Annotated in this window: 85 protein-coding genes (1 of these 85 running past the window's edge); 37 read left to right on the forward strand and 48 right to left on the reverse strand. The window is 62.7% G+C overall.

The features are described from left to right. The 3 genes from RB2654_RS13695 to RB2654_RS13705 form a co-directional block, all read right to left on the reverse strand. Positions 1-275: SCP2 sterol-binding domain-containing protein (locus RB2654_RS13695; protein ID WP_040885707.1), on the reverse strand; the 275-nt coding region annotated here is incomplete at its 3' end. Between the two features lie 96 nt (positions 276-371). After that, positions 372-1,598, reverse strand: a complete 1,227-nt coding sequence (locus tag RB2654_RS13700; RefSeq protein WP_008332519.1) for an argininosuccinate synthase — start codon at positions 1,596-1,598, stop codon at positions 372-374. An 86-nt stretch (positions 1,599-1,684) separates the two neighbouring features. After that, positions 1,685-1,996: an Hpt domain-containing protein gene (locus RB2654_RS13705; protein ID WP_040884873.1), complete on the reverse strand. Its 312-nt coding sequence runs from the start codon at positions 1,994-1,996 to the stop codon at positions 1,685-1,687. A 155-nt stretch (positions 1,997-2,151) separates the two neighbouring features. Here RB2654_RS13705 and RB2654_RS13710 point away from each other — a divergent pair, with 155 nt between their 5' ends. Next, positions 2,152-3,453, forward strand: coding sequence for a PP2C family protein-serine/threonine phosphatase (locus RB2654_RS13710; protein WP_008332523.1), 1,302 nt, complete (start codon positions 2,152-2,154; stop codon positions 3,451-3,453). On the opposite strand, the gene RB2654_RS13715 is transcribed toward RB2654_RS13710, so the two are convergent. Beyond that, entirely contained in the window at positions 3,408-3,857 is a 450-nt protein-coding gene (locus tag RB2654_RS13715; protein ID WP_040884875.1) for an NUDIX hydrolase, read from the reverse strand. The two genes, RB2654_RS13710 and RB2654_RS13715, sit on opposite strands and share 46 nt — an antisense overlap. Positions 3,858-3,931: 74 nt before the next feature. On the opposite strand from RB2654_RS13715, the gene hslO reads away from it, so the two are divergent. The 5 genes from hslO to RB2654_RS13740 all read left to right on the forward strand — a co-directional run bounded on the left by hslO (position 3,932) and on the right by RB2654_RS13740 (position 8,596). Then, complete coding sequence (gene hslO / locus RB2654_RS13720) at positions 3,932-4,906, forward strand: Hsp33 family molecular chaperone HslO (RefSeq protein WP_008332527.1); 975 nt, start codon at positions 3,932-3,934, stop codon at positions 4,904-4,906. Next, positions 4,893-5,492, forward strand: a complete 600-nt coding sequence (locus tag RB2654_RS13725) for a CoA pyrophosphatase (protein ID WP_008332528.1) — start codon at positions 4,893-4,895, stop codon at positions 5,490-5,492. Before hslO ends, RB2654_RS13725 begins: the two co-directional genes overlap by 14 nt. Continuing rightward, positions 5,489-6,652, forward strand: coding sequence for a CCA tRNA nucleotidyltransferase (locus RB2654_RS13730; RefSeq protein ID WP_008332529.1), 1,164 nt, complete (start codon positions 5,489-5,491; stop codon positions 6,650-6,652). The genes RB2654_RS13725 and RB2654_RS13730 overlap by 4 nt, the downstream gene beginning before the upstream one ends. Further along, the gene (locus RB2654_RS13735) at positions 6,649-7,860 is read left to right on the forward strand and encodes a class I SAM-dependent RNA methyltransferase (protein WP_008332530.1); all 1,212 of its coding nucleotides are present in this window, start codon (positions 6,649-6,651) and stop codon (positions 7,858-7,860) included. Before RB2654_RS13730 ends, RB2654_RS13735 begins: the two co-directional genes overlap by 4 nt. A 70-nt stretch (positions 7,861-7,930) precedes the next feature. Beyond that, positions 7,931-8,596 (forward strand): L,D-transpeptidase family protein, encoded by a 666-nt coding sequence (locus RB2654_RS13740; RefSeq protein ID WP_083783396.1) that lies wholly within the window; start codon positions 7,931-7,933, stop codon positions 8,594-8,596. A 71-nt stretch (positions 8,597-8,667) separates the two neighbouring features. On the opposite strand, the gene dalA is transcribed toward RB2654_RS13740, so the two are convergent. Next, a complete protein-coding gene (gene dalA / locus RB2654_RS13745; RefSeq protein ID WP_040884878.1) occupies positions 8,668-9,180 on the reverse strand; it encodes a divisome-associated lipoprotein DalA in 513 nt (170 codons plus the stop codon). A gap of 166 nt (positions 9,181-9,346) precedes the next feature. On the opposite strand from dalA, the gene RB2654_RS13750 reads away from it, so the two are divergent. Both RB2654_RS13750 and RB2654_RS13755 read left to right on the forward strand, forming a co-directional pair. After that, entirely contained in the window at positions 9,347-9,958 is a 612-nt protein-coding gene (locus RB2654_RS13750; RefSeq protein ID WP_008332533.1) for a L,D-transpeptidase, read from the forward strand. Positions 9,959-10,083: 125 nt separating this feature from the next. Further along, positions 10,084-10,290, forward strand: a complete 207-nt coding sequence (locus tag RB2654_RS13755; protein WP_050771961.1) for a hypothetical protein — start codon at positions 10,084-10,086, stop codon at positions 10,288-10,290. A 154-nt stretch (positions 10,291-10,444) separates the two neighbouring features. Here the strand turns inward: RB2654_RS13755 and trxA are convergent, their stop codons facing one another. The 8 genes from trxA to regB form a co-directional block, all read right to left on the reverse strand. After that, on the reverse strand, positions 10,445-10,765 hold the full coding sequence (gene trxA / locus RB2654_RS13760) for a thioredoxin (RefSeq protein WP_008332536.1): 321 nt from the start codon (positions 10,763-10,765) through the stop codon (positions 10,445-10,447). Positions 10,766-10,799: 34 nt separating this feature from the next. Continuing rightward, positions 10,800-14,159 carry a double-strand break repair helicase AddA gene (addA, locus tag RB2654_RS13765; protein WP_008332537.1) on the reverse strand — a complete coding sequence of 1,120 codons (3,360 nt, stop codon included), beginning with the start codon at positions 14,157-14,159 and terminating at the stop codon, positions 10,800-10,802. Further along, on the reverse strand, positions 14,156-17,104 hold the full coding sequence (addB, locus tag RB2654_RS13770; protein WP_040885712.1) for a double-strand break repair protein AddB: 2,949 nt from the start codon (positions 17,102-17,104) through the stop codon (positions 14,156-14,158). Before addB ends, addA begins: the two co-directional genes overlap by 4 nt. Next, on the reverse strand, positions 17,097-17,789 hold the full coding sequence (locus RB2654_RS13775) for a nucleotidyltransferase family protein (RefSeq protein WP_008332539.1): 693 nt from the start codon (positions 17,787-17,789) through the stop codon (positions 17,097-17,099). The genes addB and RB2654_RS13775 overlap by 8 nt, the downstream gene beginning before the upstream one ends. Next, positions 17,765-18,784 (reverse strand): aminoglycoside phosphotransferase family protein, encoded by a 1,020-nt coding sequence (locus RB2654_RS13780; protein WP_008332540.1) that lies wholly within the window; start codon positions 18,782-18,784, stop codon positions 17,765-17,767. The genes RB2654_RS13775 and RB2654_RS13780 overlap by 25 nt, the downstream gene beginning before the upstream one ends. After that, positions 18,777-19,265 carry a tRNA (adenosine(37)-N6)-threonylcarbamoyltransferase complex ATPase subunit type 1 TsaE gene (gene tsaE, locus RB2654_RS13785; protein WP_008332541.1) on the reverse strand — a complete coding sequence of 163 codons (489 nt, stop codon included), beginning with the start codon at positions 19,263-19,265 and terminating at the stop codon, positions 18,777-18,779. Before tsaE ends, RB2654_RS13780 begins: the two co-directional genes overlap by 8 nt. A 39-nt stretch (positions 19,266-19,304) precedes the next feature. Next, complete coding sequence (locus tag RB2654_RS13790; protein WP_008332542.1) at positions 19,305-20,909, reverse strand: PAS-domain containing protein; 1,605 nt, start codon at positions 20,907-20,909, stop codon at positions 19,305-19,307. A 72-nt stretch (positions 20,910-20,981) separates the two neighbouring features. After that, on the reverse strand, positions 20,982-22,361 hold the full coding sequence (gene regB / locus RB2654_RS13795) for a sensor histidine kinase RegB (protein ID WP_008332543.1): 1,380 nt from the start codon (positions 22,359-22,361) through the stop codon (positions 20,982-20,984). A gap of 96 nt (positions 22,362-22,457) precedes the next feature. Between regB and RB2654_RS13800 the strand changes: the two genes are divergently transcribed. The 3 genes from RB2654_RS13800 (at position 22,458) to RB2654_RS13810 (ending at position 24,068) form a co-directional block, all read left to right on the forward strand. Continuing rightward, complete coding sequence (locus RB2654_RS13800) at positions 22,458-23,078, forward strand: SCO family protein (protein WP_008332544.1); 621 nt, start codon at positions 22,458-22,460, stop codon at positions 23,076-23,078. Positions 23,079-23,178: 100 nt separating this feature from the next. Continuing rightward, the gene (locus RB2654_RS13805) at positions 23,179-23,733 is read left to right on the forward strand and encodes an ActR/PrrA/RegA family redox response regulator transcription factor (RefSeq protein ID WP_008332545.1); all 555 of its coding nucleotides are present in this window, start codon (positions 23,179-23,181) and stop codon (positions 23,731-23,733) included. After that, the gene (locus tag RB2654_RS13810; protein ID WP_040884881.1) at positions 23,730-24,068 is read left to right on the forward strand and encodes a hypothetical protein; all 339 of its coding nucleotides are present in this window, start codon (positions 23,730-23,732) and stop codon (positions 24,066-24,068) included. Before RB2654_RS13805 ends, RB2654_RS13810 begins: the two co-directional genes overlap by 4 nt. Here the strand turns inward: RB2654_RS13810 and RB2654_RS13815 are convergent. Then, the gene (locus tag RB2654_RS13815; protein WP_008332547.1) at positions 24,053-24,934 is read right to left on the reverse strand and encodes a LysR substrate-binding domain-containing protein; all 882 of its coding nucleotides are present in this window, start codon (positions 24,932-24,934) and stop codon (positions 24,053-24,055) included. The two genes, RB2654_RS13810 and RB2654_RS13815, sit on opposite strands and share 16 nt — an antisense overlap. 104 nt (positions 24,935-25,038) lie before the next feature. On the opposite strand from RB2654_RS13815, the gene RB2654_RS23410 reads away from it, so the two are divergent. The 6 genes from RB2654_RS23410 to RB2654_RS13840 all read left to right on the forward strand — a co-directional run bounded on the left by RB2654_RS23410 (position 25,039) and on the right by RB2654_RS13840 (position 31,955). Then, positions 25,039-25,203 carry a hypothetical protein gene (locus tag RB2654_RS23410; protein ID WP_008332548.1) on the forward strand — a complete coding sequence of 55 codons (165 nt, stop codon included), beginning with the start codon at positions 25,039-25,041 and terminating at the stop codon, positions 25,201-25,203. A gap of 134 nt (positions 25,204-25,337) precedes the next feature. Next, a complete protein-coding gene (locus tag RB2654_RS13820) occupies positions 25,338-26,336 on the forward strand; it encodes an ArsJ-associated glyceraldehyde-3-phosphate dehydrogenase (protein ID WP_008332549.1) in 999 nt (332 codons plus the stop codon). Between the two features lie 22 nt (positions 26,337-26,358). Beyond that, a complete protein-coding gene (locus tag RB2654_RS22460; protein ID WP_008332550.1) occupies positions 26,359-27,423 on the forward strand; it encodes a DUF1036 domain-containing protein in 1,065 nt (354 codons plus the stop codon). A gap of 33 nt (positions 27,424-27,456) precedes the next feature. After that, entirely contained in the window at positions 27,457-28,521 is a 1,065-nt protein-coding gene (locus tag RB2654_RS22465) for a DUF1036 domain-containing protein (protein ID WP_050771962.1), read from the forward strand. Between the two features lie 10 nt (positions 28,522-28,531). Then, positions 28,532-29,788, forward strand: a complete 1,257-nt coding sequence (arsJ, locus tag RB2654_RS13835; RefSeq protein ID WP_040885716.1) for an organoarsenical effux MFS transporter ArsJ — start codon at positions 28,532-28,534, stop codon at positions 29,786-29,788. A gap of 181 nt (positions 29,789-29,969) precedes the next feature. Further along, a complete protein-coding gene (locus RB2654_RS13840) occupies positions 29,970-31,955 on the forward strand; it encodes a hypothetical protein (protein WP_148912500.1) in 1,986 nt (661 codons plus the stop codon). Here RB2654_RS13840 and RB2654_RS13845 read toward each other — a convergent pair. The 6 genes from RB2654_RS13845 to RB2654_RS13870 form a co-directional block, all read right to left on the reverse strand. Beyond that, positions 31,952-32,494, reverse strand: a complete 543-nt coding sequence (locus tag RB2654_RS13845; protein WP_040884882.1) for an AAA family ATPase — start codon at positions 32,492-32,494, stop codon at positions 31,952-31,954. The two genes, RB2654_RS13840 and RB2654_RS13845, sit on opposite strands and share 4 nt — an antisense overlap. A gap of 88 nt (positions 32,495-32,582) precedes the next feature. Then, entirely contained in the window at positions 32,583-35,234 is a 2,652-nt protein-coding gene (locus tag RB2654_RS13850; protein ID WP_008332559.1) for a TRAP transporter large permease, read from the reverse strand. Between the two features lie 15 nt (positions 35,235-35,249). Continuing rightward, on the reverse strand, positions 35,250-36,248 hold the full coding sequence (locus RB2654_RS13855) for a TRAP transporter small permease subunit (protein ID WP_008332560.1): 999 nt from the start codon (positions 36,246-36,248) through the stop codon (positions 35,250-35,252). A gap of 106 nt (positions 36,249-36,354) precedes the next feature. Further along, positions 36,355-37,443 (reverse strand): TRAP transporter substrate-binding protein, encoded by a 1,089-nt coding sequence (locus RB2654_RS13860; RefSeq protein WP_008332562.1) that lies wholly within the window; start codon positions 37,441-37,443, stop codon positions 36,355-36,357. Between the two features lie 205 nt (positions 37,444-37,648). Then, positions 37,649-38,299 (reverse strand): ChrR family anti-sigma-E factor, encoded by a 651-nt coding sequence (locus tag RB2654_RS13865; protein ID WP_008332563.1) that lies wholly within the window; start codon positions 38,297-38,299, stop codon positions 37,649-37,651. A 3-nt stretch (positions 38,300-38,302) separates the two neighbouring features. Further along, positions 38,303-38,821: a sigma-70 family RNA polymerase sigma factor gene (locus RB2654_RS13870; protein WP_008332565.1), complete on the reverse strand. Its 519-nt coding sequence runs from the start codon at positions 38,819-38,821 to the stop codon at positions 38,303-38,305. A gap of 239 nt (positions 38,822-39,060) precedes the next feature. Between RB2654_RS13870 and RB2654_RS13875 the strand changes: the two genes are divergently transcribed. From RB2654_RS13875 to RB2654_RS13885, 3 genes are read left to right on the forward strand one after another with little or no spacing between them, the layout of a single operon-like run. Next, on the forward strand, positions 39,061-40,350 hold the full coding sequence (locus tag RB2654_RS13875) for an NAD(P)/FAD-dependent oxidoreductase (RefSeq protein ID WP_008332567.1): 1,290 nt from the start codon (positions 39,061-39,063) through the stop codon (positions 40,348-40,350). Beyond that, complete coding sequence (locus tag RB2654_RS13880; protein ID WP_040884887.1) at positions 40,347-41,102, forward strand: DUF1365 domain-containing protein; 756 nt, start codon at positions 40,347-40,349, stop codon at positions 41,100-41,102. The genes RB2654_RS13875 and RB2654_RS13880 overlap by 4 nt, the downstream gene beginning before the upstream one ends. Before the next feature lie 2 nt (positions 41,103-41,104). Continuing rightward, positions 41,105-41,845, forward strand: coding sequence for an SDR family NAD(P)-dependent oxidoreductase (locus tag RB2654_RS13885; RefSeq protein WP_008332573.1), 741 nt, complete (start codon positions 41,105-41,107; stop codon positions 41,843-41,845). A 6-nt stretch (positions 41,846-41,851) separates the two neighbouring features. Here the strand turns inward: RB2654_RS13885 and aroE are convergent, their stop codons facing one another. From aroE to RB2654_RS13900, 3 genes are all read right to left on the reverse strand, one after another. Then, a complete protein-coding gene (gene aroE / locus RB2654_RS13890; RefSeq protein ID WP_008332576.1) occupies positions 41,852-42,664 on the reverse strand; it encodes a shikimate dehydrogenase in 813 nt (270 codons plus the stop codon). Beyond that, positions 42,661-43,098 (reverse strand): type II 3-dehydroquinate dehydratase, encoded by a 438-nt coding sequence (gene aroQ / locus RB2654_RS13895; protein ID WP_008332577.1) that lies wholly within the window; start codon positions 43,096-43,098, stop codon positions 42,661-42,663. Before aroQ ends, aroE begins: the two co-directional genes overlap by 4 nt. 93 nt (positions 43,099-43,191) lie before the next feature. Next, positions 43,192-44,112: a DUF2793 domain-containing protein gene (locus RB2654_RS13900; RefSeq protein ID WP_008332579.1), complete on the reverse strand. Its 921-nt coding sequence runs from the start codon at positions 44,110-44,112 to the stop codon at positions 43,192-43,194. A 326-nt stretch (positions 44,113-44,438) separates the two neighbouring features. On the opposite strand from RB2654_RS13900, the gene RB2654_RS13905 reads away from it, so the two are divergent. Then, a complete protein-coding gene (locus RB2654_RS13905; protein ID WP_008332581.1) occupies positions 44,439-45,080 on the forward strand; it encodes a TetR/AcrR family transcriptional regulator in 642 nt (213 codons plus the stop codon). Here the strand turns inward: RB2654_RS13905 and xylB are convergent. The 10 genes from xylB to RB2654_RS13955 form a co-directional block, all read right to left on the reverse strand. After that, the gene (gene xylB, locus RB2654_RS13910) at positions 45,077-46,528 is read right to left on the reverse strand and encodes a xylulokinase (RefSeq protein ID WP_008332587.1); all 1,452 of its coding nucleotides are present in this window, start codon (positions 46,526-46,528) and stop codon (positions 45,077-45,079) included. The genes RB2654_RS13905 and xylB overlap by 4 nt on opposite strands. Positions 46,529-46,530: 2 nt before the next feature. Next, positions 46,531-48,093 carry an FGGY-family carbohydrate kinase gene (locus RB2654_RS13915; RefSeq protein ID WP_008332588.1) on the reverse strand — a complete coding sequence of 521 codons (1,563 nt, stop codon included), beginning with the start codon at positions 48,091-48,093 and terminating at the stop codon, positions 46,531-46,533. Between the two features lie 13 nt (positions 48,094-48,106). Then, a complete protein-coding gene (locus RB2654_RS13920; protein WP_040884891.1) occupies positions 48,107-48,784 on the reverse strand; it encodes an HAD family hydrolase in 678 nt (225 codons plus the stop codon). 3 nt (positions 48,785-48,787) lie between these two features. After that, the gene (locus tag RB2654_RS13925) at positions 48,788-50,224 is read right to left on the reverse strand and encodes a mannitol dehydrogenase family protein (protein ID WP_008332593.1); all 1,437 of its coding nucleotides are present in this window, start codon (positions 50,222-50,224) and stop codon (positions 48,788-48,790) included. A gap of 37 nt (positions 50,225-50,261) precedes the next feature. After that, a complete protein-coding gene (locus tag RB2654_RS13930; RefSeq protein ID WP_008332595.1) occupies positions 50,262-51,035 on the reverse strand; it encodes an L-iditol 2-dehydrogenase in 774 nt (257 codons plus the stop codon). After that, the gene (locus RB2654_RS13935; RefSeq protein WP_008332597.1) at positions 51,032-52,036 is read right to left on the reverse strand and encodes an ABC transporter ATP-binding protein; all 1,005 of its coding nucleotides are present in this window, start codon (positions 52,034-52,036) and stop codon (positions 51,032-51,034) included. The genes RB2654_RS13930 and RB2654_RS13935 overlap by 4 nt, the downstream gene beginning before the upstream one ends. Before the next feature lie 10 nt (positions 52,037-52,046). Next, positions 52,047-52,877: a carbohydrate ABC transporter permease gene (locus RB2654_RS13940; protein ID WP_008332599.1), complete on the reverse strand. Its 831-nt coding sequence runs from the start codon at positions 52,875-52,877 to the stop codon at positions 52,047-52,049. A gap of 10 nt (positions 52,878-52,887) precedes the next feature. Then, a complete protein-coding gene (locus RB2654_RS13945) occupies positions 52,888-53,760 on the reverse strand; it encodes a carbohydrate ABC transporter permease (protein ID WP_008332601.1) in 873 nt (290 codons plus the stop codon). Positions 53,761-53,874: 114 nt separating this feature from the next. Next, complete coding sequence (locus tag RB2654_RS13950) at positions 53,875-55,188, reverse strand: ABC transporter substrate-binding protein (RefSeq protein ID WP_008332607.1); 1,314 nt, start codon at positions 55,186-55,188, stop codon at positions 53,875-53,877. 139 nt (positions 55,189-55,327) lie between these two features. Further along, the gene (locus RB2654_RS13955) at positions 55,328-56,266 is read right to left on the reverse strand and encodes a sugar-binding transcriptional regulator (RefSeq protein WP_246146542.1); all 939 of its coding nucleotides are present in this window, start codon (positions 56,264-56,266) and stop codon (positions 55,328-55,330) included. Between the two features lie 129 nt (positions 56,267-56,395). Here RB2654_RS13955 and RB2654_RS13960 point away from each other — a divergent pair, with 129 nt between their 5' ends. Then, positions 56,396-56,890, forward strand: coding sequence for an invasion associated locus B family protein (locus tag RB2654_RS13960; protein ID WP_008332617.1), 495 nt, complete (start codon positions 56,396-56,398; stop codon positions 56,888-56,890). Here RB2654_RS13960 and RB2654_RS13965 read toward each other — a convergent pair. Further along, positions 56,866-58,548, reverse strand: coding sequence for a bifunctional helix-turn-helix transcriptional regulator/alpha/beta hydrolase (locus tag RB2654_RS13965; protein ID WP_161600693.1), 1,683 nt, complete (start codon positions 58,546-58,548; stop codon positions 56,866-56,868). The genes RB2654_RS13960 and RB2654_RS13965 overlap by 25 nt on opposite strands. A 252-nt stretch (positions 58,549-58,800) precedes the next feature. Here RB2654_RS13965 and RB2654_RS13970 point away from each other — a divergent pair, with 252 nt between their 5' ends. The 3 genes from RB2654_RS13970 to RB2654_RS13980 all read left to right on the forward strand — a co-directional run bounded on the left by RB2654_RS13970 (position 58,801) and on the right by RB2654_RS13980 (position 83,451). Then, the gene (locus RB2654_RS13970; RefSeq protein WP_040884896.1) at positions 58,801-81,057 is read left to right on the forward strand and encodes a leukotoxin LktA family filamentous adhesin; all 22,257 of its coding nucleotides are present in this window, start codon (positions 58,801-58,803) and stop codon (positions 81,055-81,057) included. Between the two features lie 127 nt (positions 81,058-81,184). After that, on the forward strand, positions 81,185-82,828 hold the full coding sequence (locus tag RB2654_RS13975) for a ShlB/FhaC/HecB family hemolysin secretion/activation protein (protein WP_040884898.1): 1,644 nt from the start codon (positions 81,185-81,187) through the stop codon (positions 82,826-82,828). Positions 82,829-82,875: 47 nt separating this feature from the next. Further along, positions 82,876-83,451, forward strand: a complete 576-nt coding sequence (locus tag RB2654_RS13980; protein ID WP_040884900.1) for an invasion associated locus B family protein — start codon at positions 82,876-82,878, stop codon at positions 83,449-83,451. 22 nt (positions 83,452-83,473) lie between these two features. Here the strand turns inward: RB2654_RS13980 and cobF are convergent, their stop codons facing one another. Together cobF and RB2654_RS13990 are read right to left on the reverse strand one after the other, a co-directional pair. Continuing rightward, positions 83,474-84,241, reverse strand: a complete 768-nt coding sequence (gene cobF, locus RB2654_RS13985; RefSeq protein WP_040884902.1) for a precorrin-6A synthase (deacetylating) — start codon at positions 84,239-84,241, stop codon at positions 83,474-83,476. A gap of 73 nt (positions 84,242-84,314) precedes the next feature. Then, positions 84,315-85,682, reverse strand: a complete 1,368-nt coding sequence (locus RB2654_RS13990) for a LysR family transcriptional regulator (protein WP_083783397.1) — start codon at positions 85,680-85,682, stop codon at positions 84,315-84,317. On the opposite strand from RB2654_RS13990, the gene RB2654_RS13995 reads away from it, so the two are divergent. Together RB2654_RS13995 and RB2654_RS14000 are read left to right on the forward strand one after the other, a co-directional pair. Beyond that, positions 85,627-87,003: an aminomethyltransferase family protein gene (locus RB2654_RS13995; protein ID WP_040884906.1), complete on the forward strand. Its 1,377-nt coding sequence runs from the start codon at positions 85,627-85,629 to the stop codon at positions 87,001-87,003. The genes RB2654_RS13990 and RB2654_RS13995 overlap by 56 nt on opposite strands. 11 nt (positions 87,004-87,014) lie before the next feature. Next, on the forward strand, positions 87,015-87,893 hold the full coding sequence (locus RB2654_RS14000) for a methylenetetrahydrofolate reductase (RefSeq protein ID WP_040884908.1): 879 nt from the start codon (positions 87,015-87,017) through the stop codon (positions 87,891-87,893). A gap of 175 nt (positions 87,894-88,068) precedes the next feature. On the opposite strand, the gene RB2654_RS14005 is transcribed toward RB2654_RS14000, so the two are convergent. Beyond that, positions 88,069-88,881 (reverse strand): ABC transporter permease, encoded by an 813-nt coding sequence (locus RB2654_RS14005; RefSeq protein ID WP_148912501.1) that lies wholly within the window; start codon positions 88,879-88,881, stop codon positions 88,069-88,071. A 142-nt stretch (positions 88,882-89,023) separates the two neighbouring features. Between RB2654_RS14005 and RB2654_RS14010 the strand changes: the two genes are divergently transcribed. The 3 genes from RB2654_RS14010 (at position 89,024) to RB2654_RS14020 (ending at position 94,357) form a co-directional block, all read left to right on the forward strand. Then, positions 89,024-90,157 carry a KpsE/RkpR family capsule polysaccharide export protein gene (locus tag RB2654_RS14010; RefSeq protein WP_148912502.1) on the forward strand — a complete coding sequence of 378 codons (1,134 nt, stop codon included), beginning with the start codon at positions 89,024-89,026 and terminating at the stop codon, positions 90,155-90,157. Further along, positions 90,157-90,816 (forward strand): ABC transporter ATP-binding protein, encoded by a 660-nt coding sequence (locus RB2654_RS14015; RefSeq protein WP_040884910.1) that lies wholly within the window; start codon positions 90,157-90,159, stop codon positions 90,814-90,816. The genes RB2654_RS14010 and RB2654_RS14015 overlap by 1 nt, the downstream gene beginning before the upstream one ends. 124 nt (positions 90,817-90,940) lie before the next feature. Further along, on the forward strand, positions 90,941-94,357 hold the full coding sequence (locus RB2654_RS14020) for a calcium-binding protein (protein ID WP_161600695.1): 3,417 nt from the start codon (positions 90,941-90,943) through the stop codon (positions 94,355-94,357). 4 nt (positions 94,358-94,361) lie between these two features. Here RB2654_RS14020 and RB2654_RS22470 read toward each other — a convergent pair whose 3' ends face one another. Beyond that, entirely contained in the window at positions 94,362-96,218 is a 1,857-nt protein-coding gene (locus RB2654_RS22470) for a M10 family metallopeptidase (RefSeq protein WP_050771965.1), read from the reverse strand. Positions 96,219-96,311: 93 nt separating this feature from the next. After that, entirely contained in the window at positions 96,312-97,457 is a 1,146-nt protein-coding gene (glf, locus tag RB2654_RS14030) for a UDP-galactopyranose mutase (RefSeq protein ID WP_040884915.1), read from the reverse strand. 125 nt (positions 97,458-97,582) lie between these two features. On the opposite strand from glf, the gene RB2654_RS14035 reads away from it, so the two are divergent. After that, positions 97,583-98,446 carry a 2-dehydro-3-deoxygalactonokinase gene (locus RB2654_RS14035; protein WP_040884917.1) on the forward strand — a complete coding sequence of 288 codons (864 nt, stop codon included), beginning with the start codon at positions 97,583-97,585 and terminating at the stop codon, positions 98,444-98,446. A gap of 3 nt (positions 98,447-98,449) precedes the next feature. On the opposite strand, the gene modC is transcribed toward RB2654_RS14035, so the two are convergent. From modC to RB2654_RS14055, 4 genes are all read right to left on the reverse strand, one after another. Next, positions 98,450-99,532, reverse strand: coding sequence for a molybdenum ABC transporter ATP-binding protein (gene modC, locus RB2654_RS14040; RefSeq protein ID WP_008332717.1), 1,083 nt, complete (start codon positions 99,530-99,532; stop codon positions 98,450-98,452). Continuing rightward, positions 99,529-100,221, reverse strand: a complete 693-nt coding sequence (modB, locus tag RB2654_RS14045) for a molybdate ABC transporter permease subunit (RefSeq protein ID WP_008332722.1) — start codon at positions 100,219-100,221, stop codon at positions 99,529-99,531. Before modB ends, modC begins: the two co-directional genes overlap by 4 nt. Before the next feature lies 1 nt (position 100,222). Next, positions 100,223-100,972, reverse strand: a complete 750-nt coding sequence (gene modA / locus RB2654_RS14050) for a molybdate ABC transporter substrate-binding protein (RefSeq protein ID WP_040884919.1) — start codon at positions 100,970-100,972, stop codon at positions 100,223-100,225. A 64-nt stretch (positions 100,973-101,036) separates the two neighbouring features. Next, positions 101,037-101,405, reverse strand: a complete 369-nt coding sequence (locus tag RB2654_RS14055; RefSeq protein ID WP_407943650.1) for a winged helix-turn-helix domain-containing protein — start codon at positions 101,403-101,405, stop codon at positions 101,037-101,039. A gap of 143 nt (positions 101,406-101,548) precedes the next feature. Between RB2654_RS14055 and RB2654_RS14060 the strand changes: the two genes are divergently transcribed. Together RB2654_RS14060 and RB2654_RS14065 are read left to right on the forward strand one after the other, a co-directional pair. Continuing rightward, positions 101,549-102,991, forward strand: coding sequence for a mannose-1-phosphate guanylyltransferase/mannose-6-phosphate isomerase (locus RB2654_RS14060; RefSeq protein ID WP_040884923.1), 1,443 nt, complete (start codon positions 101,549-101,551; stop codon positions 102,989-102,991). A gap of 54 nt (positions 102,992-103,045) precedes the next feature. Beyond that, positions 103,046-103,759 carry a phosphatase PAP2 family protein gene (locus RB2654_RS14065; protein WP_050771967.1) on the forward strand — a complete coding sequence of 238 codons (714 nt, stop codon included), beginning with the start codon at positions 103,046-103,048 and terminating at the stop codon, positions 103,757-103,759. A gap of 3 nt (positions 103,760-103,762) precedes the next feature. Here the strand turns inward: RB2654_RS14065 and RB2654_RS14070 are convergent, their stop codons facing one another. Together RB2654_RS14070 and RB2654_RS14075 are read right to left on the reverse strand one after the other, a co-directional pair. Then, positions 103,763-104,104 (reverse strand): hypothetical protein, encoded by a 342-nt coding sequence (locus RB2654_RS14070; protein ID WP_040884925.1) that lies wholly within the window; start codon positions 104,102-104,104, stop codon positions 103,763-103,765. Positions 104,105-104,184: 80 nt separating this feature from the next. Then, positions 104,185-105,069, reverse strand: coding sequence for a LysR family transcriptional regulator (locus tag RB2654_RS14075; protein ID WP_040884926.1), 885 nt, complete (start codon positions 105,067-105,069; stop codon positions 104,185-104,187). A gap of 101 nt (positions 105,070-105,170) precedes the next feature. On the opposite strand from RB2654_RS14075, the gene RB2654_RS14080 reads away from it, so the two are divergent. From RB2654_RS14080 to RB2654_RS14095, 4 genes are all read left to right on the forward strand, one after another. Then, on the forward strand, positions 105,171-106,160 hold the full coding sequence (locus tag RB2654_RS14080; protein ID WP_040884928.1) for an NAD(P)-dependent alcohol dehydrogenase: 990 nt from the start codon (positions 105,171-105,173) through the stop codon (positions 106,158-106,160). Positions 106,161-106,250: 90 nt separating this feature from the next. Further along, entirely contained in the window at positions 106,251-106,928 is a 678-nt protein-coding gene (locus RB2654_RS14085) for a DUF4386 domain-containing protein (RefSeq protein ID WP_040884930.1), read from the forward strand. 346 nt (positions 106,929-107,274) lie between these two features. Further along, the gene (locus RB2654_RS14090) at positions 107,275-107,619 is read left to right on the forward strand and encodes a hypothetical protein (protein ID WP_148912505.1); all 345 of its coding nucleotides are present in this window, start codon (positions 107,275-107,277) and stop codon (positions 107,617-107,619) included. A 350-nt stretch (positions 107,620-107,969) separates the two neighbouring features. Further along, positions 107,970-109,124 carry a tyrosine-type recombinase/integrase gene (locus tag RB2654_RS14095; protein ID WP_040884933.1) on the forward strand — a complete coding sequence of 385 codons (1,155 nt, stop codon included), beginning with the start codon at positions 107,970-107,972 and terminating at the stop codon, positions 109,122-109,124. A 313-nt stretch (positions 109,125-109,437) separates the two neighbouring features. Here RB2654_RS14095 and RB2654_RS23710 read toward each other — a convergent pair whose 3' ends face one another. The 3 genes in view from RB2654_RS23710 to RB2654_RS14110 are tightly spaced (at most 3 nt apart) and all read right to left on the reverse strand, a layout consistent with a single transcriptional unit that may run on beyond the window. After that, complete coding sequence (locus RB2654_RS23710) at positions 109,438-110,820, reverse strand: hypothetical protein (protein WP_008332781.1); 1,383 nt, start codon at positions 110,818-110,820, stop codon at positions 109,438-109,440. Beyond that, positions 110,817-113,612 carry a BPTD_3080 family restriction endonuclease gene (locus tag RB2654_RS14105; protein ID WP_008332782.1) on the reverse strand — a complete coding sequence of 932 codons (2,796 nt, stop codon included), beginning with the start codon at positions 113,610-113,612 and terminating at the stop codon, positions 110,817-110,819. Before RB2654_RS14105 ends, RB2654_RS23710 begins: the two co-directional genes overlap by 4 nt. A 3-nt stretch (positions 113,613-113,615) precedes the next feature. After that, positions 113,616-115,343, reverse strand: the 3' portion of a protein-coding gene (locus tag RB2654_RS14110; RefSeq protein WP_008332784.1) for a site-specific DNA-methyltransferase. Its footprint extends 1,452 nt past the window's final position; only the last 1,728 of its 3,180 coding nucleotides appear in the window; its start codon lies beyond the right edge, outside the window; its stop codon occupies positions 113,616-113,618.

The raw sequence follows: 115,343 nt of genomic DNA on the forward strand, positions 1-115,343 counted from the left end.
AGCTGGCTGAGTTTCATGGCGACGGACATATCGCCGGAGACCTTGATCTTGCCCATGGCGAAGGCGGCCATAGGGTTCAGTTTGCCCGTCAGAAGCTTCACGAGGTTCTTCTCGGAAATGCGGATCGTGCAGTCGGCAGGCTCGTCGGCAAGACGCGCTTCGGTGCCCGAGATCGTGATCGCACCATCCTCGCCACAGTCGAACTTGATGGAATTGTCCAGCGGGCGATCGGCCAGAGCTTCGTTCATTCTGTCGGCGATTTCAGCAAGGCTCATGGTGCTATCCTCGGGCATGTCCGTCCGCATATGGGCGCAAAAAAAGGGGGAGGCAACGCTGACGTTGCCTCCCCGCATTCCTGAACCGATAATGGGTTACTTCGCCAGGCGCCGCTTCCGGGCTGCCAGAAGTTTCAGACGCAGGGCGTTCAGGTTGATGAACCCGGCGGCGTCTTTCTGGTCGTAAGCGCCCGCGTCGTCCTCGAACGTCACATGCGCTTCGGAATACAGCGAGTTTTCCGACCAGCGGCCCACGCAGAACACCGAGCCCTTGTAGAGTTTCAGGCGAACGGTGCCCGACACAAGCTCCTGCGACTTGTCGATTGCCGCCTGAAGCATCTCGCGCTCCGGGGAGAACCAGAAACCGTTATAAATCAGCTCGGCGTAGCGCGGCATCAGGCTGTCCTTGAGGTGACCGGACCCGCTGTCGAGCGTGATCTGTTCGATCCCCCGGTGCGCTTCCAGCAGGATGGTGCCGCCCGGCGTTTCGTAGATGCCGCGCGATTTCATACCGACGAAACGGTTCTCGACGAAATCGAGCCGCCCGATGCCATGTGTCTTGCCCAATTCGTTGAGCTGGGTGAGCATTTCGGCCGGGCTGACCGCCTTGCCGTCGATGGCGACCGCGTCACCCTTGTCGAAGGTGATTTCCACGATCTGCGCCTCGTCCGGCGCGTCTTCGGGGTTGTTCGTGCGTTGGAATACGTAATCGGGCGCCATTTCCGCCGGGTCTTCCAGAACCTTGCCCTCGGACGAGGTGTGCAGAAGGTTCGCGTCGACCGAGAACGGGGCCTCGCCGCGTTTGTCCTTGGCCACCGGGATCTGGTTCTGTTCAGCGAATTCAAGCAGCCTCGTGCGCGAGGTCAGATCCCACAGCCGCCACGGCGCGATCACCTTGATGTTCGGGTTCAACGCATAACAGGCCAGTTCGAACCGCACCTGATCGTTGCCCTTGCCCGTTGCGCCGTGGGCCACCGCGTCGGCTCCGGTCTCTTCGGCGATTTCGACGAGCCGCTTGGAGATCAGTGGGCGCGCGATGGACGTGCCGAGCAGATATTGCCCCTCATACACCGTGTTCGCGCGGAACATCGGGTTCACGTAGTCGCGGACGAACGCTTCACGAAGGTCCTCAATATAGATGTTTTCGGGCTTGATGCCGAGCATGATCGCCTTTTCGCGCGCAGGCTCAAGCTCTTCCCCTTGTCCCAGATCGGCGGTGAAGGTGACGACCTCGCACCCATACTCGGTTTGCAGCCATTTCAGGATGATCGAGGTATCGAGACCACCGGAATAGGCGAGCACGACTTTCTTCGGCGCGGACATCGAGGGACTCCTTTTCACTGTCCGGCGCGGTTTATCGGCAAGCCCCGTTGCGGGCAAGGGTGATCGCTCTCACACCCCTTGCCAGATCAGGCGCGGGCGGCCTCGAACACCGACTTTGATGACTGGTAGGTGGCGAAGATCGGTTCAAGGTCCACGGCGCCGCCATTTGCCGCCTGTGCCTCGCCCGAAGCGCAAAGGTCGGCGAAACGGGAAAAACCCAGATTGAGCGCCGAGGACTTCAGGGCATGAAGCACACCTTCGAGCGTTTGATCGTTCTTCTGGTTCCTCAGGTCGTCCAACACACCTTCGACCTCTTCCAGAAACATCCCGACGACTTCGTCAAAGTCGTCATCCCCGATTTCGCCCTTGAGGGTGTCAACCTGTTGCCAGTCGATCATCGTGTGCTCCTTCATTCGGAAAACCGTGGTGCGCTGCCGGTTAAGACGGAGTGTCGGACGCAGGAAAACTCATGAAAGTTCGACATTTCACGCTGTGTTAAGCTGACGTGGATATGCCCCACAGGAACTGATCGAACCTTCTAGCGGGGCAAGTCGTGCCGGCACACCTGTTGAAATCCAAATCTGTACGCGGGCATCTGGACGATAGCGTCATCCGGCAGGTGCTTGTCGTCGATGACAGCCGCGCCCAACGCCGGGTTCTTGTGGCGACGCTCACCCGCCTCGGCTTTGACGTGATCGAAGCCGAAAGCGGCGAGGAGGCGTTGCTGATCCTCGGTTCCACGCACATCGATCTGGTTCTGTCCGATTGGATGATGCCCGGCATGACTGGGTTGGAGCTTTGCCGACAATTCAGGAAAATGCCGCGCGACCAGTATGGATACTTCATCCTCCTGACGTCCAAGAACGAAAAGGGTGCCGTCGCGCGCGGTCTGGATATCGGTGCCGACGATTTCCTTACAAAGCCGATCAGTCCCGATGAACTGCGCGCGCGGATTTCGGCGGGGGACCGCATTCTTCGCATGGAACGCGAGTTGAACGAAAAGAACCGGCTCGTCATCGCGACGCTGGACGAAATCTCGACACTCTACGACGCACTCGACCGCGACCTCGTCGAAGCGCGCAAGATGCAGATGTCGCTGGTCAAGGACAAGCTACGCGACTTCGGTCAGTCGCAGGTCTCGCTCCTCCTGAAACCCAGCGGCCATGTGGGTGGCGATCTGGTCGGCTGCTTTGACGGCGGCAACGGGACCGTGGCGATCTATGCCATCGATGTCTCGGGCCACGGAATCGCCTCGGCGCTGCTGACCGCCCGGATCGCGGGCTACCTGACCGATGGGACGCCGGCGCGCAATGTCGCGTTCGAAGCGGTGCCGGGGCAGGGCTTTCGCATGAGACCGCCTGACCAAGTTGCCCAGACGCTCAATGAACTCATGGTGTCGGAACTGAAATCCGATCTCTATTTCACGATGACGCTTGCCTATGTCGATCAGGGCACCGGCGACGTCCAGATCGCGCAATGCGGCCACCCGAACCCGGCGGTCATCGCGTCCGATGGGGCGGTGCGGTTTCATGGAACGGGCGGTCTGCCTATCGGGCTGGTGACGGATGCGACCTATGAAACACACCGCTTCAAGATCGCTCCGGGCGAACGGCTTGTCCTCTATTCTGACGGTTTCACGGAATGCAGGGATGCGGCGGATGAGGAATTGGAGGAGGGCGGGTTGGCGCAGTTGCTGACCAAGAACGCCAGCTTGCGCGGCGGCGAATTTTTCGAGGCCCTGACTTGGGATCTCGACCGTTTTGCGGACGGTCAGGCGATGCCCGACGATATATCGAGCGTCGTTCTGGACTACCGAGGAAGTGCGCCTGACAAGAAGTCGGCCAAGAAGACCTGATCGCCGACGTTCGCCAGCAGGGAAACGGCAAGGCGGGTATCGGCCCAAATCGCCTCGTGCCCCGGCTCGGTCGGCGCGTGAAGCTGCCGCACCGGGTGCGCCACGAAAATCGTGCAGATCTTCTCGGCCCACAGGTCGTATTCCGGCATATAGGCAAACCGTTTGAAAACGCCCAGCCGACGCGGGCGGGCGATGCGCCAGCCCGTCTCTTCCAGCACTTCGCGGTGTAGCGCGCGCAGGGGGGACTCGCCTGGATCTATCCCACCACCGGGCAACTGGAACTCGGGGTTCGGCTCGTCCTGATGCGTCAGCAGAATCCGGCCATCGCGCGGAAGAATGGCGTAGGCGCCGGGGCGCGGGCGGTAGCGCTGTCCGCTCACAATGGCTTCACCATAGCGCCGCATCTCTGGTCTCCCGCTCGGTTGCTCCCTACATGGCTTCGCGGTATGCCACGCCAAACAGACAAGGAAAACCGCGCATGAGCCTCGGGTCGCAAATCGCCTGGGATGATACGATCCTGCCCTTCCAACTCGATCAGGCCGATGTTCGCGGCCGGGTCGTCCGGTTGGATGGTGTCTTGGACAAGGTGCTGGAACAACACGATTATCCGCCGTCCGTCGAAAACCTCGTCGCGGAAGCGGTGTTGCTGACCGCGCTTATCGGCCAGACGATCAAGCTGCGCTGGAAGCTTTCGCTTCAGGTCCGTGGCGACGGCCCCGCGCGACTCATCGCGACCGATTACTATGCCCCTGAGAAAGACGGCGAGCCGGGACGCATCCGTGCCTATGCCAGCTATGACGAGGATCGGATCGAGCCGGACGGGTCGCCGTTCGACCAGATCGGCCGCGGCTACTTCGCCATTCTGATCGATCAGGGGGCGGGCACGACGCCCTATTCCGGTCTGACGCCGATCGCCGGGGAATCGCTGTCGGATTGCGCGCAAACCTACTTCGCGCAGTCGGAACAACTTCCCACCCGATTCATCCTGTCCTTCAAGAAGGAAGAGCTTTGGCGCGCGGGCGGCGTGATGCTTCAGCATATGCCAAAGGCTTCGCCATTCGCGACCGGCGAGGGTGGTTCGGGGGAAAACGGTCTGCTGACCGCGGAGGACATTCTTCCGACCGAGGACGACCGGGAAAACTGGAGCCGCGCGAACATTCTGCTCGATACGGTTCAGGCCGAAGAAATGATCGGGCCCGAAGTGCAGCCGACCGAAATGCTCGCCCGCCTTTTCCACGAAGAGGGGCCGCGCGTCTACGATCCGCAGCCCGTCGCCTTCGGATGCACGTGTTCTGAGGACCGGGTGATCGAAAGCCTGTCGATCTATTCGGCCAAGGACATCGCTTACATGACCACGGACGACGGGATCGTGACGGCCGATTGCCAGTTCTGCGGCGCGCATTACGAATTCGACCCCAAGATCCTTGGCAAAGACAGCGATGGAAGCGTCTGACGTTTTCGCCGCGCTCGCCCGCGCCTGCGGGCCCGAGGGCGACAGCTCGTCCGACTTCGACCTGAACCCGGAGGTCCGCCCCCAAAACCGCACCTTCCGGGCGGCGGGGGTTCTGGTCGCGTTCATGGAGACGGAGCGAGGGGTCGATCTGATCCTCACACAACGATCATCGGCCCTGAAACATCATCCCGGCCAGATCGCGTTTCCGGGCGGAAAGGTCGATCCGGTCGACGCGGACGAAACCGCAGCGGCCCTGCGCGAGGCGGAGGAAGAGGTCGGGCTGTCACGCGAGAATGTCGAGGTGCTGGGTATCCTGCCATTCCACGAAACGATTACGTCGTTTCAGGTGACCCCAGTGGTCGCGCGCGTGAAAGCGCCGTTCCGCTTCACCCCTGAGCCGGGCGAGGTGGCCGAAGTCTTCACCGTGCCGTTCGACCATATCGCCGATCCGGGCCGCTACATTATCGAGGGGCGTCACTTCCGCGGGCAGTTCCGTCGATATTTCACCGTGCCGTGGGGGCCTTATTACATCTGGGGCGCAACCGCCCGGATGCTGCGCGTTCTGGCAGACCGGCTTGCACAATGACAGACGCGCGCATCACCGAGACTTGGCTTTACGACCCGGTGGCGCAGTCCGTCTGCGCCATGCTGACGTCGGCCGGATACCAAGCGCATTTCGTCGGCGGGTGCGTGCGAAACGCCCTCATCGGTGCCCCGGTGACGGATCTCGACATTTCGACCAACGCGCACCCTGAAACAGTGTCTAAACTTGCCCGAAAGGCCGGGTTTCACGCTGTGCCGACAGGGATCGATCATGGCACGGTCACCGTGGTTGCAGACGGTCATCCGTTCGAGGTCACGACATGGCGCAAGGACGTGGAGACGGATGGGCGGCGCGCCGTGGTGGCGTTCGCCGATCGGTTGGAGGACGATGCCCGGCGCCGTGACTTCACGATGAACGCTCTTTATGCGGCCCCTGACGGGCAAATCATCGATCCGCTCGGCGGCCTGCAAGACCTGTTGGCGCGGAAAGTGCGCTTCATCGACGACGCGCATGACCGTATTCGCGAGGATTACCTTCGCATTCTCAGGTTCTTTCGTTTTTACGCATGGTATGGCGATGCCGATGCCGGGCTCGACCCGGATGCGTTGACTGCGATTTCCGAGCTTTCGGAGGGAATAGACACTCTTTCGCGCGAACGGGTCGGGTCCGAAGTCGTCAAGCTTCTGGCCGCCCCCGATCCGGCGCCTTCCGTCGCAGCGATGGCAGCCTCGGGGGTTCTGGCCCGCATCATGCCCGACCTAAACCCCAAGGCACTGCCGATTTTGGTTCACTTCGAACAGGACCGGGGCGTCGCACCCGACGCCATGCGCCGCCTCGCGGTGCTGGGGGGTTGTGATCACAAAGATGCGCTGCGCCTGTCGAATCTCGATGCGAGACGGCTTGATACCTTGTTGGAGCACCGGGGAAGCACGGAAAAACCCGCCGCGCTGGGCTACCGTTTGGGCGCGGACGTGGCGAGGGATGCCGTGCTCGTGAACGCGGCGCTGATGGAAACACCTCCCCCTGACGATTTCATCGACGCTTGCAGTGCCGGTTCGCACGCGGTTCTTCCGGTCACGGCGAACGATCTGATGCCGAGATTTCAGGGCGCGGAGCTCGGGGCACGGCTCAAGGCGCTGGAAACGGAATGGATCGATTCGGGCTTCAAACTCACCCGCGAACAGTTGTTGGGTCTGCCATGACGGAAATCACCATCGAACGGCTTGGTCATCAGGGCGACGGTATCGGGCCGGGGCCTGTGTTCGTGCCGCGCGTCCTACCGGGCGAGATCGTCGAAGGACAGATCGAGGATGGCCGGATCGAGGCACCGCGAATCGTTCGTCCGTCCGCCGATCGGATCAAACCGCCGTGCCCGCATTTCAAATCCTGCGGCGGTTGCGCCCTGCAACACGCCAGCGATGCGTTCGTGGCACAGTGGAAGGTCGGGATCGTCGAGCAGGCCCTGACGGCGCAGGGGCTGACGACGGAGATACGCGGTATCGCCACATCTCCCCCGAACAGCCGGCGCCGCGCGACTTTGGCGGTCCGGCGCACCAAGAAGGGCGCTCTCGTCGGCTTTCATGCGCCGAAGTCGGATGTCATCACCCCGATCCCCAACTGCCACTTGTTGACCCCGGCCCTGATGTCCGCGCTGCCGATTGGCGACGCTCTTGCCACCGTGGGGGGTTCGCGGAAAGGCGAAGTCAAAATGACCGTGACGGAGTCCGAGGCCGGGCTCGACATATCGGTCAGTGGCGGAAAACCCCTTGATTTGAAGCTCGAAACGGAGCTTGCGGGGATTGCCGGTGAGTTCGATGTCGCCCGACTGGCGTGGGATGGCGAGGTCGTGGCAATGGCGCGACCGCCCGCGCAACGGTTCGGCTCCGCGCTTGTCACCCCGCCGCCGGGGGCTTTCCTGCAAGCGACCAAGCCGGGGGAAACGGCTTTGACGGCGGCGGTGCTTGAGGCCGTCGGAAACGCATCGCGTGTCATCGATCTGTTTTCCGGAAGCGGGACATTCACCCTTCCCATAGCCGAGCGCGCCGGAGTGCTTGCGGTTGAAGGCGTGGATGACATGCTGACGGCGCTCGACGCGGGATGGCGACACAGCAAAGGGCTTCACGCCGTCAAAACGGAAACCCGCGATCTGTTCCGCCGTCCGCTGCTTTCGGATGAGTTGCGGGCAGATGCGGTGGTCATCGACCCGCCCCGTGCGGGGGCCGAGGCGCAGATGGTCGAGATCGCGGCGAGCGGTGTTCCGCGCATCGCGGCGGTGTCCTGCAATCCGGTGACTTTCGCGCGCGACGCCAAAATATTAACCGATGCGAGATACACGCTGAATTGGCTCGTCGTGGTCGATCAGTTCCGCTGGTCACCGCATGTCGAGCTGGCGGCGTGTTTCACTCGCTGACGATCTTTCCCGGTTTGGGAAAATCGTGTAAAACATGGCTCGGGCAGAATTTCTGGGACCAACGACAATGATGAACCGACGCGTGATGCTGGCATCGACGGCGGCCTTTGTGGGGCTGACGGCATGTTCCAAGTTCAAGACGTACAACGGTCCGGAAGTGACCGAGATTTTCGTCTTCAAGGAAAACCGCAAGATGTATCTGATGCATCATCAGACGGCGCTTGCGGAATACGATGTGCACCTGGGCTTTTCGCCCTATGGGCACAAACAACAGAAGGGCGACGGGCGCACGCCTGAGGGCAGCTACCGGATCAACCGTCGCAATCCCGACAGCGCGTTCCACCTGTCCGTCGGTCTGGACTATCCCAACGACACGGATCGCAAGATCGCGAAAGAGGTCGGGGTGTCTCCGGGCGGCGACATCTTCATCCACGGTGGCCCGACCCGGAAGGAAGACAAGAACAAGGCGGATTGGACCGCCGGATGCATCGCGGTCACCAACAAGGAGATCGAGGACATCTACGCGATGGTGCGTGACGGCACGCCGATCCACATTTTCCCGGCGAAACAGCCTCCGCTGCTGCGTCCGCGTCCGGGCACGCCGAAACCGTTCGACGAAACGGCGCCCGATATTCTGGTCGCCCATGGTCGCGAGCCGATCATGCCGATGGATCCGGTCCTTTGGCAGGCTCAGGCGGGGACAGAGGTCCTCGTGACATCGAACGGGACGGAATAACTCCGGTCTTCGATGGGAATGAAAAAGGGGCGCTCGCGGGCGCCCCTCGTCGTATCCGGTGGCCGTGTTCGTCAGCCACCCATGACCATCGTCCACCAGATCTTGCCGTTCGGCTCCTGATAGAACGCGAAGCCCATGTTGCGGCCACGGCTGTCGAGGATCACGTTGCGCGTGTCCTCCTGACCCATCCATGCGGCGAGTGTCTCAAGCTCCGTCTCGAAGGTCTCGGATATGTTCTCGCCCAGCATCGGGCCGCTGTAGCCGGCGCGACGGACCCGGTCGATGGGCGACGAGCCGTCCGAACCGAAATGCCAGGGCCTGTTCTGCACCGACATATCACGCGAATGGGTCGCGGCGGCGGCGGTCAGTTCCGCGTTCAACCGAACGGGCGGCACACCTGCCGCCGACCGAAGCTCGTTCACGGAATCCAGAACGCGAAATTGAATCTGGCTCTGCTGAGACTGAGAAATCTTGTAGACGGAGGGCATCGGCTTGCCATCCGGCCCCATGCGCATCGGCTGGTTCGTGCTACAGGCCGCCAAAGTGAACAGAAGCGCACTCAGAACAAGGGCAATGCGGGTCATGGAACGTGGGTCTTTCCGGTCAGTCTCGTAAGCCCCATCGCCTTAGCGACAATCGTTGAGACAATCAATTTGGCATCGGCAAAAATTGGCGTGAGCACATGGGTTTGAATTGCGACAAGCGGGTCTCCGCTCTATACGAAACGGTGAATACCATGGAATTCGAGGAATGTTTCAGATGACGGGTTCCCGTTTCGACCGCATGGGGCGCCGCACCTTTCTGACCACGAGCGTTGCGGCTGTCGGTGCGCTGGGCGTCGCGCCTGCACTGGCCCAGACCGAGAATTCGACCGAGGTCGAGCGTGACCTGTCCGAAGTGGTGCGCCGGAACATCTCGAGCTTCCGCACGCTGGATTGGCGCCCGTATTTCGACAATCTCAACAACGGCGCAATCCTCGTCGACATCACCTCGCGCGCCCTGCATTTCTGGAACAACGACGGGGTCTACAAGCTGTATCCGACTTCGGTGCCGCTGACCGAAGATCTGACCCGTCGCGGGCGCACCAGCGTGACTCGCAAGGTCGAGGGGCCGGAATGGCGCCCGACCCCGTCGATGAAAGAGCGCAATCCCGAGTGGCCGGACTTCATCCCGGCCGGCCCCGGAAACCCGCTCGGCACCCACGCGCTGTACCTCGGATGGCAGTACTACCGAATCCACGGCACGCACGACACACGCAAGATCGGGCGGCGTTCTTCGAACGGCTGTATCGGGCTCTACAATGAGAATATTGCTGAGCTTTTCAGCCTCGCGACGGTGGGTTCTCAGGTGTTGCTTATCTGACACCACAGGTCGGTTTCGCCGGAAACTAGTTGCAATTTTTCGGTGATACTGTTTTCTGCAAGCACGAGGTACAGAACTACCCTTGTTCCGGCGCGCGAGTGTCGGAAGGACAATTGGAGATTGAAATGAAAAAAGTCATGCTTGTTGCAGCCGTTGCTGCTCTCGCCGCCACCGCCGCTCAGGCCGGCACCCTCATCGACCCGATCGTTGAGCCGGAAATCATCGTGGAACAGTCGTCGTCGTCGTCGAACGCCGGCATCATCGTTCCGCTCATCTTCCTCGCCCTCGTCGGCGTGGGTGTGTTCTGTGCAGTGGTTGCTACCCCCTGCTAATGAACGCGCCGGGCATCTTGCCCGGAACGGAATTGGAAACCCCGTCGCTTGCGGCGGGGTTTTCGCTTTTCAGGGGCATCTGATCTGATGACCCGACAAGAAAAAGGCCCGGTCGAACACGACCGGGCCTTTTTCGACTGCGCTGAAGCGCGGATCAGATCGATTCGTCGATCCAGCTTTGCAGGGCCGCCTTCGGGGCCGCGCCGACCTTGTTCGAGATCGGCTGACCGCCCTTGAACATGAACAGCGCCGGAATGCCGCGCACGCCAAGCTGGGCCGGCGAGTTCGGGTTCTCGTCCACGTTCACCTTGGCGATCTTGACCTTGTCGCCGTACTCGGTCGACAGCTCTTCCAGAGCCGGGCCGATCATCTTGCACGGGCCGCACCATTCGGCCCAGAAGTCCACGACGACCGGGACATCGGATTTCAGTACTTCTTCTTCGAACGTGGCGTCGGTGACAGCGACGGTAGCCATAAGCTTGCTCCTTGCGTGATGCGTTGGGAGGAAACTAGGTATCGGTCCCTGCTGCGTCAAGCAAACGAAATGTGCGTATTGCCACACCGGGTGGCACGGGCATCAGGGTTGCACTGCGTGTCCAGAGCACCGCACTTTCAATGCGCCGATCCGGATAGATCGCCGAAAGCGCACTTTCATATGCCCCGAGCTGGGCCAGAATCCCCTCCGGAATCGCCTCGGCGGCGTCCGGTTCGGTGAGGTTCGATTTGAAGTCGATGGCGAGCACGCGGTCCGGCTCAATCACGAGCAGGTCGATGATTCCGTGTAGACGCTTCTCGCCCGACGACCCGGCGGGTCCGGTGATCTCGACCTCGGAAAGAACGCCGCGCTCGAACAGCGGCGCGAGCGCGGGGGAGTCCAGAACCGCGGTCGCTTCGGCCAGCAACTCTGCGAGCTCGGCGTCCGACGCGGCATCCTCGCCAAATGCCAGAAGCGCCCGCGCGGTCGCGGGCCAGTCCTCGCGCGGATAGGTCGGAAGAAACTCGAGGAGGCGGTGGATCTGCCGCCCGCGCCGCTTGGCAGCGTCGCCGTCCAATCCCTCGACAGCACCGGGCACCACCTTGGCACCCTTCAGATCCGAGGGGGAAATGGGTTTCGGCGCGGGGTCGCGATGAGGTGCGGCCACGAGCGACCAGTCCGGCGGGTCAGGCTCCCGATCCGCGTCGGCTGTCACATTCCGCCTTTCGCCCGCAGGCCAGTCGCCGACCTGAAACCGCAACCCGCCTGTCCCGGACGGAAAGCCGCGCGGAACCGCATCCAGTTTCGTCAAGCCGTCGCGGACCAGCCCATGCCAGGAGTCCGAGGCTTCCTTGCCGACGTCGCCTGCGCCCGCGACGATCAACCAGCTCTCGGCGCGTGTCATCGCGACATAGAGCAGGCGCATCCGCTCCTCCGCCCCTTTCGTCCGGGCTTCCTCTTTCTTGAGCGCAAGGACCGAGGGCATATCCGGGGCCGCTGGCCGCCAGACGACGTTGTTTTCCAGCACCACAAGGTCGCTGAGATCGCGAACCGGACGCTTGGTGGTATCGGGCAGAATGACGATCGGGGATTCGAGGCCTTTGGCACCATGCACGGTCATCACGCGAATCTCGCGCGCATCGGAATCCATCTGTCGCTTGATCTCGACGTCTTCGGTGTCGAGCCACGTCAGGAAGCCGGTCAGGCTCGGCACCTCGACACGTTCATAAGCCAGCGCCTGCGCCAGCATCGCGTCGATCCCATCCTCGGCCTCGGCCCCCAAGCGCCCAAGCAGAAGACGGCGTCCATCATGCCGCGTCAGAACGCGGTCGATCAGATCATAGGGCCGCAGGAAGTCGGCCTGATCCCGAAGGTCGCTCAACGCCTCGACAACGCGCCTGTGCCCGCTGTCCCACAACGCACGCCAAAGATACCCCTCGCGCCCATAGGCCAGCCTGTAAAGCTCATCCTCGGACAATCCGAACAGGGGCGAGCGCAGGACGGAGGCGAGCGACAGGTTATCTTCCGGCGTCGCAAGGAACGAAAGCAACGCGGTAAGATCCTTCACCGCCATTTCGCCGCCGATCCGCAGCCGGTCGGCGCCTGCAATGGGCAAGCCGCGCGACTTGCACGCGCGTATCAGGTGGTGAAACAGGTCGGACCGTCGCTGGACAAGGATCAGGATGTCACCGGGCACGACAGGACGGAAACCCGTTTCGCCCTTTTCAGTCGCAGGCACATGCTCTTCTTCGATCATACGGGCGATCTCGCCCGCGATGTTCTCGGCCAGTTGAACGGTGTGATCGGTGGGTGCGGCGACGTCCAGCGGATCGTCCCACGGTCGTGGCTCATCCTCTTTGACCGGCTCGATTGCGGGCCACAGGTCGACGCGGCCGGGTCGGTCGCCGTGAAACGCCCTGTGGTGCGGTTTGGTGCCGCCCAGACCATCTACATCGTCAAGCGTGACGTCCACGGCCGTCAGGATCGCGGGCGATGAACGGAACGAGTATTCCAGCGGCATTTGCTGGAGCGGGCGCTCGATCTGTCTGAGTTTCTCGTCGAAGGCGTCGCGCATCGATGCGAATTCGTCCGGGTCCGCGCCCTGAAACGAATAGATCGACTGCTTCGGGTCGCCCACGACGAAGATCGACCATTCGCGGTCGGCATGGGCGCCTTCGCCCGACATGAACTCCCGCGCGAGGCTATCGATTACCCGCCACTGTGACGGGCTCGTGTCCTGCGCTTCGTCCACGAGGATGTGGTCGATCCCGCCGTCCAGCCGGAAAAGCACCCATTGCGCGACGTCGGAGGCGTTCAGCAGGGCCGACGCCCGCAGAATCAGGTCGTCGAAATCCAGCCAGCCGTTTCTGGCCTTGCGCTCCTCATACATCCGGACGAATGGATGCGCGAAATCGTGGAGCGCCACGGTCCGGTCGATGACGGCGAGGGCCTTCACCCGGTCGACCTCGGTCTCGACCACTTCGGCAAGTGCCAACAAGGTTTCCGCGGTGTCGCCGAGATCCGCAATCGCCGGCTTGGTCAACAGGTTCTTGCGCACGGTGCCCGACTGAGTGAGCAAAGCCGACGCAAGGGCGTCGAAGTCACTCTGGGACGGCGAAACAGTGTCTATTCCAGCCAATTTCTGCGCCAACGTGACCATTGTCGAACTGTGCTGGGACAGGATCGGCGGGGCGGACTGGATCGCGGATTTGAATCCCGGCGTGAACACCTGGGAAAGCACATCGACCAGTTTGAAATCCTGTGGCAGCCCAAGCTCATCAACGACCTCATGGCGTTCGACGGGTGCGACGAAGTGCTGACGCTTGCCGATGATCTCGCCCGTCAGGCCAATGATCTCGGCGCCGGTGTAGTAGCGGGCCAGACCCTCGACCCGCGTCCGCAGGTCGCCCGAGGCCATTTCTTCGACGATCTCTTCCTGCAAGAGTTGTGCCGTCCGGTCGTCCATTTCCTTGAAATCCGGCGAAACCCCGGCCTCCATCGGAAAGCGACGCAAGATCGTGGCGCAAAAGGCGTGGATGGTCTGGATTTTCAAGCCACCGGGCGCTTCGATCGCACGCGCGAACAGGCGTCGCGCCTTTCTCAGGTCCGGTGCGCCCATCACGCCAAGCGCATCGAGTTCGGCCCGCAAGTCGTCGTCACCAAGCATCGCCCAAGCGCCGAGACGCTGGAACAGCCGGTTCTGCATCTCGCTCGCCGCGGCTTTGGTATAGGTGAGGCAAAGAATGTGGCCAGGCTCGACGCCATTGAGCAAAAGGCGCGCAACGCGATCCGTCAGCACGCGTGTCTTTCCGGACCCGGCATTGGCCGACAGCCAGGTGTTCCCGCCGGGGTCGGCCGCTTCGACCTGACGTTGTGTCGCTTCGTCCCGGCTCATCCCCCGACCTCTTCGCCTTTGGGTTCCGCCGTATGATCCCATTCGCCATAGCGCGCGAGGTGGTCGAAATCGCCGCCGAACCGATTGGCGCTCAGAACGACGCGGCGCGACGTGTATCCCCGTTCGCGGTTCGCGAAGTCGGCAAGAACAGACTCTAATTCGGCCTGAGTTCGGGCAAGAAGCGTCTCATCCACGTCGATCGGAACGTATTTCGATTTGGCACCCAGACCGATATAGGCGACGCGCGCGGTCTTCATCCGGCCAAGGTCACCGAAGCCGCCCTTGCGGGCGACCAGTGCCTCGAGCAGCAGTTGCTTGTCATAGGCCTTCTGCTGCTTTTCGCTGGGCGGTTGGCCCGTCTTGTAATCGTAGATCGCGACTTGGCCGAAATTCAGAACATCGATGCGGTCCGCCGTTCCGTGAACCGTGAACGGAGGCGTCCCGAACGTCGCCTCCCCCCTGATCTCGGTCAGCGCATTGGTCGCATCCCGTTGTCGCTCGTCCTCGTCGTTCAGAAAATCATCAGCAATGCGTTCCAACTTGGCGAGCCACAGCAGCCGGGTGGCGGGCCAAGGCGCTTGGGCTTCGAACACTTCCCTTGCGACCGACAAAAGGCGTGCGCGGGCGTCGGACCGTGCCTCATCCTTCGGTCGTTCCCTGATGAACCGCTCGAAGGCCGCATGAACGGCCGTGCCCCGAAGCGGCGCGTCCGGGGATTGATGCAGGGGGTCGATCCCGCGCAGACGGAGGATCTTGTCGGCATAAATCGCATAAGGATCGCGGATCAGAGTGCCGATCTGGGTGAACGAAAGGCGCTTGGGTCGGTGTTCGACGGGTGGGCGCGGCGAAGGACGCGGCGCGGGATCGGTTTTGTGATCACGCCCGGGTCGATCGAGTTCGCGCGCGAGGGTCAGCCAAGCGTCACCTCTGGATCGCATGGCCTTCAACGCATCGGCCCCGGCGTCGGACATGCCGTTCATCAGGTTCATCAAGCGATTGATCCATCGCGACGGAACCGTCTCGGCCTCGTCGTCCCGCAGGGATCGCGTGAGCACGACCTCAGGCGCGCCCAAGCCTTGCTGGAAATCGTGGGCGGACAACCCAATGCGCCTTTCAGGCAGCAATAGACCCGCTTTTTGCCGCATATCACGGTTCATCCACGGATCAGGGGCGGGTCGTTCAGGCCAGGTTCCTTCGTTCAAACCAGCGAGAATGACGAGGTCCGCGCCGCCCACCCGCGCCTCGAGCGTTCCCCAGATCTTGATGCCGGGATAAGGCGTATCCGGGTTTCGGACCGATCCACGGTTCAGCACGGCGGCAAACAGGTCGTGGAAGTCGGAGGGCGTCATTTCACCGCCAAACGGTGCCTCGCGCAGGAGCTCGTCGACAAGGCGTCGCGCTTCTCGTCCCGCTTCCCTGTCCCAAAGCTCGCCGCTTTTCCCGTCATCCGGTCCGGCCGACAGCCGTTCGGCGAGCGAGACGACCTGTTCGACGTGAGCGGTCAGGGATTGGGTGCCGGTTTCAGAAAGGTCAGCGACAAGCGGCGCAAGCCATTCGACCCATTCGACCCGGTCCGGCTTTTCCCCGGCCCAAAGCGCGAGCGACGCCTTGTCGGGAAACGGCATGTCCCGGCGCAGGGCTTGAAGTTCAAGATCGCGGGACAACCTGAGATGCTCGTTCCGCTCGCCCCCCGTGTGTGTGAGCGGATGCTTGAGCAGCGTGAGCAGATCGACACCGGTGATCCGGCGACCCCGCATTTCGGCCACATGGCGAAGCAGACGGCCGGGGGCGGTCAGCGGCAGCGGGCGACCCGCGCTGTCATCAGGCGTGATGCGCCAGCGGTCCAGCGCGGCCGTCACCTGCCGCGTCAGAACGCGATCCGGCGTGATGAGCGCGGCCTCGCGCCCGCGTTGGGCCGCATCGCGCAGGATCATCGCAATCGCCGACGCCTCCTCTCGCGGGCTCGGGGCTTCGATCAGGCTCAGCTCGCGTGTTGCCGCGTCGATATCCGCGAAGCCCGGCCCCTCATCCTGCCATTGGTCGGTGACGGGCGCGGGGCGAAGCGCCAGCGAAACGAACGCGTTTCGGCGCGGGTTGGGGGCATCCTGCGCGTGCCAGTCACCCACATCCCCGGGCGACAGGCCCAACGACGACAAAAGCCGGCGAAACCGGAACTGCGGATGATCCTCGGCCGTCAGCGCGTCGTCCATTTTCTCCCAGACGTGGGCCGGCATATGCGCGTCGAATCCCGGCATGATCACGGCACCTTGCGGCAGGCGGGCCACCGCCTCCATCAGCATCGCGGTCGCGCCGCGCGACCCCGTGGACCCGGCGACGAGGATCGGGTCGGCAGGGGGCCGTTCGACCCAATTCGCCGTCACCCGTTCGATGACCTTCCGCTGACGGGCTTCGAGGTCGGGCGGCTCGGCGCCCGCGGTCCCGAAGAACCGGGCAATGAGCCGGATGAAGGCAAGACTGCGCGCCCAGTAGGCCGAATGCTGCGAGACATCCAGGTCTTCGAGCGCATCGGGCGGGACCCCCTCGCCGTGCATTTCGTCCATCAGGTTCGCAAGACTGTCGGCCAGCGGAAAGATCGCGTGCCGAGGGGCCAGATCGGGCTGGCTGTCGAGGAGTTCTGAGATCAAGCTCGCCAGTTCCAGCCGCCGTCTGAGCGGAGATACGGCGGGTGGAAGGTCCGCCATCGCCACGTCCTGCCCAAGGTCGGTGACCAGACGGATGCGGGGGAGGAGCGCGGGCGGGCCTTGGTCGAACAGTTCGATCAAACGCCGCTTCATCCGCATCGTGTTCACGAACAAAGTCACGCGCGCCATGGCTTCTGGCGGCTGACCGTTCAGCCGCGCACGCAGCCCTTCGATCACGGCATTCGGAAAATCGACGCCCGGCGCTTGGGCAAAGACACGAGGGCGTTCGCTGGTTTCAAACATCCCGTTCATAGTCCAGCAGAGCCTCGGCTTCTGCAATCCCCTGCGGATGACCCACATCGCACCATTCGCCCTGATGGACGATGCCGGACAGCCGACCCGCGGCAATCATCCGGTCCCAGATCAGGTTCAGGGAAAAGACGGTCTCCGCAACGTCGTGCAGGCTTTCGGTCTTGATGATCTGCGCGCCCGAATAGACGTAGCCGGGCCCGCGGTTTAGCTGCCCGTCCGACAATGTGAAATCTCCCGCGCCCGGATGGCCGCGCGCATCGTTGGGATCGAGCAGGAGGAGAAGGGCATCCATCCGGTCCGGGTTCCATGCGGACCGAAGCTCACCCAACGGGTTGGCACCCGTCCAGACCGCGTCTGAATTCAGGGTGAAGACCGGGCCGGGGCCCAGCAAGGGCAGGGCTTCCCGCAAGCCGCCGCCTGTGTCGAGCAACGTATCCCTTTCATGGGACAGCAAGATTCCGGTGCCGTTCAGGTGCTCGATCAAAGGCTCGGGCTTGTAGTGCAGGTTGGCGACGATCCTGCCGATACCGGCATCCTCGGCAATGGCGCGGGCGTGGTCGATGAGAGGCTTGCCCGCAACCTCGACCATCGGCTTGGGGCGATCGGCGGTGAGCGGGCCCATCCGCGTGCCGAAGCCGGCCGCGAAGATCATCAGAGCGTCGGGATGGTGCCGCATTTGGCCTTCAGTGTCGCTAGGATTTCCGGGGTCGGTTCGGGCAAGAGCTCCCCGATGGACTGGGCGAGTTCGGACAGTTCGGGGTGTGACAGATCGGTCTGCAAGTTCCGCCAGACACGCGGGATGAGATCGACATAACGCGCCTTGCCGAAGTGTAGCGACAGCCGGGCGAAGACCCCGAGAATGCGCAGATTGCGCTGGGCCGAAACGGTCGCACAGGCGAGCGCGAAACCCTCCGCATCGTACTCGGTTGCGTCCACGTATCGCGCCATCATTGCCTCGCATGTTGCGGGCGAAACCTCCCGTCGCGCATCGCGCGCCAGGGACATGAGGTCATAGGCGGGGTGCCCGATACCGGCGTCCTGAAAATCCAGAAGGCCGACACGCGCCGACCCTTGTCGCGCCGGCAACCAGAGGAGGTTTTCGGCGTGGTAATCCCGCAGCACGAGGACCGGGGACCAAGCCGGAAGGGCGGCGAAAGCGGTCAGCATCGCCGCGCGCAACGTCTGGGTCGCGGCGGTATCCCGGTTCCCGGTGGCGCCGAACGCATACCAATCCGTCGCGAGACAGGCGAAGTCCGACATGGTTTCCGGGCCATAATCCGGCGCGCTTGGCAGGGGGGCCGCGTGCAGGTCGATCAGGGCGTCGGTCGCCGCGAGATACAACGGCAATTCCTGCGACGGATCGGCTTCGAGCAATCGCGCGTAAAGGTCGTCGCCGAGATCTTCGAGAAGGAGAAACCCGAGTTCTTCGTCTTGCGCCAGTATCTCGGGCGGCGACAGACCGATGGCTTTCAGGTGCTCGTCAATGCGGATGAACGGCCTGACATCTTCGCCCTTGTCCGGCGGGGCATCCATCAGGACGGCCGGAGTGCCGTTCAGGTCGAGCCTTTCATACCGGCGGTTGGACGCATCGCCAGCCAGATTGCGGCGTGTAGCGGCGCCCCAACCGATCCCGTCGAGGAAGGCCGCGATCTTTGCGGCGCGGTCAGTCATGCAGGGCCTCCAGAACGGGTTCGAGATGTTCGGGAAGACCGGACAGGTCGACGATCCGTGTTTCAGGATCATCGGGCACCGAGAAGTCCATTCCGATCGCCTTGGCCGGGGCCAGGTCGCCCAAGCGGTCGGGCCATTCGATCAGGCACACGGCGGTATCGAAGGCGTCGAACAATCCAAGCTCCTCGACCTCGTCTGGATGCGTCAGGCGGTACAGGTCCGCATGCCAGATTTCGAATCCGTCGACCTCGTATGTCTGGACCAGTGTGAACGTGGGCGAGGGGACGTCTTCGACAGGTTTGTCGGCATATGCGAGCCGCGCTTGAATGAGCGAGCGGGTGAAATGGGTCTTTCCCGCACCGATCTGACCTGACAGCAAAAACACGTCGCCGGGACGCACCAGCCTTGCGAAAGCGGCTGCGAATTGCGCCGTTTTTCCGGGGGATGTCAGCCTGATCCGATGGGCGGGCGCGTCATTCATGCACCTGTTGTAACCGGCGCGGTTTGGGGGGCAAGTCGTTTAATTCCCGACGCCTACAACCGAGCGGCTCGGCATCGGGAATCGGGCGAACCCATCGTTCTCGTCCCGGCTTTCACCCGCTGTGACCTGAGCGAATTCGATCAACGTGAATCCGCGTGGCAGGGGCACGACGCGACAGATCAGGCTTCGACCGTCCTTGAGCGAAATTCCGGTCTCGACGGTTTCGCGCGGACCTGCATGACCGACGGCCCCCTTGATCTGGTCCCAGACCGCGCTGGGCAAGGCGGCTTCCCGCCACAGTTCGACGGCCTCGTAAATCGGCATGGTCGAAGGATCGGAGCCGTCTTCGGGGACCCACAATCCGGCATAGTGGCTGTTCGACAGCGTCAGCACCCCGGAGGTGGAGAAAACGGCGATGGCAGAGGGCAGGGCGTCCAATGTGGCCTGCGCGGTTTCGATCTCGGCCCGGTATCGACGGGCAAGGCCGATCTCGGCGGAAATATCTTCGAACAGGAAGGCGACGGCCCCATCCGGGTGCGGCCTCCCGGTCACGCGGTAGGTCTGCCCGCCCGGCAAGGTCCAGCTTTCCTCATACGTGCCGTTTCGGGCGGCATCGACGAGGTCCGAGATACGTTGACGCCAAGATTTGTAATCCTTCGGTTCGGGCATCATCTGCATTTCCCGCAGCCGATCCAGAAATGCGGCGAGGGACGGCTTCGACACGAGAAAATCGACCGGCAGCGTGGTGAGATCCAGAAGGGCGGGATTGAACATCGCCAGTTCGCGCGAGCGGCTGAAGATCGCCAGACCGATGGGCAAGGACGCGAAGGTCTTGGACAGTGTGGTCACAAATTCGGTGCGCGAGACTTCGGCCTTGACCAGATCGTCCGCCGGGATCGCCGTGCAGATCTGGCCGTCCCCGTTCAGCCGCGTCTCCACTTCGAACCAATGCCGCGTCTCTTCGCCCGTCGGGGTGAGCGCCATCCGTTCCCGCCGTGATTCCGCATCGCTGCTGTCCTCCGCAGTCGGCCCCGCAAAAAGCCGTGTGGGAGGCCACTTGTAGGATTGGCCGCCTTCTTCCATCGAATCCGCGAGGTCGAGGTAAGCACGGTTGCACCAGGTGATGACCCCGGACGCATCCTCTTGCCAGATCGGGAAGGGGGTCCGGTCCGTGGCGGCGCGGAGCGTGTCCAGTTCACGATTCAGGGCGGCGACCGCGTATTTGTCAGGCCCGATCTCTGTATCGTCCACGCCCGTCGAGGTCAGCGTGATCCGGGCGAGTCCATCGTGCCATTCCGCACGTAGCAAGCTCGTGCCGTCATTCGACACACGCTCCATCGCGCCCAGATCGGCGAGTTCGAATATCCAGGCCTCGAGCCCCGGGAAGCGGGGTTCGAGCAGGATCGAAAGCCGCGCCCAATCGGTGCCCCGATGGGGGGCCGACGTCAGCAGATCGCGCGCGGATGTGGTGGCATCCAACAGGCTTTCGTTCTCGAACACGAAGGTGATCGCACCCCGTTCGCCCACGGAAACCTGCCGGATGCCGCCAGAGGGGCGCCTGTCGAAAAGCCCGATGAACAAGAGCACCGCAAAGGCCACCAGAAAGGCAACGAAAACGAGTGCGATCGCAAGCAGTGTGGTCATGAATCAAGGTCCAGCCGTGAATCGTCACTGCATCCTAAAGTTGTGATGGTTAACGAATGTTTAAACGGGACGTTACCCGGCGATGACCACGTTCTCGCCGAGCATCGGAAGCCGCTCGGCGGCCTCGATACTGTCGGTGCCACGCGGCCAGACAACCTCGACGATCGCGCCCGACCGTTCATTCGGGCGCGCGACACCCGTGTAGGGGTCTTGCCCGTTCGCAAAGGTCAGTTCGGCACCCGTACGTTCCAGCAAGGTCTTGGCGATGAAAAGCCCCAGACCCATGCCTTCGTATTCCGGCCTCTGCGCGTCCGGGGCGGTGCGCCTGCGCCTGATGAACGGATCACCGATCCGGCCCAGAAGGTGCGGCGGGTATCCTGCGCCGTCGTCGACGATCCGGATCATGATCGCCGTGTCCGTGGTATCCGCCTCGACCCAGACGGTCGTCGCGGCGAAGTCGACCGCGTTCTGGACGAGGTTGCGCAGACCGTGGACCAGCTCGGGACGGCGCTGGATCATCGCCTGATTGTCCTCGTCCGCCTCGATCACGATGTCCTTTCCGCGGTCGCGGTGGGGTTCGGCGGCCTCCTCGACCACCGCGACGAGGGGTGCCTGACGCAAGTGGAGGTCGTCCTTGCCGGACCGTCCCATCGAGCGGAGGATGTCGCGGCAACGGTCGGCCTGATCCCGGATCAGTTCCGCATCGTCGCGCAGATCCGAACCTTCGGGCAGGTCCGATACCATTTCCGACGACACCAGTTTGATGGTCGCGAGCGGTGTTCCCAGTTCATGTGCGGCGGCCGCAACGACACCGCCAAGGTCGGTCAGCTTCTGTTCGCGCGCCAATGCCATTTGTGTGGCGAGCAGGGCCTGACTCATGGCTTGGGTTTCCGAAGACACGCGCCGGGTATAGGCGGCGATAAAGCCGATCGCGGTGACGATGGCGACCCAGGCGCCGAACACGAACACCTCGGGTAGTTCGAGGACCGAACCATCCGCGGTGTAGAGCGGGATGTGCAGATCGACCGCGAAGGACGTGAACGCAATCGCGGCAGCCCCGACCAGCAATGTCGCGCGCAGCGACAGGGCGGTTGCGGAGACGGTCACCGGGGCGGCGATCAGGACGGCGAAGGGGTTGTTCAACCCCCCGCTCAACACGATCAGCAGCCCTAGTTGAAGCGTATCGAAGAGCAGCATCCCGACGGCTTCCCGTTCGTTCAGCCGCTTGTTTTCGGGGTAGACGAAGTGGAACACGATGTTCGCGATGATCGAAAGCCCGACGACTGCCGCGCAATACCCAAGCTCGATCTGGATGCCGAACACACGATCCGCGACACCGATCGCACCGATCTGGCCCCCGACGGCGACCCATCGGAGGATGTTCAGGGTCCGCAGTTTGATCCAGCTTCGGCCGGGGTTGGCTTCGAACAGGTCGGCGCTGCTGTCTGGCATGGTGTCCCGCAAAAGTGAGGGGTTGCGTCAAAGTCTACCCTTGTTAGTCGGGGGCGACTGGCCGATCAATGCGCCCGAAGTGCGCAGGAGGTTCCCATGACCCGTATCATCGCCGTCGTCGCGGCCGTCGCAATCGTCGCCCTGATCGGGGCGACTTGGTATGTCAGCCGGTCCGAGACCGACGCATTCGCCGACTGCCGTGCCTCGGTCGTGGGAAGCGGGACGAGCACGATTGGCGGGCCTTTCGAACTGGTGGATGAAGACGGTCAGACGGTCACCGATCAGGATGTCTTCACCAAGCCGACCCTGCTTTATTTCGGCTACACCTTCTGCCCCGATGTCTGCCCGCTCGACAACGCACGGAATGCCGAGGCGCTCGATCTGGTGCAGGAACGGGGATATGACGCGCAGATGGCGTTCATCTCCATCGACCCGGATCGCGACACGCCGGAGCAGCTCAAGGATTTCACCTCCTTCCTGCACGACGACATGATCGGCCTGACCGGATCGCCGGAACAGGTCAAGGCGGCGAGCCAGGCCTATAAGACCTATTACAAGAAACAGGACGAAGGCGACGATGAGTATTACCTCGTCGATCATTCGACCTTCACCTATCTGGTGCTGCCGGAAACCGGCTTCGTCGAGTTCTTCAAGCGGGACGACAGCCCCGAGAAGATCGCCGAAAGCATGTCTTGTTTCATCGACGCGTCCTCCTGATCCGTAGAAGAAACTGAACCGAAGTTTGACATGCATCAATTTGACGCGTGCAAAGGTGATGCATAAAGCTTTGTGAATGCGAACAGGCGGAGGACGGGAAATGTCCGAGAATGTGGCTTATGACTTGGGTGAAGACCGGTCGATCCTGCTGGTCGACGATGATGAACCGTTCCTGAAACGACTCGCGCGCGCGATGGAAAAACGCGGGTTCGAGGTCGAGACGGCCGACAGTGTCGCGGGCGGCAAGGCCATCGCGACCGGGCGGCCCCCGGCCTATGCGGTCGTCGATTTGCGTCTTGGCGACGGCAACGGGCTCGACGTCGTGGAGACGTTGCGCGAACGGCGGCCTGAGTCGCGGATCGTCGTGCTGACGGGCTACGGTGCCATTGCGACCGCGGTGGCCGCGGTCAAGATCGGGGCGACCGACTACTTGTCGAAGCCCGCCGATGCCGATGACGTGGTCAAGGCTCTGCTCGCCAACGGTGAAGATTTGCCGCCGCCGCCGGAAAACCCGATGAGCGCGGATCGCGTCCGGTGGGAACACATTCAGCGCGTTTACGAACTTTGCGACCGCAACGTGTCCGAGACGGCGCGTCGCCTGAACATGCATCGCCGGACCCTGCAACGTATCCTCGCGAAACGCTCGCCGAAATGAAGGCCGCGCTGGCGGTCGCCTGCGCCTTGTTGGCGGGTTGTGCCGGAACAGCGTCGGATGTCGCGCCCGCCCGGCAGGGTGTGAGTTTCACGCCGGATGCCCAGGGGCTTTTGGTTACCGGCACTGGGCAGCGGATGGATTTCGGTCGCAGCCCAAGGGGGATGATCCCGGTTCTGGAACGGGAACTCGGCGCGGGGCGTGCGCTCCCGCTTGCCGGCTGTGCGCCGGGCATCGCCCGCCAACTGGATTGGGATGGTCTGATCCTGACCTTTTCCTCCGAACGGTTCGTCGGTTGGAAGACGGCAGGCGAAAGCGCCGGTCAGACCTGTGCCTGAGCCATTTTCCGCAGCCATGCTCTGAAGGCGCGCGCGCCGGGGCTTAGAACGCCGGGCCGCGTGACGATGTAGTAACCCAAGCCTTCGGGGTCGCCTTCGTAAAGGGTCGTAAGCTGGCCCGAGTCCAGATCGGGCGCGACGAGCGCCTTTGACTGGATCGAAAGGCCCAGCCCGGCGCGGGCCGCCGACAGGACCATGCCGTTGTTCGCCATGTCCTGCGCCCCGACCTTGTCGAAATCCACGCCGATGGCCTTGCCCCAGACGCGCTGCTCGTTCGCGGCGGCCGAAAAGAACCAGTCGTGCGCGCTAAGTCCGCCCAATTCATCCAAGGTGCGGGCCTTGGTATAGGTCGGGGCCGCGACCACGACGAACTGACTGACCGCGAGCGGTTCGACATCGTTGCCGGGCCAGTCGCCATTTCCGAACCGTATGGCGAGGTCGATGCCATCGCGGCGCAGGTTCGCCAGCGCCATCGACGGCACGAGCCGCACCTCGACCTCGGGATGTTGCGACCAGAACTGACCCATTCTCGGCATCAGCCAGGCTTCCGCGAAGGATGGGGTGAGCGTCACCGTGATCGGGCGGATGGCGTTGCGGTCCATGATGTCCGTCACGCCCTCGGCGATCCGCCCGAACCCCTCGCCCAGCGCATCCGCCAGATCGCGCCCCGTCTCCGTCAGTTTCATCGTCTGACCGTCGCGGGTGGCAAGGCTTTCGCCAAAATGCGTCTCGAGCGCGCGAAGGTGCTGCGCGATGGCCGCATGGGTCACGTTCAGGTCACGCGCGGCGGCGGACAGGGAGTTGTGGCGCGCCAAGGCTTCGAAGGCGCGGAGCGCGGCGAGAGATGGGATTCGGGACCAGTCCATCCCTTTACTGTAAGTGAAACTTACAACTTTGAAAGTTTAGAAACTCGCCTGAACCCCTCGAATCCCGCATGGTCCTTTCATGAAACGCGGAAAGGAGAAACGCCATGTTGGGTATCATGAACCACGTCATTCGCACCGCAACCGGGGCGGAAGCCCGTCGCGAGACCGGATTCGAACGCGAACACCGCATCCGCAACGCGGATCGCATCAAGCGGGAGGAAGCGCGCGACGAACTGCGCCGGCGCATCTACAGCAAGATTTCCCTGTAAGCCAGACTCACGCCAATCTTCGGGAGCCGCCGGAACGTCGATCAGACATTCCGGCGGTTTTCCTTTGTCTCGTGGATTTGTCATGAAACCGTTACATCGGGCCGATAGCCCGCGACCGACCACCGGAGGTTCACATGACACGCATCGCCATCAACGGCCTTGGCCGCATCGGAAAGCTCGTACTTCGTAAGTTGATCGACAACGGGGTGGAGGCCGAGATCGCCCTGTTGAACGATCCGGTCGGCACACCGGAGATTCACGCCCATCTGTTCGAGTTCGATACGGTCCACGGGCGCTGGGATGCCGACATCTCACACAGCGATGCATCGGTCACCATCAACGGGACCGAGATTCCCCTGACCGCAAGCTGGACGATCGAGGACCTGCCGCTCGACGGCATCGACCTGGTCATCGACTGCACGGGCGTGTTCAAGACCAACGCGAAACTGGCGCCCTATTACGCGGCGGGCGTTAAGAAGGTGGTCGTCTCGGCCCCGGTGAAAGAAGAGAATGCGCTGAATGTCGTCTACGGCGTGAACAGCGACCTTTATACGGATCAGGATCTCGTCACTGCGGCGTCCTGCACGACCAACTGCCTCGCCCCGGTGGTCAAGGTCATTCACGAGGCATTCGGGATCAAGCACGGCTCGATCACGACGATCCATGACGTGACGAACACGCAAACCATCGTGGATCGCCCGGCCAAGGACCTGCGCCGCGCGCGGTCGGCCCTGAACTCGCTCATACCCACGACGACGGGTTCGGCCAAGGCGATCACCCAGATTTTCCCCGAACTGACTGGCCGTTTGAACGGGCACGCGGTGCGGGTGCCCTTGCTGAACGCGTCCCTTACCGACTGCGTTTTCGAGGTAGAGCGCGACACGACGGTCGAAGAGGTGAACGGAGCCCTCGAAGCGGCGGCGAACGGCCCCCTCAAAGGCGTTCTCGGATACGAGACACGCCCGCTCGTATCGACCGATTACACGAACGACCCGCGCTCCTCGATCATCGACGCGCCCTCCACGATGGTCGTGAACGGGACTCAGGTGAAAATCTACGCTTGGTATGATAATGAGTGGGGCTATGCCTGCCGCCTCGCCGACGTGGCCCGGATGGTTCTGGCATCCATTTGATCCATGACTTTTGGGGGCTGTCATGAACCCACGTTTTCTGTTCGTCCTGTTCTCGCTCTGCCCGGCTGCCGCATTCGCCGACGTGGAATTCTGCAATTCGACCGATGCCGTCGTTTCGGTGGCCATCGGATACAAGGGTGACGCCGATTGGGTGTCGGAAGGCTGGTGGAACGTCGACCCCGGCGATTGCCGGACCGTTCTGCCGGGGAACACGCCCAAGAGCCATTACTACTACCGGGTCGAATCCGGCGCCTACGCGTTCGAGCATGAGACCTATATGTTCTGCACATCCGACGACGTGTTCACGATTGTCGGGGACACGAATTGCGAAAGCCGCGGTTACGACCGCGAAGGCTTCAATGAAATCGCGATGGAGGGGCGGCCCGGCTTCACCATCGACATAACGGGCGACGGTGGGCGCGAAGGGCAGCCTTCGGCCCAGACCGAGCGCGACGATGATGTGCCGTCCCTGTTCGACAACCTGCTCGACACCTCCCCCTCGGCTGAAGCCGATCCGCCGGGCACCCATGGCGAATACGGAACCTATGCCGGGTTGTTCAGTCATTGCGGTGACTACGGCTCGGCTCGGGTCTGTTTCTTCTCGACCCAAGGCTGGGTTGTCGGCGTGGCCGAGGCCGGACCGACCCCACAGGCCCTCATCGACGATCTGGTGACCCGTCCGGTCAATACGGCCATGCAGTTCTCGGGCGATGTGATGGAGAGCGGGAATGGTCGCGCCCTTTTGGCGCTGTCGGATTACATGGTCATCGCGGATGATGAGTTCGCCTCCGATCGCGATGCGATGCAGGGCCGCTGGGTCGGCGCGACCAATCGGGACTATGAGATCGAGATCTACGGCAGCTTCTTCACCGAAAGTTTCACGGGCGAACCCGAAATGTCGAGTTTCATGCATTTCCGTCAGGGCTGCCCGGGGGCGCAGGGCGACGGAGTGGGCGTGCGCTTGATGCCGTCGGACGAGAACGATCCCGAGACCTGTTTCTTCCTGTCCTACATCGACGACACTCAGATGGAGCTGCTGTTCGTCGACGACTTCAGCGAGCCGGTGGTGATGAATCGCGCGCCGTGACGGGTGCCGCATGGGGAACGAAGGGGACATGGGATGAAGTGGTTATTGGTCGCGGGTGCCGCGTGCCTCCCGTCGGTGGCTCAAGCGGGGCTTGAGTTCTGCAACCAGACGGGATCGTCGGCCTCTGTCGCCATCGGCTACAAATCCGCTGACGGATGGATGTCCGAGGGATGGTGGAACATCGACACCGGTGCCTGCAAAACCGTCATCTCGCGCGATCTGGACAAGACGCATTATTACTGGCGGGCGGAAAGCCGTGACCTGTCGTGGTCCCATGCCAATTTCATGTTCTGCACCAGCGACGAGGTGTTCACCATCCTCGGTGATGAGGATTGCACGGCGCGTGGCTATGACCGCGAGGGCTTCAACGAGATTAAGACCGAAGGCTTCACCACCTTCACGATGAACCTGACGCATACGGGTGACGGGCGGGAAGACAACATCGCGGACCACGGCCCGCGCGACCCGGAAGAGGGTATCGTCTATCCCGACGAGCAATACGACAGCGCCGCATCCGACGTGGTGGCGGACCCGCCGGGCACCCATGGCGAACCCTATACGATCACGGGGATTCTTAGCCATTGCGATTGGTATGACGCCGGGGTCGGGTGCACCGTTCTCGCCGACGGCTGGAGTTACGTCGCCTCATCCTACGATCCGACTCCGGTCGCGGTTCTGGAAGAGCTCGAGGCGCTGGGCACGAATGTCCCGATCACCATCTCCGGCGACATGATGTTTTACGAGGGGACGGAAGCGACTGTTACAATCAGCGACTATTCATTCGCGCAACCGGACGTCTTTCAGACCACCCGGCAAGCGATTCAGGGCTACTGGCAGTCCGAGGACGATGCGAATTACGAGGTGCTGATCCATGGGTCCAGCTACGAGGAATACTACCAGCAGATGCCGGACATGCCGCTTTTAATGCACTTCCAGACCGGATGCCCGGACAATCCGTCGAGCGGACCCGCCTTCCGGCTGGTGTCGCGCGACGGGGGCGAGGATCGTTGCGTTCTGGTCAGCCATGTCGACGCCTCGTCGCTCGAGCTTTTCGTCGCCGGGACCATGCGCCCCCTCTACTTCCAGCGAAAGAACTGACGTGACCGATATGACCGGGAAACCGGAGAATGCACTTGCGGCCTATGTCGCGGTGACGGCGGCCTACTGGGCCTTCATGCTGACCGACGGCGCGTTGCGGATGCTCGTGCTGTTGCACTTTCACGACCTTGGGTTTTCGCCGATCACGCTGGCGTGGTTGTTCCTGCTCTACGAGGTCGCCGGAATGGTCACGAACCTGTCGGCCGGGTGGATCGCGGCACGGTTCGGTCTGACCACGACGCTTTATGCCGGTCTTGCGATCCAGATCGTCGCGCTCGTCGCCTTGTCCCGGTTGAACCCCGGCTGGGCCGTCGCGGTGTCGGTCCCGTTCGTGATGATCGTTCAGGGTATGTCTGGGGTTGCCAAGGATCTTGCGAAAATGTCGTCCAAGTCGGCGGTCAAGATCCTCGCACCATCCGCAGGGGGCGGCCTGTTCCGATGGGTCGCGGTGCTGACGGGATCGAAGAACGCGGTGAAAGGTATCGGGTTCTTCCTAGGTGCCGGACTGCTCGCCACCATCGGGTTCAAGGCCGCAGTTCTGGCGATGGCGGTGGTGCTGACCGTGATCCTTTTCGCGGTGGTGCTGTTCATGCCCACGGGCCTGCCGAAAGGCTCTAAGTCGGCCAAATTCACCCAAGTCTGGTCCAAGGATCGGAATATCAACCGACTGTCGCTGGCCCGGATGTTCCTGTTCGGCGCGCGCGATACGTGGTTCGTCGTCGGCATCCCGATCTACTTCACCGCCCTGATTTCGGACGGGAGCGAGGACGGCAACCGCGCCGCGTTCTTTCTTGTCGGCGGCTTCATGGCGCTCTGGATCATCGCCTATGGCGCGGTGCAGGCCTCGGCGCCCCGATTGCTCGGACAGGCCGCGCACGAAAGCCGGGTGGCCGTCCGCCTCGCAATCCGGTGGGTCGGCATCCTGACCGCGATCATCGCGGTGCTCGCCGCCCTTTCGCTGACGCCCGCGACATGGATCGCCGGCGTGCTCGTCGCGGGCCTTTTGGCCTTCGGGTTCGTCTTCGCAATCAATTCGTCGCTCCACTCCTACCTTATCCTCGCCTTTTCACAGGCGGAGCGGGTCACGATGGACGTGGGATTCTACTATATGTCGAACGCCGCCGGGCGGCTGATCGGAACGCTGGCCTCGGGCATCAGCTATCAGATCGGCGGGCTGCCTCTTTGCCTTGCCACGGCCGCCGCAATGGCTGGCGCAAGCTGGATTTCTGCCAAAAGATTGGGCGGCGATGGCGCTTTGAACGTCTGACGATTCCTTTTCAGTTGATTGGCCAGAGGCCATCCGTAAAGCTTGGTTAGTATTCTATTAATGACATTGCTTTGACCCGGTTTTTTTGGGCCCGTTCGAGCGGTGGAGAGGGGGCCAATTGACTGGATCGATCAATGTGAATGAATCGACGCGTGAAATCACCGTCGATTCCTCAGGCAGTTTGATAGCGGACGACGGCGTAACCACGCTTGCCGAAGCGGTCGCCCATGCGAACGCATGGGACGGGACAGGTTCGGCCTATACCATCCTGTTCGATGCGAGCCTCGACACCATCTGGCTGACGCTGCCGATTGTCTTCACGACCTCCATGACAATCGACGGTGGCCCGCTCGACGCTGGTTCGCCCAGCGTAGACATCCGAATGGACACATTCGACCGTATCTTCGAGGTCGATCTTGAACTTGCAGAGTCCCTGTTCCTCAGAAACGTCGGCGTCAAATCCGGGAACCATGTGTCGCCCGACAACGGCACCGGCGGCGCGGGTATGCTGATCGAGGGGAGCGGCTACGTCAGCGTCTTTCAGTCCGAATTCTCCTTCAACTCTCAAAGCCACCTGAATCCCGCGGGCACCTTTACGGCAGGTTATGGCGGAGGAATTCTGCATGAGGGCGGAACGCTCGTCGTCACGGACAGCACTTTCGCGAACAACAAGGCGGGTTTTGGCGGCGGTGCGATCAGCTCGAGCACCACGGCGGGGCAGCTTTACATCAGCGGATCGACGTTCAGCAACAACTCCGCCAGCGGTGCAGGCGGTGCGATTTATGCGCTGAACCATACGTCCACCGTCACGATCGTGAACTCGACATTCGACGGCAACAGCGTAGCGGACGTCGCCAATACCAACTCGACGGCAGGCGGCGCGATCTTTGGCAGCGACATCAATCTGACCGTGAGCAACACGACCTTCTCCGACAACTCCGTGGCGGAAGGCGCGGCGGGCAGCGGGGATGGCGGCGCAATTGCCCTCGTCAACTCCACGGCCAATGTGCAATCCTCTCAGTTCAACCGCTCGAGTTCCGAGGGTATCGGAGGCGCGATCTTTGGAGTGGCCACCGACCTCACGGTCACCGGATCGTCCTTCCTGAACACCGAATGGTTCGGGGGCGGCAACGCGATTGAACTGCTTGGCGACGGAACGCTCGATTTCACGTCGAACTCGGTCGACCTGACCGGCACCACGAACCCGGTCGCGATCTTCGGTCCCAATGGCCGCAATGTGATCGAAGCAGACCCCGAAGGCACGGAATATCGCATGGGCGACGCCGATGACGACATCCTGCTTCTGGGCACGGGCATGACACTTCGCCTGGGCGGCGGTGCGGATCTGGTGACCGGAACGATGGCGACGTTCCTTGGCAACACGGTTGCCGATGTCAGCATCGAAGACGTGTTCTGGATGACGGACGACAAATCGCCGAGCGACGAGTTTGGCATCATCACAATCTTTACCCCCATAGTCGGCGGTGGAGCATCGGTTGAGTATTATCTGGAAGGCGTCACGACGACTTTCTTCCCGATCCGGATTGTCGCAGGCAACGACATTTCCGGCACCGATATTTTGATGAGCCATGTCGAGGACCAGACGCAGTTCGGGTTGATCGACCTGTTCCCGGCCCTTTCCGAGGGGACGACGGTGGCGGATGCCGACCCGGAGCGGTCTGCGATGCTCGAATTCTTCGCGGAAGGCTGGCAGGCCTATAGCATCACGACGCGCACCGACCTTGCCGCGACGGTGAACAACAACGCCATCGGGGTGTATGAGGTCAGCGGCGGCGGAACGATCTCGAACGTCCGAATTCTGATCGACGACGCCAAGGTGGGGACGACCGAAACGTTCCAGCGTGTGACCGACGGTTACCTTGAGTTCTTCATCATCAAGGACGGGGCGGACCTTGCGGCCACGCTGGGCCGCAAGTCGCTTTCAATCGACAGCGACGGATCGCTGCTCGTGAACGGCGTCGAAAGCGACCGGTTCATCTGGCACATGGACACGTCCCGCAACAGAGATGCGGCCAACCATGCGATCATCGGACACGGGGGTCGCGCGGACACGATCCGCATCGGGTTCGAAGACGCCTCCGCTTGGGACAACGACTTTCAGGACGTGGTGATCGACGTTCAGGGGCTGGACGGCTTGCCGATCTAGTCCGCGACCGTCGCGATCCAGTCCGCGATGCTTTCGGCACATTCCTCGGCGGTGAGTTCGGTCGTGTCCAGCTGGAACACGCGCTCGGCCTCGCCGCCCATGAGGATCTGACCCTGTTCGTGATACTGAAGCGCCAACGCCCTTTTGCGTGATTTGGTCATCGCCTCGCGGCCCGCCGACCCGATCCTGCGTGCGTTTTCGTCGGGGTCGCAATGGACGTGGACGACATGTAGCGGACCGTGCGTTTCCGCCAGTTTCTCGATCCGGGCCCAGGCTTCCGCCGACCAATCCGAATCTCTGCGCAGGGTATCGGTCATGATGAGCGGCACGTCCAACGGCATCTCTGCGATCCGCTTGTCCGCGATGTCCCAGACGGCGCGCACGGTGTCGTAGAACGCGTCGCTTTTGAACTCGGTCAGGGCATAGGCGAGGTTCATCTGGGTGTGAACGTCGAGCAGTCGACCGCCCAGACGATCCATGAGCGCCTGACCGATGGTGAGCTTCCCGGTGCCGGGATATCCGTTGAGAAAAATCAGCATGGCGGGATCATGCATCGGATCGGGCCCGAGGCCAAAAGAAAACCGGCGCGGAGGGCCGCGCCGGTGATTTTTTGCGATCCGTGATGGATCAGAAGTTCAGCGACACGTCGCGGTGGTTGGCCGAACAGGACGCCATGGCGAGCGCCTGTTTCCGCGTGAACCGGTCCTGCGACCGGATACCGAAGGTGCCGATCACGCCTTCGACGTAGTTGCGGACGCCGGGCAGGGCCGCCTGGGCATCTGCGCGCCATTGGGCCTGAGCCGCGTATTCGGCCAGTGCGTCTTCGTAGTTCGACAACACCTCTTCGCGGTCCGGTTCGTCCTCGTCGAGTTCGCGGCGGGCCTTGGCGAGTGCGGACTTCACGTCGCCCGCGCCCTCGACTTCGCCGATGAGGTCTTCGATCTCTTCGACTTTCAACGCATCCGCTTCGCCCGCGCCCGTCTCCATGAGAGAGCGAAGGTCGTTGAGCGGCGCCTCGAGCGCCACGAACGCGTCGTAGTCTTCGAGCACCGCCAGAACCTCCGCCGGGCCCGAATAGGCATCGTCGGCTGCACGGCGATACTGGTTCCGCGCGGCATCCTCGGCGGTCGTCAGTTCGACGAAGGCGTCATGCGCTGCCTCCCACCCGTCCGGGATCTGGGCTTCGAGCGCGGCGATTTCTTCGTCGATCTCTGCGACGCGCGCCTCGAGCGGCCCACGGCTTTCGCTGTCGGCTTCGAGACGATTGAGAAGCGTCTGATCCTCGTCCCGTTCCTCTTCGAGCCGCCGGATCTGCTTTTCGAGATTCCGAACGGCAATGAGTTGCGGGCGATACTCCGGCGTGGCGGCATCCACCGCAGCCTCGGCCTCGTGGATCGCATCCATCTGGGCGAGCGCGGTTTCCCCTGCCTCGACGCCTTCGTTGAAGTCACCGCGCATGTCTTCGGGAAGCGCCGAGAGGTCCAGCGTTTTCGCGGCGGCGACGGCATCGGCCGTTCTCGTGCTGCTCGCAAGCTGCTGACCCACGTAGTCTTCGAGGCACAGCTGAAGCTGCGGGTTGCGCGGCGGCGGTGCGGTTTCACCCAACAGGCTCACGCGGTTGGGGAGGTAGTTCACCAGCGGCGGGTAAGACCCGACGATTGCCAGAGCAAGGAGCTGCAACAGGATGAACGGCACGACGCCCTTGTAGATCTGGAGCGTCTTGACCACCGCGGGTGCGACGCCGCGCAGATAGAACAACGCGAAGCCGAAGGGTGGTGTCAGGAACGACGTCTGGATGTTCAGGCCGATCATCACGCCCAGCCACACGGCTGTCACGTTGGCGCCGGGGTCGGCCAGCAGGATCGGCGCGACGATGGGCACGACGACCACGGCGATCTCGATGAAGTCGAGGAAGAAGCCGAGGACGAAGATCACCGCCATGACGATGACGAACTGGGTCCAGAACCCGCCGGGCATGCTGTTCAGGAATTCACGCACCAGTTCTTCCCCGCCGAAGCCACGGAAAGCGGCGGTCAGCATGGCAGCGCCGAGCAGAATGATGAACACGAGCGATGTGGTCTTGGCCGTCTCGAGCATCACACCCTGAAGCGTGAACTCGATCCGGATCGCACGGACCGCCGACCAGATCAGGGCGGTGACGATCAGGATGGTCGCAAGGGCACCTATTGCGATGCCAAGCTGGTCCTGCGCGCTATCGACCGCCTTCACGTTCATTTCGAACATGGAAAGCGCGACCGCAATCAGGACGAGGCCCGCAATGGCGACGAGCGCAGGTCCGAACAGCATCCGGCTGCCGGAGGGCGGCAATCGGTAGGAGGCCATGATAAGTGCACCCGCGGCACCGATCGCGCCGGCCTGGTTCACCGTGGCGATACCGCCGATGATCGAGCCGAGCACGAGGAAGATCAGCGCGAGCGGCGGGATCAACGACAGGCTGACACGGCCCCAGAACGCGAGATTCCATTTCTGGCTCTTGTCATGCACGGCGGGCGCGGCCTTGGGCCGGATCACCGCGTAGACCAGAATGTAGATCATGTAGATGCCGACGAGGACGAGACCCGGAATGAGAGCACCCAGAAACATTTCACCGGCCGACGTGCCGCTGACCCCGAAGGTCGAGGGCATCTGAAGGTCGCCGGTGGCGTCGGTGTAGAGGTTCTTGCGCAGCGTCGAGGCCTGATCTGCGGCGCTCGCCAACTGGTCGGCAAGGATGATGAGCACGATGGACGGCGGAATGATCTGACCGAGCGTGCCGGAGGCCGCGATCGTGCCGGTTGCGAGCGGTGTCGAATAGTTCGACCGCAACATGGCCGGGAGCGAGATCATACCCATCGCGACGACGGTGGCGCCGACGATGCCGGTGGTCGCGGCAAGAAGAGCGCCCACGAAGACGACCGAGATACCCAGACCGCCCGGCACGGGGCCGAAAAGCTGGGCCATGGTGACAAGCAGGTCTTCGGCGATTTTGGACCGCTGGAGCATGATGCCCATGAAGATGAAGAGCGGGATGGCGATGAGCGTATCCCTCTCGACCTCCCAATAGACCCCTCGGAGGTTCGTGACCCCCGCCGTCAGCCACTGTTGGGGACCGCCGGAATGGAAGTAGGCGTCCGTGTTGCCCTCGAACAGATAGCCGGTCCCTGCGGCGAGACCGATGGTGATGATCGCGGCACCCGGAAGCGCGAAGGCGACCGGGAAACCGGAGCCCAGCGCGGCCGCCATGATGACGATCAGCAGAAGAAGGAAGAAGATTTCCATTGTTCCGGTGTCCCCTCAGTGTCCGGCGTCTTGCGCGGGTTCGCGATGGCCCGGTTCATCCCGGGCGTCTGCAACGGCGTCGAAGAAATAGCTGACGAACTGGATCAGCATGGTGATCCCGAACAGGCCGATGAAGGCGGCCATCTGGTATTTCACGAACATGCCGAACGGCCCGGCCTGACTGACCTCGAAGCTGGTCAGCGGTGCGTTGATGATCGATTGCTTGCCGCCGAAGCCGATGGCGAGGATCACCCAGACCGTGCTCATCCCGAGAAGGATGGTGCCGAAGGCGTTGGCGAAACCCTTCTTAGTGCGGCCGAAGCCTGCATAAAGGATGTCGACCCGCACGTGACCTTCGTCGAACAGCGTGTAGGCCGAGGCGAAGAGGAACAGCGCGGCATACCAATAGCGAACGAGGTCGCCCATCAGCGCCTGTTCATACGAGAATACGAAGCGCGAGATGACGATCAGAAGTTCGGCGGCCACGATCAGGAGCGAGAGCCAGACGAAACCGAGCGTGCGGGTGAACAGGGCGAGGATGAAGCCGACCACGATGAGCGGCCCGTGCACCCACGGTCCGACCCAGTTGGCGCGGGCGAACTGGCGCGAAATGTCGGTGCCGAGGATCGGCTCGATCATGTCTTCGGTGCGCATGAACGCGATGGTCGCGTCGGCGATGCCCACCAGAAAGACCGACCAGAACAATGCCCGGATCAGGTAGACGTTGAACATATGGACGCGGTGCGCATCCCACCGGATCGCCCGGTCCTGCGTCGACAGGACGAAGACCGCCGCGATGGCGACCCCGATCAGGTAAAGCGCGGCCTGAACCCAGGCCAGCCCCGCGCCTTCGCCGCCAAGCGCGGCCGTTCCGGGGAACCCGAAGTAGACCACGAGAACATTGTTGATGAGAAACGCGGCCAGCACGCCAAGCGTGATCCAGCCGAACAGACGTTGCAGAACCGCTGGCCGTCCGTGGCGCGGAATCTCTGTGTGATCGAAGACCTCAGTCATGGCCCCTCCCGTGGACGCAAGTGAGCGTGATTTCGCGGTCGTTTATCAGAAAAAAAGCGGGACCGAAGCCCCGCTTTTCACTTTTTGATGCGTTATTCCACCGCAATCAGCCGATGTCGAAGATCCGGTTGCGGTTCGCGACGAACTGACCTTCGAAGAGTGCGATGCCGCGGCCGAAGTCGCGCATCTGCTTCTGGCAGCTCTCGTTCACGCGCGCGGCGAGGTCGGAGTAGGCGGCCGTCTCTTCGAAGACTTCCATCGCGGCTTCGCCCATGGCGTCCCACACGTCTTCGTTGAACTCTTTCACTTCCACGCCCTGCTCGTCCTGAAGCTTGTTCAGGTACTCGCCGTTCAGCGCGGTCGCTTCGTAGTAGGAGTTGGCGTTCTCTTCCAGCGCGGCGGCAGTGATGATCGCACGTTGGGTGTCGGTCAGACCCGACCACCACGACTTGTTCGAGGTGAGCGAGAGCTGTGCGCCCGGCTCGTGCATACCGCCCGTGTAGTAGAACTTGGCGGCTTCATAGAACTTCATGAAGTAGTCGTTGTACGGACCCACCCACTCGGTCGCTTCGATCGAACCGGAGACGAGGTTCTCGTAGATCTGACCACCCGGAAGCGACACGGTCGACGCGCCGAGTTTCGACAGAACCTGACCGCCAAGGCCCGGAATACGCATTTTCAGACCCTTGAGGTCGTCAGCGGATTCGATTTCCTTGTTGAACCAGCCGCCGGCCTGCGTGCCGGTGTTGCCGGCGGGAAGGCCGTAGAGGCCGAACTGATCCTGCACTTCGTCCCACAGGGCGCGACCTTCGCCGTAGATGCACCATGCGTTGATTTCAGCGAAGGTCATGCCGAACGGCACAGCGGTGAAATAGGCCAGCGACGGGTCTTTACCGGTCCAGTAGTAGTCGGCGCCGATGTAGGCCTGCGAGTTGCCGTTCGCGACTTCGTCGAACACGTCGAGCGCGCCCACACGTTCGCCAGCGGCGAAATATTCGGTCTGAATGGCACCTTCCGACAGTTCGGTGATGCGCGCGGCCAGACGCTGTGCCGAAACACCGAGACCCGGGAAGTCACGGGGCCAGGTCGACACGATGGTCATGGTCGTTGCGTGGCTGGCAGCGATCGCCGGAGCGGCCAATGCGGTACCGGCGGTGCCAAGCGCGGCACCCTTCAGAAACTTACGACGTTCCATGGTTCCTCCTCCAATAAGACGTCTTGTCTTTTCGTTGTTATCGGTGCGGGTTCCCTGCCCGCAGCCTGCCACACCCTACCCGGAAGTCTTGGATATTCAAACGAAAAGACCCGGACGCGGCGGTTAAATTCGTCGCATCCGGGTCATTATGTAGGCTGCCCTACGGGAAACTACGTAGGTCCGCGTTACCGCAAACGCGAAAAACTCATATCGCGAACAGAGGTTGAAGGATGCGCGGCACGAAGGCCGAGAATCGCAGCGGCGCATCGGTTGCGGCCAGACAGATGCAGTCGACACCTTCGTCGGCGACCGGAACGTGTTCCAGATCGTCGTTCGCGACTTCGACGTCGCCGACATCAAAATGCCCGGTCGCATCGGAGAATCCGCCCTGAAGCACCAGCGTCAGCTCAAGCCCGCCGTGCGTGTGCTCCGGCACCGGCTTACCTGCGGGGATGTGGAGGAGCCGGGCGGACCCTTCGCGGTCCATATCCACGATGCACTGGCGCACGCCGCCGCCCAGCCGCTTCCATTTCGGCTTTTTGCCCTTGAGCGCGGCCATCACGGGACCGGGATAGATGCCGTCGCGAACAGGCGTCTCGTCTTCCTCGCGGTCGAGGTCTATGGCGTCATCCAAGCGGCCCATGATCTGAGCGCGAAGGTCGCCGGACAGCGGCGCTTCGGCCATGCTGTCGAGCACGGCACCGCCTGCCGCCTCATGCGCGTGAAGATTTGCACGGCAGTCGTCGCACATAGAAACATGCGTGGCGACGACCAGCGAAAAGGCTTTGGGTAGGTTCCCGGCCACATAAGCCGCCATCACGGCGTCGGGGATGTGATGCGAGATCGTATCAGTCATTTCTTACCTCAGATCCTTCAATTCATGCCGCAGTCGGTCGAGGCCCAACCGGATGCGGGACTTGATGGTGCCGAGCGGCAGTCCTGTCGCCTCGGCAATGTCACTATGCGAAAGCTCACCCAGGTAGGCTTTCTCGATCATTTCGCGCTGGTCGGGGTTCAGACGGTTCAGCGCGTCGCGCAACACGTCCGTCTCCTGCTCCAGCGCAAGCACCTGCCCTGCATCGGGGGTGCCGTCGTCCTGTTCTGCCTTCAGGGCTTCCGGCATCGGCCGGCCCTCTTTCCGCACGATGTCGATCTGGCGGTTCCGGGCGATCTGGTAGATCCAGCTCGACACTTGGGCGCGCTCGGGATCGAACAGGTGCGCCTTGCGCCAGACCGACATCATCACGTCCTGAACGATGTCTTCGGCCTGCCCGGCGGGCGCCCCGCTGCGGATCACGAACCCTTTCAGGCGCGGTGCGAAATGGTCGAACAGCTGCCCGAAGGCGTATTTGTCACGTTTGTCCCGGATCGCCAGCATCCAGAGGGTCTGCTCTGAAAATGGCTTCGGGTCTTCTGTCGTCGTCGTCGCCACGCGGCGCCCCGTCTTCCCAATTACAGCAGTAGCGACCAACCCCGCAGGCGGGGCGAGGTCATGATCGCGGGTATCTTCGTCGAGACGCAGCATACCAACATTACGGGGACAGATGAAACTTGGATCAGAAATGATCCGTATCTTTTTGCGAGCCGTAACTCAGCCTGCACAAACGAGGATTTCGCATGTCATTCGACGCACCACCCCTTCGACCGCAACGCATCGCCGTGATCGGCGGCGGCGTTTCCGGTCTTGCCGCCGCATGGCTGCTTGCCCCGCAAAACGATGTCACCCTCTACGAAGCGGCGCCCCGGCTGGGTGGTCACGCGCGGACGGTGGTGGCCGGGCGAAACGGGGATCAGCCGGTCGACACGGGCTTCATCGTGTTCAACGAGGTGAACTATCCGCACTTCACGGACATGCTGAAGAAGCTCGACGTTCCGGTGGCGGATTCAAACATGAGCTTCGGCGCGACGGTCGACCGGGGCCGGGTGGAGTATTCGCTTCAAACGCTCAACACGATCTTCGGTCAGCGCCGCAATCTGGGGCGACCGGCCTTCGTCGGCATGATCCGGGATCTCATCCGGTTCAACAACGAGGCCGAGGAAGCCGCCGACAGCGATGACGTGACCATCTCGGAACTGGTCGAGACGCTTGGGCTGGGCGACTGGTTCGCGCGTTATTACCTGATGCCGATCTGCGGCGCGATCTGGTCGACGCCGACGATGGATGTCGGGGCCTTCCCGGCCAAAACGCTGGTCAACTTCTTCAAGAACCACTCGCTTCTGGGGTGGAAGCAGCACCAGTGGAAAACGATCGACGGCGGTTCGATCCAGTATGTGAACCGCCTGACGAACGATCTGCGTGTTCGCGGCGTGTCGCTCCGCCCCGGCACGCCGGTTCAATCCGTTCGGCGCGACCCGGGTCTGGTGACCGTTCGGGCGCAAGGCTCGTTGCCCAAGACGTTCGATCAGGTGATCTTCGCGACGCACTCCGACGATGCCCTCCGGCTGATCGAAAACCCCACCGCTTCGGAAGAGGCCGCGCTGGGCAATCTGAACTACCAAGACAACCGCGCGTTTCTTCATAGCGACAGCGGCCAGATGCCATTGCGCCGTCGCTGCTGGTCGTCGTGGACCTACAAGGCCGAAACGGCGGGCGAAGACACGCAGATCGGAGTGACGTACTGGATGAACCGGCTTCAGAACATTCCCGACAACGATCCGATGTTCATTTCGCTCAATCCGTCCTCCGACATCCGGCAGGAAGCGATCTATGACGAGGTGATGTTCCGCCATCCGGTGTTCGACCGTGCGGCGCTGCGCGCGCAGAAAGACCTTAAGGCGATCCAAGGCCACAACAACACGTGGTTCGCTGGGGCCTATACCCGTCACGGGTTCCACGAAGATGGGTTCGCTTCGGCGGTGGCCATCGCCGAGCGCATTCAGCCCGCACAGGAAGTCATAGCCGCATGAGCTTTGCGCCCCGGCATATGCGTGGCGAGACGATGCATGCCCGCAAGGATGCGATCCGGAACCGGTTTCGCTACGCGGTCGATTACCTTTTGATCGACCCGGACGACACACGTGACATCGCCCCGCTTTTTTCCCGCAACTCCGCCGGTCTTTTCTCGCTCCATGATCGGGACCACGGCGGTGTGCGCGGTGATGGCGAAGGTGTGTCTTGGGCGCAGAAGGTGTTGGGTAACGCGGGTCTCGACATGGCGGGGGTCAAGCTTCTGCTCCTGGCCCAGCCCCGTTTCGCGGGTTTCTGGTTCAACCCGGTCGCATTCTGGCTTGCGATGCGCGGTGAGGATCTTGTCGCCGTTATCGCCGAGGTGAACAACACGATGGGCGACCGCCACAGCTACCTGTGCGCCAACGAAGGGTTCGTGCCCATCGGGCGGAAGGACGTTCTGACGTCGAAAAAGGTGTTCCACGTCTCGCCGTTTCAGGAAATCTCGGGCGATTACCGTTTCCGCTTCGATGTGTCCGATGAACGGATCGACATCACCATCGACCTCGTAGACGGAAACAAGGGGTTGATCGCAACGCTCTCTGGACCGCTTGCGCCGTTGACCACCCGTTCCGTGATTACAATGGCGGTCCGGCGCCCGACCGGCGCCCTTCGTGTGATGGCGCTCATCCTGTGGCAGGCCGCGAAACTCAAGATCAAGGGCGCCAGGTTCCGCAAACGCACACCACCCCCGACACAGGAAGTGACCTGAACATGGCCAAAGACCTCCCGGCAAAACGCTACTGGATCGTCGGTGCAAGCGAGGGGCTCGGCCGCGCACTGGCCGAGGCGCTGGATGCGCGCGGTGCGTCCCTGATCCTATCGGCGCGAAGCGAAGATCGGCTGAAAGACCTTGCCTCTGGCCTGCGCGATGCGACCGTGGTTCCGATTGACGTCACAGACCCTGAATCAGTGTCTAACGCGGCCAAAAACGCGGGGGAATTCGACGGGTTCATCTATTCGGTCGGTGCCTACGAGCCGATGAAATCGACGGAATGGGACGGCGACGCCGCGCGGATGATGGTTGCGACCAACATCACCGGGTGCCTCAATGTGCTGGGTGAGGTCGTGCCGCGTTTCGTTGGGACAAACCGGGGTCACATCGCGCTGATCGGGTCGCTCTCGGGCTTTCGTGGTCTGCCCGGTGCCGTCGGTTATGGCCTGTCCAAAGCTGCGGTCATGCACACGGCTGAAAACCTTCGCATCGACCTGTCGAAAACCGACATTCTCGTTCAGCGGATGAACCCCGGCTTCATCAAGACGCGCCTGACGGAGAAGAACGAGTTCAACATGCCGCAACTGATGGAACCGGACGAGGCCGCCGCCCATGTGCTCAAGGCCATCGACAAGCGGGTGTTTTCCTACAGCTTCCCCAAACCGTTCTCGCTCATGTTCACGGTCGGGCAACACCTGCCGATTTCGTGGTTCCACGGACTGTTCAAAGGGATGGTCTGACCGCGTTCACACAAGCGGGACGGTCATCGCCTTGATGACGGGGGCCGTGTCCGGCCGCTTACCGCGCCACCATGCAAAGGCTTCGGCGGCCTGTTCGACCAGCATACCGACCCCGTCCGCGACCTGCGCACCGCGCGCTTCGGCCTTTGCGAGGAATGGAGTCAGCCCCTTTCCGTAGACCAGATCATAGGCCAGCCGCGCCCCTTCAAACACCGTGTCGGGCAGCGGCGGGGCTTTGCCCGTCAGGCTAAGGGTGGTCGAGTTCAGAACGATGTCAAAGAACCCCGACAGGTTCTCATAAGACACCGTGCGGACCGGCCCCCGGTCCCCCAGAAGCGCCTCGATCTCATGCCCTTTGGCGACCGTGCGGTTCGCAATGGTGATCTCGGCCCCCTGTGCAAGGAACGGGGCCACCGCCCCGCGCGTCGCACCACCTGCGCCCGCAAAAAGGACGCGAGCACCGGAAAGCGGGACGCCCAGATTTTGGGTGATATCGCGCACCAGACCCACACCGTCGGTATTGTCAGCTTCGATCCTGCCGTCCACGAAGCGCAGCGTATTGGCCGCCCCGCAGATCCGAGCGGCGTCTTTCGCGTGGTCGGCCAGACCGAAGGCTTCAAGCTTGAACGGCACGGTGACGTTGGTTCCGACCCCGCCTTCGTCGATGAACCGGCGCAATGCGGACTCGAACCCATCGACGGGTGCTTCGATCGCCTCATAGGTCAGATCTTCGCCGAACTGCCGGGCGAATTCGGTGTGGATGAAGGGGGATTTGGTGTGGCCAAGCGGGTGACCGAACACCGCGTAACGGTCGGTCATGCGAGGAGTGTCGCCATCCGCCGCACGGCAAATTCGTAGCCTTCGACACCACAGCCGACGATCACGCCCTGAGCGCGGGCCGAGATGTAGGAATGGTGCCGGAACGGCTCGCGCGCATGGATGTTCGAGATGTGAACCTCGATCACCGGCCCTTCGAAGGTGTTGAGCGCGTCGAGGATCGCGAGCGACGTGTGGGTGTAGGCTCCGGCGTTGATGACGATCCCCGCAGCCTCGTCACGGGCGCGATGTATCTGCTCGACAATCTCGCCTTCGTGGTTCGATTGAAGAAGCTCGGTCGAAAGGCCCAGATCGGCGGCGAGTTCGGCGCAGGCCTTTTCGACATCGGCCAAAGTGTCGGCGCCATAGATTTCCGGCTGGCGCTTGCCCAGCAGGTTGAGGTTCGGCCCGTTCAGAATGTGGATCGTCTTCGACATATGCTCCGCCCTTCAAGTTGGCGTCGCATAGCATGGGTTTTCGCAAAGGCCGAGACGAAACCGCCTGTTTTCCCGCCACCCGTGGCGAATTGGTCAGAACCAGCGGCCAATGGCGATCAGGTTCACATCGGGTGCCACGGTATCGTCGCCGATCAGGTCGAAGCTTTCGATGTCCACCGATGTGGCAGATTGCGCGGAAATCGTCGCCACAGCAGGGGTCGAGCCGAGGATCGAGGCGGTGACGCTGAAGCTTGCCGAGGCGAAAGGTTCGGGAAGGGTCCAAGTGGCGGCGGCACCGGACGCGGTCTGGAACCCCGATATCTGGCAGATCAGGGTGCCATCGGCCAGTTTCGTGAAGCTGCCGTTCGGGCCTGACCCGGTTTCGAAAACGGCGTCGCCGGGGCCTGCCGGGTTCGCGACCGTTCCCACCATGTTCGCGGTGGTCACAACGCCTTCTCCGGGGCCGACCTTCAACACCTCGTCCCAAGACGACCCGTCCCCGCTGACCTTGATCGAGAAGCTGTCGTTCCCGGCGATCCCCATCTCGGCGCGTCCCGACCAGTTCGTCTGGAACAAAAGCGACGCCGTATCCGACACGCCCGCCTTGTTGATCTTGAGCTGGTGGCCGGACCCTTCGTGGGTGAGAAGCGTCGCGGGGGACTGCACCGCAAGTCGGTTGGTGCCATCGGAGGTCGTGTTGATGCCGACGCCCGCCACGTTGTCCAGATCGACCGACGCGGTGGCGAGCGCCCAGTCCGAACCGTCGTGGATGTAGATGTCGGTTCCGCCTGCGACCGTGGCGATCCAGCCCGACTTGGGCGTCTGGAAATACCATGCCGCATCAAACCATGTCGCGACCTCGCCGTCGTGGCCGGCCCAGTCGCCCGAGGCGCTTGCGCCGATTGCGTGGGCTTCGCCGTTCGCGGGCGTTGACGGAGGGGTCGTCGTGCCGATGGAGGCCAAGGTCAGCTGAACGAGCGTGTCCAACAAGCGAAGTGCTTCGTTGTGGGTCACGTGTTTTTGGGCCTGCGCGGGTTGCAAAAAGGGCAGCGTGAGCCGTGGGGAAGCCTGGGTCATGTGGGGTCTCGCACTATGTCGGTCTTTCCGATTTCTACGAGATCGCGGTTTGCCGGGTGTGACATCGTCGGCTGCCCCGTTAACCCGTTGTTAACCAAAGACTCGTTCGACTTTTCACGCTTCGCGAACGGGCACGGACTAACCCATTGATCATGATAAACTATTTAGAATGATGTGGGTAACCCTACCTTGCGGAAATTAAAGACTATGTTAAAAGTCAACTTCTGAGGGCAGTGGAAAATTGGGTATGAGCGAGCAGAAAAATGAAAGACGAAAAGCTGCGCAAGACCTGGAAGCAGGACGCAGAGGGCGTTAAACACGACATCCTGATGGTCGCGATGGACGAATTCGCGGACCACGGGCTTGCCGGTGCCCGGATCGACGAAATCGCCGAAAAGACGAAAACGTCGAAACGTATGATCTACTACTACTTCGGTGACAAGGAAGGGCTGTATCTGGCCGCGCTCGAGTCCGCATATGCGCGTGTGCGCGGCGGTGAGGAAAACATCGAAATCGACGCGCTCGGCCCCGTCGAGGCGATGCAGGAGCTCGTCCGTTTCACCTTCGACCATCACAGATCGCAGCCGAACCTCGTCCGCATGGTGATGAATGAGAACGTCAACCATGCGGCCTATCTCAAGAAGTCGGACTTCATTCGCGATCTCAACCTGATGTCGCTCAGGCGTATCAGTCAGGTTCTTGAACGCGGTCAGGCCGAGGGCATCTTCCGCACCGATGTGGACGGACGGTTCCTGCATTGGCAGATTCAGGCACAGTGTTTTTACAACGTCGCGAACCGGCCGAGCTATTCGACGAAGTTCGGCGGCGAATTCTTCACGGACGAGGGCCAGAAGCGCGTGCGTGAACTGATCGTCGAGTCGGTCATCGCGTTTCTGAAAGGCTAGCGCGACCCACGAACAGAAAGCTGCGCCGTCCTGCGGGCGGCAAATCCGCTCCGCGCGTCCTGATACGATGCGCGGAGTGCCTCGTTCGGCGCTATGGTTCCGCTAATCGCCGGGGGCGTCAGAACGTCGGTCGCTTTCGCGCCGGTCGTCATCATCCCCAAGCGTGCAGCCCCGAATGCAGCCCCGAAATCCCCATCCGCGGGTCGTTTGATTTCGACGCCGAGGATGGTTGCGATCAGTTCAAGCCAGTATCGCGACCGTGAGCCGCCCCCGACGGCCAGTATCGACGACAGGCGAGTCCCGGCGGCTTCGAGCGCGTCGAGGTTTTCGGCGAGGGCGAAGGCGACCCCTTCAAGAACGGCATGGGTCATGGCCGCGCGATCCGTCGCGTGTGTCATCCCGTCGAAGCTGCCCACAAGGTGCGGGTCGTTATGCGGCGTGCGTTCGCCGGACAGGTAGGGCAGGAACCGCACCTGCCCCGGACCGCGAAGGTCCGCGCCAAGCGCATCGGTCAGCGCCTTCGCCGGACGCCCCGTGATTCCGGCGAACCAATCCAACGCCGAGGCCGCAGACAGGATCACCCCCATCTGGTGCCAAGTGTTTGGCAGGGCATGGCAGAACGTGTGAACCGCGCTCGCGGCATTCGGGCGGTATCCTTCGGTGGCGGCGAAGAGCACACCTGACGTTCCTAGCGACACGAACCCGTCGCCTTCCCCGATCACGCCGACACCGATGGCCGTCGCCGCGTTGTCACCGGCGCCGCCTGCCACGGGAAGACCGGGTTTCATGCTCCACCGCGCGGCGAGCGTTTCCCGCAACCCGCCCGACGGCTCGGTCCCTTCGACGAGTCGGGGCATATGCTCCCGCCGCAAACCGGTTGCGGCCAGTAAAGGTTCGGACCAGTCGCGTTTCTGCATATCGAGCCAAGCGGTACCTGCGGCGTCCGACATCTCACTCACCCGTTCTCCGGTCAGCCAAAAGCGCAAGTAATCCTTGGGCAAAAGCACGGTTGAGATGTTTGCGAATGCAGCGGGTTCATGGGTTTGGAGCCAAGCGAGCTTAGGGGCGGTGAAACCCGGGAATACCACGTTTCCGGTCAGCTCCCGAAACAGCGGATCGCTGTCCAGAGCGCCCGCTTCGGCATGACTCCGCGTGTCGTTCCACAGAACGGCGGGGCGGATCACGTCATCCGCCGCATCTAGCAACGTGGCCCCGTGCATCTGGCCGGACAATCCGATCCCCTGCACCTTCTCGAGTCCGCCATTCACGGCGAGGCTGTCGAGCACGGTCTCTGTCGCCCTGATCCAGTCTGCCGGGTCCTGCTCGGACCAAAGATCGGTCGGACGGGACACCGACAGGAGCGCGGTCGCTTGCGCGACGATGCGTTGATCGTCGTCCAGCACAACGGCTTTGACACCCGAGGTGCCCAGATCGATCCCAAGATACATGACTACTCCTGCAACCCGGCGATTTCGGCGCGATGCTTCTGCATCAGGTGATGGACTCGGCGGTCCCGCGCGACATAGGTCGCCATTGCGCGGTTCGGTTCTAGGGTTCTGATCGCAGGAGCCATCCGGTGACTGGCGTCATCCATGTCATCAGCCCAGCTTGCCGCGACAGCACCGGCCATTGCCGTGCCCAGAAGCACCGCATCGACCCCGACGGGCAGGATCAGTGTCTTGTCTGTCACATCCGCGAACAACTGCGCGATCAGATCGCTTTGCATGAGCCCCCCGGTCGCCGCAATCGCGCGCGCCTCCAACCCCGATGCGCCGAAGCGGTCGATCACATCACCGATGGAAATGGCGAGGGCGACGGCCGTTCGCCAATAGAGCGCGGCAAGGGCGGACAGGGACGAATCAAGCCGAAGACCGTGAACGACGCCACGCCAGCGGGGGTCACCCACCGGCCCACGACTTCCGACGAAGTCCGGTAGCACATGCAGGTCGGACGCGAAAACATGGCCCCGACGGACCAGACGTGTCTCTATTTCAGCAATAACGGCAGGGTGCCCGATCTTCGAGCCGCCGATCTCCGGCCAATGGATCAGCACGTGGTCGAGCAAAGCGCCCGCGTTCGTGATCCCGCCTTCGTGGCTCATTAGGCCCGCCGTGGGCACATCCCGGAACGGCCCCCAGAGGCCATCGAGTGACACGGCGTCCGGGCGAAGGGCAATGACGCTTGCCGAGGTTCCGGCGATCAATGTCAGAGCGTCCGGCACCTCTGCCGCGAGCGCCATGGACCGACAGCCCATCGCCCCCGCGTAGCCGTCGATCATGCCCACTGCGACCGGGATGCCAGAGGACAATCCCATGTCACTGGCCGCTTCAGGGGACAGGTTCCCCGCCACGCTTCCGACCGGCCGCACGGGCGTGGCCCAGCCGGAAGTCGCGCGCAGATCGTCAAGCCCGAGGCGGTCCAACAATACGTCATCCCATCCCTCCCGCGATGACCACGGCCATTTCGCCCCCAACGCCGAGACGGAACGGGAAACGGCGCCGGTCGCGCGGAATGCGAGCCAGTCCGGCAGATCGAGCGCCGTGGAGAAACGGGACCAGACATCCGGGCATGTCTCGCGAAGCCACATCAGCTTGGGCAGTTGCATTTCGGGCGACATCACGCCGCCTAAAAGGTCGACGGTTCGGCCACCGACACGGGTGCAGGCCTCGGCCTGCGACACGGCGCGTCGATCGAACCATGCGAAGGTGTCCGTGCCGTCATCGCCGAACGGCAAACCATCACCTTCCCGGTCCATGATTACGAGCGAGCAGGTGCCGTCGAACGCGACAGCCCCGACGTCGCGCGCATCGACTCCGGCGGCCGACCGCGCGAGGCGGACGGCGCGGCAGACCGCGGACCAGATCTGGGCCGAGTGATATGCGCCAAGACCGTCGGGTTCGACGGTCACATGAATCGGCGCGACTTCCCGCGCCGACATATGGCCGTGCGCGTCGAAAAACGCCGCTCGGGCCGAGCGGGTGCCAACATCGACGGCACAGACGAATTTCGCCATGTCCTCCCCCGGATCAGGCCGTGACTTCGATCAGCGACGGCAAGTCGCTCATATGTTCGATGATCGCATCCGGGCCAGCCGATGCAACGGCGGTTTTCAAGTCCGCCGGCTTGGCGTGGCTGCCACCGACGAAGCCGACGACGGACATGCCCGCCGCCTTGGCCGCACCGATACCTGCCGGGCTGTCTTCGATCACGAGGCAATCGCCCGGCAACACACCCATTTCCCGTGCGGCATGAAGGAACAGGTCCGGCGCCGGCTTGCCGTTGTCGACCATCGCGGCGCTGAACAGGTGGGGGTCGAACAGGTCGATCAGCCCGGTCAGGGTCAGCGAAAACCTGATGCGATCCGGCTGACTGGAAGATGCGACGCACCGTTCGATGTTCAATGCTTCAATCGCCGCACGGGCGCCCATAACAGGCTCTAATTCTGCCCGAAACCGCTCGAACACCCGACGACGCAACGCCTCCCTGTGTTCGCTCGTGAGTTCGAGCCCTTTCTCATCGCGTATCCAGTCCGCATTCGACGCGATGGACCGGCCCAGCAGATGCCGATACCCTTCGGCTTCGGTGACGTCGATCCCGGCCTCGTGCAAGACGTCAAGCATGACCGAGAGCGAGATCGGCTCACTGTCCACAAGAACGCCGTCGCAATCGAAAATTACAAGTCGCGGTTTTGCGTTCAAAGCCATCGGTCAAGTTGCAAGATAGTGTTCAAGCGTCGCGACGGTTCCGCGCGACCACAACATGTCGAGCCATTGCGCAAAGGCCGCAGAAAACCGTGGGTCCGATCCGACGGCGCCGTAAACCGCCTCCTGATCGAGCCACGCTTGCGGATTGTCCTTGGCGGCTTGAGCGACGCGAACCAGAGTGTCCCAGTTCGGATCGTTGGGTGCAATCGCCCGACCGGACTCGTCAATCGCCGCGCAATACCGACACCACAGGGCGGATTCCAGCGCCAGACCGGAAATCGAAGCCCCCTTGGCGATGGCGTCACGGATGACCGGGACGATGAACTTGGGTTGCCGGTTCGATCCGTCAAGGCACAGGCGCTGGATGGTGTCGCCGATCTTGGGGTTCGAAAACCGCTGTTCGATCAGGTCGAAATAGGCGTTGGTGTCGGTTTCCGGCACCGGCGGCACCATCGGGATGATCTCGGTCTCTTCCAGCTTTCGCAGGAACGCGCGGATCAGCGGGTGCTCCATCGCTTCGTGGACATAGTGAATGCCCATCAGGCCGCCGGGATAGGCAATCGTCGCATGGCCGCCGTTGAGAATGCGAAGCTTCATCAGCTCGAATGGCGACACATCGTCGACGAACTGGACCCCCACCTTCTCAAACGCAGGGCGACCGAGCGAGAAGTTGTCTTCGAGCACCCACTGGGTGAACCCCTCGCAAAAGACCGGCCAACCGTCCTCGACACCGAACTCACGTTCAAGGATCTCGCGCTCGCGGTCTGTGGTTGCCGGGGTGATCCTGTCGACCATGCCGTTCGGAAAGGCGACGTTCGACGCAATCCAATCGGCGAAGTCGGGATCGGAGAGCTTTGCGAGACCCACGAGCGCGTTTTTCGTCACCGTGCCGTTGTGGGGAATGTTGTCGCAGGACATGACGGTGAACGGCGGGTGTCCTGCACGGCTCCTCGCGCGCAGACCCGCCAGAATCATTCCGAACACGCTCTTGGGGCTTTCGGGGTTGGTCCCATCCGCCTGTATCGCGGGATGCGACGGGTCGAACTTGTCCGAAGAATCAAGGAAATATCCGCCCTCGGTGATCGTGAGCGACACGATCCGGATATCCGGCTGCGCCATCCGAGCGACAATCGCATCGGCATCGGCAGGTTCAATAAAATCGATCATCGAACCGAGGACGCGAGCCTCGGATCGGTCCGCTTCCTGCTCGACAAGCGTCGTCAGCCAGTCCTGCCTTTGCAGGACATCCTTCCCCTTGCGTTCGCCCTCGAACACACCAGCCCCGACAATGGCCCAATCGTGGCTCTCACCCGCCGCGAAAAGACGATCGAGATATTCGGCCTGGTGGGCGCGGTGGAAATTTCCGACGCCGAAATGCAGGATCCCCGCCGAAAGATTTTCGCGCGCATATGCCGGGCGACCCACGGACACAGGAAGCATATCAAGGTTCGTTAGAGACAGTTTTACAGCCATAGGCTCAGCTCATCCAGTTCCCGCCGTCGACGTTGTAGGTCTGAGCGACGATGTAGTTTGCCTCGTCCGTGGCGAGGAAGATCGCCATGCCGGTCAGATCGTCGGCTGTGCCCATTCGTCCGAATGGCACCGCCTCACCGACCTCGCGCTTCTTCTGGCCGAGGGGTTTGTTTTCGTGTTTCGCGAAAAAGGCATCCACGCCGTCCCAGTGCTCACCGTCGACCACGCCGGGCGCGATGGCGTTCACGTTGATCCCGTGCTCGATCAGGTTCAGCCCTGCGGATTGGGTCAGTGAAATGACCGCGGCCTTCGACGCGCAGTAGACACCGACCAGCGGTTCGCCGCGACGTCCGGCCTGCGACGCCATGTTGATGATTTTCCCACCCCGTCCGCGTTCGATCATGTGCTTCGCGACGGCCTGAAGCGTAAAGAGCGTCCCGGCCACATTGATCGACATGACACGGTCGAAATCCGCTCGGTCGATCTCGACGATGGGCGCAGCGGTGAAGATCGCGGCGTTGTTGATGAGGATGTCGATTTGCCCGAATTGCGCGATGGTTTCTGCCACGCCTGCGTCGATCGAGGCTTGATCGGTCACGTCCAACTCGACGGCGTGGGCCGCTGCACCGATCTCCGTCGCCGCCGCACGCGCGCGAATGATGTCGATATCGGCAATCGCCACCCGCGCGCCTTCGCGCACGAACGCATTGGCGAAGGCGAGGCCGATCCCGCGCGCCGATCCTGTTATCAGCGCCGTTTTGCCGTCGAGGCGTTTCATCCGATGCGCAGCCCCTGAGCGTCGAAGCGGTGGATCTTCGTGGCGTCGGGGGTCAGGAATACGGTGTCGCCATGCTTGACCCCGAACTCGCCGCCGACGCGCACGGTCATGGTGTCGGCGAGGCCCGTTTCAGTGACGTGCAGATAGGTGTCGGAACCCAGATGCTCGGAAACCGTCACCGTTCCCTTCCATTCGCCCGCGTCTTTCGATGCCGCCAGATGTTCCGGCCGGATACCGATGGTGTGCGCGTCGTGCTTGGCGGCCTCGGCGCCTTCGATCAAGTTCATCTTGGGCGAACCGATGAAGCCCGCCACGAAGATGTTGCGCGGCGCGTTGTACAGTTCCAGCGGGCTTCCGACCTGCTCGATCACGCCTTTCTGGAGCACGACGATCTTGTCGGCCATGGTCATGGCTTCGACCTGATCGTGCGTCACGTAGATCATGGTGGTCTTGAGCCGCTCGTGAAGCTCGGAGATCTCCAGCCGCATCCCCACGCGGAGCGCCGCGTCGAGGTTCGACAGCGGTTCGTCGAACAGGAACGCCGCCGGTTCGCGCACGATGGCGCGGCCAATGGCGACACGCTGACGCTGACCGCCGGACAGTTGCCCGGGGCGCCGATCGAGGTAGTCGGTCAGGTTCAGAACCCGCGCCGCATCCTCGATCTTGCGGTTCTGTTCGGCTTCGGGGATGCCTGCCATCTTCATCGGAAAGGCGATGTTCTTGCGCACCGACATATGCGGGTAAAGCGCGTAGGACTGGAACACCATCGCAAGGCCGCGCTTGGCGGGCGGAAGGTGCGTGGCGGGCTGTTTGTCGATGCGAATTTCGCCCGACGACACATCCTCAAGCCCCGCAATGAGCCGGAGTAGGGTCGATTTCCCGCAGCCCGACGGGCCGACGAACACGACGAACTCACCGTCGTCGATGGTCAGGTCCAAGGGCGGGATCACCTCAACCTCGCCGAAGGCCTTGGTCACTTTATCAAGCGTAATGCGTCCCATGGTCTTTTCCTTATTTCACCGCGCCGAAGGTCAGACCCCGGACGAGTTGTTTCTGGCTGAACCAGCCCATGATGAGGATCGGCGCGATGGCCATGATCGAGGCCGCCGAGAGTTTCGCGTAGAACAGCCCCTCGGGGGACGAATAGCTGGCGATGAACGCGGTCAGCGGGGCGGCCTTGGCGGCGGTCAGCGTGAGCGTCCAGAACGCTTCGTTCCAGGCGAGGATGATGTTCAGAAGCAGGGTCGATGCGATGCCGGGAACGGCCATCGGCAGGAGGACATAGATCACCTCTTCGCGCAGCGAAGCGCCGTCCATCCGCGCGGCTTCCAGGATCTCGCCCGGAATTTCGCGGAAGTAGGTGTAGAGCATCCAGATGATGATCGGCAGGTTTATCATCATGAGGATGAAGACCAGCGCGATGCGCGTATCCAGCAGCCCGAGGTTCTGACAGATCAGGTAGATCGGGAGCAGAACGCCGACCGGCGGCAGCATCTTGGTGGACAGCATCCACATCAGCACGTCCTTGGTCCGCTTGCCGGGCACGAAGGCCATCGCCCAGGCGCTGGGCACGGCGATTATGAGACCCAGAACGGTGGAGCCGACCGAGATCACGACCGAGTTCCAGAAGTGGCGGAAGTAGTTCGACCGCTCCTGCACGGTGGCGTAGCTCTCGAACGTCCATGTCGAGGTGATGACCTCGAGCGGCGATTTGATCGCGTCGCCTTCCGAATGGAAGGACAGGATGAAGATCCACAGGATCGGGAAGAAGATCAGAAGCCCGACGATCCATGCGATCAGGGTGTTGATCGCCTTGCGTTGTGTGGTGACTGCGCGTGCCATGTGTCCCCCCTCAGGCGTCGAGGTTCTTGCCGATCATCCGCATGAGGAAGATCGCGACGATGTTGGCGAGGATGATGGCGATGACGCCACCGGCGGAGCCTGCACCCACGTCGAAGCTCAAAAGGCTTTCCTTGTAGATGAGGAAGGTCAGGTTGGTCGACGCGTTGCCCGGCCCGCCGTTCGTCGTGACGAAGATCTCGGCGAAGATCGACAGCAGGAAGATCGTCTGGATCAGCACGACGACGGTGATCGCGCGGGCGAGGTGGGGCAGGGTGATGTAGAAGAACCGGCTGAACGGTCCGGCCCCGTCCATCTCGGCGGCCTCCAGCTGCTCGCTGTCGAGCGACTGGATCGCGGTCAGAAGGATCAGTGTCGCGAAAGGCAGCCACTGCCAGCTCACGATTCCGATGATCGAGGCGAGCGGGGCTTGGCTGAGAAAATCGAAAGGCTCTAACCCTAGCCCTTTCGCCAGATATCCGAACAACCCGTTAACGGGGTTCATGAACATGTTCTTCCAGACCAGTGCCGACACCGTGGGCATAACGAAGAAGGGCGCGATGACCAGAATACGGACGATCCCCTGGCCCCACATCTCGAGATTGAGCAGTAGGGCGAGAAGCACGCCCCCGATCACGGTGATGAGCAGGACACCCCCGACCAACAGCAGCGTGTTGATGAGTGCGGTGGTAAAGGCGGGGTTGGTGATGAAGAACTCATAGTTCTCCCACCCGACGAAGGGCCGCGCCCCCGGCATCAGAAGATTGTAGCGCAGAAGCGAGAAATAGATCGTCAGGCCCAGCGGGATGAGCATCCAGCCCAAAAGCAGGATGACGGATGGCGAAATCATCGCCCGGGCCGCGGTTCTGGATGCTTTGGTGGCCATGTTCTGCCCTCGCCCATTGGAACAGTTCCGAAGGAATGACCCCGATGGGCCATCGCCACGACACTGTCGCATATGCGTCGGGGCCGGCCCGAAGGCCGACCCCAGTCGGGAGGATTACTCGATGTAGCCCGCGCGCTTCATCTCACGCTCGGTCAGCGCCTGAGCCTGTGCCAGCGCGTCTTCCGCCGACATCTGGCCCGCCAGTGCGGCCGAGAAGGTCTGGCCGACGGCGGTGCCGATCGACTGGAACTCCGGGATCGCGACGAACTGAACGCCGGTGTAGGGCACTTCGTCCACGGTAGGTGCGGTGGGGTCCGCCGCGTTGATCGATTCCAGCGTCATTTGCGCGAACGGAACTTCCTGATACTCGGGGTTCTCGTAAAGCGAGGTGCGCGTGCCCGGCGGGACGTTGGCCCAGCCTTCGTTCTCGGCGACCAGCGCGGTGTAGTCCTTGGACGTCGCCCAAGCGATGAACTGCTTGGCCGCATCCGGGTTGTCGGACCCGGCGGGAACGGCAAGCGACCATGCCCATAGCCAGTTGCCACGCTTGCCCAGCCCGTTGTCGGGGGCCAGCGCGAAGCCGACCTTGTCGGCGACGGTGGAATCGTTCGGGTTGGTCACGAACGAGGCGGCGACGGTGGCGTCGATCCACATGCCGCACTTGCCCTGCTGGAACAGCGCGAGGTTTTCATTGAACCCGTTGCCGGACGCGCCCGGCGGGCCGTAGCTGTTCATGAGGTCAAGATAGTCGTTCAGCGTGTTCGCCCATGCTTCGCTATCGAACTGGGGGTTCCAGTCCATGTCGAACCAGCGCGCGCCGTAGGAGTTGGACATGGCGGTGAGGAACGCCATGTTCTCGCCCCAGCCCGCCTTGCCGCGCAGGCAGATGCCGTAGACTTCGTTGTCCTTGTCGGTCATCGCCGCCGCGGCTTCCTTGATGAAGTCCCAGGTCGGCGCGTCAGGCATTTCCAGCCCGGCGGCCTCCATCAGGTCGGTGCGGTACATCACCATCGAGGATTCACCGTAGAACGGTGCGGCATAAAGCTCGCCATCGACGGTCAGGCCGCCGCGGATCGCGGGCAGAATATCATCGACGTCATACTCGGCGGGAAGATCGTTCAGCGACACGAGCCAATCCTGAGCCCCCCAGATCGGAACTTCGTAGGTGCCGATGGTCATGACGTCGAACTGGCCGCCGTTGGTGGCGATGTCCTGCGTGACGCGCTGACGCAGCACGTTCTCTTCCAGCGTGACCCATTCCAGGGCGATGCCGGTCTCTTCCGTGAACGCGTCGGCCAGACCCTGCATGCGGATCATGTCGCCGTTGTTCACGGTCGCGATGGTGAGTGTGGTGTCCTGTGCGCTGGCGGCGAAACCGGCAGCCGTAAGTGCGGTCGCGCCCAAAAGCGCGCGGATCATGGTCGTCATGATATCCTCCCAAAATTGAAATGAGCAATTGCTACGCTCGTTGGCAATTATTCATTCAGGCGCGACTCACGTCAACGCACATTCCGCTCTGCACCGCAGAGACAGCAGTCAACACCCTGTAAATGCAGTTGAAAAAGGTCTACGGCGATTGTGTTAGCGCAATCGCAGTTTCCTCGTCCGTAATCAGACCGTTCACCAATCGGCCCCGGAGCGCACCGCGAATCGCGGCGAGTTTGTCGGGCCCGTGCGCACTCGCGATGGTCGGGCGGGGCGGCGACGGCTCCATGACCGCAGAACTGACGCGATCGTTGATCCGGTCAACGATGAGCGTGCCGTTTTCGTCGAAAACCCAGCCGATCACCTCGCCCACGGCACCCTTCTCGACAAGACGCGATTGATCTTCGGCCGAGATGAAGCCGTCCATGAGCAAGGGGGAGGGGTCGGTCATCGGGCCCACCCCGACAAAGCGAACATCGGTCCGCGCCGCGAGATCCCGTGCGGTCTGCACCGTCTTCTGGCCCAACAGCGTCTCGCGCTCATCCGTCGAGGCCGAGATGACGGGCATCGGCATCGGAAAGGTCGAGGCGCTGACCTTGTCGGTGATGGTGAATAGCACGTTGTAATGCGCCGTCGATCCATCCGGCGCGATGTTGCCCGTCAACGACACGATCCGATGTTGCGCGCAGTCGATATGCGGCAGGTGCTCGATCGCTCCGCGCAATGTGCGGCCTGTGCCGAGACCGATCACCATCGGCGTGTCGCGCATCAACCAGCTTTCGATCATGTCACCCGTGGCGACGGCGACGGCGACACCGCTTTCCGAGGGCGTCGTGAGCGATGGAACCACCTCGCAGGCCTCCAGACCGAAGGTCGCCTGCAAGTCCTGCGCCAGACCCATGCATCGCGCGATGGGGTGGTCGATGCGGACCTTGATAAGCCCGGCGGCATGGGCTTGCGACAGCAGACGCTGGGCAGATTGACGGGAAATTCCCATGATCTGCGCGATCTCGTCCTGCTTCTTGCCGGCGATATAGGACAACCAAGCAGCGCGTGCCGCGTCGTCCAGTTTTCGGTCCATCGAGTTCATAGGTTAGTCCCGTAACGCTACCGCAATGGTCGCGGCAATCGCGGCCTTTGACAAGGCGTGCCACCCGTCCAAGGTCCGATCCGATTGACAGACAGGCCCGGACCCGCCTTTGTGAGCGGCATGTTCCAGCGCCTTTCGTCTTTCATTCTGGTCATGTTTTTTCCGGCGATTGCCGTCGCGCAGGAAGCGGACGAAACCTTTCGCGATTGGTCCGTCGCCCGGAATTCGGCGGGATGTATCGCGGTCATCAGCGTTGGGCTACGGGAAGCGGACTCAGGCCTTTTGACCCTCGCGCTCCTGCCCGGTCCGAACGACGACACGCCGTCCATCATGACGGTGCGCGTGCCTTTGGGTGCCGCCTTGAACCAGCCGCTGACCTATACCTATCCCCGCGGGGATGAAGCCGTGGGTCTGGAATGGCAAAGCTGTAGCGACCGGACTTGCCTCGCCTCTGGGCCCGTCAGCGAGCCCGAACTTGACAAACTGAAGCGTGCAAACAGGATTTTCTTTGGCTTTCAACCGCTTCCGGGCGCGCGCCCCCTGATCGTTCCGGTGTCGTTGCTCGGCGTGACTCGTGCCTGGGACGCCGCTCAGGCCTGCGAACAAGCGAACTGAGCGCGGATGGCGTCGAGCACGACACGGGGCGATTGATAGAACAAAAGCTGTCCGGCCTCGTCCAGCACGGTCAGCTCGGCGCGACGGCCCAAGGATCGTGAAAATTCGCGCACCGAGTCGACGGTCACGACGCTGTCGTGCGCGCCGTGGATCAGGTGAACGGGCGCGTCCGAACCGGCTGTCAGGTGGGACCAGTCGCGCACGACCTGATGGCTGTCGATCTCGAAGGCGCGATGCCCCTGTCGAACGGTGAACTGGTAGCCGTCGAGGATAAGGCGTCTGATCTCAGGGTCTTGCGTGACCTTGAAGTCGACCGGCGCGTTTTCGTAGAGCGACGTGAGGAACCGTTTGTCTCCGCCACTCTTGAGTTGATGGATTCCGGCGCGCAGCACATATGGCAGCATGTTCGGTGCATGAAGCGCAGTAAAAGCGACCAGCCGTTGCCGCCGGGTCATCGCGCTGATCTGTTTGCGGGATGTGATGGGCACACCACCCGACACGCAGACGATCCCCCGCGGCTCGCACACCTGCGACGCCGCGAAGGCATAGACCGACCCGGCCATGTGGCCGACGACCACGGGCTGTGTCACGCCAAGCTGCCCGCAGACCTGTTTCAGATCCCGCGCAAAGCGTTGGGGCGCTTCGGAAAAAGGCCCGGGGTCGGGGTCGGATTGGCCGAAGCTGGGCCTGTGGGGGCAGATGAACCGAAGATTGTATTCGGCAAGCAACTCCTGCGCGCTGCGGGTAAAGGCGGTGCCGTCCAGCATTCCGTGCAGGAAAATGACCGGATCTCCGCTCTCGGGCCCATGGAACTCAAGGTCCATGCGCCGATCTCCGATCCGCGCCGTCGCGATGCGCCCTTCCGGCCCCAGCGTTTCCTCGCGCTTCAGATCGTGCCGCTCGGCCAAACGCCGGATGTTGTTCAAAAGCGCGGTCAGCTCGCCCTGCGCATTCGTGCCGGTCTTGGACATGATCTTTTTGACCTGCGTGCGCACAGTGGCGACCGAAGCGCCGCGCCGCTCCGCGATCGTTGCGGGCGGCAGACCCTCGGCCACCAGCCCGGCCACTTCGCATTCCGAAGCCGACAGGCCGTAGCTATCGGTCAACATTTGCGAGGCCAGCGGCGGCCACACCGGCTCCAGCCCGGCCACGAGGATGACATCCGTGCTCCCCGCATAACGGAAACGCTCGGCCCTGAGGTGGATCGGCTTTCCGCCATTCGGGGCCTGTAGCTGCAACAGCAAAGGGGCCCGTATCTCGGAAAGGTCGCTCGACAGATCCGCGACCAGCGCCTTGAGCGCAGCGGCCTGATGCGGGGGCAAAGGCAGCCGATCCACGGCGTCACGGCGCTGCAATCCTAGCGCGTCGGCCGAGGCGCCATTGCGCCAGACCACCTGACCCGACGCGTCGATCAGGAACTGCGGTGCGCCGATCTGGGACACCAGTTGACCGGGCGCCGGGGCCGTCTGCGGCGCGCGTTCGATTAGCTGCGAAGCGATCTCGAAATGCTTTTCGAATTCAGGTGCTTGAAAGGTCGGATCGGAATCTTTCAACGCCTCGAGCGCGGCCAGACGTTGCGAGACGTATCCATCCCATTCGAGCATGAACGCGTCATAAGATCCGGGCTCCAACGCGGCCCGGTAAATCGATTCGATCAAGCTGTCCGGAGTCGAAAAGGGGCCCGGGTCACTCATATTCACCGCCAAAAAATACCGGAACAGCATACACCAATTGCGGTATACGCCAACGAATTTGAGAACTGAGACGGCAATTCCCACACTTCTGGACGCCGTAGGGCACGGTTATCGTTGACCAAAGGTTAGTGAACGCCCGACCCTGAGCCGGTAGATTGCAATTACATTTTGAAGAGGCGCACTTTGCGCAGCGGGGGACCCATCACGAGAGCGAACTTGTTGGCGACGACCGCGATGGTCGTGGCCCTGCCTTTCGTTTCGTCTCACCTCGCCATTGCTCAGGTCACCCCGGATGGGCGCACCGCCACGTCGATCACCCGCAACGGCGCGACGGCGAACGTGCGAACGGGCACCATTGCCAACAACCACGGCGTCAACTCGTTCTCATCCTTCAACGTGCGGCAGGGCGCGACGGTCAACCTCCACGCTCCGAATGGCACGCGCGGGACGATCAATATCGTCAACGGCAGTCAGGCCCAGATTCACGGCATGGTCCGTGGGATGCAGAATGGTTCGGTCGGGGGCGACGTCTACATTGCCGCGCCGAACGGCGTCGTCGTCGGCCCCACGGGCACGATCCGGGCCGGGTCCATCGGGCTTTCAACGCCATCCCAATCCGTCGTGAACAACCTGTTCGGGACCGGGGGTTCGGTGAACCCGCAGGGCATCGGCCAGATCATCGACGGCACCGTGCCGCTCGGCCCCGGCAACATCGCGGTGAACGGGGCGCTGACAGCGGATCAGCGCGTCCGGCTTCGCGCAGGCGGACAGGTCAACGTCGGCGGCTCGATCACCGCTGGCCAGACGGTCGATATCTACGGTCAGACCGGCGTCACCTTTTCCGGCACGGCCACCGTGCGCGCGCAGGACGGGAATACGGGCGGCACGGTCAGGGTCCGCTCGGCCGGTGACATCGTCCTTGAACGCGGTGCGAAAATCCTGAGCCAATCCACCGGCTCGGCGGCGGCCGGGACGATCGACATTTATGCCGAAGGGTCGGCGTTGCTGGCACAAGGCGCCGTCATCTCGGCCGCCGCACTGGGAAGCGGCACCGGCGGCTTCGTCGAGTTCTCCGCCACCAATACGCTCGAGGCGCTCGGCGATCTCGAGGCGTTTTCGGCCCAAGGTGTCGGCGGCAAGATCCTGATCGACCCGCAGCACGCCGTATTGACCGGGACCGCCACGAACGGTGCCGATTTCGAGGTCATCGCGACCGAAACCATCACCCTGTCGGCAGGGGAAACCATCTCGACCATCTCCGGCAGCGGCCCGGCTGGTGACGTGACGCTAACCGCGCCACAAATCACGCTTGAGCAGGGCAGCCGGATCATCGCGACGGACGGGGTTCACCCCGGCGGGCGTATCCATATCGAGGCGCGTCTGGACGACCGCCTGACGGACCAGACGACCGCGCCGGGCGACGTCGCCCAGAACGCGCTTCCAGTCGGTATCACCCGCGTTTCCATGACCGGGGCGATCCTGAAGGGTGACGTGGTCCATGTCTCGGCCACGACGTTCAAGGACAACAAGGTCGATGTGGAATCCGCGACGGACGCCTACCTTTCGTCCCTCGCGGGGCCACTCGCGGATTTCGAAGCGGTGCAGGCCGTGCTCGACGTCGCGAACGGGATTGCGAGCGGCGCGCAGGCGGAACTCGACAAGATCGACATCGAAAACCTGCCGATGTTCCTCGACGCGCACGCGATCATCGAGATGGACGGCAGTTACATCTTCGCCGACACCGATGCCATTGTCGTGTCCCGCGCCACCACGCATTTCGAGATCGCGCCCGAGAACCAGAACCTCGCGCTGTCCATCGCCGCGTCCAACACGGTCGCGCGCACCACCCTGCACAACACGGCCATCGACGCCGGAAACTCGATCGAAGTACATTCCGTGGTCAGCGAAGAGCAGACGCTCGTAGCCAAGTCGGGGGTCGAGGATCCCGACGTCGATCCCACCGCCTTCAATCTCGCGGTCGCCGCCTCGCTGCGCCGGTCGCGGGCCGAAACCATCGTGAACGGAGTGCGTCCGGTCATCGGCTTCGACCCCTATGCGAGCACAAATCCGGACACGTCGATCTACATTCCGTGGAATCCGAACGTCGATCAGGGTGAATACGCGATCCTGACCACCGGCGGCACCATCGACATCGCCGCGCTCACCACCCGCGATATCCTGATGACCTCGGATGCGGTCGTGAGCGACGCGGCCAAAGGCGTGGCGCTTGCCATTTCGCTCGAAAACAGCCTGACCGAGACCTACCTGGGTGGTGCCATCGCCGCCCAGTCGGGCCAGATCGACATTCGTGCAGAAACCACCGTCGAACGGTTCGCAAGCCGCGCCCGCGTTTCGGGTGGGTCGGAGACGGTCGAAAACATCGATCCAGACCGGGACGATCAGGTCGTCGATCCGGACGATCAAGAAGCCCTGTCGCCGGACGTTTCTGCGCTCGTCCTTGGCAACTTCACCCTGACGGATGCCGTCAACACCGCGTTGTCCGCCAAGATGGACGCCGGATCGGCAGGCAGCAGCGGCGGGTCGGGCGACAGCGACGACAACCGCTTCGCGCTCGCCGGTTCGATCATCGTTCATTCGACGCGTTCGGTGGCCGAAGCGGGGGGCGACCACGAATACGAAGCGCCCGACGGATCTACGGCATCGCTCATCGCGCCCCTGATCGAAACCACCCCGGATGGTTCCTACGGGCGACCGGGCGGCCAGTTCTACGCCGACGGCTCCAAGATCAACCTCGACGACAACCCGATGGTCGCGATCACGGCCCGGAACACGTTGCAGGACGTGCGGGTGGAGACGCTGACACAGGTCGGGTCGGTCCCCCAGCCGGACCCCGAGGATGACGGTGATCTGACCGGGGAGACCGAGGAAGAGCTTGCGACCAGTGGCGAGCAGGTCCTGCTCGTCTCGGTCGGGATCACCCAGTGGGGTCTTGGGGCGACCGCCAAGATCGACGGTGACGCCGACGGCGACTGGTCGGCCCGAATCCGCAGCCCTTCGGACGCGGGCGTCATCGCCGAGAACATTCTGGCCGAGACCGAAGGCCGTGACGAGGTCGGCGACTGGTGGGGCGAATACCGTAATGCGTTGGAGCAGACGGAAAGCGACGATCCCAGCGATGTCGTGCCGGAGGACGAGGTCGGCGAAGGTGCCGATCCCGATGACGAAACGTCGACCACAGAACCGGGTTGGAAGGGTCCGGGCACGCCCAAGGGCCCACGCCCGAACCGGCCGGGGCGACCGGGGGCGGTCGGCAATTTCGCGGATGGCGACAGCTACGGTGTCACCGGCCTGAAGCCCGGCGATCCGAGCATTCCCGACGACACCACCGATCCCGATGCGCCCGAAGATGCCGACGATCCGGTGTCGCAGACGCCTACGGACACGCGCATGTTCGTGGCCGAGACGACGGGGCGCGGCACCGAGGTGGGTGCGGGGATCAACATCCTGTCGACCAACTTCGAACTCGACGCCGATGCCACGGTCGGGGACGTCTGGGTCGAGCGTGAGACCTATTTCCGTTCCAACGACCGGGACAACGAAGACCTGAACGCCCGCGCCTTCGCCATTGCGCGCAATGCGGGTGACATCATCGCCAGCGCGGGGTCGCCCGGCAATTCGACCGGCGGGGAAAAGGGCGGTTACGGTGGCGCGCTGTCCCTGATGGACGTGAACGCCTCGGCCCGGTCCGTTCTCAGCCCGAATGCGACATTCTCGCTCGAAGCGACCGAACAGCGCGCCGAGCAGGATCTTCTGATCGTCAACACCGCGCGGGCGCAGGCGCAGAACGACGACGGAGGCACGGGGTTCAACATCGCTGTCGCGATCACGAACTATCAGGCCAACACGCTCGTGCGGAACGACGCGGACGGGATCGAAGGTCGGGGCGACGACGGCGTTGTCATCCGGGCGGACGACAAGACCTCGGTGGTCACGCTCGCCGGGTCCGGCAGTCTCGATGCCGAGAAAGGGTTCGCGATCGGGGTCGCGGTGAACCTGACCGATCGAAATACGCGCGCGATCATCACCACGCTCGACGTAAACGTCGAAAAGGACATCGAAATCGCCGCAACCACCACCGGTTCGGTTCTGGCGGCGGGCACGGCATCGGCGCTCGACGCGCTCCCCGACGATGAGGCGACACCGGACGACCCGGATACGCCCGAGGATGAAAGCGAAGCCGAGATTCCCCCGTCCGACAAGGATGAGGCGCCGGTCGATCTGTCCTCGGACCTGTTCGGTGACAGGGCCGATGCGGTTGCCGAGGCGATGGGCAACGGCGACGACGGTTCGGCACCCGATCCCGGCGGCAGCGGCGACAGCGGCGGGGAGGGCACCAAGACCTTCTCGTTCGCGGGTGATTTCGCGGCGACGTTCGGGACGGTCGCGACCGAGGTTCTGATCGAAGGAGCCGAAATAGGCTCTGAATTCGAGCAGGAGATCACCGTATCGGCGCTGACCGACGTGGAATACGGTCAGGCCAGCTCGGTCACCGCGTCTGCTGTCGACGGTGTCGGCATCGCCGGAAGCTTCGGGCTTTCCCTGATCGACCACACGACCTCGGTCGGCGTGCGCGACAGCATGATCTTCGTCTATGAAGACGAGGCGGACGCTGGCGACGGGCTGACCAGCATCACGGCCATCGACCAAAGCGTCTTCGACACGCTGGTCACAGGGCGCGCGGCGCATAGCGAGGACGCGTGGGGCGTGGCGATCAGCGCCAGCTTCAACCAGTTCAAGTCCGCCGCGTCGGTGGACATCGAAGACACCAAGATCACCAACGGCCGCTTCTTCGACTTTTCCTTCGACGAGGGTGAAGGCGGTTTTGAAGGCGGAGGCGGCTTTGAAGGTGAAGGCGGGTTCGAGGGCGAAGGCGAGGGTGACTACACCTGCGTCGATGAAATCTGTTCCGACAACACCGTTGGTCGCAAAGTCCTGATCCATGCCGAGGCTCTGCCGGTTTCGACCGTCACCGTCTTTGCCGCGCGGGATGCGGTGGGTGCCGAGAATTCCGGCGATCAGCAGATGGACAAGCTGTCCGAACAGATGGAGGACGCGGCGAAGCAAGCCGAAGAGCCGTCCGAGACTGCGCCAGACCCGGGCGACACCGGGTCGGGCGACACCGGTGGCGGCGATGCGCCGGACGAAAAAGGCAAGGGTCGCAAGGGCGTGTCGATTTCGATTGCGCCCTCAGTCGTGCACGCCACCGCTTCGGTCAACATCACCGATACGCTCATCGTCGCGGACCGTGACGTGCCCGGCGTCGTCGCGGGCAGCAAGGGTGAAATCGACATCCTGTCGAAGGCGGTCACCACGTCGAACGTAGACGCGAGCGCGGGCACGGTGGGCCTGAGCTTCGCGCTGACCGATACGCAGTCGGTGGTCTGGATTCAGAACTCCAAACTGCTCGCACCCGGAAACGGCTCGGTTTCCGTCCGCTCCGTCGTCGGCGAAGTGCAGGAGGTGTCGGCGCGCGTCGAAAGCGACAGCAGGGTGAAGGTCGCGGGCATCCTGTCGCTGCGTGACGCGCTGAACCGGGTCATCATCGACGGCGGCACGAACACCGGTTCGGTCATTTCCGGCGGGACAGGCGTGACCATCAGCGCGACGACCACGCATGACTTCGGTTTCACGGCCCATGCCGCGGACAGCACGTCATTGGTGTTCGCGGGCGCCGGGATCGTCTCACTCGGTGACGCCGATACAGCCGTTTACATGGGCGGTCAGGCCAGCAGCGGCGGGACGCTTGGCATCTCCGCCAGCGATACGACGACCCGGTATGAGGCCGAGGCGATCGTCACCACCGGCTCTCTCACCGACGAGGAACTGGACGAGGAGATCGAAGAGGGCGGGGGGCCGGACAAACCCAAGACCCCGTTCGGCAAACGGGACAAGGCCGAAACGCCCGAGGACACGGGCGGTGCCGATGCGGCGGGCGGAAACCTGACCGACGCGCTCGCCAACATCGCGGATGAGCAAACCGAAAAGGCCGAAGACACCGCCGAAGAACAGACCGGCACCGGCGACCAGGACGACGACGACGAGAAGAAGGCAGGGAACGCCCTGTCCTTCGCCATCGCCGTGAACGCAGACCGGACCGACACGACCGTGACCGCCCTGATCGGTGGAACGGTCACGGGCGACCAGATCGCGGGTGACCTCGACCTGTCCGATGCGTCTGTGGCGGGGTCGACCGTCACGCTCGCCGCCAGTCAGGATCTGTCTCACTACCGCAAGGTGTCGGCCACCAAGGCGGGTTCGCTCGATGACAAGGTCGGGTTCGTCGGCACCTTTTCATACGGGTTCATCGGGTCGGCCGTCACCGCGCGGGTGGAACCGACGATCGGTGCCCTGACCGCGTCCGATCTGACCGTGCGTGCGACCAATTCGCTTCCCACCAACTCGCTGGCCGACATTCAGAACCCGCTGAATGACACCACGCTCGGGCTCAAGACCATCGACGACAGCGAGGCGTTGCTTGCCGGTGACCTCCTCCCCGATCCGGCGCTGGAGATGGATCAGGAGAACTGGAACATCCTCAACCGGACCGAGGGTCAGGCCGGTATCGGGTTCGCGGTCGACATCGGCATTCACACCGCCAAGCTCGATACAGTCGCCGAGATCGCGGACGACGCCAAGCTGGGGTCGGGTGCCGCTGTGACGCTGGAGGCCCAGAACGAAGGCGGGCTGATCGCCCTGCGTGACATCCCGGTCGAAGAAAGCGTTGCGCCCGAAAAGCAGGAGGATGTCGATCCGCCATCGTCCGTCCCGGTCGACGGGCTGACCGACGATATCCCCGGCGACGATGTATCCAAGGAAGAGCGTGACGACGCGCGCGAGGATGAAGAGCGTACCATGGGCACCGTCGGGATCGGCGGCGCAGTGCAGTATCTGCGCCTCGATGCCAATGCCACGGCCCGTTTCGGCGTTCTTTCCAATAACGGCGCGGTCAACCTCGCCAGTATCGACGCTTCGGCCACGAACGACATGCAGGGCATGGTCGTCACCAAGTCGTTCGGGGCGGCGGAAACGGTGGCGTTCAACGGTGGCTTCTCGATCATCGATTATCGCGGTGACGCCCGCGCCGTCGTGGACGACCGCAATCCGCTGGTCGTCGGCAATTTCACGACGCTCAACGCCGAAGACACCGCGCGGCTCCTCGCCTTCGGTGGCGCCGGGTCGCAGGCCGGAAAGGTCGCGGTTGGCTTGGGTGCCGGCATCATCTTCGCCGACCGTTCCGCCATTGCCGCCGTTACATCCTCCAAGACCGAAGACATCCTCGCCACGCTCAAAGGAAGCGGGGGTGCGCCGGAACTGACGCTCGGCGACCTGAGTATCACCACCGAGACGGGCGGATATTCGGTCGCGGGTGCTAGCGCCGGGGCGGAAGGGATCGAGGACGAGAACGAGGCCGAGCCGACACCGGACGATCCCGACACGCCTGAGGACGAAAGCGAAGACGGCAAGAAGCGCGGCAAGATCGACCTGCCGGATCAATTGACCGCCGACCGGCAGGAAGAAAACGAAGAAGGGCTGGGCGAACAGACCACGTCGGACGAGACCGGACAGGATCAGGTTTCGGACAAGGTATTCGGCTTCGCGCTCGCCGCGGATTTCGGCGGGGTATTCGGGACAAACACCGCCGTGTCCACCCTTGCCACCAACTCCACCGTCATGACCGACAGCATCGCCCTGTCTGCCGAGAACACGGCGGACGCGCTGATCGGAACGGGGGCCGTGATCGGAACCGCAGGCAACATCGGGCTCGCCGGAGCCGTCTCGATCACAGGTGTGAAGACCGAGGTTCACGCGCTTATCGCCAGCGGCTCCCACACCGTGAACGGCGGCGACGTGTCGATCGTCGCGAAGGATGCCGGCGATCTGCTGGCCGCGTCGGCCGGGCGCGGTGGCGCTGGCAGCACCTTCTCGCTCGTCGGGTCGGGCACGCTGCATCTTGGCCGTTCCGTCGTCGAAGCGCAGGTGAGTTACGCTGAGATCAACGAGGGCGGCGACGTGGCGCTCGAAGCCGAACTGACCGGCGCGACCGTGGCCGTCGCCGGATCGCTGGCACGTGAAGTCGCCGAAGAGGCGCGGGAGGAGCAGCTCGGCGACGACAACGACGAGACGGCGCAGGATTACATCGATGATGTGAACCCGCTGGCGGATGACACGCCGATCCCGGACGAAGGGGAAGGCGATGCAGGTGCGGGCGCGGGTGACGATCCGCAGGAAGAAGAGAATTCCGACAGCATCGGCGTGGGGATCACCTATGCCCAGAATACGCGCGTCGAAACCGTGCGGGCCGAGGTCTACCAGACGAATGTCGAGGCAAACTCGCTTGAACTCGACGCCAAGAACGCGCGCCAGATCGACGGGGTTGCGGCGGCGACCGGGGATGATCCCAAGATCGGGATCAGCGCATCGGTGGTGGTCAACGTCCTGACCCAAACCACCGAAGCCCGTATCGCGGGGTCCGGCGCGACACCTATGCAACTCGACATTGCCGAGTCGGTCGATCTGCTTGCCGAGAACACTTCGGATGCCGGGATCACGGTCGGTTTCTCGGGCGCGGGCAGCGCCTTTGCGCTGGGCATCACGGGCGGCGCGCAGGTGGACCGGCGCACAACGACCGGCGCGGTCGAGTATGTCACCGGCGACGTCGACGGCATCCGCTCCCGCGCGCGGCACACCGGGGTGGCGGACATCAACCTGACATCCGGTCTCGCGTCGAACAACGAGGGGGATGAGGACGGCGGGTTCGCCGTGAACATTCCGATCTCGATTCTGACGACGAACTGGGAAACCCGCGCGGTCATCGACGACACCAACCTGAACAGCAGCGGCGGGGTCGAGGTCGACGCGCTTGAAGATGCCCAGGTCAAGAACCGACAGGGCGCCGTCACCGCCTCCGGCAATATCGCGGGGTCGGTCGGGGTCGCGCTGACGAATTACAATGCCGATACGGTCGCCGAAATCACCGACAGCAACCTGTCCGGGGTGAACGTGGTCGCCCATGCCACGACGCAAAGCCTGTTGCGGGCGGTCGCGGTGCGCGATGGCGAAACCAAGTATGGCATCGACGTCATCACCGCGATCCTCAAAGGCAACGGCGAAACGCGCGCCCAGATCGACGACAGCGCCGTAACCGCGAGCAAGATCGTCATCACCGCGCTGGACGAAACCCGCCACGACGTGTTCGCCAACGGCTATTCCGAGAATTCGGGGGCCGGGGCATCGGGCGGTGTCGGCGTCGACATCTACAAGCGTGACCTCATCGCGCGGCTCTCGGACGGGTCCGCGACCACAACGGCCAATATCGAGCTCGAAGCCCGGTCCGGGATCAAGGCGACCAACGTGATCCTCGGCCACAACGGCGGCGGCACCGACCTTTTCGACGAGTCGAGCAGCATCACGGGGCTCGCCAACATCGCCTGGACCACCGACGCGCGGGACGTGATCGCCGAAATCTCTCGTGTCACCGTCGATGCAGGCGGTTCGGTCCTTGTCGATGCGAGACGTGAAGACACGTTTCTTGCGATCGAAGCGGGTGCGAACCGGTCGTCCAAGGGCGTGGGCATCGGCGCGGGCATCCTCAAGTTCCACGGTCTGACGTCTGCCCGCATCGTCGGCAACCGCAGCCTGACGGTCGATGGTGACGTGATCCTAACGGCCGAGAACCTGACCGAAGTGCTTCAGGTCGGGATCGGTGTGACGATCAGCGGGGGCTTCGCGGCGGTCGGGTCGTTCGGCTATGTCGATTTCGGCCAACGCTCCGACGATCTGGGTCAGGTCGACGGCGATCCGCGCGGCGTTCTTCTGCGCGATCTGGTGGAAGACGCGCTGAACGAAGGCGCGGACTTCGTCGAGGAAAAAACGACCCTAACGCTGCCCGAATTCAACCTGACCCGCGAAAGCCTGATCGAAGCTCGGCTCGATATCGACTCGGCAAGCGTGGATATCGACGGCAATCTCGAACTGAATGCCATCGACGGGCGCGAGGCCGATGTGATCTCGGGTCAGGTCACCGCGGCGCTGGACATCAGCCTCGCCGATTTCATCCTCGATATGTGGACGGTCGAACGCGACCCCGACACCGGGAAATTCCGCGTCGCCAAACGCCCGGATGCGCCCAAGTCCGAGGCGAGTGCGAACGAGGAAGAAGAGAAAGAGGTCGACCCCGGCGAAGACAGCGAAGGCGCCAACAGCTTCGATCAGGCCGACAGCGCGAATGCGGACGGTCAGTCGAACGAGGGGAGCGGCGACAGCGGCGGGGGCGAGGACAACAGCCCGATCAGCTTCGGCCTTGGCGTATCGTGGGTGCGCGTCGGGGGCGAGGTGGACGCGGTCATCGACCTGAGAAACGCGGGCGCCTTCAGCGTCGCGCAGGACATCGAACTCACCGCGAAATCCGAGACAAAGGTGATGACCGCCTCCGCAGGTGCCTCGGTCCTCGGCAACGCGCTGGGCGCGGGTGGGGCGATCACGCGGCAGGTGCAATTCGTGCGCGCCCGTGTGGTCGGCAACGGTCAGCTCAATACGGGCGGGATCGGGCTGACGGCCACATCCGACAACAGCATGTGGTCGATGGCCGGTGTCCTGTCCATCGGCGAGGATCTTGGCTTCGGTGCGACGCTCGCCCTCAACGAAATGCTCGCACGGACGCAGACCCGCATCAGCGACGATGCCAGCGTGTTCACCTCGGCGGGTGATGTCAGGCTGGCGGCGCGTGACGATACGCGGGTCGTCTCAATGGGTGTTGCAGGTGTGGGGTCCGTCAACTCCACCGGCATCAGCGCGGCGAACGGAGTCATTTTCAATCGTTCCGCGGTCGATGCGTTGATCAACGGGGGCGCGACCGTCGTGTCCGCAGCCAACGTCAGCGCCGAGGCGATCCGCAGCCAAGAGCTTGCAGGACTTGCCTATCAGGTCGTCATCGCGTCGTCGGTCGGCGCGGGTGGCGCCCTGGGTCTTGCCGTCGACAAGGGGTTCACGACCGCCAAGATCGAAGATGCGACGGTGCGCGCGGCGGACGACGCGATCGTGCGGGCGCAGAACAACACCAAGGTCGTCTCGTCTGGGATGGGTGGCGGATACGGCGGTTCGGCCGGTGTCACCGGCTCGATCTCGATCACGATCAAGAATGATACGACCTCCGCACTGATTGCGGATGCGCAGGTGCAGGCTGGCGACGTGCTTGTCGAGGCGTTGAACGGCGGTCGGATCGATGCGGTCGGCGGCGGCGACGAAACCTTCTACGGGGCCTTCGACCAGACGACGCTGAATGTCACCGTCGGCAATTCGGCGGCCATCGGTGTTTCGGTCGCCGTAATCGACAGCTCGTCCATCGTCACAGCGGCCATTACCGACGGCAGCCTCGTCATCGCCGAGAACAGCGCATCGGACGATGGGGTCGTCGGCACGCATCGCAGCGAAGGCGGCGATATCTGGCTCGACCGGCAGACACAGACCTATCACGGCGTCGCGGTGGTCGCGGACAACTCGACCGAGTTCAACACTCTGGCCATGACAGGCTCCGCCTCGGCTGGCGTGTCCGTGTCCGCCCAGGTTCCAATCCTGTTCGTGGCCGACAGCGTGGTGGCCCAGATCGCGGGTGGTGCCGATGTGACCAGCGCGAGTGACGTCGAGGTGTTCGCGGGCAACGCGACCAAGATCAAGTCAATCTCGGTCACCGCCTCGTTCGGCACGACGGCCGGGATCGGGGCGCATAACGAGTTCTTCAAGATCGAAAAGGAAACCCGGGCCGGGATCGAACAGGCCGATGTTTTCGCCGGTCGCGACGTGACGGTCGAAGCCGTGACGCCCGAGAGCCTGTCCCACTTCGCCGTGTCCGGTGCGGTCGGCATCTACGCCGGTGTCGCCGGGGTCAATCAGGTGGGCATCACCAAGTCGCGCACGATTGCCTATATGGCCGATGCAGCGGTCGAATCCGGGCGCGACACGTCGATCATCGCCACCGCACCGCGCCAGTCGCGTATGACCGCCGGGTCGGGCGGGGGCGGTTTTGTCGGTGTCGGCGCTTCCATCGTCATTCTCGACGCGCAGGACGAAGTCGTCGCCGAAACCACGTCGGGCCGCAGCGCGAATGACGGCTATGTCGAGCTGACCGTCGGGCGCAATCTTCTCGTCCACGCCGACGCCCGAACCGATCCGTCCGAGAAGGTGCCGTTCGTCAACGGCCAGAACGGCGAAGGCGGTTACAGCGTCAATCAGGTCGTGGTCGGCACCGGCGGCGGATTGGTCGGGATCGCGGGGGCCGGGCTTTACACGTCCGCCAAACAGTCGGTGACCGCGCGGATCGGCGACTACACGCGCGTCGATGGCCCGGACCTCAACGATGTGACCGTCGAAGCGCATCAAAGCTACGGGCAGGACGTTTTCGTTCTGACCGCTGCCGGGGGCGCGATTTCGGTCGGTGCGGCAGGCGTCATCACCTCCATGCGCAACGCCGTCCTTGCCGAGATCGGTACGGGCGTCATCCTCAAGGCGACGGGTGACGTCACCGTGAATGCTTATGGCGAGCGTGACTTCACCGGAGCGGTCGTCGCGGGTGGCGGCGGTGCCATTTCCGCGCAGGGGTCCGGCATCCTGCTGACCTACGGCAAACGCGTGCGCATCGACGACCCGGACGAGGAAGTGCCGGATTGGCAGGAGCAGATCGACGACGCCGACGACAGCCTGCAAGACGACAGCTTCACCAACACGGACGATCCGGTGAAAGCGGGCGAAGATCCGCCCGACGAAACCTACAACGTCGCACAGGGTGCGAATCCGAACGGGCCGCAGGACGGCAACGAGAACCTTTTGGCAGCGATGCTGGGCAAGGTCACAACGGGTCGCCGGTCGATCAACCTCGAAACCAGCTTTAACGGCGCCGATGTCGACACGATCGAAACGCGGATCGGCACGAACGTCACGATCGAAGCGGCGAATGTCGACATCGGCTCGGAAGAGGGAGGGCGGTTAGACATCCTTGCAGGCGGTGCATCGGGTGGTGCGATTTCCGCAACCCATGGCGTCGCAATCGTCCGTCGCGGCACAACGGTCGTCACGAACCTTGGCGCCAACGTCGCAATCGACGCGCGCGGGGGTGATGTCCGCGTCGGGGCGCTGGCCGATGTGGACGACGGGACGCCCGAGGCGATTGCCGGGTCGGGCGGTGCCATCGCCTCGTCGATGGGTATCGTCGATATGCGCGTCGGCCGTGCCGTCAGCGTCAACATCGGCAGCAACGCGGATATACTGGCCGACACGCTGACCATCGAGGCTGAGGAAACGAGCGTCACGCAGGCCAAGGTGTCCGCCGGTGTCGGAGGTGCGATCGGTGTCGGCGTCGCGATCGCTGGTGCGAAGCGGGAAAGCCAGGTCGGCGTCAACTTCAGCCGCACGGGTGCGGCGCCACAACTCGAAGCCGAAACCATCGTGATCGAAGCGCGCCGGTTCGGCGAAACCGATGCGAAGGTGCACCTCATCACCTCGGGCGCCATCGGTGTCGGCGGCACGTCGGCGACGGCCAAGGACAGTTCGGTCGTCAATGTCGACCTGAGCAACGTCCGCATCAACGGCGGCGATCTGACGGTTCGTGCGATCAACTCCGGCGATGTGATGGCGAGTGCGTTCGGCCTTGTCGGTGGGGCCGGAACCACCGGGCTGAACAACGCCGTCGCGCGGCGCGAATCCCAAACGTCGATCTTCGGGCAGGCCATCGACCTCGAAGTGCGCAACGTCACGGTTCTGGCGACCGACAACGTGCCGGGCGCGGCGAATGCGACGGTGTCGGCGGATGCAACCTCCACCACCATCGCCGGGGGCAGCCTGAACGGGTCGAACACGCTGACCCGCAACGAAAGCGCGGTGACGGCCGATCTCAGGTTCTCGCAGTTCAAAGTGGGCGGGGATGCGTGGCTCGAAGCGCGCAACGAGGCCGACCTCGAATATCTGTCCAAAGGCGTCACGGCGAGCCTCGTTGGTCTCGGCTCATCGCTCGCCCGCGGCATCGACTACAGTTCGTCGACCCTCGACGTCTTCTTCGTGACCGAAGCGTCGGTCGCGGGCACCTTCACCGCGCGTTCCGGGGGCGACGGTTACCTTTTTGGCAATTCGGTTTCCGGTCGCGGCGGGATCGTGTCGATCTATGCCTCCGAGAACCGCCTGACGATGGACCTGACGACCGAGTTGCGGCTGGACGGTGCGGCGCTCAACGCAACCGACATCGACATCGCGACGAACCGCGAGATCGAGTTCGAGAGCAATTCGGACAGCATCGAAGTCGCGCTTGTCGGCTACGGCGCCACGCGCCAGATCAACGAGGTTCAAAGCGACAGCCAGTTGAATATCGGGCTCGACCTGAGCGCCAAGACCATCGACATCGCTTCGGTCAACGACATCACGAAACGCGCCATCGATTTCAACGGCGTGACCGGCAGCTTCGGTGGCGTGAACCGCGCGGCATTGGTGTCGCGCACCGAGGTCGAGAGCGATGCGCTTATCAACATCGGGCCGGGCGTCACGATCACGCAGCTTTCGACAACGGCCAATCCGGTGAACGATACCGGCTACGTCAATATCGCGATGCGCACGAACTATGACCTCACCGACCGTCTGACGGGGGACATGGGCGGGGCAGTGCCGCTGCCCAAACTGGTGTCCAACGTGATCGTGGGCGCGCATGAAGATCCGAACGTCTGGTCGTCGGGCAATATCCGCATGACGGGCGCGACCATCCGGGCGAACGGCGACGTAAACATCACGGCGCGCGCGGATGCCGAAATGGTGTCGGAATCCTATATCCGCACCTATGGGTTCGCGGGCGCGGGTGAATCCGAAGCCCACACGATCCTCAGGCATTCGAGCCTGATCGACCTTGCCTCGGGCGAAATCGAAAGCCGCCGGGGAAGCATTTCGATCCTCGCAGGCGCCGATGCCTCGGGCGTGCAGGAACAGTACCAGCATGCCGAAACGCGGGTTCACAACCGGACGGCGATACCGCTCAGTTCCGACCCGGATGCGCTGGCGGAGTTGCGCAACAAAGCCTTCATCGACGTCGGCTCGGGCATGTCGCTGGTCGCGGCGGGCGACGTGAACCTCGAAACGGGCGACGGGATCACCGACCCTTATGCCTACGGCTATGCCATCGATGCCTATTCCGAAGCGGCGGAGGCCGTCGGCAATTTCTTCGGGGGTCTGATCGGCGCCGATGAGGTCTCGCTCGCGCGGGAAAGCGGAACATATCGCTCGGTCGCGCAAACCGGTGTGACGGTGGACGGGTCCATCGAGGCGGGCGCCTACGCGGCCAAGCGGATCAGCATCGGTTTCGCCGGATCAGGCTCGCATCCGGCGGTCAACGACGCTGGCGATCTGGTCATCACGACAGAAGGCGACATCTCCTACGCTCTGGAGTTCGATCGCAACATCGGTGAAAAGATTCTGAGTTTCATCGACGAGCTGGAAGACCTGCGCGACGAATATGACGTGAATTCGTCGGTCTATGACACGCTGACGACCCAGATCGAAGCCCTCCAAGCGCGCTACAATTTCCTGAACTCGAACGGTATCGGCCAGCTTTCGACCGACTTCCTCTATATCACGGACGAGTCGGCCCAAGGCGGGAACGTGAACGTATCGGGCGACTTCTTCCTCGGGTCCGGTGACATCACGGCGAACGGTGATGCGTTGATCGAAGTCATCAACAGCTCGTCGCTTTCCGTCGAGGTGTCCGGCCTCGTCATTCCCTTCGAGGACTATGGCGAGGTCCGCTACAATGGCGTGTCCGTCGACACCATCGGCGACCTTATCTCGCTTGGCGCGAATTACGATCCGACGGCAACCGGGGTGGGCGAAGTGCCTGCCTTCGACCTGACGGCGAACCACACCGACGTCACGCCGCCGAACATCATCATCCGCAACCTCTATACCGCGTCGAACAACGGGCCGAGCGCGGATGTCTATGTCGTCGGCGATGTCGAAAACCTGAACGGGAACGTCCAGATCTTCACGCAGGACGGTTCCGTCTATGTCTTCGGCGGCGACATAAACGCGCAATCGGTGACGATCGATTCCGGCGGCGACTTCTTCCTCGCGCCCTCCGATCCGACGACCCACATCACCGGCGATCCGCGTGGGCTGTACGAGAACGAATTCGCGGCCATCGAACTCTACTGGGATCGCGTCTATTCGAGGATGAACAACGATCCCGACCTGTCGCTCGCGTCGGCGCGGTCGGCGGTCAATTCAATCTATGGGCCCCAGCCGTCCGAAGTCCTGCCGGATCGTGCGGCGGGCGGCTCGGTCACCGCTGTCGGCAACATCTTCATCTATGCCGATGTCCTGAACATCAACGGCCGCATTCAATCCGGTGTCACAGACTGGGATCTGACGATCAGCTCGGCCATCGACGCGTATCTCGACACCCGCGGGGGCAGCACGATCATTCCGCTCTATGCGCCGCTTCGTGGTGAGCCGGTCGGCAGCGACGCGGATCAGACGAACGTCGACGTGATCGGCGGAATCGGAAACAACCCGCCCTCGTCCCTCCCCGGCGATCCCTACATGACCGGCAATGTTTCGGTGAACTACAACCCGATCACGGATCAACTCGAAGTCGCGCCGATCCGCACCAAAGGCGGGTTCATCGAGATTTCCGGCAAGATCGTATCGACCGGCGATGGCGAAATCATCGCGGCGAACGGGTATGGCACGCTCGATGTCGTCAGCAATTCCTCCCGCGACCTCGTGTTCTCGCATATCGACCTTGGCCCGGACGAAGGTGTCGAGGGCGTCATCCGTATCATCGACAAGAACAAGATCGCCGAGAACACGATCTTCATCGGTGGGCAGCCCGTTTACCTGACGACCGAGTATCGGCTGTCCGAAGGGTATTCGACCATCGAGATCGACCTGAGCCACGGGACCGACCCGGCCCCGACCACGCAGGCGTTCTACAACCCCGTCGATGACATGGCCCTCTACTACACGACCGCCTACGACCGCACGGTCGAGCAGCGGCGGGTGCACACGGAAATCACATACACCTGCATCAGCTTCATCGGCTGCGGCAACAAGGAGAACGACGATCTCGGGGTCGCGCTGGTCGGCGCGCCGCAGCTGGTGAACCTGCCGAACAAACCCGAAGTCGGCTATATCGAGGTCGCGAATGAGAACCTCGACTTCTTCAACCCGCTCACCCAGACCTACCCGAACGCTTACGATTTTCAGGAACGCCGCCAGATCCTGAACTATCAGGAGGAATTCGTCAGCCAGACGACGACGCCTGACGGTATTTTCGATCTGATCTACGACAAGGATGTCGTCACCACGACGACGGACGTGAGCTTTACGGAACGGCGCACCTATACGCACCGGCTGAAAGCCGACGAACCGATCAGGATCGACTTCTTCGGCGACGGATATCGCGGCGATGTGACCATCGATGCGGTGGGGTCGGTCCTGTTTACCGAGAATGTTCGCGCATCCGGCGTCGGCACCATCGACGTCGATGCGGGTGGCGACATCCTGACGGTCGGCCCCGACACGTCGATGACCGCGCGCCACGCGATCCTGACCGCCGGTGGCGATATCGGAGGAACCTCGGCCTCCGGGTTCAGTGACCGGTCCTACCGTATCGCCAACCCGATCGAAGGGCGCGAAATTTACGGCCGCCGGACGGGCGCGAACCTCGAGGCCGGGTCGCAGTCCTATCGCAACGAGCTTATCGGGGCGGCGACGAGCGAGAGCGCCTCGCAGGTCGCGCTGTTGAACGGGAGCACGGTCACGCTTGTCGTGAATGCCGAGGGAAGCATCCGGCTGCGCAACGCATCCGGCGGTTACTTCGTCTCGGAGGTCATCAGCGAATACACCGACGAAATCCAGCTCGAGGCTCAGGGCGACATCATCACATCGAACTTCTCGGACGGCCTGATCGACGGTGGTCGGGTGAGCCTGCTGTCGGAAACCGGTCGCATCGGCAAGCCTGAGACCGAGCCGTTCGGTGAGCGTACGATGACCGTCAACGCGCTCGACGAAGTGTATATTCAGGCCTTTGGCGACATTTCACTTTCGTCCGATGGCACCTTCGAAGTGGAAGAGGTCGCGTCGCAGTCCGGCAACGTCAGCCTGATCGCCGGTTCCTCCATTCAGGACGCGGACAACCGCGAAACGGTCGACCGCCGCGCCGAGGCTGCGTTGCTCGGTGCCTTGTGGGACGAGCTTCGCCTGATCGACAACGACTCCCTTCGGACGCCGACCAAGACGGAAGTCGAAGAACGACTGTCAGGCCTCGTCGATACCGAAACCACAGCCTATCACGAATGGTGGTCGTGGCTTGTCACCTACAACGAAGAAGGCAAGGTCGTCGAAGTTCGCGATTACGACGAAGGGCTGATTCTGGAACTCAGCGAGCAGGAAAAACTGCTTTACCGCGCGAAGGGCACGAGCAACGAGGCGCTTGAGCAGATCGTTCAGGAACGCACGACCAAGTTCCACGAGGCCGCGCAGAAATTCGTCAATCTCGGGTTCGACCAAGTTTACCGCTATGAGCCGACCGAGGCCGAACGGGCCACCGTGACGGCTGCGCTGGAGCAGGAGAAGCTGGACGCCAACCCGATCGTCCAGCGTGAGATCGCCAATCGTACGCAGGAGTATCAGGAGTGGTGGTCGCGTCTGGCCCTTTACGACGAGGACACCGGCGAACTCTTGGGGCACGAAGACTACGACGACGGGTTCCAGGCCTATGCCTACGACGACGAGCGCCGGGTCGAGATGATCGCGAGCGGTCTGACCGAGGTGGAGATCGACGCGCTCGAGGCATCTCAGAACGACTGGTTCCATAAAGCCGCCGAGCGTTTTGCCGGGAAGGACTTCAACAAGAACTACGTCTACGAAATGACCGAGGACGAGGTCAGCGACCTTATCCAGAGCGCGTTCTTCACGACGACCGAGCTTGAGGCCGCTTTCCGTCAGGATCTGATCCTGCCGGTGCTCGACACGCAACTGACCATCGAGGAGCCGAATGTGATCGGTCGCGACGTGACGTTGGTGGCGGGTCTGGATGTCGGCAAGCGCGAGGACCAGATTTTCATCGACGCGGGCGAGCAGATCACGAAACAGCAACGCCTGTGGCTGTTCTCGGCTGCGCGGGCCGACGTGGAGATTCTGCCCGATGGGGTGCGCATCCATCGCAACGAAGATTTCGACATCGAGGCGACCGGCGAAGTGACCGTTCAGGCCGGACGCCACGCCTATGTCGGGTCCGAGATCGACGTGGCCCTGAACGCGTTCGAGGCCAATCAGGATGCGCGGCTTCGCACATCCGGCGCCATTTCCGCGATCCTTGGCGGCAGCGGCATCGTCGGCACGTCCGTCGTGCTCGAAGCGTCGGGCGGCGGGATCGGGTCGCTTGAAAGCCCGCTGCTTTATGCGCAACGTCCCGGCGGCACCTTCGCGGCCCGTGCGGCAGGCGAGATCCACCTCTTCGCACCCTCGACCGATATTTCGATCGAGGAAATCTATTCGCCCGAGCGTGTCTTCCTCGAAGCGAAATCCGGCCGGATTCTCGACGCCGACCCGTCGAGCGTCATCGACATCCTGTCGCGCGGCGTCTGGCTCAAGTCGCTCGGGGCGATGGATCTCGAAGTCGAACTCACGCAGCCGGGCGCGGCGGTGTTCGCTGAATCCGGTGGCGACATGACCCTCGAAGTCGTCGGCGGAGAGATCGCGCTGGAACGTGTGGCGTCGACCAATGGCAGCCTGACGTTCTACAACTGGGACGGCGGAGCGACGGTGGTGCACCCGTCCTCCGCCGGATCGCAGGACGGCATGATCGGGTTCTTCGGCAAGACCGGGATCACCGCGTGGATCAACGGCGATATCACCGAAACCTCCGGTCTGTGGAACACCTTCAAGACCGAGGGCACCGTCAAGCTGACCAGCCATGGTCAGGCGGGTGACGACACTCGCGCCCTGTCCATCGTGGCCGGAAAGCTCCAGCTCAACCTGATGCCGGGCGCGGGCCAATTGAACGCCAACTTCAACGCCTTGGGCGACCTCACACTGTCCAAGGTCAATGCAGGCAGCGGCGAAGTGATCGTCGGGGCCTCGGGCAACCTTCTGAACGATCTGGATGGCGGTGCCTTCAGCGAACTCGTCCTGCGCACGCTTGGTGAACCGGGCACGGTGTCCGACATCGTGTTCCTGCGGGACTTCACGACGGGGCCCTCGCAGGTGTTCTCGGCCGCGGCTGCCCGCAACATCAACCTCGGGTCCGCCACGCTCGGGTTCTTCGGCGCGACCGAACTGCGTGCTGGGCTTCGCGGTGCCGGTTCCGTCGCCGGGTCGGTGTCGAGCGTGGTCGAAGGGGGCGGCAATACCATCCGGGTCGCGGCGGTCGACAACGTGCGTCTGTTCACCGTCGAGCACGAGGGCTTCCTGGACATCGACACCGTGAACGGCGGTGTCCTTCTCGCAGATGTGCAAGCGTCGCATGTCGACGTGACAACGGGCGACACCGGCGACGTCGTCGGTCAGGTCATCGCGCGCGAGGTCACACTGGACGTGGGCACGGTCGGTCTTGGCGGCACCGGAATGACCCTTGGCGGCGATGCCACGGACCTGTCGCTGGATGTCGAGGGCGAGGCCTGGATCGCGCCGCTCGGCGACATCGAATTGCGGGTCACCCAATTGACCAGCGGCCCCGGCCCTGTGGTCATCAACGGATCGTCCGCGCAGGTCCGGCTTGGCGGTGTATCGACGGTGGGCGGCGACCTTTATGTCGGTGCGCATGACATTTACGTGGACAAGTCGATCACCGGCACGGCCGATGGGTCCGCCAGCGCAGGCCAGATCGCGCTCGAAGCCGCGGACGACATCACGATTGCCGATGGAGCGGATATCGACGCCGGGATCGGATACATCGACCTCGAAGCCGGTGACGTTCTGCGGATCGCCGGACTGACGAGCAGCCAGAGCGGCGTCGCCACCATTGCCTTGCGCGCCAAGACCCTGACCCCCGGCGACGGCATCGTGTCGGCTGTGAACGGCCAACTCATCGTCGACGCCAGCAACGTCGGCACCGCCGCCAATCCGTTGCAGTTCGAAGCGGAGCGCGCGCATCTGACCTTCGGTCAGGGCCCGGCCTATCTCCGCTCGCTCGGCCCGGTCGAGGTGCAGGCGCTGAACGGTGTGACGGGCCACTACGACCTCGTGTCCTTGGGCGACATCTATTTCTCGGGGCCGGTGTCCGTGGACCGCGACGCGACCGTGATCGCAACGTCGATCAACGGTGACATCACCGCCGACTCCCGCGCGCCGGTATCGCTGTCCGGCAACGTGTTCCTGACCGCGATCACGGGGACCATTCAGGGGCGCGACGACTCGACGCCGTTCACGCTGAAGCCTTCGTCAGACCTCGCGATGCTGAATCTTGCGGCCTTCGGCGAGATCGATGTTCACAGCGAAGACGATGTCGCGATGGACTATGCCGTGTCACAGGAAGGTCCGGTGAGCATTCAGGTCGACGGGGAGCTCGACCTTGTACTCGCTGGCACGCAACAGGGCCTGACCCTGAACGTGGACAGCCTGCGCAACACGCCTCAGCACGGGTCCGACGACGCCCTCTATACGACCCCGACCAGCGCCGCGCCGGTCCAGAACCCGGAAATCTACCCGCTGTTCAACGTGTTCGGACCTGATGGCGATGGCGGCGATACGGGCGGTGGAGATACCGGCGGCGGCGATACGGGTGGCGGCGATACGGGCGGCGGCGATACGGGCGGTGGCGACACTGGCGGTGGTGATACGGGCGGCGGCGACACAGGCGGCGGAGATACGGGCGGCGGTGACACGGGTGGCGGCGACACCGGCGGTGGTGACACCGGTGGTGGTGATACCGGCGGCGGTGACACGGGCGGTGGAGACACGGGTGGCGGCGATACCGGCGGCGGTGACACGGGTGGCGGTGACACGGGCGGTGGCGACACCGGCGGCGGCGACACGGGCGGTGGAGACACGGGTGGCGGCGATACCGGCGGCGGTGACACGGGTGGCGGTGACACCGGTGGCGGCGATACAGGTGGTGGCGACACGGGCGGCGGTGATACCGGCGGTGGCGACACAGGCGGTGGTGACACGGGCGGCGGTGACACAGGCGGCGGCGATACGGGTGGCCGCGACACCTCGGATCCGCGCAACCCGGACAACAGCAACGGGTCCAATGGCTCGACCGGCAAAGAGGGTGACGACGGCCAGACCGACGACCCGGACCCGCGCGGTGGAACCGACCCGCGCATTCAGACCAAGTCGCAGGGCAATCCGCTGCCGGGGGATTTCACCTTCGGCTCGGACCGTGGCGAAGACGATGACGACGACGAGGAGGAGGAAGAAGAGGACGCAGAAGGCGAAGACGGATCTGATGATGAGGGCGGAGATCAGGAGGAAGCGGCGTAATGCGGCCTTCGGTCCCTGCGGCATCCCTACAACGCTTCTATTTCAACTGGTTGAAGGGCGTCGTCAGAATGGCCGGAATGAGTTATCCACAGGGGATTGAGGCCTCCCAGATCTTCGGAAAAGAAAAATGAGAATTTCCATCCTCGCCCTGACCGCAGCCCTTGGGTTGTGCGCATCCGCGCCGGGCCTCGTCGCACAGGATCTCGATCTCGACGAAGGCGCGGCGGTCGACACCCAGCAGGACACAGGCACGCCCGACACCTCGTCCGAGGCGCAGGTGGCCGCTGAGGCGGCGAACCAGACAGCAGAGCCGCAGACGACCACTCAGACCGCCACGACGACACAACGCGCCCCGTCCGGCTTCGTGCTTCGGGACATCCGCTTCCAGAACGGTTCGGCCTATCTCGCACCGGAGGACATCGCGGCGGCCAAGGCGGCGCTTGTCGGGCGTCGATACGGCAACGGTTCGGCTCAGGCCTTGGCGGAAGCTCTGACGCAGATGTACCGGGATCGCGGCATCCGCTCGGCCCGGGTGATCCCCTACAACATTTCGGGCGGCGTCCTGAACGTGGCCTTTTACGAACCGGTCATCGGCGCGACGCGAGGCGGGACCAATATCGTCTCGAACCGCTATCTGGACTTCCGTCTGCAATTGCCGAAAGGCGAGCTTGCGGACGACCGCAAGATCGACCCACGCATCGCGCGGCTCCAGGCGACGGATGGCTGGCCGTTGTCCTATGACTACGCACCTTCGGCCGAGAACACCGTGGACGTTGTGGTGAATGTGCCGGACATCCAGCGCCACGCCACGACCATCACGCTCGACAACTACGGATCGCCCGCATTCGGCCGGGCGCAGCTTGGCGTGAGCCACACGATCAACGGTGTCACGGGCTGGAACGATCCGCTGACCGTCGCCGCCCTGATCCGGCAAGGGTCGTTGACCGGAACCGTCGATTATTCACGGGTCGTCCTGCCCAATGGCGGGCGCGTTTCCCTCAGCCTGCTCGGCACCAATTCACGCTCGGTCATAGGGCCGCTCGTGACCGGGCGCACGCGGTCGGCGAATGCCAGCTTCACTCTGCCCGTCCTCGCCTCCGCCGAGCGTGGGATTTCGCTCTTCGTGAACGGCGCATACAACTGGGAGCGGTCTTCGCTTCTCGGTGTCCAGACGCTGAACGCCTGGGGTCCGCAAGGCACCGCAGGGGTGACGGGCTACATCAACGGCGAGGGATGGAGCGTTTCGGCGTCCGGTCAGGTCACCGCCGGCACCTATTCGGATGCGGTCTTCGCCACGACGGGCAACACCTATGTCGCCGTGTCGGGGTCCGCGCTGGGCGCGTTGTCCTTGGGCGAGCACATCTTTGCGTCACTCTCGGTCTCGGGCCAGTATGGCGTGTCCGGCGTCATGCCGACATGGAACACCTTCGCGGTGACCGGCCCTGCCGCCGTGCGCGGTTACCCTACGAACCTGTCGGTCGGTGACAGCGGATATGTCGCGCGGTTCCAGATCGAAAAGTCCTCGCCCTTCGCGCTTGGCGGTTCCATTGGGGTCCGACCGTTCGTTTTCGGTGACGTCGGGCAGGCCTTCGACAGCACCCGTGCGCCCCTTGGTCTTGCCAGTTCGATCGGGGTCGGTACCAGCTTCACCCAAGGTAACAACGTCTTCGGCGATATCTACATCGCCAAACCCCTCACCACGGGAATCGTCGGTTGGGCCACGCCCAGCGCGGCGCCGACAATCGGCGGTTCGATCTCGGTCAATTTCTGAGGTTCGGGTCGAACGCACAACACACACGGAACAGGGAGATCCGGGGCATGGCACTGAAGATTACGAAATTCGCGGCGATCCTTGCGTTCAGCCTGTTGCCGGGTCTGGCCATGTCGCAGGACGACACCACTGAGAACGTCGAAGCCGCCCCGGCAGAAGAAACCGCGCCCGTGCGCATCGCGAACGGCCAACGCTTCGGCGCCTGGACCGTCACCTGTGAGGCCGTGGCGGTCGGCGAGACGGCCTGCGTGCTCTCGCAACGTCTCGTGCGGACGTCGGACAACGCCTTTCTCGCCGAAGTTCTTGCGTTCTGGTCCGCAGACGGCGAACAAAGCTTCCTTGCCGCGCGGGTTCCGAATGGCGTGTATTTCCCGTCGGGCTTCGCCTTCAAACCGTCCGACAGCGAAGAGCGGGCCGAATTCGTCTGGCAATCCTGTTCGGCCGATGTCTGTGAGGCATTGTTGACCGAAGACCTGACGAAGCTCGAAGAATACGCGGCGTCGGAAGAGGGGGTCGTCGCGGGCTACCGCCCGAACCTGCGGTCCGAACCCCTGATTTTCCGTATGGACCTGAGCGGGATCGGTGAGGGGATGACCGCACTCAAGGCCGCCACCATCAAGTGACGCCCTCCGACGGGCGGTCGGATCATTCCCCGTCGTCCGAGGGTCGCGACAGCAGATAGGTGTCCATCAGCCAGCCTTTGCGCGCGCGGGCGTCCTTGCGGGTTCGCGCGACGTCTTCCGCAACGTCGCGCAATTTGCCTGACACGAGGAGTTCGTCCTCGGTCCCGACGTATCCGCCCCAATAGATCTCCAGATCCCCGTCTAGGTCGCGAAAGGCATCGCGCGAGTCGAGCATGACGACCACGTTTCCGCCGTCATCTGGCATACCTTGCGACAATTGTCGGCCCGACATGACGGTGAACGACTTCCCGATCCTGTTCAAAGCGACCTTGTGCCGGGCCGCCAGCGCCGAGACGCTGCTGATGCCGGGAATGACCTCGTACTCCAGTTCGACCTGTCCGGCGGCTGTGATGGCATCCAGAATTCCCATCGTGCCGTCGTAAAGCGATGGGTCACCCCAGATGAGGAAGCCGCCGATTTCGCCCGCGCCCAACTCCTCGACAATGAGCCGCTCATAGATCGCGCGCACCTCGGCCCGCCACGCCGCAACGTCGGTGGCGTAGACCCCATCCTTGGCGCGTTCCGGGATGTCGAAATCGACGAGACGGTAGTTCGACCCTTCGATGTAACGGTCACAGATTTCGCGGCGCAGATGGTGCAGGTCGGCCTTGTCCTGACCCTTGTTCGGGATGAAGAAGACCGAAACCTTGTTCAGGGCTTTCACGGCCTGAACAGTGACGTATTCCGGGTTCCCTGCACCGATCCCGATCACCATCAAATTACGTTTCATTCTTCGGCCCCTGTCGATCCGTCGCGCCTTTTCAGCGTCCTTGGCGGGGCGCGTCAAGGTGGGTGGCGTGCCGTCAATCCTCGCCGGCCTTTGCGATCTTGCGGGCAAGGATATCCAGAAACGTCGAAATCGCCTCGTTCGGCGGCTCTTCGCCATAGCGTGTGACGCCGATCGAGACGCGGGCGCCGGGCAGGCGGATGTCGACCGGCTTCAAAGCGGTCGGGAGGTTCCTGAGGCCGGATTTCCCGTAGCACAACAGGGCGATCGAACGGCTGGCGACGATCATCTGTTCGGCGTTCGAGAACGAGAACATTTCGGCGGATTGCGCCGGTGGGATGGTTCCGGCGGCCCGGAACATCCGGTCGAAGAAACCACGGATCGGGGTTCCGTGAGGCGCCACGATCCATTGTTCCTTGGCCAGCTCGGCCATCGAAGGCCTGTGATCGTGTATCGCGTGATCCGTCCGCGCGATCATCATGTAGTCCTCGAAATAGAGATGCTTTTCGACCATTTCGGGAAAAGGCGACGGATTGCGCAGGACGCCGATGATAAGGTCGATTTCGCCGCGCCGAAGTGCCTCGACAAGCGTGTCGTAGCCACCCGGAATCGCGACGAGTTGAACCCGCGGATGGGCCTGCGTGATCTCGCCGAATGCCTCGAGGACCAGCGACTGTCCCGAGAACGGGAGCATTCCCACCGATATGCGCCCGAGGAGCGAGTCGCCCGTGTCGGCCAGAAGCGCGGGGATGTCGTTCAGCGCGGCGTTGATGCGATCCCAAAGCGCCGCAATCGCGCGTGCAGCTTCCGTCGGTTCCATCCCGGCCTTGCGCCGAATGAAAAGGGTCGGCGCCACGTAGCCTGCGATGTCCCGCAGGGACTGACTTATGGCGGGTTGGCTGACACCCAATGCTCTTGCGGCGGCCGAGGCCGTGCCATGGCGGACGACGGCGGACACGGCACGCAAATGGCGCCAACGCGCGAGGCTCGGAAACCGCAGCGGCCCGTCATGGCCCAAAACGCCGCGTTCCAGCGTCTCGAACTCGGCCGTGATCCGGCGACACTGGTCGATCACGATCTCGCCGAGGGCCGTCGGCTCGGACCCGGACCAGCCACGCTGGAACAGGGCGACCCCCAACTGGCCCTCGGCACTGTTCAGGGTGCGCGAGAACGCAGGCTGCGACATGGCTGTCGATTCGGCAGCTTCCGAGAGCCTCCGATGCTCGGACAAGGCCCGGATCACCCGAACCTGCCGGGCTGAAAGGATGGCTGAGTTTCCAGACACGCATAAGTTATAAGTAAAATGAAGCCGCATATACAATATGCGCATAAGCGAAACCCGATGGCCGACATTATATCCGCTTTGAGGATTATGGGAGGACGCGCAAATGAGCGCAAAGACGCTTGAAGACCGCTTGGCAGGGCACGAAAGCCCGTTCGCCATGCTCTACGACAACCAGATGGGCCGCTATCCGTTCCCGATCGAGAGCGAATACACCCACTGGGCCGAAGAGCAGCGCGCTTGGCGTGAAGGCGTGGCGCTGATGAACCAGAGCTTCCACATGACCGACCTCTACGTGAAGGGCCCGGATGTGATGAAATTGCTCTCGGATATCTCGGTCAACAGCTATGCCAAGTTCGGCAAGGGCAAGGCCAAGCAGATCGTCTGCGTGAACCACGACGGCTACCTTATCGGCGACTCCATCGTGTTCGGCCTCGAAGACGACGAAGTGAATATCGTCGGCCGCCCCATCGTGCCGAACTGGGTGCAGTTCCACGCCGAGACCGGCGGATATGACGTTGTCTGCACCCGCGACGAACGCAAGCTGGACGATCCCGACAACCGCCGCCTGACCTACCGCTACGAAGTGCAGGGGCCCAAGGCGCTCGACCTGCTGAACGAGGTGAACGAGGGCGGTCCGCTGACCACCAAGTTCTTCAACATGGGCGAGATCACCATCGCGGGCTGCAAGGGCCAGACGCTGTCGCACGGCATGGGCGGTGCGCAGGGGCTTGAGATCTGGGGGCCGTTCGATGACGGCGACAAGGTGAAAGCACGGCTCATGGAAGTGGGCGAGAAATACGGCCTGCGTCTGGTGGGCAGCCGCGCCTATGCCTCCGCCGCAGCCGAGTCCGGCTGGGTGCCGAGCGTCGTTCCGGCGATCTACACCGGCGAGAAGATGAAGCCCTATCGCCAGTGGCTCAAGGCCACGTCGTTCGAGGCGCTCTCGACCCTTGGCGGGTCCATGAAGACCGGGAACATCGAAGACTACTACATGACTCCGTGGGACGTGGATTATGGCCGGGTCATCAAGTTCGACCATGATTTCATCGGGCGCGCGGCGCTTGAGAAGATGGCGGAGCAGCCCCAGCGCAAGAAAATGACGCTGGTCTGGGATGCCGACGACGTGCTCAAGGTGAACGCGGGCTACATGGACGATGGTGACCTGCCGACGAAGAACATGGATTTCCCCGCCGCGCATTACGCGAGCTACCCCTATGATCTGGTGACGAAAGACGGCCGTACCGTAGGTATCTCGATCGCGCCGGCCTATTCGGCGAACGAACGGGCCTGGATCAGCCTCGCCGTGCTCGATCCCGACGTGGCGGAAACCGGCACTGAAGTGACGGTAACGTGGGGTGAACCGGATGGCGGATCGTCTAAACCGACCGTCGAGCGGCACCGTCAGATCGACGTGAAGACCGAAGTGCACCCGTGGCCCATCCATGATGCGGTCCGCGAGACATATCGTAAGCAGACTTGAGGAGAGGACCGATGGCTGTGGTGAACATGATGCAAAACCGTCCTGCGGGCGCCCAACTGGCGGCGTTTCTCGAGGGCGTATCCATCGAAGTGATGCCGCGCACGGCGGCGAAGGTCGAGGATTTCACGGCGATCCTGCCGGAGAACACCCGTGTCTACATCGCCCATATCGAGGGCACGCCGATCGAAGAGATGGTGGACACCGCCAAGCGCCTCGCCGCAGGCGGGTTTCAGGTCATGCCGCACTTCCCCGCGCGGATCATGAAGGACACCGCCGAGCTCAAGGACTGGATCGACCGTTACGTGTCGGAGGCCGGTGTCGAACAGGCGCTGCTTCTGGGCGGCTCGCCCACTACGCCGGTCGGCAAGCTCGACAGCTCGATCCAGTTGATCGAGACGGGCTACTTCGACGGGTTCAAGCGTCTGCACGTCGCGGGTCACCCCGAGGGCAACGGTGACATCGACGCCAAGGGAACCACCACCCATGTGGACGAGGCCGTGCGCTGGAAGCAGGCCTATGCCGACCGCTCCGGCATCGACATGGCGCTGACGACCCAGTTCGTCTTCGCCGCGCAGCCGATGATCGACTGGGCCGAGCGGCTCGAGGCCGATGGTATCACGATGCCGATCCATGCCGGTGTCGCGGGCCCGGCGAAGCTTCAGACCCTCATCAAGTACGCCATCGCCTGCGGTGTCGGCCCGTCTCTGAACGTGCTGCAAAAGCGCGCGAAGGATCTCACCAAGCTTCTGAAGCCGTTCGAGCCGACGGAGGTGCTGACCGACCTTGCGGCCTACAAGGCCGAGAATCCGGACAGCCTGATCGACAAGGTGCACGTGTTCCCGCTGGGCGGAATCAAGAACAGCGCCGAATATATCCGCGAAAACGGCTGAACGGGTCTGGCCTGTTCTGACCCGAAGCCCGGCGCTTTCGAGGGCGGCGGGCTTTTTAATTGAGTGCGCCGGGCGGCGCACGCTTGGGAAGCACGTCTTTTCGGTTCCCGAAAAGCCATGCGGATGAGGGGCGCTGCCCCTCAAACTCCCCGAGGTATTTTCAGACCGAAGAAGATCAGTCGCCGTTCAGCAGGCGCTGATGGTGTTGCTTGAGCATGAACAGGCCCGACACCGTCAGGATCAGCGCCAATGTCACCACGAAAAGCGGTGAAACCCACGTCGGATCGTACTTCGGGAAAATGCCCGACTTGGCGAGGGAGGTGATGTGGATGAGCGGGTTCCACCAAAGCACCTGTTGCACATCGTCCGGGAAATCCTCGTACAGGAACAGCACGCCGGAGATGATGAATAGGGGGCGCGACGCGAAGCCCCACAGGCGCGCGACGATGGGCAGTTCCATGAACAGCCAGCAGGTGAACACGCCGAAACCGGCGCCAAGCATCACCGAAAGGCCGACCGCGCACAGAACCGGGGTCAGGTCGAAGCGAAGCCCGTGGCCCGAGACAGAGGCGATCCCGAAGAGCAGAAGGAAAAACACGACCGTGGCCGTCAATGCGTTGAGCAGGAACCGCGCGAGCACGGTGTCCAGCCAGATCACGGTCGGGAACTTGAGCAATGGGCGTGAAAACTTGAGGGCTGTCGTGATAGGGCCGCTCACCTGTCCGAAGATCGCGAAGACGAGGTGCCCGGACGCGTAGTACATGATGAAGGACGTGCCGAGGCGCGGCGTTTTTTGCAGGAAGCCGAAGGCGAAGGTCAGCGCGACGATCATCAGCAACGGTGCGGTGAACGCCCACAGGTAGCCCCCGGGCGATTTGCCGTAGCGTGCCGACATTTCCCTGAGAACAAGCGCGCCGACCGTGCGAAGCGTCGGGAACGAGCGTTTCGCAGGTGCGCTTGGCTGGTTCGTGATATCGCTGGCCGACAAGAGGGTCTCGAATTCTGGCGCCGATGCGCGCGAGTATGTAGAAGGAGAGGCAATAGTTCAACGCAAGGTAGAAAGGCGCCGCGTGCCCGAGGATTCGGCAAAGTCACGATCCGCAGCCGGCCCCGATGTCATCGTGCGCCCGATGGCAGGACCGGCCCGCCGGAAACGGCGGCATGTCGGTCTTCTCCTGTCATTCGTATTGATCGTGCTGCTGCCCTTGGCGGTGATCGGCTGGTATACCTATGTCCGGGCGGTCGATCAGTTCGCGTCCCACGTCGGGTTCACTGTCCGGCAAGAGGATCAGGGGCAGACGCAGGCGCTCTTGGGTGGACTTGCGCAACTGGCGGGTCCGACAGCCGCCGGTGGCGCGTTGGACGGCGAAATTCTTAACGAGTTCATTCGCAGTCAGGGCCTGGTGGCGCGGGTCGATGAGCGGCTCGACATGTGGTCGCATTACGCGGCGTTTCACGCGACCGACCCGGTGTTCGCGCTGCGCCCGGGTGGCACGATCGAGGATCTGCACGCCTACTGGGGCCGGATCGTCACCATCGACTACGATCAGGCGACGGGTCTTATCGGCCTCGAACTTCGCGCGTTCGACGCGGCCTTTGCGCAGTCCGTGGCGCGGGCGGTGCTGGAAGAGAGCCAAAGCCTCGTCAACGACCTGAACGCCGCGGCCCGCGACGATCTGGTCATGGCGGCCGAAGCCGATGTGGAGCTTGGCCTTGCACGGCTCAAGTCGGCGCGCGAGGCGCTGGTGAACTTTCGCACCCGGACCCAGATCGTCGACCCGGAAACCGATCTGGAAGCCCGGATGGGGGTACAGACGTCGCTGCAACAACAACTTGCTCAGGCCTTGGTCGAATACGACCTTCTCGTTCAGTCGGCGGGCGAACAGGCACCGACGGTCGTGCAGGCCGAGCGCAAGATCGACGTGATCCGGGATCGGCTGGCGGATGAGCGACAGGCCTTCGCCTCCGACCAGTCCTATGTCGGGGTCGAGGGGTATCCGGCCCTGATCGCCGAGTATGAAAGCCTGACGGTCGACCGCGAATATGCGGAAGAGACCTACCGCGCCGCTCTCGCCCAACTCGACGCCGCCAAGGCAAGCGCTGCCCGACAGAGCCGGTATCTGGCGGCCTATGCGCTTCCGACACTGGCCGAGGCACCGATCTATCCGAAACGGCAACAGATCATGCTCGTCTCGCTATTGTTCCTGTGTTTGGGGTGGGCGCTCGTGGTGCTGATCTATTACTCGATCCGGGACCGCGGCTGATGCTGCAAGGGATTGGGATCACCAAGTCCTACATGGTCAAAGGCAGGCCCAAGCTGGTGTTGGACGGCCTTGACTTCGAGGTGCCTGCCGGGGTGTCGCTTGGCCTCCTCGGGCGCAATGGGGCGGGCAAGTCGACACTGTTGTCGATCCTGTCGGGTGCGGTGAAACCCGACGCGGGAGAGGTCAGGACCGAGGGCACGATTTCGTGGCCGGTCGGGCTGCGCGCGGCCTTTCACAAGGACATGACGGGGGTGCAGAACGTGCGTTTCGTCGCGCGGGTCTATGGCGTCGACAGCGACGAGCTGGTGGAGTTCGTGCACGACTTTTCCGAGCTTGGCGACCACTTCTACATGCCATTCAAGACTTACTCCTCCGGTATGCGCTCCCGCATCTCGTTCGGGACGGCCATGGGCATCCACTTCGACACCTATCTGGTGGATGAGGTGACCGCGGTGGGCGATGCGTCGTTCAAGCGAAAGAGCCGCGCGGTTTTGCGAGATCGTCTGGCCAGATCGTCCGCGATCATGGTGAGTCACAATATGGATGAGCTGCGCGCCTCCTGTGACGCCGGGATGGTGCTTGCGGGCGGACGGGCGCGATATTTCGACGACATCGACGACGCGATCGAACAGCACGAATGGGATATGGCCCGCAGTTGATGCCTAACCAACTGTAAACACTTACGAGAATTGAAAACGAAGTTCGCGCAGGCGCCACATTTGCGTGCCGCCGGGCGCCATGCCTTTGCGCGATTCCATCCCTGCCAATGCGCTGGGGGTGGATATGGCTATCATCGTTCAAGGTCACTTCGCATCGGGTATCGATGCGCTGGACATCGGGATCACCGATCTTGAAATCGTGCCCAAAGGCTCCGGTCTGACGCTGTTCAGCCATTCAGGTCGGAACGGGGGTCTTGCAGGCTGGACTGTGTCGACCGGCATGGTCGGGCTTGTCGATCAGGTCGTCTATAACGCGGGTTGGATTTCCGGCACCGGGGATGTGATCGCGCTCGACGATGCGCCGGGAGGCGGGATCGAAGCGTTGTTCGGGTCGGTGACGACAGGTGCCCTGAGTGCCTATTCCGTCACGGATGCGGGGCAGGTCGGGACGATCTCATCCTATTCCGGCCTGAGAACAGATCTGGGGCGCATCACCGATCTTTCGGTCGGGATCGACAGCGTGGCCTTTGCCGATGCCTCGGGCGCATTCGGTTTCGCCGTTCGTGGCGGGTCCGGGGCGCTGTCTGGCATGACCGTGCTGTCCGACGACGAGGACATCCACCTTGCGCATGTCACGTCGGTTACGACGGCCACGGTCGGCGGCGCGCAGATCGTCATTGCCGGGGACGCTGGTGAGGACAGTGTCACCAGTTTCGTGACGACGGCGGGCACCCCAGTTCTTGCGGATACCGCAGGGCCGGAGGACGGCATCGGCATCATGGACCCGACCGACATGCAGGTGGTCGAAGTCCTCGGGCAAAGCTACCTCGTGCTCGCATCGGCGCAGGGCATGAACGGTGCGCTCACGGTGTTTCACGTCGCACCCGACGGCACGCTGACCCGCACGGATCATGTCACCGACAATCTGGACACCCGGTTCGGGGGCGTCACCGACATCGCCACGGTCGAACATGACGGCCGGGTCTACGTCGCCGCGGGCGGGGCGGATGATGGCGTTTCGCTTTTCGTCCTGCTGCCCGGCGGTCAGCTTCAATTCCTCGACGCGATCGAGAACACGTGGACGGATGGGGCAGGCGGGCAGGCCGCGCTCGCCGACGTGACGGCGATCTCGGGCGGGATCATCGCAGACACGCTCAACCTGTTCGTCGCGAGCGAAGAGGTAGGAGGGCTGACACGCTTGACCTATGACCTGTCGGATCAGGGCGGCCAGCAGCACCGCACGCAGACGTCCGGTGGGTCTCTTCTGGGGGGCGGGCTGGACGACATACTGGTCAGTGGGGCCGGATCAGACACGATTTCGGCGGGAAATGGTGACGATACCCTCGTGGATGGGGCCGGGCTGGACATTCTGACGGGCGGTGCGGGCGCGGACGTTTTCGTGTTGCGGGACGACCGGACCGAAGACCGGATCATGGATTTCGACCCTGACGTCGATACGCTCGACCTGTCGTCATGGCCCTTCTTTTACGACCCGGCCGCCCTGACGGTCGTGCCGAACGCAAACGGCGCGGTCGTGACGTGGCGCGATGAGGTGCTGGTGCTCAGATCCTACGACGGCACTCCGCTGTCGGCCTCAGCCGTCCGTAATGCCGTGCGAAAGACGCCGGATCGCGCGATGGACCTGTCCGGTTACGACTTCCCGGAGTGGGACGGTGAACTGGACGAAGAACCGGATATCGCGTTCGGCTACGACCTTGGCGACACGGATGGCGACGACCTGGTTACCGGCAGTTCCCGCTCCGAAATGATCGCGCTGTCCACGGGCGATGATGTGGTTCACGCGGGCGGAGGCAACGACCGGGTCGATGGCGGTGCCGGTCGCAAGACGATCTACCTCGACAACGGCGACGACATCTTCGACGACAAGGATGCGAGCACGGCGCTCGACGGCGATGTCGTGCGCGGCGGTGCCGGGAACGACACGCTGCTCATGGGCCTCGGCGACGACGATGTCGATGGCGGAACGGGGCGCGACCTGATCCGGGCCGGTGGCGGGAACGATACCGTGACGGGTGGCGCCGGGGCCGACGAGGCGTGGCTCGGCGCCGGGAACGACACCTATCTCGACGGCGACGACGAGGGCCCCAGCGACAATGACGTGGTCTACGGCGAGGACGGGGACGACACCATCACGACCGGCAACGGGGACGATCAGATCGACGGCGGCGATGGCGACGACCGGCTTGGGGGCCGGGCGGGTCATGACATCCTGTTCGGCGGCCGGGGCGCGGACATTCTGTGGGGCGCGTCCGGAAACGATCAGCTGCGCGGTGACGATGGCGATGACGAGATCTTCGGCGGGTCGGGCAGCGATCATCTGCTTGGCGGGGCCGGTATTGACCTGATGGAAGGTGGCAGCGGCGACGACGTGGCGCACGGCGAAGACGGCGACGACACCATGTGGGGGCAGGACGGCGACGACCATTTCATCGGCGATGGCGGCGACGATCTGATCTACGGGGACGGCGGTCGCGACCGGCTGGTCGGCGGCGATGGCGCGGACCTCGTTTATGGCGGCGATGGGGATGACGAGCTTCACGGTGAGGGCGGCTTCGACCGTCTGTTTGGCGGGGACGGCGATGACGTCATGTATGGCGGCGAGTTGCGCGACGTGCTGTGGGGCAGCAATGGCGACGACATTCTCTACGGCGGGGCATGGCACGACATCCTCAAGGGGCATGGGCACGACGACAAGATTTACGGCGGCATCGGAATCGACGCCATCTGGGGCGGTTGGGGGAACGACACGCTCCGCGGAGGCTGGGGTGAAGACAGGATTTATGGCGAATCCGGCAACGACGTCATTCATGGCGACGGGATGAACGACTGGATCGACGGAGGCACGGGCTATGACCGCATCTATGGCGGTGACGGTCACGACGTTGTTTTTGCCAGCGGCCACAACGACACCGTTTATGGCGGCGTCGGCATCGACAGGCTGCACGGCGGCTGGGGCAGTGACGTGATTTATGGCGAATGGGGCGTGGACCGTCTGTGGGGCGATTCCGGCAATGATCGGCTCTATGGCGGAGGTCTGAATGACTTCCTCTGGGGCGGAGACGGTGCTGACCGGATTTACGGTGGCACCCACAACGACATCCTGTTCGGAAACGGCCACGCGGACTATCTCGAAGGCGGTGTCGGCGTCGACAGGCTCTATGGGGGCTGGGGAAACGACACGCTGCGCGGGGGATGGGGTGCAGACCTTTTGCGCGGGGACAGTGTAAATGACCGCCTCTTCGGGGACGGCTTGAACGACAAGCTGGTCGGTGGGCTGGGGAATGACATCCTCTACGGTGGGTCGGGCGCGGACAGGTTCGAGTTCTGGCGCTGGGACGACCGGGACAAGGTGATGGATTTTTCGATGTCCGACCGGATCGTGCTGCACAACGTCGCGCGGTCCATGGTGTCGGTTCACACGTCGGGGGGGAGCACCTTCATCGAGTGGGGGAACGAACAGGTTGAATTGGTCGACTTCACCAATGGCGGTTTCGACAAGGGCGACATCATTTTCGACTGATGGCTCACGGGCCGATCAACACAGCGTCCATAAGGTCGGCGAGGTCGAAATCCCCTTCGAGAAAGACCGTGTGCCATGCGTCGAAGACGATACGAACGCCGCCAGCCTCGGCCACGGCGGATGCAACGACCAGATCGACGGAGTCGACGAGTTCCCGTCCAATCTCAAGTCGGTCGCGCGCCGGACGAAAATCGGTGATGGTATCGTGCCCGTCGCCCTGCCGGAAAACGAAGGTGTCGGCGCCGAACCCAAGCGTGACCGTATCGTCGCCCGCACCGCCACGAACGCGATCACCGCCGGGACCGGCAATTATCAGATCGTCCCCCGTGCCCCCGTCGATGTCGTCCCGACCCTTGCGACCCCAAAGGATGTCGTTTCCCGCGCCCCCCGATATCCGGTCGTTTCCGCGCCCGGCATAGATCGAATCGTCTCCGGGGCCGCCGGTGACGGCATCGTCGCCTCGCCCGGCGGAAATCCAGTCTTCGCCGTCTCCGCCCTCGACGGTGTCAGCGCCGCGGTGCGCGATGATCCGGTCGGCACCTTCGCCGCCCCGAACCAGATCGTTGCCGCGACCGGACATCAGGGCATTGTTCGCGTCGTTCCCGATGAGCACGTCGTTTCCGGTTCCCGTCCTCGCGTTTTCGATCAGAACGCCCTGCGCGATGGTGAAGCCGCCCGCGACCGAACGGGCAGCGGACAGGAAGCCGCCACCGCCCGGCCCATAGTCCAAGGTCGCGGGCCTCAGGTCGATGATGGCGTCGCGCAGCCCGGCATACCGGATCGTATCGGTGCCGCCCGTGTCCCAGATTGATCGCCAGCCGGTCCCGATCTGATTGAGGTCCGGAAGGTCGTAGATGTCGTCGCCGTCGGCGGTCGCAAGGTTCGCGCCGTACATCGATTGCAGCGCGGCAATGTCCAAAGCCATCGGCCCGGTCTGGTAGCCCCAGCCGCCGGAGAGCGCGGCGAAACTCCCCCAATCTCCCTCGTTCCAGCCGAAGTTGTAGGACATCGTTGTGTAGATGCCCTGATTCAGGCCAGCCGTTCCGTAATCTCCGAACGCGACCGCCACCCCGTCCATCACCGTCGAAGTGCCGCCGGTGTCATGCGGGTGCGACAGGCCAAGACCATGCAGAACCTCATGGATCAGGATCGCCTGGGTCAATGTGCCCGGAACAAGCGCGCTTCTGTCCCAGCGTTCGCCGTTCAGGTTGCCGTGGCCGGCACTGGCTTCGCCCGGCGGATGGAAGTAGCCCAGAAGGTTATGAACCGCGAGTTCGTCGTCATCGAGACCGAAAAGGAAATTTGCGCTCGTCGGGTCATCGACGCGCGTGAACGTCAGATTGGTGACCGCTTCGATGGCGCCGAAGGCCTGCATCGCCCGTGTGATCTGGTCTGCGCTCCACCCTTCCGAAGTGATCCCGTCCACCTCGACCCCCGCCCCGGCGAAACAGACGGTGATCGCATTGGTCGGAACCTGCGTTCCCCAAAGGATCGACGCGACGGGGGAGTTGGCGAGGGACGAGACGTTCAGAACGTATTGCCCGGTCACGGCGCCCGAGGCGTAGGCATCGACGAAAAAGGTTGCGCTTTCCTTGGCCGTGTACGTGATCCGGGCGTTGAGGTTCTCGGCGCTCATGTCGAGGTTCAGGTCGATCAGGTGTCCTGAGGCGTCGTACAGGTCGAGGATCGGGTCGCTCACCCCGCTCTCGGCCGCACCGCGCAGCGTGATCGTCACCGTCTGGCCGGCGTCCAGGTCGAGCCTGTACCAGTCTTCGTCAAAGACCGTTTCCGAGACCCCGATGCGGGTCTCGCCGACCGCAATCGTTGCCGTCGTGCGCGGATTCCCAGCAATGTCCGGCATGGCACACCCCACCAGCGAAGCCCCCGCTCCGCCTGCGAAATTAACCGGGCATTAAGCTCAAATGGGAGTAAAACCGGAACGATTGGTAAACGGCTAAAGCGGCGGTTTGGCAAAAACCGGGAGTGCGGATTGGCGTTCCAAGGCCGTCAGGAATGCCTGCGCGGTGTCCATCGCTTCCCGTATCGTCACGTCCATGTCGAGATAGCGATAGGTGCCGAGCCGCCCGACAAAGGTCACACCATCCTGGCCCTCGGCCCGCGCGACATAGTCCGCCAGCAGCGCCTTCTCGTCGACCATGCGGATGGGATAATACGGGATGTCGTCGGGTCCGCAGGCCCGCGAAAATTCACGGTAGAGCACCGAGCCCTCGTGGCTTTCCCATGGCGAGAAATGCTTGTGTTCGGTGATGCGCGTGAACGGCACGTCACGGTCGCCGTAGTTCATCACCGCGCAGCCCTGCCAGTCACCGGATGCCGTGAACCGTTCGAAATCGAGCGTGCGATACCCCAGCCGCCCAAGGTCGTAGTCGAAATAACCGTCCAGCGGGCCCGACCAGACGATGTGATCGTGCTCGGCCTTCATGGCCGGGTCGAACGGGGTGGACAGGCTCACGGTGATGCCCGGGTGGTCGAGGATCGCCTCGACCATCGGCGTATAGCCATGCTCCGGCATCCCCTGAAAGCGGTGGAAAAAGTAGTTGTCGTCGTAGTTGAACCGGACCGGCAGGCGCTTGAGGATCGAAGCGGGCAATTCGGTCGGCGAACAACCCCACTGCTTTTCGGTGTAGCCCTTGAAGAACGCCTCATAAAGGTCGGGGCCGACGAACCGCAGCGCCTGCTCTTCGAAGGTCTGGGGGTCGGTGATACTCGTGTCCGCCTGTTCTTCGATAAACGCGCGCGCCTCGTCCGGTCGCATGGTCTTGCCGAAAAACTGGTTGATCGTGTGCAGGTTCACGGGAAGCGAAAAAACCTGCCCCTGCGTGGTCGATTTCACCCGGTTCTTGTAGGGCATGAACGTGGTGAAGGCATTCACATAGTTCCAGACGGCTTCGTCGTCGGTGTGAAAGATGTGCGGGCCGTAGACATGGACCATCACACCCGTCTCGGGGTCGCGTTCGGTGTGGCAGTTTCCGGCCACGTGATTGCGGGAGTCGATCACGGTCACGTCGTGTCCCGCTTCGGCCATGCGCCGACCGATCACGGCACCGGACAACCCCGCCCCAACCATCAGAAACTTCATCGTGACCCCTCCGATCTTCGGCCATTCCTGTGGCATGTTGACCCGTGCCGCGCAACCCGCGGGCTTGTCGCGGCATCGGGAAAGGTGGCACAACACCGCCATAGGCGGAGGGGCAGGATTTGAGCATGCACGAAGGGCGGTGGATGGCCGTTGATTGGTCTGCGGGGCGTTTGCGGGTCTGGGTGATCGGGGCCGACGGTGACGTTCTGGACCGGGAAGAGGCCGATGTGACCGGGCTGACGGCCTACGAGACGGGCCTTGCGCCGATCATCGCACACCATCTGGACGACGATGACGGGATCGACATTCTCGTCACGGGCGATCCCTCGGCCCCGGACGGCTGGGGTGACGGGGCTTGCGCGAAAGTGCCCTGCACACCGCCCGGACCTGATGCGACGACGCGGGTCGAAGCACGCGACGACCGCCTGCACGTCAACCTCGTCAGCGGCGTCCGTCAGGACGATCCGCCGGGCCTGATGCTTGCGGACGCCGTGCGCATCCGCGGGTTTCTTGCCCTCAACGATACCTTCGACGGGGTCATCTGCCTTGCAGGCCCGCGAACCCGCTGGGTTCACATCAGCGCGGGCGAAATCGTCAGCTTCCAAAGCTTCGTGACCGGCGATTTCATCGCGACGGCCTTTGCTGCGATGGGTAGTTCCGGCCAGCCCGGTGCCGGCCTTGGCGACGCGGTCGCGTCAGCCATTTCGAAACCCGAAGCGGTGGCCGCGCGCATCGGTGCGCTGGAGGCGGGGCATCGGCTGGGAACGGTGCCCGACCAGACCATCCGGGACGAGGTCTGGGGCCTGTTCCTGGGTCTCGAGCTGGCGGCGGCGCGGCCATACTGGCTGGGTCAGCGCGTGGCGCTTATCGGATCGGGGGATCGGATGGCGGCTTACCGCACGGCGATGCAGGTGCAGGGTGTTCTGTTGGAAGAGGCGGACGAAGAAGAGGCCATGCTGGCCGGTTTCCGCGCGATACGAGGCGCCTGACACTCACACGCCGACCGCATCCCGTGCCACCGACACGGCCTTCAGGATCGCGAACAGCGGCTGCCCGGCTTTCAATCCCATCGCATCGACCGACCGTCGCGTAACCCGCGCGAGGATCAGGTTGCCGCCCGCGTCGAGTTGCACGAGCGCGCCGGGTCCATCGCCCATCCGGATATCGCGCACGGTCGCGGGCAGGACGTTGAGGGCGGAAATGCCCTCGGGTCGGTCGAGGGCGAGCATGACGTCCTGCGCCTCGATATGAACCCGAAGCGCATCGCCGGTTTGACGCGCCACCTGCGGGATCAGCAATCGAAGACCGCCCGCGTCGAGCTCCGTCAGTCCGTCGGCGTGCTGCGCGAGCACGACCGCTTCCAGCATCGCGCCCGCCGCTCCGGGGCCGAGGGGCGTGATCTGCGGGTCCGCCATGACCTCACCTGCGGGACCCACGCGTTTCACTCGGCCGTTTTCGAGAACCACGATGGTCGTGGCGAGGCGCGCGACCTCGGCGGCCGCATGGCTCACGTACAGGATAGGGATGTCGAAGGTGTCGCGAAGCCGTTCGAAATAGGGCAGAATCTCCGCCTTCCGGTCCTCGTCCAACGCGGCGAGGGGTTCGTCGGCCAATAGCATCCTCGGGGCCGAGAAAAGCGCGCGCCCGATGGCGACACGCTGCTTTTCACCGCCCGACAACGTGCCGGGGCGACGATCGAGCATCCCGCCGAGTCCGAGCATGTCGATCACTTTGTCGCGGTCCACGGGCGCAGCATCCTTGGGCGCGAAACGCGCGCCATAGCCGAGGTTCTTCGCCACAGTGAGGTGGGGAAACAGCCGCGCATCTTGGAACACATAGCCCAGACGCCGCCGATGCGGCTGAAGCCACGTTCCGGTGTCAGTATCCATCAGGACCGTGCCGTCGACCTCGATCCGGCCCGTTTCGGGTCTGGTCAGGCCGGCGATTGCGTTGATGACACTCGTCTTTCCGGAACCCGACCGTCCGAACAGGACGGTGACGCCCGCCGGGGCCTCGAACGTCGCGTCGAGGGTGAAGCTTTCAAGCCGCTGGCTTATGCGCACCGAAAGCGTCATCCGCGAACCCTTCGGGCGATGCGCTGGGCGGCGATCTCGGACAGGACGAGCGCGAGCATGGCGATGGCGACCGATATGATGACCAGACGGATTGCGGCGCTTTCACTTCCCGGCACCTGAAGGAAGGCGTAGATCGCGCTGGGCAGGGTCTGGGTCTGGCCGGGGATATTCGAGACGAAGGTGATGGTCGCCCCGAATTCCCCCATCGCCTTGGCGAAGGCGAGAATGGCCCCGGCAAGGATGCCGGGCAGGATCAACGGCAGAGTGACCGTGACGAAGACCCATCCCTTTGGCGCCCCAAGCGTGGCGGCGGCCTGTTCCAGCTTGGGGTCGACGGCTTCGATCGACAGCCGTATCGCGCGCACCAGAAGGGGAAACGCCATGATCCCGGCCGCAAGCGCCGCACCGGTCCAGCGAAAGGCGAAGACGATCCCGAGGGGCTCCAGAACCGACCCGACGGGCCCCGTCTTGCCGAAGGTCAGAAGCAGCAGGTACCCGGTCACGACAGGCGGCAGGATCAACGGCAGATGCACCAGACCGTTCAGAATCTGACGCCCCGGAAACTCCCACCGGGCCAGCGCGAAGGCGATGAACAGCCCCGGCGGCAGCGCGGCGAGGGTGGCCCAGACCGCGACCTTCAAAGACAGCGCGATCGCCTGCCACTCTGCCGGACCAAGCCACGTCGTCATGTCAGTCCGGTATCATGGCAAAGCCTGCCGCCGTGAACACGCCGCGTGCTTCTGGTCCTTGCAGGAAGGCAAGAAACTCGTCGTTCAGCGGGTTGTTCGACGCCTCGACGGCAGCGGCGGGGTAGACGATCCGGGGATGCGTGTCCGCTGGAAATGTCCCGATCACGCCCACGCGAGGCTCTGCCTTTGCATCCGTCGCATAGACGATACCCAAGGGCGCTTCGCCGGTCGCGACCAGCGTCAGGGCGGTTCGCACGTTGTCGGTCTGGGCTACCTGATCCTCGACCGTATCCCAAAGACCAAGGGCGGACAGCGCGGTCTTGCCGTAGATGCCGGCGGGAACCGCATCGACCAGCGCCATGGCAAGAAACCCGCCGTCCAAACGCTGCATCAGGTCGAAATCAGTGTCTATTTCAGCCGGAGTCTGGGGTCCGGTGCCGATCAAAACGAGGCTGTTTTCAAGCAGGTCGACTTTGCTATCCGGGTCGATGGCGCCCATCTCGATCAATCGGTTCATCCAGTCACGGTTCGCTGACAAAAAAATGTCGGCGGGCGCACCCAGTTCGATCTGGCGCGCGAGGACCGAAGACCCGGCGAAGGAAACCACGACCTCATGCCCCGTCGATTCCTCGAATTCCGCCCCGATGTCTTCCAGCACGTCACCAAGGCTCGCCGCCGCGAAAACGGTGATTTGTCCGGCAGAGGCCGGTGCCGTGAGCAGGAAAAGGCAAAGCAGGGCGGATCGGATCATCGTGATCCTCACTTTGGATATGTTCACTGAAACATATCGCAACTCAAACACCCTGCGACAAGCGTCAAGTTTCATCGGACGTATCGCGCAGAAGCGATGCGATGGCCGCGATTTCGCCTGTCCCGGCTTCTCGGGACTTGGCCTCCAACGCGCGGTAATGGGTCAGGACCGCCAGCCCGGTTTCGGTCAACGAAGCCCCACCGCCGCGTGCCCCGCCGCGCGCACTGTCCACCAGTGGTTCGCGAAACGCGCCGTTCATCTCGTCGACAAGGGACCACGCCCGTTTGTAGCTCATCGACATGGCGCGCCCCGCCGCCGAGATGGAGCCGGTGTCGCGGATCGCCGCAAGCAGGTCGGCCTTTCCCGGTCCGATCATCGCGCCCCCGGCGAAGAACAGACGCAAGCGCAGGCGCGGGTCGTCATCATTCGGCATCATTTGCATCCTATGGCAGGTCGAACATGGCGCTGGCAAGAAAGCCGAGGGCGGGATCACACCCAATTCTCGCCATATGATTGCTTGAGTAGGGTGCAAGCCTTGGTCATGTTGGAACGAGCAAGAAGAACAAGGGCTTGGACATGAAACCCACCTCGATCACGCCGGTATTGCTTTGCGGAGGCTCGGGAACGCGCCTTTGGCCCCTGTCGCGCAAGAGCTACCCCAAGCAATTCGTGCCGCTGGTGGGCGAGACGACGTTGTTTCAGGCCTCGGCGCAGCGCCTTTCGGGTGGGACCGGAAAGCTGGCCTTCGACAAGCCCATCGTGGTGACCAATTCCGACTTCCGGTTCATCGTGACCGAACAGCTTGCAGGCGTCGCCATCGACCCGGGCGCGATCCTGATCGAGCCGGAGGGGCGCAACACGGCGCCCGCCGTCCTCGCCGCCGCGCTTCAGATCGCGCGGACCGATCCCGAAGGTGTCATGCTGGTCGCGCCATCGGACCACGTCGTGCCGGATGTCGCGGCATTCCACGCCTCGGTCGAAGCCGGATTGGCGGCGATCAGTCAAGGAGAGCTTGTTACGTTCGGCATCACGCCGACCCGCCCGGAAACTGGCTACGGCTACCTTGAACTGTCGGAAAAGCCCGACGGATCGGGGTCGCCCGTCAAGCTTTCCAAATTCATCGAAAAGCCCGATGAGAAACGGGCGGAAGAGCTTGTTGCGGCCGGAACCTACCTGTGGAACGCGGGCATCTTTCTTTTGCGCGTGTCCGACATCATTTCGGCGTTCGAGGCCCATGCCGCAGGCCTCGTCGCCCCGGTGAGCCGTGCCCTGGACGAATCCGAAGTCGATCTGGGGTTCATCCGGCTTGCGCCCGGCCCGTGGGCGGAGGCCGAGGATATCTCCATCGACTATGCCGTGATGGAGCGCGCAAGCAATCTGTCGGTCGTCCCGTTCGCCGCCGCGTGGTCCGATCTCGGCGGTTGGGATGCGGTCTGGCGCGAAGAAGGGCCGGATGCGACGGGTGTCGTCACATCGGGGCCGGCCACGGCGATCGACTGCACCAATTCGCTTTTGCGGTCCGAAAGCGAACGGTTGCAGGTGGTGGGCATCGGGCTCGACAACATCATGGCGGTCGCGACACCCGACGCGGTTCTCGTCGCCGATATGAGCCGGGCGCAAGACGTCAAACTCGCCGTCGAGGCGCTCAAAGCAAAGGGCGCGGCGCAGGCGACCGATTTTCCCAAAGATCACCGCCCATGGGGCTGGTTCGAGAGCATCGTGGTCGGCCAGCGGTTCCAGGTGAAGCGCATACTCGTCCATCCGGGCGCGTCGCTGTCGCTTCAAAGCCACTTCCACCGATCCGAACACTGGATCGTGGTCGAGGGAACAGCGAAGGTCACGGTGGACGACGAAGTGAAACTCGTAACCGAGAACGAAAGCGTCTACATCCCGCTTGGCGCGGTGCACCGGATGGAGAATCCGGGCCGCGTGCCGATGGTTCTGATCGAGGTTCAGACCGGCGCCTATGTCGGCGAGGACGACATCGTGCGGTATGAGGATATCTACGCCCGGACCTAGCCGAACTTTGAGGTGTGGTCCCGCGTTGGGACCGGAACACGCGCGAGGGACAGGATGCAGGTGCCGCAGACGATCAGACGACTGACGGAACGGGTCGAAACGCTGACGATCGTGGTTATCCTGATCGTCGCAGGGGCGCTCTGGGCCTTCGTCGGATTGGTCGACGAGATGATCGAGGGCGATCTTCATGCCTTCGACGAGGCCATTCTGATGGCGCTTCGCGTTCCCGGCGACCCATCGGATGCGATCGGCGGACCGCAGGTGGAAACCGCGATGCGGGATCTGACGGCGCTGGGCGGGATCACGGTATTGACGCTTCTGACGCTTTCGGTTCTGGCCTACCTGCTATTGCGAGGAAAACGGGCCTCGGCGCTGTTTCTGGCGGTCGCAATCGTTGGGGGCCAGCTTCTGTCACACGGGTTCAAGACTCTGTTTTCGCGCCCCCGGCCGGACCTTGTGCCGCATGGCGTGGATGTCGCGACCGCGTCGTTCCCGTCCGGCCATTCGATGATGGCGGCGGTCACCTATCTGACGCTTGCGGTCATGCTCGCCCGTCTGGACGGTCATACGAAGGTCCGGGTCTTTTTCGTCAGCCTTGCCGCGATCCTCGCCCTCGCCGTGGGTGTGAGCCGGGTTTACCTTGGCGTTCACTGGCCGTCCGACGTGCTCGCCGGATGGACGCTTGGTGCGGCGTGGGCGCTCCTCGTCTGGCTGATCGCGCGGTGGCTGGAACGTCGCGGTCGGATCGACCGCGAAACGGGTGGCTGAGGGTCAGCCACGCCGCGATCCGACCTCGTCCAGCACGCGCGCGATCAGAAGCGCGGCCCCACCGAGGATGAGCGAGCGACCCAGCGAGTCGGTGATGTTGCTCGGCGCGAACGCTTCCACCCCGTCCCGGCCCCTGATGGCGGCACGGCGCAACCGGCTGGCCGCGTTTTCGTCCCCGATCCTGCGGGGCTTCGGCACGTTGCCGATCCGGGGTTTCGCGGCGATGAGCGCGACTCCGAGCGCGAGCATCCCTCCGGCATAAAGCACGGGAGCGATCCGGTCATTCGACAAAGCCTCAAGGGCCTTGTCCGGCGTTTCGAAATGTTTGGGTAGCTGAACCGTCATGCTGATCTCCTTTCGCAAGGAAACCCACGAAGCCCGGCTTCCGTTCCGCGAAGGGTGGGGGGGCGGTCTTGCCCAGCGGGCTAGGTGCCTATGAACGCCGCGCGCCGTTCCAGTAGGGCCGCGCAGAGGTAATCGACGAAAACACGGACGCGACGGACTCGTCGAAGGTCGGAATGAAGCAAGACCCAGATCGACCGGGACTCGTCCAGCGTCGTGCCGGGAACGCGCTGGAGTTCGGGGAAAACGTCGGCGGCCCAACCGGGAAGGATCGCCATCCCCGCACCCGCGCGCGCAAGGTGCATGTGCATCTCGGGGTCGGGGATCGAGTGTCTTATCCGCGCTTCCGGATAGGGCGAGTTGCGCACCCGCTCCAGAAGCTGCGTCACCGGACCATAGCCGATCCATTGAAGCCCCTGTCCCTTCGGACCCGCTTTCGGCAGCATCCGGTCGAGGTAGTCGCGCGCCGCGAAGATCCCGATGGACGCGGGGAACAGCTTGCGCCCCACGACATCTTCATCGACCTCCGCCACGGTGCGCACGGAGATGTCGGTTTCCAGCTTCTCGATGGAATCGACCGAGAAAGAGAGCTGAAGCTCGATGTCGATCTCGGGGTAGAGCGCCGAGAAATCGGCGAGGACCGGCGCGAGAAGGAAATGCGCGTTCACCGGGTCGGCAGACAGGCGTATCAGACCCGACGCTTCGCGGTCCAACCCCTGCACGGCATTGAACCCCTGCAAAAGGGCCTCTTCGGCGCTCAATGCTTGGGGCAGCAGGGTCCGTCCGGCGGCTGTCAGTTGGAACCCCTCGGTCCCGCGTCTGAACAGTTGCACGCCGAGCTGGGCTTCGAGTGCTTCGACTTGCCGTCGAACCGTTGCATGGGTTCCGCCCAGTTGATCGGCGGCGGCGCGCAACGACCCTTGTCGGGCGACCGCGAGAAAGGCGGGCAGGGATTTCCAGTCAAGCATGGGTGGAACGTTTTCGATCCATCGTGGGTTGTTTCGGACAATACTCGGATAATTTGTGATCCGCTACGTCTCTTGCGTCAAGCAAACACAGGAGACGACCCATGCACCCGACAGCCGAAACCCTCACCGCGTGGAGCATTACCGCCTACGGTGGCCCCCAGACACTCGCGCCGGTCACACGCGACCTTCCGGCCCCCGCGCCGACCGAGTGCCTGATCCGTGTCCGCGCCTCGGCGGTCACCCGTGCCGATGGCATGATACGGGCAGGACTTCCCCGCTTCGCCCGCCCGTTCATCGGTTGGTCGCGCCCGCGTCACGACCTGATCGGGACGTGCTTGTCGGGCGAGGTCATCGCCGTCGGGAACAGGGTCACGCGGTTTGCCGTCGGTGACGAGGTTTACGGTATGGCGGGCATGTCGTTCAGCGCGAATGCGAGCCACATCTGCGTGGACGAGGGTGGCGTGCTCATGCACAAGCCTGCCGCGCTTTCGCATGAAGAAGCCGCCGTGATGGGGGATGGGGCGACCACCTCGTTCAATTTCCTGCACAACGTCGCCGAACTTCGGGCTGGTGAGAAAATCCTGATCCTCGGCGCTGCGGGGAGTCTTGGAACGGCTGCCGTCCAGATCGCCGCCGCCATGGGGGCCAATGTGTCCGGCACCTGTAGTGCTGGCAACGCAGGCCTCGTCGCGTCGCTCGGTGCAAGCCGGGTGATCGACTACAGGCTCGAAGACTACGCGAAATCCACGGAACGCTACGACGTGATCTACGACACGCTCGGGATCAGTTCGTTCCGCGAGGCCCGGTCCGTCCTGACCCGGACCGGCCGATATGTCTGCCCGGTTCTCGGGTTCGGTTTGCTCTCGGCCTCGCTGCGCACCGCGATCATCGGGGGCCGCAAGGCGCGGTTCTCGGCCACCGGAATGCTGAAACCCGAGGTTCAGCGCGCCATGCACGCCAAACTCGTCGATCTCGTGGAGGCCGACCGTTTCGCGCCCGTGATGGATCGCACCTATCCGCTGGCCGAACTGGTCGAAGCGCACCGTTACATGGAAACCGGGCGCAAGCGCGGCAACGTCGTCGTCGTTTGACGAACGTCGCGGACCTTCGCCCCCCAATCCCAAATTCACCCATCCGCGCCGGGCCTACGGCGCCATCCCATCCGACAGAGGACCAAAACCATGACAAACGACCTGAACGCTCACCGTCCCGCCGCACGCCTGTTCGGCATCTTCTTCATCTTGGCCTTCGCGAGTTACGGCGCAGGCTCTGAATTCGTCGCCTCGGTCACGGGCAATCCACAGGGACTCGAAGGCGTTGCGGGCATGAAGACCTCGCTCCTGATCGGCGTGCTCCTGATGGCCGTCGTCCACTCCATCGTTAACATCGGGCTTTCGGTTCTGGCCTTTCCGGTCCTGAGCACCGTCAATGGATACGTGGCACGCGGCTACCTTGCAGCCGGTATCGCCGCGACGACCACCGCCATCGCCGGCGCCCTGTTCGTCGCACTCCTCGCCCCGCTCGGTGATGCCTTCGTAGCTGGGGAAGGTGGCGGCCATTTCGAAACCATCGCCCTGCTGCTCGAACGCGGGGGCTTTTTCGGCTACCAGATCAGCATGACGCTCTGGGGCGTCGGGGGGCTCATCCTGTGTTCGGCCCTCTTCATCGGGCGTCTGGTGCCGCGTGCGCTGACGGTCTGGGGCTTTGTCGGTTACATCGTCTTCGTGGTCGGCACGGTGGCCGAGATGTTCGGATTTGGCATCGGCGTGATGCTTGCGCTGCCCGGCGGGCTGTTTGAATTGAGCCTGAGCTTCTGGTTGATCTTCAAGGGCTTCAATTTGCCCAAGACGGTCCTTTGACCCGCGTCCGGGCCGGCTTCGGTCGGCCCGGAGATGCGTCGTTCCGCGTATGAGCGAACTTCGGCGCTGGTCGCCGCCAAGATGACAGACCGTTTCGGACTTGGAAATCAGCGCCACATTTCCCGCCTCTCCGCCCAAAATTCCGCATGGTCGAGGGCGTTTCGCACGCCGCGCGCCACAATCGGACCGCGCTGACACGATTCGAGCCGATCCGCCCAAATCGCGCCATTCATGGGCAAGGATCGTGCGAATTTTCGTCAAAGACTGGGGGTAAACCATACCTATGCCGCGGCCAGAACGGTCGCACCAGGGGAAGAATACCATGATGTCGTCCTGCCAGACCGCATTGAGTAAATTCGCCGCCGACGAAGGTGGAGCCGTCACGACAGATGCGGTCGTGTTCTGGGCCGGCCTCATCCTGATGGCCCAGACGGTCGTCACCGATGTTTCGCATGGCGTGATGATCGTCGCTGACGGGATTTCGGGCGCAATCGAGGAAATCGCCGCGACGAACCTGACGCTTCAGGAAATCGTCGGGTTGGCAGGGCAAGACGCGACGCCGACGGCGGGCGAGGGCACGCAACCGTCGTCGTCCGGCAATCCGGGCAACGAGAAGGACGTCGGGCGGGCGGGCGAGAACCCGAACGGAACGGACGATTGGGGCACAGGCTCACAGGGCCGCAGCCAATAACGGCGCTCCGTTGTGCCTGACATACTCTAGGTCGGGACGCGTTCACGGCTGCTTCGGCGATGTCACGACCCACCGTCAGCGCTGCGCTTCTCTTTTGAAGCGCAAAGCGAAATCCATCCAGAACATTTGTGATTTCAGTGGTGAGCCGTGCAGGATTCGAACCTGCGACCCACTGATTAAAAGTCTTACATCCAAGCTTTCGACGACCTTCATTTCTTTGCGCCGAACTTCAATATACGCATGAAATTAATAGAAAATTTCAATTCCGCGCCACCAATTACTTCGACACACTTCTTGAGATTTCACCCCCCGATGCTTACCCTTTGCTTACCTGATCGGGGAAATGAACGATGCCAAAATTGAAGCTGTCAAAGTCCGTCGTCGAAAAACTCAGCACAGATGACCGCGAAGATGTCTTTTGGGATGTTTCCCTTCACGGATTCGGCGTCCGAGTGAAACCCAATGGAACTAAAAGCTACCTCGTTCAGTATCGCAACCGCACCACAGGCCGATCCAGACGCCAAACCATCGGGCAAGCGGGTCCGCTCCTGTCGTTTGCCAATGCTCGCAAAGAGGCGATGCGACTTCTCAGCGAGGCCGCGCAGGGCGGCGACCCGGTCGAGTCCAAACAATCCGCACGCAAAGCGGAAACCATCGCCGATCTTGCCGACCAATACCTCACCCTCCACGCAAAACCCAAGAAACGCGAAAAGAGCGTCGCGAATGATGTTTCGATGCTGAACGGCATTATCATTCCCAAGTTGGGCAAACAGAAGGTTGCCCAAGTCGGCCACCGCGACATTCAAGCTCTGCACAACAGCTTGCGCGAAACGCCTTACAGGGCAAATCGGACGCTGGCGCTTCTCTCCAAGATGTTCGCCTTGTCTGTTCGCTGGGGGTGGCGGCAGGACAACCCCGCAAAGGGCGTTGAGCGCTTCCCCGAAGAAAAGCGGTATCGCTGGCTATCCGACGAGGAGCTGGCCCGCTTTGTTGCGGAATTGAACGAACACCCGAACCAACGCGCCGCCAATGCCATCCGCCTGCAACTGCTGACCGGCGCACGCATTGGCGAGGTTCTGACTTCAAAATGGAGCGATTTTGACCTTGTTCGGGGCGTCTGGGTAAAGCCATCCCACCACACCAAACAAAAACGCACCGAACACCTGCCTCTCTCCAACACAGCCATAAGCTTGCTCCAAACGATCCAAGAGAGCGCCGATCTAAACCACCCGTATGTTTTTCCCGGCAGAAACCCAGGTCAACCCCTCAAGGAACTGAAACGCTTCTGGCAAAACGTAACCACCGCTGCCGAACTTTCGGACTATCGCATCCACGACAATCGCCATACGCACGCTTCGCACTTGGTTTCAAATGGCCTGACCCTTCCAGTCGTCGGTCGGCTTCTGGGCCACACCAACCCGCTAACGACGCAAAGGTATGCCCATCTCGCAGACGATCCGCTCCGAGCCGCTGCTGAAATCATGGCCGAAAAGATGGGGCGTTGACCTGGAAATCCACTAAGTGAGAATGAGAAAATGTGAAGACTTTTCCCCAGATGTCCGCGAAATAGCGCACATCATCAAATCGGAAGCACTGTGTGGAGGAGTCAACTTAACCCGCACCGAGGTGCTCCGGTTGAAGAATTTTGGGGCAGAGGCCCAGGGCAATAGCGTCAGAAGTATCATCTCGTTGCCCCAAAAAAGCCCTAACCTAAACCGTTCAGCACAGCAAGCACGGCCCAAATTGAACAGGGTCGTGCTCAATTAGGAATTGCCCTCTGGTTCCCGAAGCGCAGGCATTGAAAAAAAGCCCTGCATTTCAAAATAGCATCAGCCCTAGAGAGATCAGCCCTCCTAGAACTACTAAGATGTTGATTGCTTTGAAGCCTGCACTTTCGTGTAGCTTGTGAACTAGATTTGGCGATTTGCGCAGTGCAATCAGCATCCGCGCCGACCTTCCGAATACGCGCACCGCTTCATCTTGCCCGGGGATAATAGCATCGGCCCTAGTTACACCGGGCAATCTAGGCGGCCCGGCGCGCATCTCTTGTGTAAGAAACAGTACATCATCACGCATTTGTTCTCGAAGATCACCTTGAGTGATCGCTTCCAGAACAGGGGCGGCTTCGGCTATCTGCGCAAGGTTGTCGGAAGACAATTCGCGAAGCGCTTGTGTTTGCAGAAGTTTCCGGTTTTCAGCGACTTCTGGATCAGTCGCTCGTATTCCTTGGGCACCTTCCTGCAACGCCGAAAGCAGTGCTTGGTTCTCTTCAGACGGAGGCAACTCGCCTGTACCAATTTGAACCGTCAGGCTATGGTGAACCGTTGTAAGGTCCATCTCGACCCTTTGGGGGTCATTTGCGTAGCGCTCTAGTGTGCGGCGCAGCTTTCGGATTTCTAAGGAGTCCGCGTTCAGCCCATTGGACTGATTCTCAAGCACATCTTCGATTGCATCTGTCAGCTGCGCGAGGGTTGCAGCCAGCAAGTCAGGTTTTTCAACGTCTTTTATCCGAATCTCAAAAGCGCCGGTTTCCGGATCTTGCTCCAATTCCTCTGCCAAAGGCAGAAGTCGACTCAATTTAACGGCATCTTCTTCAGTCGGATTGTCCTCGCCGACATCGTCACCATCATCGTAAAAATCAGACCCAGGGATTGGCGACCAATCCCAAAGCCCGCTTTCATCGGTAATGTTCTGGGCAACCTCTTCTATTAGCTCTTCAGGATATTCATCCGAGAAGTTATCACCAAGAGCTTCTTGTGGCGTTTCCGGCCCTCCATAAATCCACTGGTAGCCTCCTTCCGCCGAAATGTACGGCAACGAATTGGCCGGATCTTCATAGTTTGAGTAGAACCATTCTTTCATTTCTTCGGATGCAGCTTCGCGGTCGAAATCGTCTTCATCGAAGTCATCGTCGTCAGGGTCTGGTTCATACTCAATTTCAACAGAAAAGTTCTGCACGAGCTCATGTCCATTAAGGTCTGAAACAAGCTCGCCGAGGAAGCCTTCGGGATACTCTGACATCTCCCAGCGAATATCTCCCAACTCATCGCGACTTGTTGAGGCGCTCCATAACCGATCAGCACCCATGTCTCGCTCGTCGCTTGCAACTACTTCCCAATCAATTTCATCAGGCTCAATCTCAAATAATTCTCCAGTGTCGGAATGACGAACAATAGCGATTCCAGTGGTACTAATTTTCATTTTTCACCAACTCGATGCTTTGAATGACGGGTAACAATGTCTTGCAGTTCGTTGGGTTGGAATGCCACATCCCACGACCAAATTCCGAAACCACCCACTGAATTCACGGCTTCAACCCACTCGGCCAAGGCATCACGTTTTGCCTTATTCTGAGGGCTATCTGTGCCTTTGATCTCCAACGCCAAAATATCACCATTTACGTATTTCACTAGGAAGTCAGGGACGTAGCGCCTACGCGAACCTGCCCAAAGGTATTGGATTTGAAATCCTAGATGATCATTTTTTGCGTAGGCCAGTACATCACTTGATTTTTCAAACACATTGGCCGCATGCCCTTCCCAGGAAGAGTCCCCAACCAAATGGCTGATATGTGATTTAACGGCGGGAAAATTGGGCTTGGCCGTGTACCAGGTGCGCATCTGTGCCGTTGAACCGATTGGGTTTTCCTCGTCGAAGATCGGCGTCAACTTGGTCCTGTTCTGCTCAAACACACTTTGCATAAGGTGCTGAACAACCAGATCGATGTTGAGAGCGATCAGAATGCGACGCCTTAGCGGATCGGAGTGAAAGAGCGACGGGATTTGCAACGCCCCAGAGCCGATGAATTCTTCGACGATCCGGACAAGCTGCGCTGCAAGCAGGTCTTCCGACCCTTTGAAGCTATGATTCAGGCCTGCGAACCCCTTTCGTGCTGCTTGAAACACGAGGCGTTGAAGCCTGAAGCCGTCCGGAAGCTTTTCCAAGTCAATCGAGGAAACTTTGCCCATGTCGGTTGCACCGCCCAGAGCAGGGGCTAGGTCCGCACTGATGGGCGTGGAGGCAGGATCAAGCGTAAGCGTCTCAACGTCCGACCAATCTACGGACAATTCGCGACGGACAACCGACTCGACACGAACCACGTTCGGCCATTTGATCGCCAAATTGGCGCGTTCAGGAATGACTTCAATCTGTGTTGTTGGCTTAGGCGGAGGTGGCGCTTCACCGGTTTCCCCAGCTTCGGAGATCGAAAGGGGAACGCCAAAGACATTCACGTATTCTGGTAAAAACAGACCATTCTCGTCGGTGTCATAGGCAACCCGCCGAAGGCCTCGTCCAACGACCTGTTCGCACAACAATTGCGACGTGAATGCGCGCAAGCCCATGATATGTGTGACGTTCTTCGCATCCCAGCCTTCAGATAGCATCGCTACGGAAATCACGTTCTGGAGGTCTTGCCCGGCCTGACTGCGCTTGCCGACATTGTCGATGATCTCGCGGAGAAGCTCTTCCTTCTTTAGGCCGCTCAACTGCCGTTTCCGGGTTTCCGGTATGTCAGATGCTTCCACGATGTCCTGAAGCCGCTGATCGTAGGCTTTGTCGGAGGTCGCCGCCTCACCGATTTCCGCCTTGTCCAGAACCTTCGAGTCCACGCGCAAGGTCCTATTCGGAGCCTGCAATTCGGGCCAATGGGCATCGCCCTGGTTAAAGTAGTGCTCAATCCGGGCGGCAGTTTCTGTCCGATTGCAGACCGTTAGCATGACCGGCGGTGAATGATGCCCCGCTTCAGCCCAGTCCTTTGCCGTTTCGCGCCAGTCCGCACCAAGCAGCGTGTAGGCGTCCTGTACAAGCTTGGGCAGCGCTTCATGCGGTTCGGCCTTGGCCCGGTTCAGGTCCTCAGAAACCGACTTATCACGGTAGATATGATAAAGCTTCGATTGCAGTGTACGGGAATCCGGCAACGCGTCATCCCGGACGACAACGCGCGGGGTTTTGACCAGGCCCGCCTCAATTGCGTCGTTCAGCCCAAAATCCGAGATGATCCAGTCGAACAGCGCGGTGTCGGTGCTGGCTTTGCCGGTGGGCGCGAAAGGCGTGGCGGAGAGGTCGAAACAGCGCTGAATGCGGCGGGTTTTGTGGATGCGGTCCAGACCTTCGATCCAGCGTGTGGCCTCGTCGAGGTCGATGCCCTGTTCCTCGGCCTGCTTCTTCGAGACCTTGACCTCGGGCGGTTTGCGATAGGCGTGATGCGCCTCGTCGTTGATGACGATGATGTCCTTGTGCCCGGCCAGTTTGCCCAGAACACGGCGGGTGAAGGCCTCGTCGGATTCCTTGCCCTTTTTGACAACGGACCGGTCCTGTTCCTTCAGCGGCATCAGGGTGTGCCAATTCTCGATCAGCACCTCAGCCTGGTTCAGCTTCTGCCGCATGAACTCGGACGGGCACAGATTGAACTCGTCGTAGTAGCTGCCCTCAGACGGCATCAGCACCTGCAACCGGCCCTTCACGGTCAGGCCTGGCGCGACGATGAAAACCGCGCGACTGAAATCCTTGTTCCGCTTGGGGTAAGTCAGCGCGTTCAGCACCTGCCAGGTGATGATCATCGCCATCACTGTTGTCTTGCCCGCGCCGGTGGCCATCTTGTTGCAGAGCCGTTCCCAGGCACCACCATCGCCGGGCACATGGATGCCCTGCTTGTAGGCCTCAGCGCCCTCGACCCACCAAATCAGCGTCTCAATCGCCTCAAGTTGGCAGAAATAGAACGGGTGCTGGCGCGCGGTCTCATCATGCCAGTGCTCCAACAATTTGCGCGTCACGATGGTCACGCCGGGCCAGCCATCCTCGCGCCATTGATCCACGCGGTCGCGGATCGTGTTGACCATGGCCAGCACTTCGGTCCGCTTGGTGTTGTTACGCGCGTCAAAGACCTCGTAGCTCGCGGGCCTTCGCTCAGTCTTGATCTCCAGCGTGCCGCCTTTGCCCTCGATCCAATGCTGCGCGGGCCGCTCCCACGGGCGGTTGATGATCAGGGACATGACTTATCCCTCCAGCGCGACGATCTTTAGGGACTCGATTCCCCGATCATCCACGATCTTCACCGCAATCCGCTTGTTGTCCCCCGCTTCGAACGGCAGCGACACCGTGCCGTGGAACTGCTCCAACAGGTCCTCGTCCAACTCAGCCCGGATCGTCTTTTTCAGACGGTTCCAGCCGCCCTTGGCATCGGCCATGGGGAAAAACACCTGATGCGGCATCAGGGACCGCTGATCGTAATCCTGATCCAACGACCACATGGCGATCTGCTTGGTGCCGCCGCCCTCGATCTCGCCAGTCTTGGGGTTGAAGTAGTCAAAGCCATGCACCTCGACCTCCCACATCCCATCACCGCGCTTGCGCACATCGACCTCGGGCTGGCCCATCAGCCAGAAGCTTTCGTTGCTTGCCCGCTTCTTCTTCAAATCCTCGGTCAGCAGGTCTGTGTTCATCTGCACCTTGAGGAAGGTCATGCCAGGCACGTTCATCTCGTCGATGTCCTTCGCGGCCTCTGGATCAAAGGTGAAGGCGCAGAACAGCAGGAATTTGGGCTTGGGCATCAGCGTGTAGGCTTCGTTCATCGCCTCTTCGACCTGGCGCTGCTCCAACGCGGCGTGCTCTGGCCCGAAGCTGACCACCACGCGCTCGCCCGTATCGGCGACGGACCCGCTGGCGTGCAGGAACTTGGTGCCCGGGATCACCTCGAACTCGGCAAAGCGCATCATGTTGCCGCCCTTGCCGCGCACGCCGGTCTTCAACAGCTCATCGCGCCACAGCGATTGGCGCGAGGTTTCGCCAGAGCGGGCGACGGTGCTGTCGGCCTCTTCGGCTGGCAGGCTCTCGTCCAGAGACAGCACGGTGGGCGCAGGCACAGCCTCGACGCTGAACGGGCCGGTGATGCGCAGCTTGTTTTTATCGATGCGGGGCTTGTCGTAGAGCGTTTCCTGATCGGCATGATCGGCGATGGACTGGTCCATGCGGCGCTGCATGGCCTGGCGTGTCTTGTGAAACGCCTCGAACGGGGGTTTGGCCGCCTCGGGCCAATCGTCGGGCAGGTCAAAGGGCACCTCCCATTCCTCCAACACGTCGCCATCGCGGAAGGAGACCTGCTTGCCCTTGCGATAGCCTTGGGTGGGCTTGACCGGCAGCGGCGGCGCGGATGTGAGCGCGGCGTTCAGGTCATCCAGCGCCGCCGTGATCTTTGGATGATCCTCGTCATAGATCGTGTCGATGTCGGGGTTGTTGGCGATGGATTTCAGCGTGATATGCGGCACGGTTTCATAATCGAACCCGCCCTTCAGCCCCTCGTGCGGATAGCGCAGGGCGTAATAGTCAAAACTGGCGGTCATCAGCCGTTGCTTGGCCAGCGTGATCGCCACGCGAGAGGTGTCGCAGGTGATCCAGCGCCGCCCCCATTTCTCGGAGACGAAGGCGGTGGTTCCCCCTCCGCAGGTGGGGTCAAGCACCAAATCGCCGGGATCGGTAGTCATGAGGAGACAGCGTTCAATTACTCGCTCACTTGTCTCGACAACGTAGCTCTTGTCTGAGGCACCCTGAGTAGTAGTCCAAACATTCGCGTATTCCTGCACAGGAAAATCCGAAAACTCGAAGCGATACGATGGCATCGTTTTGCCATGCAGGATTTTGCGCGCCTTTAGGGCACGCTTCATCCCATCAGGGTTTGTTTTCCAGCTTTTTCCCGACTTTGGCCTGTAAGCCTTACCATCGAGCTC

The sequence above is a fragment of the Maritimibacter alkaliphilus HTCC2654 genome, from assembly GCF_000152805.1.
GTDB lineage: Bacteria > Pseudomonadota > Alphaproteobacteria > Rhodobacterales > Rhodobacteraceae > Maritimibacter > Maritimibacter alkaliphilus.

What these genes read in the sequence shown, in the direction of transcription:
- RB2654_RS13700 (WP_008332519.1), bottom strand. Translation starts at nt 1,598, where the DNA reads ATGTCCGCGCCGAAGAAAGTCGTGCTCGCCTATTCCGGTGGTCTCGAT.
- RB2654_RS13705 (WP_040884873.1), bottom strand. Translation starts at nt 1,996, where the DNA reads ATGATCGACTGGCAACAGGTTGACACCCTCAAGGGCGAAATCGGGGAT.
- RB2654_RS13715 (WP_040884875.1), bottom strand. Translation starts at nt 3,857, where the DNA reads ATGCGGCGCTATGGTGAAGCCATTGTGAGCGGACAGCGCTACCGCCCG.
- hslO (WP_008332527.1), top strand. Translation starts at nt 3,932, where the DNA reads ATGAGCCTCGGGTCGCAAATCGCCTGGGATGATACGATCCTGCCCTTC.
- RB2654_RS13725 (WP_008332528.1), top strand. Translation starts at nt 4,893, where the DNA reads ATGGAAGCGTCTGACGTTTTCGCCGCGCTCGCCCGCGCCTGCGGGCCC.
- RB2654_RS13730 (WP_008332529.1), top strand. Translation starts at nt 5,489, where the DNA reads ATGACAGACGCGCGCATCACCGAGACTTGGCTTTACGACCCGGTGGCG.
- RB2654_RS13735 (WP_008332530.1), top strand. Translation starts at nt 6,649, where the DNA reads ATGACGGAAATCACCATCGAACGGCTTGGTCATCAGGGCGACGGTATC.
- RB2654_RS13740 (WP_083783396.1), top strand. Translation starts at nt 7,931, where the DNA reads ATGAACCGACGCGTGATGCTGGCATCGACGGCGGCCTTTGTGGGGCTG.
- dalA (WP_040884878.1), bottom strand. Translation starts at nt 9,180, where the DNA reads ATGACCCGCATTGCCCTTGTTCTGAGTGCGCTTCTGTTCACTTTGGCG.
- RB2654_RS13750 (WP_008332533.1), top strand. Translation starts at nt 9,347, where the DNA reads ATGTTTCAGATGACGGGTTCCCGTTTCGACCGCATGGGGCGCCGCACC.
- RB2654_RS13755 (WP_050771961.1), top strand. Translation starts at nt 10,084, where the DNA reads ATGAAAAAAGTCATGCTTGTTGCAGCCGTTGCTGCTCTCGCCGCCACC.
- trxA (WP_008332536.1), bottom strand. Translation starts at nt 10,765, where the DNA reads ATGGCTACCGTCGCTGTCACCGACGCCACGTTCGAAGAAGAAGTACTG.
- addA (WP_008332537.1), bottom strand. Translation starts at nt 14,159, where the DNA reads ATGAGCCGGGACGAAGCGACACAACGTCAGGTCGAAGCGGCCGACCCC.
- addB (WP_040885712.1), bottom strand. Translation starts at nt 17,104, where the DNA reads ATGTTTGAAACCAGCGAACGCCCTCGTGTCTTTGCCCAAGCGCCGGGC.
- RB2654_RS13775 (WP_008332539.1), bottom strand. Translation starts at nt 17,789, where the DNA reads ATGCGGCACCATCCCGACGCTCTGATGATCTTCGCGGCCGGCTTCGGC.
- RB2654_RS13780 (WP_008332540.1), bottom strand. Translation starts at nt 18,784, where the DNA reads ATGACTGACCGCGCCGCAAAGATCGCGGCCTTCCTCGACGGGATCGGT.
- tsaE (WP_008332541.1), bottom strand. Translation starts at nt 19,265, where the DNA reads ATGAATGACGCGCCCGCCCATCGGATCAGGCTGACATCCCCCGGAAAA.
- RB2654_RS13790 (WP_008332542.1), bottom strand. Translation starts at nt 20,909, where the DNA reads ATGACCACACTGCTTGCGATCGCACTCGTTTTCGTTGCCTTTCTGGTG.
- regB (WP_008332543.1), bottom strand. Translation starts at nt 22,361, where the DNA reads ATGCCAGACAGCAGCGCCGACCTGTTCGAAGCCAACCCCGGCCGAAGC.
- RB2654_RS13800 (WP_008332544.1), top strand. Translation starts at nt 22,458, where the DNA reads ATGACCCGTATCATCGCCGTCGTCGCGGCCGTCGCAATCGTCGCCCTG.
- RB2654_RS13805 (WP_008332545.1), top strand. Translation starts at nt 23,179, where the DNA reads ATGTCCGAGAATGTGGCTTATGACTTGGGTGAAGACCGGTCGATCCTG.
- RB2654_RS13810 (WP_040884881.1), top strand. Translation starts at nt 23,730, where the DNA reads ATGAAGGCCGCGCTGGCGGTCGCCTGCGCCTTGTTGGCGGGTTGTGCC.
- RB2654_RS13815 (WP_008332547.1), bottom strand. Translation starts at nt 24,934, where the DNA reads ATGGACTGGTCCCGAATCCCATCTCTCGCCGCGCTCCGCGCCTTCGAA.
- RB2654_RS23410 (WP_008332548.1), top strand. Translation starts at nt 25,039, where the DNA reads ATGTTGGGTATCATGAACCACGTCATTCGCACCGCAACCGGGGCGGAA.
- RB2654_RS13820 (WP_008332549.1), top strand. Translation starts at nt 25,338, where the DNA reads ATGACACGCATCGCCATCAACGGCCTTGGCCGCATCGGAAAGCTCGTA.
- RB2654_RS22460 (WP_008332550.1), top strand. Translation starts at nt 26,359, where the DNA reads ATGAACCCACGTTTTCTGTTCGTCCTGTTCTCGCTCTGCCCGGCTGCC.
- RB2654_RS22465 (WP_050771962.1), top strand. Translation starts at nt 27,457, where the DNA reads ATGAAGTGGTTATTGGTCGCGGGTGCCGCGTGCCTCCCGTCGGTGGCT.
- arsJ (WP_040885716.1), top strand. Translation starts at nt 28,532, where the DNA reads ATGACCGGGAAACCGGAGAATGCACTTGCGGCCTATGTCGCGGTGACG.
- RB2654_RS13845 (WP_040884882.1), bottom strand. Translation starts at nt 32,494, where the DNA reads ATGCTGATTTTTCTCAACGGATATCCCGGCACCGGGAAGCTCACCATC.
- RB2654_RS13850 (WP_008332559.1), bottom strand. Translation starts at nt 35,234, where the DNA reads ATGGAAATCTTCTTCCTTCTTCTGCTGATCGTCATCATGGCGGCCGCG.
- RB2654_RS13855 (WP_008332560.1), bottom strand. Translation starts at nt 36,248, where the DNA reads ATGACTGAGGTCTTCGATCACACAGAGATTCCGCGCCACGGACGGCCA.
- RB2654_RS13860 (WP_008332562.1), bottom strand. Translation starts at nt 37,443, where the DNA reads ATGGAACGTCGTAAGTTTCTGAAGGGTGCCGCGCTTGGCACCGCCGGT.
- RB2654_RS13865 (WP_008332563.1), bottom strand. Translation starts at nt 38,299, where the DNA reads ATGACTGATACGATCTCGCATCACATCCCCGACGCCGTGATGGCGGCT.
- RB2654_RS13870 (WP_008332565.1), bottom strand. Translation starts at nt 38,821, where the DNA reads ATGCTGGCGATCCGGGACAAACGTGACAAATACGCCTTCGGGCAGCTG.
- RB2654_RS13875 (WP_008332567.1), top strand. Translation starts at nt 39,061, where the DNA reads ATGTCATTCGACGCACCACCCCTTCGACCGCAACGCATCGCCGTGATC.
- RB2654_RS13880 (WP_040884887.1), top strand. Translation starts at nt 40,347, where the DNA reads ATGAGCTTTGCGCCCCGGCATATGCGTGGCGAGACGATGCATGCCCGC.
- RB2654_RS13885 (WP_008332573.1), top strand. Translation starts at nt 41,105, where the DNA reads ATGGCCAAAGACCTCCCGGCAAAACGCTACTGGATCGTCGGTGCAAGC.
- aroE (WP_008332576.1), bottom strand. Translation starts at nt 42,664, where the DNA reads ATGACCGACCGTTACGCGGTGTTCGGTCACCCGCTTGGCCACACCAAA.
- aroQ (WP_008332577.1), bottom strand. Translation starts at nt 43,098, where the DNA reads ATGTCGAAGACGATCCACATTCTGAACGGGCCGAACCTCAACCTGCTG.
- RB2654_RS13905 (WP_008332581.1), top strand. Translation starts at nt 44,439, where the DNA reads ATGAAAGACGAAAAGCTGCGCAAGACCTGGAAGCAGGACGCAGAGGGC.
- xylB (WP_008332587.1), bottom strand. Translation starts at nt 46,528, where the DNA reads ATGTATCTTGGGATCGATCTGGGCACCTCGGGTGTCAAAGCCGTTGTG.
- RB2654_RS13915 (WP_008332588.1), bottom strand. Translation starts at nt 48,093, where the DNA reads ATGGCGAAATTCGTCTGTGCCGTCGATGTTGGCACCCGCTCGGCCCGA.
- RB2654_RS13920 (WP_040884891.1), bottom strand. Translation starts at nt 48,784, where the DNA reads ATGGCTTTGAACGCAAAACCGCGACTTGTAATTTTCGATTGCGACGGC.
- RB2654_RS13925 (WP_008332593.1), bottom strand. Translation starts at nt 50,224, where the DNA reads ATGCTTCCTGTGTCCGTGGGTCGCCCGGCATATGCGCGCGAAAATCTT.
- RB2654_RS13930 (WP_008332595.1), bottom strand. Translation starts at nt 51,035, where the DNA reads ATGAAACGCCTCGACGGCAAAACGGCGCTGATAACAGGATCGGCGCGC.
- RB2654_RS13935 (WP_008332597.1), bottom strand. Translation starts at nt 52,036, where the DNA reads ATGGGACGCATTACGCTTGATAAAGTGACCAAGGCCTTCGGCGAGGTT.
- RB2654_RS13940 (WP_008332599.1), bottom strand. Translation starts at nt 52,877, where the DNA reads ATGGCACGCGCAGTCACCACACAACGCAAGGCGATCAACACCCTGATC.
- RB2654_RS13945 (WP_008332601.1), bottom strand. Translation starts at nt 53,760, where the DNA reads ATGGCCACCAAAGCATCCAGAACCGCGGCCCGGGCGATGATTTCGCCA.
- RB2654_RS13950 (WP_008332607.1), bottom strand. Translation starts at nt 55,188, where the DNA reads ATGACGACCATGATCCGCGCGCTTTTGGGCGCGACCGCACTTACGGCT.
- RB2654_RS13955 (WP_246146542.1), bottom strand. Translation starts at nt 56,266, where the DNA reads ATGGACCGAAAACTGGACGACGCGGCACGCGCTGCTTGGTTGTCCTAT.
- RB2654_RS13960 (WP_008332617.1), top strand. Translation starts at nt 56,396, where the DNA reads ATGTTCCAGCGCCTTTCGTCTTTCATTCTGGTCATGTTTTTTCCGGCG.
- RB2654_RS13975 (WP_040884898.1), top strand. Translation starts at nt 81,185, where the DNA reads ATGAGAATTTCCATCCTCGCCCTGACCGCAGCCCTTGGGTTGTGCGCA.
- RB2654_RS13980 (WP_040884900.1), top strand. Translation starts at nt 82,876, where the DNA reads ATGGCACTGAAGATTACGAAATTCGCGGCGATCCTTGCGTTCAGCCTG.
- cobF (WP_040884902.1), bottom strand. Translation starts at nt 84,241, where the DNA reads ATGAAACGTAATTTGATGGTGATCGGGATCGGTGCAGGGAACCCGGAA.
- RB2654_RS13995 (WP_040884906.1), top strand. Translation starts at nt 85,627, where the DNA reads ATGAGCGCAAAGACGCTTGAAGACCGCTTGGCAGGGCACGAAAGCCCG.
- RB2654_RS13990 (WP_083783397.1), bottom strand. Translation starts at nt 85,682, where the DNA reads ATGGCGAACGGGCTTTCGTGCCCTGCCAAGCGGTCTTCAAGCGTCTTT.
- RB2654_RS14000 (WP_040884908.1), top strand. Translation starts at nt 87,015, where the DNA reads ATGGCTGTGGTGAACATGATGCAAAACCGTCCTGCGGGCGCCCAACTG.
- RB2654_RS14010 (WP_148912502.1), top strand. Translation starts at nt 89,024, where the DNA reads ATGGCAGGACCGGCCCGCCGGAAACGGCGGCATGTCGGTCTTCTCCTG.
- RB2654_RS14015 (WP_040884910.1), top strand. Translation starts at nt 90,157, where the DNA reads ATGCTGCAAGGGATTGGGATCACCAAGTCCTACATGGTCAAAGGCAGG.
- RB2654_RS14020 (WP_161600695.1), top strand. Translation starts at nt 90,941, where the DNA reads ATGGCTATCATCGTTCAAGGTCACTTCGCATCGGGTATCGATGCGCTG.
- RB2654_RS22470 (WP_050771965.1), bottom strand. Translation starts at nt 96,218, where the DNA reads ATGCCGGACATTGCTGGGAATCCGCGCACGACGGCAACGATTGCGGTC.
- glf (WP_040884915.1), bottom strand. Translation starts at nt 97,457, where the DNA reads ATGAAGTTTCTGATGGTTGGGGCGGGGTTGTCCGGTGCCGTGATCGGT.
- RB2654_RS14035 (WP_040884917.1), top strand. Translation starts at nt 97,583, where the DNA reads ATGCACGAAGGGCGGTGGATGGCCGTTGATTGGTCTGCGGGGCGTTTG.
- modC (WP_008332717.1), bottom strand. Translation starts at nt 99,532, where the DNA reads ATGACGCTTTCGGTGCGCATAAGCCAGCGGCTTGAAAGCTTCACCCTC.
- modB (WP_008332722.1), bottom strand. Translation starts at nt 100,221, where the DNA reads ATGACGACGTGGCTTGGTCCGGCAGAGTGGCAGGCGATCGCGCTGTCT.
- modA (WP_040884919.1), bottom strand. Translation starts at nt 100,972, where the DNA reads ATGATCCGATCCGCCCTGCTTTGCCTTTTCCTGCTCACGGCACCGGCC.
- RB2654_RS14055 (WP_407943650.1), bottom strand. Translation starts at nt 101,405, where the DNA reads ATGCCGAATGATGACGACCCGCGCCTGCGCTTGCGTCTGTTCTTCGCC.
- RB2654_RS14060 (WP_040884923.1), top strand. Translation starts at nt 101,549, where the DNA reads ATGAAACCCACCTCGATCACGCCGGTATTGCTTTGCGGAGGCTCGGGA.
- RB2654_RS14065 (WP_050771967.1), top strand. Translation starts at nt 103,046, where the DNA reads ATGCAGGTGCCGCAGACGATCAGACGACTGACGGAACGGGTCGAAACG.
- RB2654_RS14070 (WP_040884925.1), bottom strand. Translation starts at nt 104,104, where the DNA reads ATGACGGTTCAGCTACCCAAACATTTCGAAACGCCGGACAAGGCCCTT.
- RB2654_RS14075 (WP_040884926.1), bottom strand. Translation starts at nt 105,069, where the DNA reads ATGCTTGACTGGAAATCCCTGCCCGCCTTTCTCGCGGTCGCCCGACAA.
- RB2654_RS14080 (WP_040884928.1), top strand. Translation starts at nt 105,171, where the DNA reads ATGCACCCGACAGCCGAAACCCTCACCGCGTGGAGCATTACCGCCTAC.
- RB2654_RS14085 (WP_040884930.1), top strand. Translation starts at nt 106,251, where the DNA reads ATGACAAACGACCTGAACGCTCACCGTCCCGCCGCACGCCTGTTCGGC.
- RB2654_RS14095 (WP_040884933.1), top strand. Translation starts at nt 107,970, where the DNA reads ATGCCAAAATTGAAGCTGTCAAAGTCCGTCGTCGAAAAACTCAGCACA.
- RB2654_RS23710 (WP_008332781.1), bottom strand. Translation starts at nt 110,820, where the DNA reads ATGAAAATTAGTACCACTGGAATCGCTATTGTTCGTCATTCCGACACT.
- RB2654_RS14105 (WP_008332782.1), bottom strand. Translation starts at nt 113,612, where the DNA reads ATGTCCCTGATCATCAACCGCCCGTGGGAGCGGCCCGCGCAGCATTGG.